This window comes from Dactylosporangium sp. NPDC049140 (genome assembly GCF_040648435.1).
Genome location: NZ_JBEZDS010000008.1, coordinates 57672 through 172032 on the forward strand (window position 1 = coordinate 57672; position 114361 = coordinate 172032).

The 114361-nt window shown below is 71.6% G+C and carries 104 protein-coding genes, 3 tRNA genes and 2 pseudogenes (2 of these 109 only partly in view); 62 read left to right on the forward strand and 47 right to left on the reverse strand.

What is annotated here, in order from left to right; translation table 11 throughout:
* Positions 1-565: the final stretch of an aldehyde dehydrogenase family protein gene (locus AB0B76_RS15480; protein WP_360375016.1), read on the forward strand. 995 nt of this gene lie to the left of the window's left edge; the window shows 565 of its 1560 coding nt (coding positions 996-1560); the start codon falls outside the window, past its left edge; the stop codon is at positions 563-565.
* On the opposite strand, the gene AB0B76_RS15485 is transcribed toward AB0B76_RS15480, so the two are convergent.
* The gene (locus tag AB0B76_RS15485) at positions 562-1482 is read right to left on the reverse strand and encodes a hypothetical protein (protein ID WP_360375018.1); all 921 of its coding nucleotides are present in this window, start codon (positions 1480-1482) and stop codon (positions 562-564) included. The two genes, AB0B76_RS15480 and AB0B76_RS15485, sit on opposite strands and share 4 nt — an antisense overlap.
* A 680-nt stretch (positions 1483-2162) precedes the next feature.
* On the reverse strand, positions 2163-3440 hold the full coding sequence (locus AB0B76_RS15490) for an MFS transporter (protein ID WP_360375020.1): 1278 nt from the start codon (positions 3438-3440) through the stop codon (positions 2163-2165).
* Positions 3441-3510: 70 nt separating this feature from the next.
* On the opposite strand from AB0B76_RS15490, the gene AB0B76_RS15495 reads away from it, so the two are divergent.
* Together AB0B76_RS15495 and ggt are read left to right on the forward strand one after the other, a co-directional pair.
* A complete protein-coding gene (locus AB0B76_RS15495; protein WP_360375022.1) occupies positions 3511-4497 on the forward strand; it encodes a helix-turn-helix domain-containing protein in 987 nt (328 codons plus the stop codon).
* 78 nt (positions 4498-4575) lie between these two features.
* Positions 4576-6315, forward strand: coding sequence for a gamma-glutamyltransferase (gene ggt / locus AB0B76_RS15500; protein ID WP_360375469.1), 1740 nt, complete (start codon positions 4576-4578; stop codon positions 6313-6315).
* Positions 6316-6336: 21 nt separating this feature from the next.
* Here the strand turns inward: ggt and AB0B76_RS15505 are convergent, their stop codons facing one another.
* Both AB0B76_RS15505 and AB0B76_RS15510 read right to left on the reverse strand, forming a co-directional pair.
* Positions 6337-6762, reverse strand: a complete 426-nt coding sequence (locus AB0B76_RS15505; protein WP_360375024.1) for a hypothetical protein — start codon at positions 6760-6762, stop codon at positions 6337-6339.
* Complete coding sequence (locus AB0B76_RS15510) at positions 6759-7100, reverse strand: PadR family transcriptional regulator (protein WP_360375026.1); 342 nt, start codon at positions 7098-7100, stop codon at positions 6759-6761. Before AB0B76_RS15510 ends, AB0B76_RS15505 begins: the two co-directional genes overlap by 4 nt.
* A gap of 75 nt (positions 7101-7175) precedes the next feature.
* On the opposite strand from AB0B76_RS15510, the gene AB0B76_RS15515 reads away from it, so the two are divergent.
* The 7 genes from AB0B76_RS15515 to AB0B76_RS15545 all read left to right on the forward strand — a co-directional run bounded on the left by AB0B76_RS15515 (position 7176) and on the right by AB0B76_RS15545 (position 19517).
* The gene (locus AB0B76_RS15515) at positions 7176-7625 is read left to right on the forward strand and encodes a MarR family transcriptional regulator (RefSeq protein ID WP_360375028.1); all 450 of its coding nucleotides are present in this window, start codon (positions 7176-7178) and stop codon (positions 7623-7625) included.
* Positions 7626-7693: 68 nt separating this feature from the next.
* Complete coding sequence (gene pulA, locus AB0B76_RS15520) at positions 7694-13435, forward strand: pullulanase-type alpha-1,6-glucosidase (protein WP_360375030.1); 5742 nt, start codon at positions 7694-7696, stop codon at positions 13433-13435.
* 29 nt (positions 13436-13464) lie between these two features.
* Positions 13465-13692: a hypothetical protein gene (locus tag AB0B76_RS15525; protein ID WP_360375032.1), complete on the forward strand. Its 228-nt coding sequence runs from the start codon at positions 13465-13467 to the stop codon at positions 13690-13692.
* A 657-nt stretch (positions 13693-14349) separates the two neighbouring features.
* Positions 14350-17049, forward strand: coding sequence for a nitrate- and nitrite sensing domain-containing protein (locus tag AB0B76_RS15530; RefSeq protein WP_360375034.1), 2700 nt, complete (start codon positions 14350-14352; stop codon positions 17047-17049).
* Positions 17049-17459 carry a roadblock/LC7 domain-containing protein gene (locus AB0B76_RS15535; RefSeq protein WP_360375471.1) on the forward strand — a complete coding sequence of 137 codons (411 nt, stop codon included), beginning with the start codon at positions 17049-17051 and terminating at the stop codon, positions 17457-17459. The genes AB0B76_RS15530 and AB0B76_RS15535 overlap by 1 nt, the downstream gene beginning before the upstream one ends.
* A gap of 62 nt (positions 17460-17521) precedes the next feature.
* Positions 17522-18490, forward strand: coding sequence for a TAXI family TRAP transporter solute-binding subunit (locus AB0B76_RS15540; protein ID WP_360375036.1), 969 nt, complete (start codon positions 17522-17524; stop codon positions 18488-18490).
* Positions 18491-18560: 70 nt separating this feature from the next.
* Complete coding sequence (locus tag AB0B76_RS15545; protein WP_360375038.1) at positions 18561-19517, forward strand: threonine/serine dehydratase; 957 nt, start codon at positions 18561-18563, stop codon at positions 19515-19517.
* A gap of 136 nt (positions 19518-19653) precedes the next feature.
* On the opposite strand, the gene AB0B76_RS15550 is transcribed toward AB0B76_RS15545, so the two are convergent.
* A complete protein-coding gene (locus tag AB0B76_RS15550; RefSeq protein WP_360375040.1) occupies positions 19654-21732 on the reverse strand; it encodes a S9 family peptidase in 2079 nt (692 codons plus the stop codon).
* 125 nt (positions 21733-21857) lie between these two features.
* On the opposite strand from AB0B76_RS15550, the gene AB0B76_RS15555 reads away from it, so the two are divergent.
* Positions 21858-22853 (forward strand): hypothetical protein, encoded by a 996-nt coding sequence (locus tag AB0B76_RS15555; protein ID WP_360375042.1) that lies wholly within the window; start codon positions 21858-21860, stop codon positions 22851-22853.
* A 194-nt stretch (positions 22854-23047) separates the two neighbouring features.
* The gene (locus tag AB0B76_RS15560) at positions 23048-24274 is read left to right on the forward strand and encodes an FAD-binding oxidoreductase (protein WP_360375044.1); all 1227 of its coding nucleotides are present in this window, start codon (positions 23048-23050) and stop codon (positions 24272-24274) included.
* On the opposite strand, the gene AB0B76_RS15565 is transcribed toward AB0B76_RS15560, so the two are convergent.
* Together AB0B76_RS15565 and AB0B76_RS15570 are read right to left on the reverse strand one after the other, a co-directional pair.
* On the reverse strand, positions 24271-25560 hold the full coding sequence (locus AB0B76_RS15565; protein WP_360375046.1) for a hypothetical protein: 1290 nt from the start codon (positions 25558-25560) through the stop codon (positions 24271-24273). The genes AB0B76_RS15560 and AB0B76_RS15565 overlap by 4 nt on opposite strands.
* Position 25561: 1 nt before the next feature.
* Positions 25562-26056, reverse strand: coding sequence for a SigE family RNA polymerase sigma factor (locus tag AB0B76_RS15570; protein WP_360375048.1), 495 nt, complete (start codon positions 26054-26056; stop codon positions 25562-25564).
* Positions 26057-26496: 440 nt separating this feature from the next.
* On the opposite strand from AB0B76_RS15570, the pseudogene AB0B76_RS15575 reads away from it, so the two are divergent.
* Positions 26497-26863 (forward strand): annotated as a pseudogene (locus AB0B76_RS15575) (AMP-binding protein); the annotation flags it as partial.
* Here AB0B76_RS15575 and AB0B76_RS15580 read toward each other — a convergent pair.
* The 3 genes from AB0B76_RS15580 to AB0B76_RS15590 are packed head-to-tail and all read right to left on the reverse strand — an operon-like array spanning position 26821 to position 28484.
* Positions 26821-27030 (reverse strand): hypothetical protein, encoded by a 210-nt coding sequence (locus AB0B76_RS15580; RefSeq protein ID WP_360375050.1) that lies wholly within the window; start codon positions 27028-27030, stop codon positions 26821-26823. The pseudogene AB0B76_RS15575 and the gene AB0B76_RS15580 sit on opposite strands and share 43 nt — an antisense overlap.
* A 2-nt stretch (positions 27031-27032) precedes the next feature.
* Positions 27033-27872, reverse strand: a complete 840-nt coding sequence (locus AB0B76_RS15585) for a hypothetical protein (RefSeq protein WP_360375052.1) — start codon at positions 27870-27872, stop codon at positions 27033-27035.
* 21 nt (positions 27873-27893) lie between these two features.
* The gene (locus AB0B76_RS15590; RefSeq protein WP_360375054.1) at positions 27894-28484 is read right to left on the reverse strand and encodes a hypothetical protein; all 591 of its coding nucleotides are present in this window, start codon (positions 28482-28484) and stop codon (positions 27894-27896) included.
* 158 nt (positions 28485-28642) lie between these two features.
* Here AB0B76_RS15590 and AB0B76_RS15595 point away from each other — a divergent pair, with 158 nt between their 5' ends.
* Entirely contained in the window at positions 28643-29386 is a 744-nt protein-coding gene (locus AB0B76_RS15595; RefSeq protein WP_360375056.1) for a hypothetical protein, read from the forward strand.
* Positions 29387-30023: 637 nt separating this feature from the next.
* Here the strand turns inward: AB0B76_RS15595 and AB0B76_RS15600 are convergent.
* From AB0B76_RS15600 to AB0B76_RS15630, 7 genes are all read right to left on the reverse strand, one after another.
* The gene (locus AB0B76_RS15600) at positions 30024-30785 is read right to left on the reverse strand and encodes a 2-phosphosulfolactate phosphatase (RefSeq protein ID WP_360375058.1); all 762 of its coding nucleotides are present in this window, start codon (positions 30783-30785) and stop codon (positions 30024-30026) included.
* Positions 30782-33211 (reverse strand): phosphoribosylformylglycinamidine synthase subunit PurL, encoded by a 2430-nt coding sequence (purL, locus tag AB0B76_RS15605; RefSeq protein ID WP_360375060.1) that lies wholly within the window; start codon positions 33209-33211, stop codon positions 30782-30784. Before purL ends, AB0B76_RS15600 begins: the two co-directional genes overlap by 4 nt.
* Entirely contained in the window at positions 33208-33888 is a 681-nt protein-coding gene (purQ, locus tag AB0B76_RS15610) for a phosphoribosylformylglycinamidine synthase subunit PurQ (protein WP_360375062.1), read from the reverse strand. Before purQ ends, purL begins: the two co-directional genes overlap by 4 nt.
* Positions 33885-34148, reverse strand: a complete 264-nt coding sequence (gene purS / locus AB0B76_RS15615) for a phosphoribosylformylglycinamidine synthase subunit PurS (protein ID WP_360375064.1) — start codon at positions 34146-34148, stop codon at positions 33885-33887. The genes purQ and purS overlap by 4 nt, the downstream gene beginning before the upstream one ends.
* Before the next feature lie 176 nt (positions 34149-34324).
* Positions 34325-35755 (reverse strand): adenylosuccinate lyase, encoded by a 1431-nt coding sequence (purB, locus tag AB0B76_RS15620; protein WP_360375066.1) that lies wholly within the window; start codon positions 35753-35755, stop codon positions 34325-34327.
* A gap of 13 nt (positions 35756-35768) precedes the next feature.
* On the reverse strand, positions 35769-37352 hold the full coding sequence (locus AB0B76_RS15625; RefSeq protein ID WP_360375068.1) for a hypothetical protein: 1584 nt from the start codon (positions 37350-37352) through the stop codon (positions 35769-35771).
* Between the two features lie 28 nt (positions 37353-37380).
* Positions 37381-38679, reverse strand: a complete 1299-nt coding sequence (locus AB0B76_RS15630) for an acetyl-CoA C-acetyltransferase (RefSeq protein ID WP_360375070.1) — start codon at positions 38677-38679, stop codon at positions 37381-37383.
* A gap of 92 nt (positions 38680-38771) precedes the next feature.
* On the opposite strand from AB0B76_RS15630, the gene AB0B76_RS15635 reads away from it, so the two are divergent.
* The 7 genes from AB0B76_RS15635 to AB0B76_RS15665 all read left to right on the forward strand — a co-directional run bounded on the left by AB0B76_RS15635 (position 38772) and on the right by AB0B76_RS15665 (position 46175).
* A complete protein-coding gene (locus tag AB0B76_RS15635; RefSeq protein WP_360375072.1) occupies positions 38772-40091 on the forward strand; it encodes a 3-oxoacyl-ACP reductase in 1320 nt (439 codons plus the stop codon).
* Positions 40091-40942, forward strand: a complete 852-nt coding sequence (locus AB0B76_RS15640; protein WP_360375074.1) for a MaoC/PaaZ C-terminal domain-containing protein — start codon at positions 40091-40093, stop codon at positions 40940-40942. Before AB0B76_RS15635 ends, AB0B76_RS15640 begins: the two co-directional genes overlap by 1 nt.
* Positions 40943-40956: 14 nt before the next feature.
* Positions 40957-41112: a hypothetical protein gene (locus AB0B76_RS15645; protein ID WP_360375473.1), complete on the forward strand. Its 156-nt coding sequence runs from the start codon at positions 40957-40959 to the stop codon at positions 41110-41112.
* A complete protein-coding gene (locus AB0B76_RS15650; RefSeq protein ID WP_360375076.1) occupies positions 41109-41297 on the forward strand; it encodes a hypothetical protein in 189 nt (62 codons plus the stop codon). Before AB0B76_RS15645 ends, AB0B76_RS15650 begins: the two co-directional genes overlap by 4 nt.
* A gap of 335 nt (positions 41298-41632) precedes the next feature.
* Positions 41633-43264 (forward strand): glycosyltransferase family 2 protein, encoded by a 1632-nt coding sequence (locus AB0B76_RS15655; RefSeq protein WP_360375078.1) that lies wholly within the window; start codon positions 41633-41635, stop codon positions 43262-43264.
* Positions 43265-43296: 32 nt separating this feature from the next.
* The gene (locus AB0B76_RS15660; RefSeq protein WP_360375080.1) at positions 43297-44052 is read left to right on the forward strand and encodes an HlyD family efflux transporter periplasmic adaptor subunit; all 756 of its coding nucleotides are present in this window, start codon (positions 43297-43299) and stop codon (positions 44050-44052) included.
* Entirely contained in the window at positions 44049-46175 is a 2127-nt protein-coding gene (locus AB0B76_RS15665; RefSeq protein ID WP_360375082.1) for a glycosyl hydrolase, read from the forward strand. Before AB0B76_RS15660 ends, AB0B76_RS15665 begins: the two co-directional genes overlap by 4 nt.
* A 69-nt stretch (positions 46176-46244) precedes the next feature.
* On the opposite strand, the gene AB0B76_RS15670 is transcribed toward AB0B76_RS15665, so the two are convergent.
* Positions 46245-46332, reverse strand: a tRNA-Ser gene (locus tag AB0B76_RS15670).
* A 150-nt stretch (positions 46333-46482) separates the two neighbouring features.
* Between AB0B76_RS15670 and AB0B76_RS15675 the strand changes: the two genes are divergently transcribed.
* Positions 46483-47439 carry an NAD(P)H-quinone oxidoreductase gene (locus AB0B76_RS15675; protein WP_360375084.1) on the forward strand — a complete coding sequence of 319 codons (957 nt, stop codon included), beginning with the start codon at positions 46483-46485 and terminating at the stop codon, positions 47437-47439.
* Here AB0B76_RS15675 and soxR read toward each other — a convergent pair.
* Together soxR and AB0B76_RS15685 are read right to left on the reverse strand one after the other, a co-directional pair.
* A complete protein-coding gene (gene soxR, locus AB0B76_RS15680) occupies positions 47426-47851 on the reverse strand; it encodes a redox-sensitive transcriptional activator SoxR (protein WP_360375475.1) in 426 nt (141 codons plus the stop codon). The two genes, AB0B76_RS15675 and soxR, sit on opposite strands and share 14 nt — an antisense overlap.
* Complete coding sequence (locus tag AB0B76_RS15685) at positions 47848-48555, reverse strand: glycosyltransferase family 2 protein (protein WP_360375086.1); 708 nt, start codon at positions 48553-48555, stop codon at positions 47848-47850. The genes soxR and AB0B76_RS15685 overlap by 4 nt, the downstream gene beginning before the upstream one ends.
* 102 nt (positions 48556-48657) lie before the next feature.
* On the opposite strand from AB0B76_RS15685, the gene AB0B76_RS15690 reads away from it, so the two are divergent.
* Positions 48658-49050, forward strand: coding sequence for a PPOX class F420-dependent oxidoreductase (locus tag AB0B76_RS15690; RefSeq protein ID WP_360375088.1), 393 nt, complete (start codon positions 48658-48660; stop codon positions 49048-49050).
* 128 nt (positions 49051-49178) lie between these two features.
* Here the strand turns inward: AB0B76_RS15690 and AB0B76_RS15695 are convergent, their stop codons facing one another.
* Together AB0B76_RS15695 and AB0B76_RS15700 are read right to left on the reverse strand one after the other, a co-directional pair.
* Positions 49179-49388 carry a BldC family transcriptional regulator gene (locus AB0B76_RS15695; RefSeq protein ID WP_223099768.1) on the reverse strand — a complete coding sequence of 70 codons (210 nt, stop codon included), beginning with the start codon at positions 49386-49388 and terminating at the stop codon, positions 49179-49181.
* Positions 49389-49835: 447 nt separating this feature from the next.
* The gene (locus AB0B76_RS15700) at positions 49836-50675 is read right to left on the reverse strand and encodes a hypothetical protein (protein WP_360375091.1); all 840 of its coding nucleotides are present in this window, start codon (positions 50673-50675) and stop codon (positions 49836-49838) included.
* Between the two features lie 144 nt (positions 50676-50819).
* Between AB0B76_RS15700 and AB0B76_RS15705 the strand changes: the two genes are divergently transcribed.
* Together AB0B76_RS15705 and AB0B76_RS15710 are read left to right on the forward strand one after the other, a co-directional pair.
* A complete protein-coding gene (locus AB0B76_RS15705; protein WP_360375093.1) occupies positions 50820-51878 on the forward strand; it encodes a Glu/Leu/Phe/Val dehydrogenase dimerization domain-containing protein in 1059 nt (352 codons plus the stop codon).
* A 229-nt stretch (positions 51879-52107) separates the two neighbouring features.
* Complete coding sequence (locus AB0B76_RS15710) at positions 52108-52335, forward strand: DUF3073 domain-containing protein (RefSeq protein ID WP_360375095.1); 228 nt, start codon at positions 52108-52110, stop codon at positions 52333-52335.
* Positions 52336-52570: 235 nt separating this feature from the next.
* On the opposite strand, the gene amcA is transcribed toward AB0B76_RS15710, so the two are convergent.
* The 5 genes from amcA to AB0B76_RS15735 form a co-directional block, all read right to left on the reverse strand.
* Entirely contained in the window at positions 52571-52768 is a 198-nt protein-coding gene (gene amcA, locus AB0B76_RS15715) for a multiple cyclophane-containing RiPP AmcA (RefSeq protein ID WP_360375097.1), read from the reverse strand.
* Entirely contained in the window at positions 52752-53843 is a 1092-nt protein-coding gene (amcB, locus tag AB0B76_RS15720; protein ID WP_360375099.1) for a cyclophane-forming radical SAM peptide maturase AmcB, read from the reverse strand. Before amcB ends, amcA begins: the two co-directional genes overlap by 17 nt.
* A gap of 190 nt (positions 53844-54033) precedes the next feature.
* Positions 54034-55188 carry a phosphoribosylformylglycinamidine cyclo-ligase gene (gene purM, locus AB0B76_RS15725; RefSeq protein ID WP_360375101.1) on the reverse strand — a complete coding sequence of 385 codons (1155 nt, stop codon included), beginning with the start codon at positions 55186-55188 and terminating at the stop codon, positions 54034-54036.
* Between the two features lie 58 nt (positions 55189-55246).
* Positions 55247-56809 (reverse strand): amidophosphoribosyltransferase, encoded by a 1563-nt coding sequence (gene purF, locus AB0B76_RS15730; protein ID WP_360375103.1) that lies wholly within the window; start codon positions 56807-56809, stop codon positions 55247-55249.
* Between the two features lie 227 nt (positions 56810-57036).
* Positions 57037-57390 carry a sterol carrier family protein gene (locus tag AB0B76_RS15735; RefSeq protein WP_360375105.1) on the reverse strand — a complete coding sequence of 118 codons (354 nt, stop codon included), beginning with the start codon at positions 57388-57390 and terminating at the stop codon, positions 57037-57039.
* A gap of 293 nt (positions 57391-57683) precedes the next feature.
* Here AB0B76_RS15735 and AB0B76_RS15740 point away from each other — a divergent pair, with 293 nt between their 5' ends.
* Positions 57684-59939: a carboxypeptidase-like regulatory domain-containing protein gene (locus AB0B76_RS15740; RefSeq protein WP_360375107.1), complete on the forward strand. Its 2256-nt coding sequence runs from the start codon at positions 57684-57686 to the stop codon at positions 59937-59939.
* 247 nt (positions 59940-60186) lie between these two features.
* On the opposite strand, the gene AB0B76_RS15745 is transcribed toward AB0B76_RS15740, so the two are convergent.
* The 3 genes from AB0B76_RS15745 to AB0B76_RS15755 are packed head-to-tail and all read right to left on the reverse strand — an operon-like array spanning position 60187 to position 62801.
* Positions 60187-61107 carry a sensor histidine kinase gene (locus tag AB0B76_RS15745; RefSeq protein WP_360375109.1) on the reverse strand — a complete coding sequence of 307 codons (921 nt, stop codon included), beginning with the start codon at positions 61105-61107 and terminating at the stop codon, positions 60187-60189.
* A complete protein-coding gene (locus AB0B76_RS15750) occupies positions 61104-61982 on the reverse strand; it encodes an MEDS domain-containing protein (protein WP_360375111.1) in 879 nt (292 codons plus the stop codon). The genes AB0B76_RS15745 and AB0B76_RS15750 overlap by 4 nt, the downstream gene beginning before the upstream one ends.
* A 42-nt stretch (positions 61983-62024) precedes the next feature.
* A complete protein-coding gene (locus AB0B76_RS15755) occupies positions 62025-62801 on the reverse strand; it encodes a hypothetical protein (RefSeq protein WP_360375113.1) in 777 nt (258 codons plus the stop codon).
* A 359-nt stretch (positions 62802-63160) separates the two neighbouring features.
* Here AB0B76_RS15755 and AB0B76_RS15760 point away from each other — a divergent pair.
* Both AB0B76_RS15760 and AB0B76_RS15765 read left to right on the forward strand, forming a co-directional pair.
* A pseudogene (locus tag AB0B76_RS15760) lies at positions 63161-64114 on the forward strand (helix-turn-helix transcriptional regulator); the annotation flags it as partial.
* A 199-nt stretch (positions 64115-64313) separates the two neighbouring features.
* Positions 64314-65045: an HAD family phosphatase gene (locus AB0B76_RS15765; RefSeq protein ID WP_360375115.1), complete on the forward strand. Its 732-nt coding sequence runs from the start codon at positions 64314-64316 to the stop codon at positions 65043-65045.
* 55 nt (positions 65046-65100) lie between these two features.
* Here AB0B76_RS15765 and AB0B76_RS15770 read toward each other — a convergent pair whose 3' ends face one another.
* Both AB0B76_RS15770 and AB0B76_RS15775 read right to left on the reverse strand, forming a co-directional pair.
* Positions 65101-65703 carry a peptide deformylase gene (locus AB0B76_RS15770; protein WP_360375117.1) on the reverse strand — a complete coding sequence of 201 codons (603 nt, stop codon included), beginning with the start codon at positions 65701-65703 and terminating at the stop codon, positions 65101-65103.
* 257 nt (positions 65704-65960) lie between these two features.
* Positions 65961-66581, reverse strand: coding sequence for a pyridoxamine 5'-phosphate oxidase family protein (locus tag AB0B76_RS15775; RefSeq protein WP_360375119.1), 621 nt, complete (start codon positions 66579-66581; stop codon positions 65961-65963).
* An 80-nt stretch (positions 66582-66661) separates the two neighbouring features.
* On the opposite strand from AB0B76_RS15775, the gene AB0B76_RS15780 reads away from it, so the two are divergent.
* From AB0B76_RS15780 to AB0B76_RS15795, 4 genes are all read left to right on the forward strand, one after another.
* Positions 66662-67774, forward strand: coding sequence for a globin domain-containing protein (locus AB0B76_RS15780; RefSeq protein WP_360375121.1), 1113 nt, complete (start codon positions 66662-66664; stop codon positions 67772-67774).
* Between the two features lie 81 nt (positions 67775-67855).
* Positions 67856-68602, forward strand: coding sequence for a CPBP family intramembrane glutamic endopeptidase (locus AB0B76_RS15785; RefSeq protein WP_360375123.1), 747 nt, complete (start codon positions 67856-67858; stop codon positions 68600-68602).
* 123 nt (positions 68603-68725) lie between these two features.
* Positions 68726-69079: a protease inhibitor I9 family protein gene (locus tag AB0B76_RS15790; protein WP_360375125.1), complete on the forward strand. Its 354-nt coding sequence runs from the start codon at positions 68726-68728 to the stop codon at positions 69077-69079.
* The gene (locus tag AB0B76_RS15795; RefSeq protein WP_360375127.1) at positions 69070-69375 is read left to right on the forward strand and encodes a hypothetical protein; all 306 of its coding nucleotides are present in this window, start codon (positions 69070-69072) and stop codon (positions 69373-69375) included. The genes AB0B76_RS15790 and AB0B76_RS15795 overlap by 10 nt, the downstream gene beginning before the upstream one ends.
* Positions 69376-69385: 10 nt before the next feature.
* Here AB0B76_RS15795 and AB0B76_RS15800 read toward each other — a convergent pair whose 3' ends face one another.
* Together AB0B76_RS15800 and AB0B76_RS15805 are read right to left on the reverse strand one after the other, a co-directional pair.
* Entirely contained in the window at positions 69386-70639 is a 1254-nt protein-coding gene (locus AB0B76_RS15800; RefSeq protein WP_360375129.1) for a mannosyltransferase family protein, read from the reverse strand.
* Positions 70640-70921: 282 nt separating this feature from the next.
* Entirely contained in the window at positions 70922-72112 is a 1191-nt protein-coding gene (locus AB0B76_RS15805) for a hypothetical protein (protein ID WP_360375131.1), read from the reverse strand.
* Positions 72113-72244: 132 nt separating this feature from the next.
* Between AB0B76_RS15805 and AB0B76_RS15810 the strand changes: the two genes are divergently transcribed.
* Positions 72245-72335, forward strand: a tRNA-Ser gene (locus AB0B76_RS15810).
* Positions 72336-72370: 35 nt separating this feature from the next.
* Positions 72371-72443 (forward strand) — tRNA-Arg (locus tag AB0B76_RS15815).
* 806 nt (positions 72444-73249) lie between these two features.
* On the opposite strand, the gene AB0B76_RS15820 is transcribed toward AB0B76_RS15815, so the two are convergent.
* Positions 73250-74269 (reverse strand): TIGR03118 family protein, encoded by a 1020-nt coding sequence (locus tag AB0B76_RS15820; protein WP_360375133.1) that lies wholly within the window; start codon positions 74267-74269, stop codon positions 73250-73252.
* Between the two features lie 273 nt (positions 74270-74542).
* Here AB0B76_RS15820 and AB0B76_RS15825 point away from each other — a divergent pair, with 273 nt between their 5' ends.
* Together AB0B76_RS15825 and AB0B76_RS15830 are read left to right on the forward strand one after the other, a co-directional pair.
* Entirely contained in the window at positions 74543-74776 is a 234-nt protein-coding gene (locus tag AB0B76_RS15825) for a hypothetical protein (RefSeq protein ID WP_360375135.1), read from the forward strand.
* A gap of 46 nt (positions 74777-74822) precedes the next feature.
* Positions 74823-76235 (forward strand): cytochrome P450, encoded by a 1413-nt coding sequence (locus AB0B76_RS15830; RefSeq protein WP_360375137.1) that lies wholly within the window; start codon positions 74823-74825, stop codon positions 76233-76235.
* On the opposite strand, the gene AB0B76_RS15835 is transcribed toward AB0B76_RS15830, so the two are convergent.
* Positions 76213-76989, reverse strand: coding sequence for a DUF4386 family protein (locus AB0B76_RS15835; RefSeq protein WP_360375139.1), 777 nt, complete (start codon positions 76987-76989; stop codon positions 76213-76215). The two genes, AB0B76_RS15830 and AB0B76_RS15835, sit on opposite strands and share 23 nt — an antisense overlap.
* A gap of 77 nt (positions 76990-77066) precedes the next feature.
* Here AB0B76_RS15835 and AB0B76_RS15840 point away from each other — a divergent pair, with 77 nt between their 5' ends.
* On the forward strand, positions 77067-77708 hold the full coding sequence (locus AB0B76_RS15840) for a TetR family transcriptional regulator (protein ID WP_360375141.1): 642 nt from the start codon (positions 77067-77069) through the stop codon (positions 77706-77708).
* A 113-nt stretch (positions 77709-77821) separates the two neighbouring features.
* Here AB0B76_RS15840 and AB0B76_RS15845 read toward each other — a convergent pair whose 3' ends face one another.
* Both AB0B76_RS15845 and AB0B76_RS15850 read right to left on the reverse strand, forming a co-directional pair.
* Positions 77822-80902: a VWD domain-containing protein gene (locus tag AB0B76_RS15845; RefSeq protein ID WP_360375143.1), complete on the reverse strand. Its 3081-nt coding sequence runs from the start codon at positions 80900-80902 to the stop codon at positions 77822-77824.
* A gap of 444 nt (positions 80903-81346) precedes the next feature.
* Positions 81347-82177 carry an SAM-dependent methyltransferase gene (locus AB0B76_RS15850; RefSeq protein ID WP_360375145.1) on the reverse strand — a complete coding sequence of 277 codons (831 nt, stop codon included), beginning with the start codon at positions 82175-82177 and terminating at the stop codon, positions 81347-81349.
* A gap of 141 nt (positions 82178-82318) precedes the next feature.
* Between AB0B76_RS15850 and AB0B76_RS15855 the strand changes: the two genes are divergently transcribed.
* A complete protein-coding gene (locus AB0B76_RS15855) occupies positions 82319-82756 on the forward strand; it encodes a hypothetical protein (protein WP_360375147.1) in 438 nt (145 codons plus the stop codon).
* A gap of 23 nt (positions 82757-82779) precedes the next feature.
* Here the strand turns inward: AB0B76_RS15855 and AB0B76_RS15860 are convergent, their stop codons facing one another.
* The gene (locus AB0B76_RS15860; protein WP_360375149.1) at positions 82780-83745 is read right to left on the reverse strand and encodes a helix-turn-helix transcriptional regulator; all 966 of its coding nucleotides are present in this window, start codon (positions 83743-83745) and stop codon (positions 82780-82782) included.
* Between the two features lie 30 nt (positions 83746-83775).
* Here AB0B76_RS15860 and AB0B76_RS15865 point away from each other — a divergent pair, with 30 nt between their 5' ends.
* The 3 genes from AB0B76_RS15865 (at position 83776) to AB0B76_RS15875 (ending at position 86089) form a co-directional block, all read left to right on the forward strand.
* Complete coding sequence (locus AB0B76_RS15865; RefSeq protein WP_360375151.1) at positions 83776-84423, forward strand: hypothetical protein; 648 nt, start codon at positions 83776-83778, stop codon at positions 84421-84423.
* 106 nt (positions 84424-84529) lie between these two features.
* The gene (locus AB0B76_RS15870; protein WP_360375153.1) at positions 84530-85291 is read left to right on the forward strand and encodes an SDR family NAD(P)-dependent oxidoreductase; all 762 of its coding nucleotides are present in this window, start codon (positions 84530-84532) and stop codon (positions 85289-85291) included.
* Positions 85292-85309: 18 nt separating this feature from the next.
* A complete protein-coding gene (locus tag AB0B76_RS15875) occupies positions 85310-86089 on the forward strand; it encodes a methyltransferase domain-containing protein (RefSeq protein ID WP_360375155.1) in 780 nt (259 codons plus the stop codon).
* Here the strand turns inward: AB0B76_RS15875 and AB0B76_RS15880 are convergent.
* Both AB0B76_RS15880 and AB0B76_RS15885 read right to left on the reverse strand, forming a co-directional pair.
* A complete protein-coding gene (locus AB0B76_RS15880; protein ID WP_360375157.1) occupies positions 86079-86564 on the reverse strand; it encodes a hypothetical protein in 486 nt (161 codons plus the stop codon). The two genes, AB0B76_RS15875 and AB0B76_RS15880, sit on opposite strands and share 11 nt — an antisense overlap.
* Positions 86565-86574: 10 nt before the next feature.
* Positions 86575-87432 (reverse strand): sigma-70 family RNA polymerase sigma factor, encoded by an 858-nt coding sequence (locus AB0B76_RS15885; RefSeq protein WP_360375159.1) that lies wholly within the window; start codon positions 87430-87432, stop codon positions 86575-86577.
* Between the two features lie 102 nt (positions 87433-87534).
* Between AB0B76_RS15885 and AB0B76_RS15890 the strand changes: the two genes are divergently transcribed.
* Entirely contained in the window at positions 87535-87990 is a 456-nt protein-coding gene (locus AB0B76_RS15890) for a carboxymuconolactone decarboxylase family protein (RefSeq protein WP_360375161.1), read from the forward strand.
* A gap of 5 nt (positions 87991-87995) precedes the next feature.
* On the opposite strand, the gene AB0B76_RS15895 is transcribed toward AB0B76_RS15890, so the two are convergent.
* Entirely contained in the window at positions 87996-88937 is a 942-nt protein-coding gene (locus AB0B76_RS15895; protein ID WP_360375163.1) for an STM4015 family protein, read from the reverse strand.
* A gap of 17 nt (positions 88938-88954) precedes the next feature.
* Between AB0B76_RS15895 and AB0B76_RS15900 the strand changes: the two genes are divergently transcribed.
* The 9 genes from AB0B76_RS15900 (at position 88955) to AB0B76_RS15940 (ending at position 98336) form a co-directional block, all read left to right on the forward strand.
* Positions 88955-89170, forward strand: coding sequence for a hypothetical protein (locus tag AB0B76_RS15900; protein ID WP_360375165.1), 216 nt, complete (start codon positions 88955-88957; stop codon positions 89168-89170).
* Complete coding sequence (gene argS, locus AB0B76_RS15905; protein WP_360375167.1) at positions 89163-90764, forward strand: arginine--tRNA ligase; 1602 nt, start codon at positions 89163-89165, stop codon at positions 90762-90764. Before AB0B76_RS15900 ends, argS begins: the two co-directional genes overlap by 8 nt.
* 121 nt (positions 90765-90885) lie before the next feature.
* Positions 90886-91401, forward strand: coding sequence for a hypothetical protein (locus AB0B76_RS15910; protein WP_360375169.1), 516 nt, complete (start codon positions 90886-90888; stop codon positions 91399-91401).
* A gap of 96 nt (positions 91402-91497) precedes the next feature.
* Positions 91498-93720 (forward strand): hypothetical protein, encoded by a 2223-nt coding sequence (locus tag AB0B76_RS15915; RefSeq protein WP_360375171.1) that lies wholly within the window; start codon positions 91498-91500, stop codon positions 93718-93720.
* 532 nt (positions 93721-94252) lie between these two features.
* Positions 94253-95296 carry a suppressor of fused domain protein gene (locus AB0B76_RS15920; protein ID WP_360375173.1) on the forward strand — a complete coding sequence of 348 codons (1044 nt, stop codon included), beginning with the start codon at positions 94253-94255 and terminating at the stop codon, positions 95294-95296.
* Positions 95297-95308: 12 nt separating this feature from the next.
* Complete coding sequence (gene mgrA, locus AB0B76_RS15925) at positions 95309-96343, forward strand: L-glyceraldehyde 3-phosphate reductase (protein WP_360375175.1); 1035 nt, start codon at positions 95309-95311, stop codon at positions 96341-96343.
* Between the two features lie 67 nt (positions 96344-96410).
* A complete protein-coding gene (locus tag AB0B76_RS15930; protein ID WP_360375177.1) occupies positions 96411-96755 on the forward strand; it encodes a YciI family protein in 345 nt (114 codons plus the stop codon).
* Entirely contained in the window at positions 96749-97951 is a 1203-nt protein-coding gene (locus AB0B76_RS15935) for a sigma-70 family RNA polymerase sigma factor (protein ID WP_360375179.1), read from the forward strand. The genes AB0B76_RS15930 and AB0B76_RS15935 overlap by 7 nt, the downstream gene beginning before the upstream one ends.
* Positions 97952-98009: 58 nt before the next feature.
* Positions 98010-98336, forward strand: coding sequence for a DUF5808 domain-containing protein (locus tag AB0B76_RS15940; protein ID WP_360375181.1), 327 nt, complete (start codon positions 98010-98012; stop codon positions 98334-98336).
* 4 nt (positions 98337-98340) lie between these two features.
* Here the strand turns inward: AB0B76_RS15940 and AB0B76_RS15945 are convergent, their stop codons facing one another.
* A complete protein-coding gene (locus tag AB0B76_RS15945; RefSeq protein ID WP_360375183.1) occupies positions 98341-98778 on the reverse strand; it encodes an ester cyclase in 438 nt (145 codons plus the stop codon).
* A gap of 75 nt (positions 98779-98853) precedes the next feature.
* On the opposite strand from AB0B76_RS15945, the gene AB0B76_RS15950 reads away from it, so the two are divergent.
* The 9 genes from AB0B76_RS15950 (at position 98854) to AB0B76_RS15990 (ending at position 110487) form a co-directional block, all read left to right on the forward strand.
* Entirely contained in the window at positions 98854-99468 is a 615-nt protein-coding gene (locus AB0B76_RS15950; protein ID WP_360375185.1) for a TetR/AcrR family transcriptional regulator C-terminal domain-containing protein, read from the forward strand.
* 74 nt (positions 99469-99542) lie between these two features.
* Positions 99543-101390 (forward strand): molecular chaperone HtpG, encoded by a 1848-nt coding sequence (gene htpG, locus AB0B76_RS15955; protein WP_360375187.1) that lies wholly within the window; start codon positions 99543-99545, stop codon positions 101388-101390.
* Between the two features lie 5 nt (positions 101391-101395).
* Complete coding sequence (locus AB0B76_RS15960) at positions 101396-102583, forward strand: aminoglycoside phosphotransferase family protein (RefSeq protein ID WP_360375189.1); 1188 nt, start codon at positions 101396-101398, stop codon at positions 102581-102583.
* 65 nt (positions 102584-102648) lie between these two features.
* Entirely contained in the window at positions 102649-103140 is a 492-nt protein-coding gene (locus tag AB0B76_RS15965) for a hypothetical protein (RefSeq protein ID WP_360375477.1), read from the forward strand.
* The gene (locus AB0B76_RS15970; protein ID WP_360375191.1) at positions 103140-104495 is read left to right on the forward strand and encodes a hypothetical protein; all 1356 of its coding nucleotides are present in this window, start codon (positions 103140-103142) and stop codon (positions 104493-104495) included. The genes AB0B76_RS15965 and AB0B76_RS15970 overlap by 1 nt, the downstream gene beginning before the upstream one ends.
* A complete protein-coding gene (locus tag AB0B76_RS15975; protein ID WP_360375479.1) occupies positions 104495-105808 on the forward strand; it encodes a VWA domain-containing protein in 1314 nt (437 codons plus the stop codon). Before AB0B76_RS15970 ends, AB0B76_RS15975 begins: the two co-directional genes overlap by 1 nt.
* Before the next feature lie 11 nt (positions 105809-105819).
* Entirely contained in the window at positions 105820-106932 is a 1113-nt protein-coding gene (locus AB0B76_RS15980; RefSeq protein WP_360375193.1) for an AAA family ATPase, read from the forward strand.
* A complete protein-coding gene (locus AB0B76_RS15985) occupies positions 106929-109724 on the forward strand; it encodes a DUF5682 family protein (RefSeq protein ID WP_360375195.1) in 2796 nt (931 codons plus the stop codon). Before AB0B76_RS15980 ends, AB0B76_RS15985 begins: the two co-directional genes overlap by 4 nt.
* Before the next feature lie 82 nt (positions 109725-109806).
* Positions 109807-110487: a hypothetical protein gene (locus AB0B76_RS15990; RefSeq protein ID WP_360375197.1), complete on the forward strand. Its 681-nt coding sequence runs from the start codon at positions 109807-109809 to the stop codon at positions 110485-110487.
* On the opposite strand, the gene AB0B76_RS15995 is transcribed toward AB0B76_RS15990, so the two are convergent.
* Complete coding sequence (locus AB0B76_RS15995; RefSeq protein WP_360375199.1) at positions 110452-110595, reverse strand: hypothetical protein; 144 nt, start codon at positions 110593-110595, stop codon at positions 110452-110454. The genes AB0B76_RS15990 and AB0B76_RS15995 overlap by 36 nt on opposite strands.
* 126 nt (positions 110596-110721) lie before the next feature.
* Positions 110722-111543 (reverse strand): SDR family oxidoreductase, encoded by an 822-nt coding sequence (locus AB0B76_RS16000; protein ID WP_360375201.1) that lies wholly within the window; start codon positions 111541-111543, stop codon positions 110722-110724.
* 58 nt (positions 111544-111601) lie between these two features.
* Between AB0B76_RS16000 and AB0B76_RS16005 the strand changes: the two genes are divergently transcribed.
* Positions 111602-111988, forward strand: coding sequence for a helix-turn-helix domain-containing protein (locus AB0B76_RS16005; RefSeq protein WP_360375203.1), 387 nt, complete (start codon positions 111602-111604; stop codon positions 111986-111988).
* Here AB0B76_RS16005 and AB0B76_RS16010 read toward each other — a convergent pair.
* Together AB0B76_RS16010 and AB0B76_RS16015 are read right to left on the reverse strand one after the other, a co-directional pair.
* A complete protein-coding gene (locus AB0B76_RS16010) occupies positions 111985-112644 on the reverse strand; it encodes a hypothetical protein (protein ID WP_360375205.1) in 660 nt (219 codons plus the stop codon). The genes AB0B76_RS16005 and AB0B76_RS16010 overlap by 4 nt on opposite strands.
* Position 112645: 1 nt before the next feature.
* A complete protein-coding gene (locus AB0B76_RS16015) occupies positions 112646-113341 on the reverse strand; it encodes an ATP-binding cassette domain-containing protein (protein ID WP_360375207.1) in 696 nt (231 codons plus the stop codon).
* 108 nt (positions 113342-113449) lie between these two features.
* On the opposite strand from AB0B76_RS16015, the gene AB0B76_RS16020 reads away from it, so the two are divergent.
* Positions 113450-114361, forward strand: the 5' portion of a protein-coding gene (locus AB0B76_RS16020) for a sensor histidine kinase (RefSeq protein ID WP_360375209.1). 291 nt of this gene lie beyond the right edge of the window; 912 of the gene's 1203 nt are visible here — the first part of the coding sequence; its start codon is at positions 113450-113452; its stop codon lies off the right edge, out of view.

The window sequence follows — 114361 nt, forward strand, 5'->3', positions numbered from 1 at the left end:
GTTCGCGGAGCGGTACGAGGGCTATCTCGAGTGGATCGAGGACCACCACCGTGTGTCGGGCTCGTCGGGGGTCGGGCGGATCACGGCGGACAACCCGCGGGCCGGGTTCGTCGGCGACCCGGCGGCCGGGCTGTTCTACCACCCGGTGCTCGTGCACGGGGTGCGGCCCGAGGACAAGGTGTTCCAGCAGGAGACGTTCGGGCCGCTGGTGGGCGTGGTGCGGTACTCGGCGCTGGAGGAGGCGATCGAGCTCGCGGACGCGCCCGGCTACGGGTTGTCGGCCGCGATCTACACCACCGATCCGCGCAAGGCGTTCACGTTCCGGCGGGGCACGCGGGCGGGCATGGTCAGCATCAACAACTCGACGTCCGGGGCGGAGGCGCACCTGCCGTTCGGGGGCAACGGGCGGTCGGGCAACGGGAGCCGGCAGTCCGGGGTCTGGGTGCTCGACCAGTTCACGCGCTGGCAGTCGATGAACTGGGACTACTCGGGGCGGCTGCAGCGGGCGCAGATGGACACGCTGACCATTTCGCCGGACCTGGATTATCGGCTCGACTCGGATTAAATCGGATATTTGCCGTAAATTCCCCATCGGGGGCGACTCGTGCTGGAGGCGGCGCGGGCGCTTCGGACGGGGGGAAGCAGTGATCTTGTCGGGAGAAGGGGGCACGGTCGACGCGCCGCGCCGCGGTGGCGGTGTTCGCCACGTGCGGGGCGTTGGCCGTGCCACAGGCGGGCTTCGCGGCCCAGGCCGGGCCGGGGTGGAACGCCGGCGCGGGAGTGGCCAGTCACGTCGATCGGGCGGCCAAGGTCGATCGGGACGGTAAGGCCGATCGGGGCGGCAAGACCGATCCGGCGGCCAAGGCTGGTCGGGTCGGGCGGAGTGATCGGGCCGGCGGGGGCGGGGCGGCCGCTGCGCGCGGTCAGGGCGGCGCGATCGGGCGGATCGGCGGCAGCGGGCTGACTGGCGTCGGCGGGCAGGTTGGCAGCAGTGGTCAGGCCGCCCGAAGCGGGCAAGCCGGTGCGAATTCGCGGGCCGGTGGGCGCGAACCGGGCCAGGGCAATCAGGTCGGCCAGAGTGGCCGGGCCGCCAAGAGTGATCTGGCCGGCGATGCCGCCACGCGCGGGATCTCGGGCTGCGCCGAGAGCGGGGGCGTCTCCGTCGGGGCGGCCTGGCCCGACCCGACGGTCGACGATCATGAGCACCAGCGTCACCGGGGTCATCATCAACCAGACGACGCAGACGCTGACGGTCGTCACCGCGGTGCCGCGGGTCAGGATGAGTCTCTCGCCGTCGACCATCACGGTCATGGACGGCAGCTCGCTGCACGTGACAATGGATCGGACCGACCACAACGCGAGCGCGGTGTCGAGCGGGCTCGGGTTCCGGTTCGACCGGCCGACCGGCGCGACCTCGTTCACGCTGGCCGGGGGGATGCTCACCGGGTTCCCCGCGCAGTGCGAGATCACGGTGGTGATCACGAGCGCGGTCGCCGGCTCGTACGACTGGCGAGCGCGCGCCGCGGGTCGAGACCGAGTGCCAGCCCTCGCTCGAGGTGGAGCTCAAGCCACAGGCGATCGACTTCACGGCGCCCGCGAACTGGTCGGTCTCGAAGCACACCGTGCCGCTCGTGGCCACGGCCGAGTCGGGGCTCCCCGTGGCGTTCACGGGCTCGACGCCCGCCGTGTGCACGGTCTCCGGGAGCACCGTGACACTGGTCAGCCCGGGCTCGTGCACCGTGCTCGCGGATCAGGCCGGCAACGGCACCTGGGCCGCGGCCACGCAGGTGCCGCACACGTTCACGGTAAGCACGCCCACGCTGGCGCCGAGTTCGGTCGTCGCCGGCGGTGGGGCAGGGCAACTTCAGCAAGCCGGTGCGGGTGCCGCCGGACCTCGTGGTCGGGGCGCACCAGCTCGTCGCCGCGGGCGTCGGGCCGAACGGGCTACCGGACCGCCTGAAGATGGCGATCACCGTGCAGGCGGCCGGCAGCGCGCTCGCGGTGACGGGCGCGCCGATCGCGGCGATGCTCCAGCTGGGCCTGGCGACCGTCTTCGGCGGCGGGGGCCTGCTGTTCGCGGCCCCGCACCAGGCGCCGGCGGGGGTAGTGGGTAAGTGGTCGAAGCGGCCGGGCCCGGAGAGGGGTCCGGCCGCTTTCCACAACTACGCCACCGCGGCGACCGCGGGAGCCGGTGCCGATGCCGGCGACTGGCGGGCCTTGAACAGCAGCAGGGACAGGGCCGCGGCCGTGATGGACAGACCGCCCGCGATGTACCAGGCCATGTCGTAGTTGCCGAGCCGGTCGCGCAGCAGGCCCGTCGAAGTCGCCGCGATCGCCGCGCCGAACTGGTGGGACGCGAAGACCCAGCCGAAGACGACGGGGCCGCTCGCGCCGAAGTACTCGCGGCACAGCGCGACTGTCGGCGGTACCGTCGCCACCCAGTCCAGGCCGTAGAACAGGATGAACACGAGCATGCTGGGCCGGACCGTGGCCGCGAACAGCGCCGGCAGCACGAGCAGCGACAGCCCGCGCAGGGCGTAGTACCAGCCGAGCAGGACGCGGCTGTCCATGCGGTCGGTCAGCCAGCCCGAGGCGATCGTGCCCGCGATGTCGAAGAGCCCGACGAGCGCGAGCAGCGAGGCGGCCGTCGGCTCGGTCATCCCGTGGTCGTGCGCGGCCGGGATGAAGTGGGTGCCGATCAGGCCGTTCGTGGTGGCCCCGCAGATCGCGAAGCCCCCCGCCAGCAGCCAGAACGCGGGCGAGCGGGACGCCATGCGCAGGGCCCCGAGGGCCCGGCGGGCCGCGCCGCCGCTGACGACCGGCGCGTCCACGGAGACGTCGGTCGCGCCGTACGCGGCCACGCCCAGCTCCGCCGGGTGGTCCCGCAGGCGCCACAGGACCAGCGGCACCACGGCGAGGGCCGCGCCCGCGACCGTCAGCGCGGCCGCGCGCCAGCCGTGGGCGTCGGTGAGCAGGGCCAGCAGCGGCAGGAAGACGAGCTGGCCGGCCGCGCCGCCGGCGGTGAGCACGCCGGTGACCAGGCCGCGGCGCTTCACGAACCAGCGGCCGGTGACGGTGGCCACGAAGGCGAGCGCCATCGAGCCGGTGCCGAGGCCGACGAGCACGCCCCACAGGGCGATGAGCTCCCAGCTGTGCTTCATGAACACCGTCAGGCCGCTGCCGGCCGAGACGAGCAGCAGCGCGTACGCGACGACCCGGCGGACGCCGAAGCGCTCCATCAGCGCGGCGGCGAACGGGGCGGTCAGGCCGAACAGCAGCAGGTTGATCGACACGGCCAGCGAGATGGTGCCGAGCGACCAGCCGAACTCGTCGTGCAGCGGATGGATGAGCACGCCCGGGGTCGCGCGGAAGCCCGCGGCGCCGACGAGGGCGACGAACGCGACGGCGGCGACGAGCCAGGCCGGGTGCAATCTCTTCACGAGACTATTGCAGCGGATTCGGTACCGGAGAACGAGTGGCCCGAAAGCCAACGTGCGCAAGAATTGAGCCATGACCGAGCAGCACCTCGTGGCCGTAATCGCGCTCGACGGCGTGGTGTCCTTCGACCTGGGTACGCCGACGCAGATCTTCGGCACCGCCCGGGACGAGACCGGGCACCGGAAGTACCAGATCGCCGTCTGCAGCCCCGGAGGGCTTCCGGTCGAGACGTCGGCCGGCTACAAGGTCGTGCCGGAGCACGGGCTGGAGATCCTGGAGCGCGCCGAAACCGTGGTCGTGGCCGGGATTCACCGCGGCGACCCGGTCGAGCGCGGCACCCTGGACCCCACCGTCGCCCGGGCGCTGCGGAGCGCCCACGAGGCCGGCAAGCGGGTCATGTCGATCTGCACGGGCGCGTTCGTGCTGGCCGCGGCGGGGCTGCTGGACGAGCGCCCGGCGACGACGCACTGGTGGTGGGCGGAGCGGTTCCGGGAGTTCTTCCCGCAGGTCAAGCTCGACGCCGACGTACTCTTCGTAGACGACGGCGACGTGCTGACCAGTGCCGGGGTCGGGGCCGGCATCGACCTGTGCCTGCACGTGGTGCGCACCGACTTCGGCAGCGAGGTCGCCAACCGCGCGGCCCGGCGCAGCGTGGTGCCGCCGTGGCGCGACGGCGGGCAGGCGCAGTACATCGAGCGCCCCCTGTCCCGTCCCGCCGACGCCACGCTGGCCGCCACCCGTTCGTGGGCGGCCGAGCGGCTGGATGCGCCGTTGTCCCTGCAGGACCTGGCCGCGCACGCCAACATGAGTGTGCGCACGTTCACCCGCCGGTTCCGCGAGGAGACCGGGGTGAGCCCGGCGCGCTGGCTGCTGCAGCGGCGGGTCGACCACGCCCGCGCCCTGCTGGAGAGCACCAACCTGCCGGTCGAGGTGGTCGCGCGCCGCTCCGGCCTGGGCACGGCCGCGGGGCTGCGCCAGCACCTGCAGAACACGATAGGGGTCGCCCCCAGCGCCTACCGCCGGACCTTCCGGGTTGTGCCGGAGGGCGTCGGCGGGTAGGCAGGGATGAGCGATCGCCGTCGATCTCTCTGGGAGGTACCCGTGCGAAGGCTCATCCCCCTGCTACTCGTCCCGGTCCTGCTCGTCCCCGCGGTCCCCGCGGCCGCCGCGAGCACGAACGGGCCCACCGCGACCGGGTACGGCGGCGCGGTCGCGTCCGTCGACCCCACCGCCACCGCGGCCGGCCTCAGGGTCCTGCGCGACGGCGGCAACGCGGTCGACGCCGCGCTCGCGGTCGCGGCCACGCTGGGCGTGACCGAGCCCTTCTCCTCCGGCATCGGCGGCGGCGGGTTCTTCGTGTACTACGACGCCCGCACCGGTCGCGTCTCCACCCTCGACGGCCGGGAGGCCGCGCCGCAGTCGATGGGCGCGACCGCCTTCGTCGACCCGGCCACCGGCCAGCCCCTTGCCTTCCAGGAGGCCCGCGTCAGCGGGCTGTCCGCGGGCGTACCGGGATCCCTCGCGACCTGGCAGGAGGCGGCCCGGCGCTGGGGCTCCCGCCCGCTCGCGGCCGCGCTGCGCCCCGCCGCCCAGGTCGCCCGCGACGGCTTCACCGTCGATGCGACATTCAACCAGCAGGTCAAGGACAACGCCGCCGCGTTCGCGCAGTTCGGGCCGACGGCCCAGCTGTTCCTGCCCGGCGGCGCCCCGCCCGCCGTCGGCAGCACGCTGCGCAACCCCGACCTGGCCGCGACCTACGACCTCGTCGCCCGCCGCGGCACCGGCGTCTTCTACAGCGGCGACGTCGGCCGGGACATCGTCTCGACCGTGCAGCACCCGCCGGTGGCCGCGAACCCGGGCCAGGCCTGGCAGTACCCGATCCGCCCCGGCGGCATGACGATCGACGACCTGCGCGCCTACGACGTGCGCAACCCGGCGCCGACCCGGATCTCGTACCGCGGCTACGACGTCTACGGCATGGCGACGCCGTCCTCCGGCGGCTCCACCGTCGGCGAGGCGCTGAACATCCTCGAGCGCTCCAACCTGTCGAAGCTCGAGAAGACCCAGGCGCTGCACCGGTACCTCGAGGCGAGCGCCCTGGCCTTCGCCGACCGCAACCGGTACGTCGGCGACTACACGCCCCGGCCGCTGCTCGACGCGCTGCTGACCGACGGCTTCGCGGGCGAGCGGGCCTGCCAGATCGATCCGGCGAAGGCGCTCGCCAAGCCGGTGCCGCCGGGCAACCCCGACGGGCGTTACGACCGTCACTGCGCCACCGCGCCGGGCGGGGCGAGCCCCGACAAGGGCCAGTCGACGACCAACCTGACGGTGGCCGACAAGTGGGGCAACGTCGTGGAGTACACCCTGACCATCGAGCAGATCGGCGGCAACGGGATCGTGGTGCCGGGCCGCGGCTTCCTGCTGAACAACGAGCTGACCGACTTCAACTTCACGAACACCCAGGGCACCGCGGACGACCCGAACCTGCCCGGCCCGGGCAAGCGGCCGCGCAGCTCCATGGCCCCGACGATCGTGCTCCAGCACGGCAAGCCGTTCCTCGCGGTCGGCTCGCCGGGCGGATCGACGATCATCACCACCGTGCTGCAGATCCTGGTCAACCGCCTTGACCTCGGCATGAGCCTGCCGCAGGCGGTCGCGGCCCCGCGCGCCTCGCAGCGCAACAGCGCGAACGTCACCGCGGAGCCGGCGTTCATCGCCTCGCCCGAGGGCACCGCGCTCGCCGGGCTCGGCCACACGTTCACGCCGATGGCCGAGATCGGCGCGGCCACCGCCATCGAGTTCCTGCCCCACGGCAAGCTCCTGGCCTGCGCCGAGCCCGTCCGGCGGGGCAGCGGCTCGGCCGGCACCGTGCACTGAGCGCGGGCGCGGATCGCCTCTTTACGAAGGGGCGATCCGCGTCGGCGGGACGTCCGCGGGCACCCCGGTCGACGTGGACCCGCCGTAGAACGCCAGGAAGCCGATGGCCAGCACGCCCACCACGCACAGCGACGCCACCGCGGCGATGGTGATGATGACCCAGATCAGCGCGGCCGACTTCTTCTTCGGCTCGATGAGGATCGGCGCGGAGTGCGGATCCTCATCGAGCCGGGCCTCCGCGGCCACCTCGTCGGGGTCGCCCAGCAGCTCGAGGATCGAGCGCACCTCGACCTCGGTCTCCTCGCCCGGCGCGATCTCGGCGCGCTTGGCCGAGATGTGCTCGGACAGGTCGGCGAGCAGCTCGGCGCGCCGGTTCGCGGGGACGCCGGCCAAGGCCTGCTCGACGGCGCGAAGGTAGTCGTTGACCAGGTCATCGTAGGTGTTCATGCCGCCCTCGTTCCGACAATTCGGTCAACTGTTGTGCGGAACGCCGCCCACTCCTCGCGGAAGTGCCGCAGCGCCGCCCGGCCGTGCTGGGTGAGGGCGTAGTAGCGCCGGGGCGGTCCGCTGGGGGACTCGCGCCAGGTCGTCTCGACCCAGCCGGCGCGGCGCAGGCGGGCGAGCATCGGGTACAGCGTGCCCTCGCTGGTGGTCAGGGTCCGCTCCGCACCCAGGCGGCGGACGAGCTCCACGCCGTACTGCTCCTCCTGCTCCACGAGGGCCAGCACGCAGAACTCCAGGGTGCCGCGGCGCAGCGCCGTCGACAGCGAGCCGGGTGCTTCCATGTCTGGCACAGTACCTTGTGTCGCAAGGTAGTAACAGGAGCGAAATCGTTTTCTGAACATGCAAAAATAAACGTCATGACCCGCTGGCTCGACGAGGAAGAGCAGGCCGCCTGGCGCGCCTTCTACAGCTCGACCACGCTGCTGATCGACCGGCTCGACCGCGAGCTCCAGCACGACGCCGGCATGCCGCACGCCTACTACGAGATCCTGGTCGTGCTGTCGGAGTCCCAGGGTCGCTCGCTGCGCATGAGCGAGCTGGCGATCAAGACGCGCTCGTCGCGCAGCCGCCTCTCGCACGCCGTCACCAAGCTCGAGGCCCGGGGCTGGGTCAAGCGCCGCGACTGCGACGACGACAAGCGCGGGCAGTTCGCCGATCTCACCGAAGAGGGCTTCGCCGCGCTCGAGGCCGCGGCGCCCGGGCACGTCGAGACGGTCCGGACCCACCTGTTCGACCCGCTCACCCCACAGCAGGTCGAGCAGCTGAAGCAGATCAGCGACGCGATAAACGTGACGCTCAAATCCTAGCTGTCAAGCCTTGTAAGGATCTCCATCGGTCGATACGGTGCCCACCTCGCCAGAGAGGTAGGCCCGCCATGCCGTCCGCCAAGCACCTGACCTTAGGCATCCTCACGACCCTCGCCCTGCTCGCCGCGGTGCCGGGGGACAACCCGCGCACACCGGACGCCCCGCAGCGTCCGACGAGCTACTCACCCGAGGGCGTGCCGCAGTGGGCCGCTGAGCCGTCGATCGCGAGCCTGCTCGACAACGCGGCCAAGAACGGCAAGGCCAAGCGCGCCGAGCAGTTCTACTTCGTGCTCGCCGACCGCTTCGCCGACGGCGACCCGGGCAACAACACGGGCGGACTGGGCGGCGACCGGCTCAGCACCGGCTACGACCCCACCGACAAGGGCTTCTACCACGGCGGCGACCTCAAGGGCGTCATCGACAAGCTCGACTACATCCAGGGCCTGGGCACCACCGCGATCTGGCTCGCGCCGGTGTTCAAGAACCGCCCGGTGCAGGGCAGCGGGGCCGACGTCTCGGCCGGGTACCACGGCTACTGGATCACCGACTTCACCCAGATCGACCCGCACTTCGGCACCAAGGAGGACCTCGAGGTCCTCACGCGCAAGGCGCACCAGCGCGGGATCAAGATCTACCTCGACGTCATCACCAACCACACCGCCGACGTCATCCGCTACGCGCAGAACCAGTACACGTACCGCGACAAGACCGACTACCCGTACAAGGACGCCAACGGCAACAAGTTCGACGACAGCAACTACGCCGACGGCACGCACGGGTTCCCGCCGGTCAACGCGCAGTCGTTCCCCTACACGCCGGTCTTCCCGAGCGAGAGCGACAAGACGGTCAAGCAGCCGGCCTGGCTCAACGACCCGACGATGTACCACAACCGCGGCGACTCGACGTTCAGCGGGGAGAACGCGGAGTACGGCGACTTCTTCGGCCTCGACGACCTGTGGACCGAGCGGCCCGAGGTCGTCAAGGGCATGACGAAGATCTACTCGGACTGGGTCCGCGACAGCGGCATCGACGGGTACCGCATCGACACCACCAAGCACGTCGACCTGCCGTTCTGGCCGCAGTTCGTGCAGGGCGTCGAGTCCGCGGCCGAGAAGGCCGGCAAGCCGGACTTCTTCATGTTCGGCGAGGTGTACGACGCGAACCCGGCATTCGACTCGCAGTACGTGCGCAAGGGCCGGCTCCCGGCGACCCTGGACTTCCCGTTCCAACAGGCCGCGGCCGACTTCGTGGCCAAGGGCGGCTCGGGCCAGGAACTCGCCGACATGTACGCCCAGGACGACATGTACACCTCGGCCGGCACGAGCGCGCAGTACCTGCCGACCTTCATCGGCAACCACGACATGGGCCGCATCGGGTACTTCGTCGCCACCGGCGGCACCGACCCGGCCACACACGTGCGCCGCGACGAGCTCGGCCACGAGCTCATGTTCCTCACCCGTGGCCAGCCGGTCGTGTACTCCGGCGACGAGCAGGGCTTCACCGGCGCCGGCGGGGACAAGGACGCGCGGCAGGACATGTTCGCCACGAAGACCGCGGACTACCTCGACGACGACCTCCTCGGCACCGACACCACCCACGCGGTCGCGCACTACGACACGAACCACCCGATCTACCGGACCATCGCGAGCCTGGCCGACCTGCGCGAGCACAACCCCGGCCTGCGCCAGGGCGTGCAGGTGACGCGCTACGCCGACCAGAACGTCTTCGCCTTCTCCCGCATCGACCCGGACCAGCGGGTCGAGTACGTGGTGGCCAGCAACAACGGCACCGGCACGAAGACGGTCACGATCCCGACGTCGATGGCGAGCACCACGTTCGACCAGCTCTACCCGAGCACCGGCGCCATCGCCGCGACCGCGGGCAACGGCGGGCTCCAGCTGAGCATCCCGGCGCTGACCACGTTGGTGTTCAAGGCGCGGGGCCAGATCGCGAAGGCGACCGCCCAGCCGCAGATCACCCTGGCCGTGGACCCCGCCCCGGCGGGCGTCGCGCAGGTCAGGGCGAGCGTCACCGGCGACCCGCTGTCCACCGTCACGTTCGCGGCGCGGGCCGGCGACGGCGCCTGGAAGCTGCTCGGCACCGACCAGGCCGGCCCGTACGCGGCCTACCACGACCTCGACGGGCTCGCGGCCGGCACGAAGCTCGAGTACAAGGCCGTGGTTCGCGACGGCTCAGGACGTACCGCCGAAGCCCGGATCACCACGAAGGTCGGCACGCCGCCGAGCGCCGCGTCGGCCGACTACGCCGTCGTGCACTACCAGCGGCCGGCGGGCGGTTACGACGACTGGAGCCTGTATGCCTGGGGCGACATCCAGGACCCGATGAGCTGGCCGGCGGGCGCGTCATTCGCCGGAGAGGACTCGTACGGACGCTTCGCATGGGTCAAGCTGAAGCCGGGAGCCACGAACATGGGCTTCCTGGTCGTCGACCACAACGGCGTCAAGGACGTCGAGGCCGACCGATCGCTCGACCCGACGAAACATCCGGAGATCTGGCTCAAGCAGGGAGATGCGACCATCTACACCTCCGAGGCGGCCGCCACCGGCAGCGTTTCGATCCACTACGGGCGCCCGGACGGCAACTACGCCGGCTGGGGCCTGCACCTGTGGGGCGACGGCCTCGCCCCCGGCACCGCGACCGACTGGCCGAGTCCGCGCCCCCCGGACGGGGTGGACTCGTTCGGCGCCTACTGGCACGTGCCCGTCGCCGACCCGTCCAAGCCGGTCAACTTCATCGTGCACAACGGCGACACCAAGGACCCGGGCGCGGACCAGTCCGTGCTGCCCAGCGTCCGGGGCGAGGCGTGGGTGCGCTCCGGCGAGGCGGCCGTGCACCCGACCCGGGCCGCGGCCGAGCACACCGCGGTGCTGCACTACCGCCGCCCGGCCGGCGACTACGACGGCTGGGGCCTGCACGTGTGGACGGGCGCGGCGACCGGCACCGACTGGGGCAGCCCGCTGCCGCCGTCGGGCACCGACGCCTTCGGGGTGACCTTCACGGTGCCGCTGGCTGACAACGCCCCGCTGCTCAACTACATCGTGCACAAGGGCGACACCAAGGACCTGCCCGCCGACCAGGCGCTGGACCTCGTCACCGTCGGGCACGAGGTGTGGATCCTGTCGGGGCAGGAGAAGTACCTGCTGCCGATCCCGGCCCAGGGCACGCCCGACACCGACGTGACCAAGTCCAAGGCGGTCTGGATCGACCGGAACACGGTCGCGTGGCGGGCCGGCCCGACCGACGGGCACAGCTACGAGCTGTGGTCCGCGCCGGCCGGCGGGCTCACCGTCGTCGACGGGCAGGTCGTCGGCAATGCCACGAAGCTCGGGATGACCGCGGTGCCGGGCAACCTCACCGAGACCCAGCGGGCGAAGTTCCCGCACCTGTGGGCGTACCAGACCTTCCACGTCGACGGGGACCGCGACGCGTTCACCGCGGCCCTGCGCGGGCAGGTCGTGGCGGTCGAGCGCGACGCGTCCGGGCAGGTCACCGAGGCGACCGGGGTGCAACTGGCCGGCGCCCTCGACGACCTCTACGGCGCCGCGGTGAGCGCGCGGCTGGGCCCGGCGTTCGACGGCGGGCGGCCGGGCGTGAGCGTCTGGGCGCCGACCGCCCAGACCGTGGCGCTGGAGCTGTACCGCGACGTCAAGCAGCCGCCGCAGATCATGGCCATGCGCCGCGACGAGCTTACCGGCGTGTGGTCGGTGAGCGGCGACAAGAGCTGGAAGAACCTTTACTACAAGTTCCGGGTCACGGCGTACCAGCCGGCCGTGCGCGCGGTCACCACGGCGAGCGTCACCGACCCGTACTCGGTGTCCCTGGCCGCCAACGGCACCCACAGCCAGCTCACCGACCTGTCGGACTCGGCGCTGCGCCCGTCCGGCTGGGGCGACCTGCGCAAGCCGCCGGCCCCGGCGCGCCCGCAGATCACCGAGCTGTCGGTGCGCGACTTCTCCATGGCCGACGAGACCGTGCCGGCCGCGCAGCGCGGCACCTACCTCGCCTTCGCCCAGCCGCAGTCGGCCGGCATGCAGCACCTGCGGCAGCTGGCCCAGGCCGGCACGTCGTACGTGCACCTGCTGCCGGTCTTCGACATCGCCACCATCCCCGAGGTGCGCGCCGACCAGGCCCAGCCGCCGTGCGACCTCGCCGCGCTGCCGCCGGACTCCGCGCAGCAGCAGGCGTGCGTCGCGCAGGTGGCCGACCGGGACGGCTACAACTGGGGCTACGACCCGTTCCACTACAACGCGCCCGAGGGCTCGTACGCGACCGACCCGCAGGGCACCCCGCGGATCACCCAGTTCCGCCAGATGGTCGCGGGGCTGAACAACGCGGGCCTGCGCGTGGTCATGGACGTCGTGTACAACCACACCACCGCGGCCGGCACCGACCAGTACTCGGTGCTCGACCAGATTGTGCCCGGCTACTACCAGCGGCTGCTCGACGACGGCACCGTCGCCAACTCCACCTGCTGCGCCAACACCGCGCCGGAGAACGCGATGATGGGCAAGCTCGTGGTCGACTCGATCGTGCAGTGGGCCAAGCAGTACAAGGTCGACGGCTTCCGCTTCGACCTGATGGGCCACCACCCGAAGGCGAACATCCTCGCCGTCCGGGCCGCGCTCGACCAGCTCACGGTGGCCAGGGACGGGGTCGACGGGAAGAAGATCCTGCTGTACGGCGAGGGCTGGAACTTCGGCGAGGTCGCCGGCGACGCCCGGTTCGTGCAGGCCACCCAGGCCAACATGGCCGGCACCGGCGTGGGGACGTTCAACGACCGGCTCCGCGACGCGGTGCGCGGCGGCGGCCCGTTCGACGGCAACCCGCACCTCCAGGGCTTCGCCACCGGCCTGTACACCGACCCCAACGGGGACCCGGTCAACGGCAGCGCCGAGGAGCAGAAGGCCCGGCTGCTGCACTACCAGGACCTCATCCAGGTGGGGCTCACCGGGAACCTGGCCGCGTACGAGTTCACCGACTCGGCCGGGCACCGCGTCACCGGCGCGCAGGTCGACTACAACGGCTCGCCGGCCGGGTACACGCGCTCGCCGAGCGAGGCGGTGACGTACGTCGACGCGCACGACAACGAGATCCTCTACGACGCGATGGCGTACAAGCTGCCCGCCGGCACGACCGCCGAGCAGCGGGCCCGGCTGCAGGTGCTGGCGCTGGCCACGACGATCCTCGGGCAGGGCACCGGGTTCGTCACGGCCGGCTCCGACCGGCTGCGCTCGAAGTCCCTGGACCGCAACTCGTTCAACTCCGGCGACTGGTTCAACCAGATCCGCTGGGACTGCGCCGACGGCAACGGCTTCGGGGCCGGGCTCCCGCCCGCCGCGGACAACCAGGACAAGTGGCAGTACGCGCAGCCGCTGCTGGCGAACCCGGCGCTCGTGCCGGGCTGCGCCGCGGTCGACCTGACCTCGGCGCGCTTCCAGGAGCTGCAGCGCATCCGGGCCGGCTCGCCGGTGTTCTCCCTCAGCACGGCGGCGCAGGTGCAGCAGCGGCTGAGCTTCCCGCTGTCGGGGCCGCAGGCCACCCCGGGCGTGATCACCATGGTGCTCGACGCGCGCGGGCTGGACGGCCACTGGCGGTCGCTGGTGGTCGTGTTCAACGCCGGCGCGGTGGCCACGACCCAGACGGTGCCGGCGTACCGCGGGGCGCGTGTCTCGCTGCACCCGGTCCAGGCCGCCTCGGCGGACCCGGTGGCCCGGCAGTCCACATTCGACAGCGCCCACGGAGCGTTCACGGTGCCGGCACGGACGGTGGCGGTGTTCGTACAGGAATGAGATGAGCGCGGCGGGGTAACCACCTCTGCATGAGTCGATACCGCAACCGCGTCCTGAAGGCGACGGCCGCTATGTGGCTGCTCGTCCTGCTTGCCGACGCCGGCTGGGTGGCGACCTCGCGCGCCGCCCTCACCGCCGCGACGGTGCTGGGCGTCTGCGTGGTGCTGTCTGCCGCGCTGCTCCACAAGTTCATGCAGAACCTGCGCGAGGACGAGGCGGTCCCGGTTCGCGCCCGAGGTAACGACCGGCGGCGTTGATCGCGTAAAGGCGCGCTTAATCCTCGTAAAAGACTCAACCCCGTCCCGCCGGTGCCGTTGGGACGGGCGCGAAGTCGCTCGTGGCCGCGGTGCTGATCGGCGGCGCGGCCCTCGGGCCGACGCCGCCGCCGGGGCCGCCCTGCCCGGGCCGCCCGCCATTCTCGAGCCCGTCGGGCCCTCCGCGACCCCGCCGGACCTCACCGCCGGGCCGACCGCGCCGGCCACACTTCCGCCGGTCGCGACCCCTGTCGTGCCCTCCGGACGGCCGCTGTCGCCGACCCCGGGGGCGTCCGGCGGCGCGCCCGCCGCGAGTCCCGCGCCGACCGCCGGCGAAGTCTCGCCGAGCCCCGCTTCCGTGGAAGTGTCATCGCGGCGATCGGCCACCTGGATCGCTCTCGGGATCGCTCTGGGGCTCGCCGGAGCCGCCACCTGGTTCGTTGTGCGACGCCGTCGTCACGCTTAGTCAGAACGACTAGGCCGTTCGGCTAAGGACTCTTTAGGGATCCGACCTCTTCCAGTAGCGTGCCTGATCGTGTTCCGTAGTGGATCCGACTCCGACGCCAATGTGTTGGAGCGCTCTCTTCGGCACGCTCCGTTGTGGAGCCGCTACTTTTAGGAGGCCAGGCGGTGGCAGCTAGCGCCCCCTCCCGCGCCCCGGTGCCGCGTCACGGTGTCAGCTCCGGCGGCCCGACGCGCCGGGCCGCGGGCACCGACACCTCGGTGGCCGGGCACCGCCGTGGCGGAGGCCCTCGCGCGGGCCTGCTGCAGTCCGTCCGCGCCCAGCTGCTGGCGCCGATCGTCGTGGCGATGGTCGGCCTCGTCGTCCTGGGCGGCGTCCAGGTCACCAACGCCATCAACTCGGCCCGCGACGCCGGCCACGCCCGGACCCTGAGCATCACCGCCACCAGCGCGGTGCTCTTCGTCCACGAGATCGAGCGCGAGCTCGCCGAGACCGCGGCGCTGCGCCAGCGCGGCGGCCAGAGCGGCGCCGCGCTGGTCACCGCCCAGCGCGCCCGCACCGACCAGGCCGCTTCGCGCTTCTTCGCCGACGCCGCCAAGGCCGTCGACGCCGTGCCCGCCCTGGCCACCCGGGTGCGCGTGGCCGGCGAGAACTACGGCCAGCTGGGCTTCACCCGGGCCGCGATCGACAACGGCACCGCCACGATCGTCCTGGTCACCGACGTCGTCTACGGCGGCCTGGCCGACGCGCTGCTGGCCGTCGCCGACGCCGTCCCCGGCCAGATCGAGGACATCGAGCTGTCCAACGCGGCCCGCGCCCTGGCCGCCAGCGCCTTCGTCGAGCACTACTCCGCCGTCGAGCGCGACCTGCTGCGCACCGTCTTCAGCCGCGGCAACCTCCAGCCCGGCGACCTGGGCAACCTGGCGCTGGTCGAGGGCGCGCGGGGGCAGCGCGAGGCCGAGTTCCGGCGGGTCGCCACCGCCGCGGAGTTGCAGCTGTACACCACCGAGGTCCGCGGCACCGACGCGGACACCGCCGACAGCATGAGCGCCAAGGTGCGCGACGCCGAGCGGGACGCGGCCGGGCTCAAGGTCGACGCCGACGCCTGGTTCGTCGCGCAGAGCGGCGTGATCCGCCGGGTCAGCATCGTCAGCGTCGAGATCGCCGACAACCTCGACGCGCGCGCCGAGCAGGTCGCCACCAACGCCTCCCGCCGCGCCTGGGCCACCGGTCTGCTCACCGTCCTGTTCGCCCTCGCCGCCCTGGCCATCGCCATCATGCTGGCCGTGCGCACCGCCCGCCGGCTCAACCTGCTGCGCGGCGCGGCCCTGCAGGTGGCCCGCCGCGACCTGCCCGACGCGATCAACTCGGTCTCCGCCGGCTCGGCCTCCGCGGCCCCGTCGCTCATGGAGGGCGGCCAGACCGCGGCCGAGGTCACCCGCGACATTGCCGCCGTCAACGACGAGGTCGGCCAGGTGGCCGAGGCGTTCGGCACCGTGCACCGCACCGCCCTGCGCCTCGCCGGTGAGCAGGCCGAGCTGCGCGTCGACGTCGCCCGCATGGCCGAGGTGCTGGCCCGGCGCATCCGTACCCTCATCACCCGCCAGCTGCGGCTGCTCGACGAGTTCGAGCGCGACGAGACCGACCCCGACGTGCTGGCCCGGCTCTTCGCCCTGGACCACCTCGCCGCCCGCCTGCGCCGCAACGGGGAGAACCTGCTGGTCCTCTCCGGTGGCGAGCCCGGCCGCCCGCAGACCAACGCCGTCGGGCTGGGCGCGGTCGTCACCGCCGCCGCATCGGAGATCGAGGACTTCGTCCGGGTCGAGTTCCAGCCCGCCGACCTGGCCATCGTCGGCCCGGTCGTCGGTGACCTCGTCCACCTGCTGGCCGAGCTGCTGGAGAACGCCACCGCGTTCTCGCCGCCGACCGAGCCGGTCATCGTCGACGCCCGGGCCACCGGCCGTGGCGCCATGATCCGCGTCCACGACCAGGGCATCGGCATCCTCCCGGCCCGCCTCGCCGAGATCAACTCCCGGCTGGCCGTGCCGAGCGTGCTGAGCAGTGCCGCCGCCGGCACCATGGGCCTGCACGTGGTCTCCCACCTCGCGGCCCGCCACGGCATCCGCGTCCAGCTCTACGCGACCGGCAACGGCGGCGGCACGGTCGCCTACGTCGAGGTGCCGCACCGCCTGCTGGACCAGGTCTCGGCCCTGCCCGCGGGGCGCGGCGCGCCGACCGAGACGATCCCGGCCGTCCAGCCGCCGGCCGCCCGGCCGGTGCAGGTCCCCTCGACCGTCGGCGCCCCGATCGGCCGGTCCGAGCCCGTCGTGGCCCGGGCCGCCGAGGCGGCGCAGATCCCGCAGCAGCGCCAGCCGGAGCGGGCCGCCCAGCCGGCCGCCGCCGGCCCCGGCCTGCAGTCGGTCGCCCCGGCGGGCGGGGCGGCGCCCTGGTTCCGCCCGTATCTCAGTGGCAACTCCGGCGCCGGCGGGTCCGACACCCCGCCGCCGGCGCCCCCGCGGGTCCAGCCGGGCGGAAACACCCCGCCGCGCGGCGTGGCCCAGGTGGCCGCCACCCCGCTGCCGGCGATCCCGCCGGCCCGGCCGCCGCAGAACAGCGCGCAAACCACCTGGGGATCCCCCGGCACTTGGCCGCCACGTCCGGGGAGCCCGTTCAGTGCCGGAGGTGGCTCGATGTCGGAGCAGGATCAGGACAATCTTCCGCGCCGTCGGCCGGGGGCCCAGCTGCTCCCGGAAACCACCGAACCACGTGCCGAGAGCCGCAGCGCCGCGGCGGTCGACCCGGAGCAGGTCCGCTCCCGGCTGTCCGCGTTCGCCGAGGGCGTCTCGGCCGCAGCACGCCGCACGAACAGCACCGCCCCAGGAACGAAGGACTCATGATGTCTCAGCAACCCCAAGGCGCCGGACAGCTCGACTGGCTGATGGTGAGCTTCGCGCGCCAGGTGCCCGACGTGGCGCACGCAATCACCGTGTCCGGTGACGGGCTGCGCCTGGCCGCCTCGGCCGACCTGCCGATCGACCAGGCCGACCACCTCGCCGCCGTGATCAGCGGCCTGGCCAGCCTGGTGTTCGGCGCGGCCCGGGTCATGCAGGCCGGCCACGTGCGGCAGACGATCGTCGACATGGACGGCGGCGTCATGATCGTGATGTCCGTCGGCGACCGGGCGCTGCTGGGCGTCCTGGCGGCGCCGGGCTGCGACCTGGGCCAGGTCGGCTACGAGACCGCCATGCTCGTCCACCGCGTCGCCGACGCGCTGGACCCGCTGCCCCGCGACGCCCTGTTCCGCTGAGACCGCTGAGAAGGTCGGCCATGAAGTCCAACGGCGCTCAGCCGTCGCCCAGGGCGTCGTCTTTGACAATCCGGAATCTGGCGCTGGCGCTGGTGGCGGTGCTCGCCGTCGCCGGCTGCGCGAACCCGTCCCAGCGCCCCGGCGCCGGGTTGTGGCACGGCGGGCGCCTCTTCATCGCCACCGGCAACACGACCGGGGTGTTCTACTCGCTCGGCGGCGGCTACGCCGACCTGATCACCAAGCACGTGCCCGGTTACGAGGCCCGCGCGGAGGCGACCGGCGCGTCCGGCGAGAACATCCAGCGGGTCGCCAGCGGCGACATGGACATCGCGCTGACCCTGGCCGACACCGCCGCCGACGCCTACGCCGGCAAGGGCGCCTTCGACGGCAAGCCGCAGAAGGTCGTGGCGCTGGCGCGGATCTACAAGAGCTACACGCACCTGGTGGTGCGCAAGGCCGCGGGCATCACGAAGTTCTCCGACCTGCGCGGCAAGCGTGTGTCGACCGGCTCGCTCGGCTCGGGCGCCGACGTCCTGGCCGGGCGCATCCTGTCCGCCGGCGGGCTCAACCCCGACGCCGACGTGGTACGCCAGCGCCTGTCGCTGCCGGAGACCACCAAGGGCATGCAGAACGGCACCACCGACGCGCTGTTCTTCACCGGCGGCCTGCCCACGCCGGGCATCGCCGACCTGCTCGGCAGCCAGCCCAACGCGTACGCGATCCTGCCGCTCAACAGCCTGCTGCAGCCGCTGACGGCCAAGTACGGGGCGGTCTACCTCGGCGCCAAGATCCCCAAGTCGGCGTACAACACCGGGGCGGACATCGACACGATCGCGGTCGGCAACTTCATCGTCGTCTCGCCCGACATGCCCGAGCAGCTCGCGCACGACCTGGCCAAGGTGCTGTTCGAGTACCAGCAGGAGCTGAGCCGCGTGCACCCCGAGGGCGGCAACTTCGACAAGGGCACCGCGCCGCAGACCGAGCCCATCCCCCTGCACCCCGGCGCCGCCCGCTATTACAGCAGCGGGTAGGCGTTATGGATCTCTCATTCGGTACGAGGGACGAGGGTGATCCGGGCCGGGTGATGTCAGGATTGGCGCCGTGACCGCCCTCCAGCAAAACCTCGTTCACCTGGACGACATCCGCGACGCGGCCGCGCGGGTGTCCGGGCTCGTGGTGCGCACCCCGCTGCTGCCCAGCCCCTGGGCCGAGGAGCTGTGGCTCAAACCCGAGAGCCTGCAGCCCATCGGCGCGTTCAAGCTTCGCGGCGCCACCAACGCGCTGCACCGTCTGGACCTCGAGCGCCGGCGCGCCGGCGTGGTCACGCACTCCTCCGGCAACCACGGCCAGGCCCTCGCCTACGCGGGGCGGGCCCTGGGCGTGCCGGTCACGGTCGTCATGCCCGACGTCTCCACGCCCCTGAAGATCGACGCGACCCGCGGCTACGGCGCCGAGGTCATCCTGGTGCCGCAGGCCCAGCGCGAGACCGAGGCCCTCCGCCTGGTCGAGGAGCGCGGGCTGACCCTGATCCCGCCGTACGACCACCCCGACATCATCGCCGGCCAGGGCACCATCGGCCTGGAGATCTTCGAGGACCTGTCCAACGTCGACGTGGTCGTGGTGCCGGTCGGCGGCGGCGGGCTCTCCTCCGGGGTTGCGACCGCGGTCAAGTCGCTCGCCCCGCACGTGGCGGTCATCGGCGTGGAGCCCGCGGTGGCGGCCGACGCCGCCGAGAGCCTGGCCGCGGGCATGGTCCGGGTCTGGCCGGTCGAGCGGATGCTCGCCACGGTGGCCGACGGGCTGCGCACGCCCCTGTCGGAGCTGACGCTGGCGCACCTGTCGACCTACCTCGACGCGATCGTGACCGTCAGCGAGGAGGAGATCCTCGACACGGTCCGCACGCTCGCGCGCAAGGCCCGGCTGATCGTGGAGCCCAGCGGCGCGGTGGCCACGGCCGCGGTGCTGCACCGCCGCGACGAGCTCCCGGCCGGGCGGACGGTCGCCGTGATCAGCGGCGGCAACATCGCCCCTGAGCTGGCCGCACGCCTCTTCGCCTGAGCGTTGTCCACAGGCTGTGGAGAACTGCCTGTGGACAACCCGCCGTCCGCCTGTGGAAAACTCCCGGTAACGAGGTTTCCGCGCGGCGCGTGACTGTGCGGATCCACACAGGTGTTACCCACAGCCTGTGGACAACTCAGGCGCGCCCCACCTTGTCGAGCAGCCAGGCGGCGATGAAGGCCTCCTCGCGCCAGGCGTCGTAGCGCCCGCTCGGCCCGCCGTGCCCGGCGCCCATCTCGGTCTTGAGCAGCACATGTGTCGTCGGCGACGCCACCCGCAGGCGGGCGACCCACTTGGCCGGCTCGTGGAAGAGCACCCGGGTGTCGTTGAGGCTCGTGACCGCCAGGATCGCCGGGTACGGGACCGGCTGGAGGTTCTCGTACGGGGTGTACGACTTCATGTACGCGTACACCTCCGGATCCTGCAGCGGGTTGCCCCACTCCTCCCACTCCGTCACGGTCAGCGGCAGCGACGGGTCGAGGATCGTGTTGAGCGCGTCGACGAACGGCACCTGGGCCACGACCGCCCCGAACGCCCCGGGGGCCAGGTTGGCCACCGCGCCCATGAGCAGGCCGCCGGCCGAGCCGCCGCGGGCCACGAGCCGGTCCGGCGCCGTCCAGCCGGCCTTGACCAGGTGCTCGGCGCAGGCGATGAAGTCGGTGAACGTGTTCTTCTTGGCCAGCAGCTTGCCCTCGTCGTACCAGCGCCGGCCCATCTCGCCGCCGCCGCGGATGTGCGCGATGGCGAAGACGACGCCGCGGTCCAGCAGCGACAGGCGCGGGATCGAGAACCACGGGTCCGTGGAGGACTCGTAGGAGCCGTAGCCGTACAGCGTCGCCGGGGCCGATCCGTCGCGCGGGGTGCCCTTGCGGGCCACGATCGAGATCGGGACGCGGGTGCCGTCGTCGGCGATGGCCCACTCGCGGTGCTGCTCGTACCGGGACGCGTCGAAGTCGCCGAGCACCGGCTTCTGCTTGCGCAGGGTCAGCGTGCCGCTGTCGAGGTTGCAGTCGAACACCGAGTCCGGGGTCACCATCGACACGTAGTGCAGGCGGAACGAGGTGGTGTCGTACTCCAGGTTGGCCTCCGGCCCGACCGAGTACAGCGGCTCGGGGAAGGCGATGTCGTACGGCGCGGCCCCGAGCAGCGGCACCACCCGGACGCCGGTCAGCCCGTCGCGGCGCAGCGAGACCACCAGGTGCCCGGAGAACGCGTCGACCTGCAGCAGCCGGGTGCCCGGCTCGTGCTCGATCAGCGTCGTCCAGTCGCCCGGGTTGTCCACCGAGGTGTACGCGAGCGCGAAGTCCTCGGCCCCGTCGTTGTGCAGGATCAGGAACCGGTGGCCGTGGTGCTCGACCGAGTACTCCACGCCCTGCCGGCGCGGGGCGATCGAGCGCGGCGGGGTCAGCGGCGCGTCGGCCGGGATCACCAGCACCTCGCTGGTGACCTTGCTGTTGACGTCGATGAGCAGGAAGCGCTCCGAGCGGGTCAGCTCGACGCCGACCCAGAAACGCTCGTCGGGCTCCTCGAACACGACCGCGTCGTCGCCGGCGGCCGTACCCATGGCGTGGCGCCAGACGCGGTGGGGTCGCCAGGCGTCGTCGACGGTGATGTAGAACAGCGTCGAGCCGTCGGCGGACCAGGCCGAGCCGTAGAACGCGTTCTCGATGACGTCGGGCCGGTCCTCGCCCGTGCGCAGGTCCTTGATCCGCAGCGTGAAGCGCTCGTCGCCGGAGAAGTCGGTGCTGTACGCCAGCAGGTGGCCGTCCACGCTGAGGTCGAACGTGCCGAGGGCGAAGTACTCCGAGTCGCCCGCCAGCGCGTTGCCGTCGAGCAGCACCTCCTCGCCGGGCAGCGGGGTCCCGTCGCCGATCTCGGGCGGCGCGTCGCGGCCCTCGGCGGCGGGGACACGGCAGTGGATGCCGTACTGCTTGCCCTCCTCGGTGCGGGTGTAGTACCAGTGGCCGCCCTTGCGGGTGGGCACCGAGAGGTCGGTCTCCTTGGTGCGCGACTTGATCTCGTTGAACAGCGTCTCGCGCAGCGGCTCGAGGTGCGCGGTCGCCGCGGCGGTGAACGCGTTCTCGGCCTCGAGGTAGGCGACCGTGTCCGGATCATCCCGGTTTTGGAGCCAGAAGTACTCGTCGGTCACGGTATCGCCGTGATGGACCCGCTCGTGCGGGACCCGCTTCGCGGCGGGTGGCTGCTCGGTCGTCACACAGCCAAAGGTTACCCGGTTCAGAACGCAACCAGGCGCGTCGTTCGGTGGTCTGTCCACTAGGAGAGAGCGACGCCGGTACCGTCATGGTCGCGTAGTTCGGGCGAGACCACGGAGGGATGCCGGTGCGGCGTCGTGGGGTGTTGCACATCGGGGTGACCGGGCTGGCAGTAATGCTGGCTCAAGCGTGCTCCGAGGGGTCGTCGACGACACCACGGGCGGGGAGCGGTTCCCCGGCGGGCGGTTCCGGCTCGCCGAGTGCCGAGCCCCAGGCCGCGTCGACGTTCGACCCCTCGGGGTACGTCCCGGCGCCCGTGCCGATCGCGGAGCTCAAGAAGCTCTACAACTATGACAAGGGCTCGACGCTCAACGCCCAGCTGACCGACCGGCGCACCGGCGACGGGGTCGTCCTCGAGGACATCACGTACTCCGACACCCGTGGCAACGACGCGATCCCGGCGTACGTGGTGAGCGCCGACATCCCGGACGACACCCTGCGGATGCCGGCCGTCGTCTTCGGCACCGGCCCCGACGGCGACCGGGACAAGCTGCTCGCCGAGGCGACGGCCATCGCCCGGATGAAGGCGCTGGTCATGATCACCAGCCTGCCGGTGAAGCCGACCGGCGACCCGAGCGCCGACGCCACGGCGTTCGCCGCCGCCGTGGTCGCCCAGCGCCGCGCCTTCGACCTGCTCATCCGGCGCAGCGACTGCGACGGCTCCCGGGTCGGCTACGCCGGGCACCACTCCGGCGCCGCCCTCGGCGCGGTCCTGCTCGGCCTCGAGTCGCGCATCACCGGCGCCGTGCTCGCCAGCGGGACAAGCCGCTTCTCCCGCTGGATGGTGAAGCAGAAGGTCCCGGCCAACTGGCACGCGTACCTCGACTCCCTGGCCCGCTTCGACGCCGCCCCCTACGTCGCCGTCGGCGGCAAGCGTTCCGTGCTGCTGCAGTTCGGCACCAAGGACGCCGTCGTGCCCGAGGCCGAGCGGGCCGAGCTCGCCGCCGCGGTCGCCGGGGCGAAGCAGCGCAAGGATTACGACACCGGCCATGACCTGGCCGGGTCCGCCGCGGCCGCCGCCGACCGGGCGGCCTTCCTCAAGCAGGTCTTGCGGCTCTCGTAACGACCCCATAGGCTTTCGAACGTATGTTCGGTGTCAGTTGATGCGCCATGTGCATCGCTCCGGCGTCCGGATGTACTCGAACGTGTCATTGGGAATGCCTGGATCATGTCTTCCTTACCCGGGCAACCGCGAATCCCAGCGACCGATCTTCCCCACGTCCACGGCGGGTGACACCAGGGAAGCGGGAGTTTGCGGTGACGGTGATCGAGGCGTTGGCCGAGGCGTGCGGGCCGGACCACGCGTGGGAGGCGGGGCCGGCCGACAACGTCGACGGCGTGCCGGTCGGCTGGGTGGCCGAGCCCGGCGACGCCGCCGCGGTGGCGGAGGTGCTGCGTTTCACGGCGACCGAGGGGCTCTCCGTCGTCGCGTCCGGCGCGGGGACCAAGCTCGACTGGGGCGTCCCGCCCAGCCACGCCGACGTGCTGCTCGACGTGGGCCGGCTCACCGGCGTGCTGAGCTACGAGCCGGGCCGGCGCGCCGCGACAGTCGCGGCCGGCACCCCACTGCGGGCGCTGCGCGCGATCCTGCTGCGGGAACGGCGCCGCCTGCCGCTCGACGTCGGCTCCCCGGCCGCGACCCTCGGCGGCGTGCTGGCCACCAACGAGTCCGGGCCGCTGCGGCACCGCTTCGGCGCGCCGCGCGACCTCGTCACCGGCGTGCGGGTCGCGCTGGACGAGGGCACCCTCGAACACGCGGCCGGCGGCCAGGACCTCGCGCGGTACGTCTGCGGCTCCTACGGCACCCTCGGCATCATCACCGAGGCGACCGTGCGGCTGGAGCCGATCCCGGCCGCGCGGGCCTGGGTCGTGCGCCCGGTGTCGACCCCGCGGGAGGTTCAGCAGCTCACCGAGGCCCTGGTCGCCTCGCCGCTGGAGCCGGCCGCGATCGAGGCCGACCTGCCCGGCGGCGCCGGCGCCCGCCCGGCCGAGCTCGCCGCGCTCTTCGAGGGCGAGGAGGCGTTCGTCGCGCACCGGGCCGAGTCCGCCGCGAAGCTGCTCGGCGGCGGGGCCACGGTCGAGCCCCTCCCGCCGCCGTGGTGGGGGCGCTACCCGTTCGCCCTCGACGACGTGGCCCTCAAGATCTGGGGGCGCCCGAGCGAGCTGTTCGCCGTCGTGTACGCGCTCCGGGACGCGGCCGGCCAGCCGGTGCCCGTGCGCGGCTCGATGGGCCTGGGTGTCGCGCACGTGGCGCTGCGCGACAACATCGCGCCCGAGCGGCTGGACGGCATGCTGACCGCCGCCCGCACCGTGCTCCTGGCCCGCGGGGGCGGCGGCTGCACCCTGCTGCGCGCCCCGCTCGACCTGCGGGAGCTGATGGAGAGTTACGGCCCCGACCCGATGCCGGGGGCGGCGGCCCGGCTCAAGCTGGCCCTCGACCCCGAGGACCGCCTGGCACCGGGCCGCACACCCGATTTCTCCTAGTGACAGTTCCAGACCACGGCCTGGAAGGTGTCTCCGGTCTTCCAGGCCTGGCCGGCGATGGTGCGGCCGTCATCGCTGATCGTCCTCGCCAGGTTGGGCCGGTCCTTGGTCGGGTCGAGGATCGCCGGTAGGACGAGGCGCTGGTCGTCGGCCAGCAGGACGGCCCGGCCCCCGGTGGTCCCGCCGACCACGAAGCCCATCCCGTTGACCGGCCCGGCCGGCGCATCGACGCCGCTCAGCACCACCACGAGGTCGCCCCGGACGCTCCAGCGGACCGGCTTCGGGCTGCTCGAGTACAGCCCGGCGACGCCCGTCGCCCAGCCGCCCCGGGCGCTGTAGACGACGGTGCTCGGGCCGGGCCGGCCGCCGCTGTTCGGCGCGGTCGGCGTCCCCGGCGGCAGCGGCAGCTGCTTCCCGGTGCCGTTCGCCGCCCAGTAGTACGGCAGCTCCTGCGAGCCCATCGTGACCGAGCCGAACACGGCGCCCTGCTCGTCGATTGCCCGCACCTGGCCGCCCGTCGCGCCCGCCGGCAGGGCCAGCTCCACGGGCGCGGCCGCGGTGTCGCGCCACACGATCGGGTGGCCGCCCGGGCCGTCGGAGCCGCGGCTCCCGGCCACGGCGCCGGTGTCGCTTATCGCGCCGGCGTACAGGTCACCGTCGCCCGGCAGCCGGGTGACCGTGTCGTCGTCGCGCAGCAGCCAGGGGACCCACCTTCCGTCGACGAGGGAGTTGCCGACCGCGTCGTGGTAGTTGTTCACGGACCGGACCATCGGCTCGTCGCCCTCGACCGTGACCGTCGCGGGCTGCCCGGCGCGCCAGCGCACCACCCGCTTGTCGCCGCCGGTCAGGTACAGCTGCCCGAAGTGCACCTGGCCGTCGGGCGAGCCCGCGGTCACCAGGTTCGACCCGCCGCCGGCCGGGGCCGGCAGCTCGTGCACGGTGCAGCTCGTCGGCGGCGACACGAAGGGCAGGCCACCCAGCGAGCGGCTGGGCTGCGGCCCCGGCGAGCCCGTGTTCGGGTTGACCGTGTGGAAGGTGGCGGGCGACGTGGGATCGGGGCCGGCCGGTGCGCCCTCGTTGCGGTTCAGGGCCAGCGCGGCCGGCACCGCGACCACCACCGCGACGGCGACGGCGACCCCGCCGACGACCGCGGCGCGGCGGGCCGAGCGCCGGCGGCGGCCCGCGCGCACGGCGGCGGCGATGTCGACGCGGGGCGGGCGCGGCGGTTCGGGGGAGAGGCCCGCCCGGAGCAGGTCGCCGGCGTTGTACTCGTTCAGGTCCACCATCTCAGCGCTCCTTGGTCAGGGCGGCGACCGTCTGCTCGCCGAGCAGGCGGCGCAGGGCCGTCAGGCCGTGTGAGGTCTGGCTCTTCACCGTGCCGGCGGACACGCCGAGGATCTCGGCCACCTCGGCCACGGGCAGGTCGTAGAAGAACCGCAGGACCAGCACCGCCTGCTGGCGGCGCGGCACGCGGGCGAGCGCCTGGCGCACCGCCGTGTGTTCGGCGCGGTCGGCCTCGGGCGCGACCCGCTCGGGCGGCTCGGCGAACAGCCGCACCCGCGACCAGGCCAGCCGGCGCTCGTCGATGAACGTGTTGACGAGCATGCTGCGGACGTACCGGTCCAGGTGCTCCGCGCGCCGGACCCGCGACCACTTCACGTAGAGCGTCGTGATGGTCTGCTGCACCAGGTCGTCGGCGCGGTGCACGTCGCCGCTGAGCACGTAGGCGAGTCGGTGCAGCGCCGGCAGCCGCGCCGTGACGTACTCGACGTAATCGTCCATTCGCGTCCCTCCCCGGAAATCGTCTTCCCTGAGACGGGTCCCGCGGGCACTCAGGTTGTACGCGACTTTTCCGTCCACACCACGAGCTGCTCGGTAGGCGGCGTGCCCCTCCGGCGTGATGTACGCCGTGAAGATGCTCGCACCCCGGTTCTTGGCGTGGTTCCGCCAGTTCCGGATCGTCTCGACATCGGACTCGCGGGCCTCGCGCAGCACCTTCGGGACCTCCTGGGTCGTTGAACCGCGTGACGATCCGTAGAACTCGCGCAACCCTCGCGTGGACGTGCCGACCCCGGAGGACCGCCGATGAACAACCTCGACCGTCTCCGCGCCGCGTTCCGCACGGCGCTGGGCCTTCCGGAGGATGTCGACGTCGACCGGCTGGAGTACCGAGGCATCGAGCATTGGGACTCGCTGGCGCACCTGACGCTGATCGCCGAGATCGAGGACGCGTTCGACGTCACCCGGCCCGCCACCCGTCGCTGCGCACGCTCACCCAGGCCGGCGGCCGGCGGGCGTCTGTTCGTCATGTACGGCCAGACGGAGGCGGCCCCTCGCCTCACCACGCTGCCGGCGGGGCGGCTCGGCGAGAAGGTCGGCTCGGTCGGCCCGGCGGTTCCCGGCGGTCGGCTCAGCATCCGGCTCGAGGACGGTACCGAGACCACCGCGCCGGACGTGCGCGGCGAGGTGCTCTACCGCGGCCCCAACGTCATGCTCGGCTACGCCGAGACCGCGGCGGACCCTTTCTCAAGAGCGAAGGCTGACGCTCAGCGGGTCGGCCGGCCCGGCGAGCTCGGCGACGGGGACGGGTACTGACCGGGCCGTTGCTCTCCGGCGTCGTGGTACCAGTCCGGCGGGTCGGCGATCGTCGCCGGCGGCTCGACCGCCGGCCGGGTCGCCCCGGACTGTGGCAGGTGGGCCGCGCCGACTCCGCCGATCAGCGTGAGCGCGGCCAGGGTACCCAGAAGTTTTCGCATCGCTACGGCGCCAGCCGGTCGTAGGCCGCGTCGAACGCCTGCCGGTAGGGCGCGACACAGGCATCGTGGGCCGCGTTCCCGGCGGAGACGATGTCGGCCGCCTGCTGCACCTTCGCCTCGAGCCGGTTGACCTGCGCCGCGTACGCGGCCTTCTGCAGCTCGGTGGCGGTCGCCGGCAGTGGATCGGGCCACGCGCTGTCCGGCGGCTCGATCGCCTCGGCCTGGGTCTCGACCAGGTTGAAGATCTGCTCCGTGTCGCCGACCGTGTAACCCCGCCCGGACATGCAGGAGATGTACGTCGTCAGGGCGGCCCGCACCGTCGGGTCGGCGGCCGCGGCGGCCTTGACCCGCTCGGCCGCGGTCGTGGCGATGTCCAGGGCGCCGGCGTCCGACGCGCTCATCGTGTTGGCCCGGTCCGCACACCCTGGGTCCGCGTCGTTGCCGACCAGGGCGAAGGTCCAGGTCGCCTGCTGGTCGGCCGGCAGGGCGGTGACGACGCTCTCGTTCGGGTCGGCCGGTAGGCCGGCCGCCACCTGCGCCAGGAGGTCGTGCAGCTCCGCGCCCTGCTTGCCGGCCGCCACCGCGTCGGTGTAGGCCTGATCCAGGTAGACGTCGTTGGGCACCGCCACGACGTACGTCAGCCCGAGCGCGTGCATGCAGTCGGCGACCTGCTGCTCCTGGGCCAGGGCCCGATCGCGGATGGCCGGATCGATCGACACGCTGGTGTTGGTCGCCGCGGCCGAGCCGCTCTCGGCGGTGCTGACCAGCCAGCCACCGATACCGATCGCGAAGGCGGTCACGAGAGCCGTCGACCAGACTCGCTTGTTCTTCCTCGGAAGCACCGGATTCTCCTCGTCGGCTCGTCAGTAGACCATCAACATGCCGGTGTCCCGGCGGTACGCGGCGCTCCACCGCTTCTTCAGCTGCGCGCGGTCCGTCTGGTTGACCTTGATGCAACCGTTGGACTTGTAGTTGTTCTCGGTCCAGCCGCTCGTGCCCTCCGAGTGGATGAACAGGTCGGTGCGGGTGATCCGTTTCTCGCCCGCCTTGGGGTGGCAGACCTTGTTGCCGAGGCTCCAGACCGCGCCCCGGATGACGCTGTTGCCCCAGGTCTTGTTGCTGATGTACACGAGGGTGCTGTTGCTGTCCTCGTCACGCGGGTCGTAGAAGCCCACCGGGATCTGGCCCTTGTTGCGGACGCATTCGCTGACGACGCCGCTGCCCGTGCCGGCCCGCATCGAGACCCGGTACCGGGTGCTGCCGACGCTCGCGTAGGCCGTCAGCGTGCCGCGCTGCGGCGCCTTGTTGTTTCGCTGGAAAACCATGTAGGGCGCGGTCTTCGTCGCGGTCGTCTTCGTCTCGGTGTAGGCCGCCGCGGGCGCGGCCGGCAATGCGGCGCCGGCCAGGGCGAGACAGATCAGGCCGGTCACCACCTGGCTGATTCGTGTTCTCAACGGAATGCTCCTCTGCATCACGCACGGGAATGTCCGCTCGCGCTCCGGCGATCGTTCCCGGTCGATGTTGTGGGGGCGTTAATGTTCCGTTGGAACGTTATCCACAGGCGTGGATTGCCTCTTGATGCGCCAACCGGCCCCGCGGGAGCCTGAGTCTCGTGACACGGGGGCGGTTCACGCTTTTGATTCCGGCTCTGCTCTTGGCGGCCCTGCTGCTGACCGGGGCGTACCGCTGGTGGGCGCATCCGGCTTCGGCCGGGTGTTCGGGGGCCGGTCCGCGCGCGGTGGGGGCGGCGGTGCCGGTCCAGGGCGGGCTGGCGGTGGCCGAGCAGGGGTTCAGCCGCGTCGGAGGATGGTCGTTCAGCGCGGGGGCGCTCGTCGTTGATCGGTCGCCGGAGTGGGCGGCCTATCGCACGACGGTGAGCCTGCGCCTGCTGGACTCCTCGGGCGGGGTCGTGGTGGCGCTGCCGGAGCGGACGCTGCCGATGGTGCTGCCGGGGTCGCGACTACCGGTGGGCGCGGTGATCGAGGTGGCGCCGGATCGGGCGGCTTCGGTCGCGGGGTTCTCTCTGGCCTTCGGGACTACGCACTGGGTGCGTCCGGAGCCGTGGAATCCGCTCTTCCGCCGCTTTGACGTGCTGCCGGAGCCGGACGGGCCGGGGGCGCCGGATTTCCTGCTGCCGGCGAACATGGGGCCGGTGGCGTGCGAGGGGCTGTCGCCGGCGGGGGCGGCGCTGGTTTATCGCAATGGGGCGGGCGCGGTGATCGGCGGGGAGGGGGTGGCTTACTCGGGGGAGTACTGCGCGGGAACCCACGCGGGCGACACCGTGACGGCCGCACACATGCCGCCGACGACGGATCCGCCGCGCACCGAGATAGCGATCTACTGCGACGTCGGCTAGCGCTGTCGCCCTAGGGCATTCTGCTGGCCGGATACCGAAATCCACGCCAGGTTCAGCGAGTTGCTCGTCTTGCGAGCGACACACAATTTGGTCGCGATCCCAGCAAGCCATGATCACGCAATTGTCGCTACGCGGGAGAGGATCGCTGGACGCTGTCTCCGCCGCAGCGGACGACCCGGCCGAACGATCCTCTCCACGGGGCGGACTATGCGAGCATCTGATCCGTAGCCACCGCGGCGGCGATGCCGGCGCCGAGGGCTGCCGCGGCTACCGGGGAGAACAACACGAGGGCCGCGGCGACGCCCCCCACCATCAGCACGAGTGCCCACCTGAGCGGCAAGCGGGAGCCGGTCGATCGGGGGGAAATGGCCGCCAATTCATCGGAGATCGGCGATTTGACGAGCGGCGTGCGCCCCCGCCGACGTCGTAGGCTCGACATGCCTGGATCCTTTCGTTCAACACGGGACCAAGGGAACTTGCGTCCGCCTGCATATGCGCAGGTTCGAATCGACAATTTTCGGTCCGGTTGGCTGAGGTCGGCCGACGAAAGCGCTGAGCGAAGTCCCTTCACCGACGTGCAGTGGCTGTTACGACCCAGGCCGCCGCGGGGTGGGCGAGCCCTGATGCGGACCGTTGATCACGCCGGGGCGAAGGACTCGCCATTGGTCATGATCGGCACCGTGTGCGACGCGCCCGATTGGGACGCCAGTCTCACGTCCTCGGCGAAACCACGCTGGATCAGTTCCTGGCCGCTCACGCACCGCCGTACCGCCGCGGCCACGTTCTTCACCGCGGCCAACGCCGCCAAAGAGACCGCGGCCTCCACCGACAGCGGGGCGCCCAGCATTGACAGGCCGTCCAGGACCGCGGCCGCGCCCAGGAGGTCCTCCACGCACGGGCGCAGCGTGCCGTCCGGCCACAGTTCGCCCGCCGCTATGACACCCACCGCGCTCGCCGGCGTGCCGTGGCCGTGGGCCCGCAGCCAGCGGGCCACGGCCGGGGCGTTGCGCAGGCAGGCCGCCACCACCGGTACGCCCGTCGAGGCGGCCGCCGAGCAGATCGTCGCGCCGTTCGGGGACGGCAGGACCAGCCGGTCGACGAGCGGGGCGGTCAGCAGGGCGGCCGGCGACAGGCTCCAGGGCTGCTCCGGGCTCGCCTGGCGGCGGCCCACGGCCACCGCGGCGCCCAGGCGCGTCGCGTAGGCCTGGGCCTGGTCGCTCCACGGGAAAGGGTGCACGCGGATGCCCCGGCCGACGGCTACGTCCACGGCGGTCGAGAAGGACAGCACGTCGACCACGACCAGGACCGAGCAGACACGCGCCAGCTCGGCCGCGCCGGCCGGGCCCCAGTCGAACCGGGCGCCCGAGCCGGGCTGGCTATAGACGCCCTCCGGGGTCACGACTCGTCGTCGAGCGGGGCGTGCGGTACCTCCGGCGCGTCGATCTTCTCGAAGAAGGACGACTCGTTGGCCGCGGGGGTCTCACCGGCAGCGGGCGCGGGGTCGTAGAGCGAAGGCTCCGGCTCGCTCGGGGTGCGGTACGCCGGCGCCTCCGTCGACACCTCGCCGAACAGCGCCGGCAGCGTACCCATCCAGGCGGAGCGCAGCTCGTCGAGGGCGATCGTGAACTGCCCGCGCACGTCGAGCGCGCGGCTGCGGCCGTCGACGGAGCCGATCACGGTCGCCGGGAGGCCGTGCTGGGCGCACATGGCGGTGAAGGCCTTCTCGTGGCCGCGCGGCACCGAGACCAGGGCCCGGGCCGTCGACTCCGAGAAGAGCGCGACGAACGGGTTGAGGCCCTCCGGCAGGGTGATGTTCGCGCCGCAGTCGTAGCGCAGCGTCGCCTCGACCAGGGCCTGGGCCAGGCCGCCGTCGGAGAGGTCGTGCGAGCTCGACAGGTGGCCGCGCTCGCCGGCCTCGGTCAGCACCGAGGCGAGGATGCGCTCGCGGGTGAGGTTCACGCGCGGGGGCAGGCCGCCCAGGTGCTCGTGGGTCACCCAGGCCCACTCGGAGCCCGAGAGCTCCTCGGTGGTCTCGCCCAGCAGCATGATCAGGTCGCTGTCGCCGCCGAAGCCCATCGGGACGCGGCTGCCGACGTTGCCCAGGATGCCCAGGACGCCCACGACCGGGGTCGGGTGGATGGCCTGCGTACCGGTGGAGTTGTAGAAGGACACGTTGCCGCCGGTGACCGGGATGCCCAGCTCCGCGCAGCCGTCGGCCAGGCCGCGGACGGCCTCGGCGAACTGCCACATGACCTGCGGGTCCTCCGGCGAGCCGAAGTTGAGGCAGTTGGTCACGGCGAGCGGGGTCGCGCCCGCGGCGGCGACGTTGCGGTAGGCCTCGGCGAGCGCCAGCTTGGCCCCGTTGTACGGGTCGAGGCGGGCGAACCGCGCGTTGCCGTCCACCGACAGGGCGACGCCGAGGCCGGTCTGCTCGTCGATGCGTACGACGCCGGCGTTCTCCGGCTGGGCGAGGATCGTGTTGCCCTGGACGTACCGGTCGTACTGCTCGGTCACCCAGCTCTTGTCGCACAGGTTGGGGCTGGCGGCCAGGCGCAGGAGGGTCTCGCGCAGCTCGACCCCGGTGCGCGGGCGCGGCAGCGTCTCGGCCCGGTCGGCCTGCAGCAGGATGAGGTCGGCGGGCTCGCGCATCGGGCGGGCGTACACCGGGCCGTCGTCCACCAGTGAGCCCGGCGGCACGTCGACGACCGTCTCGCCGCGCCAGGTGATGACCAGCCGGCCGGTCTCGGTGACGGTGCCGATCGCGGTGGCGATGACGCCCCAGCGCTCGGCGACCCGCAGCACCTCCTCGAGCTTGGCCGGGTCGACGATGAGGAGCATGCGCTCCTGCGACTCGCTGGCCAGCACCTCCTGCGGGTCCATGGAGGCCTCGCGCAGCGGCACCTTGTCCAGCTCGACGTCCATGCCGGTGCCGGCGGCCGCGCTGGTCTCGGTGAGCGCGCAGGTCAGCCCGGCGCCGCCGAGGTCCTGCACGCCGACGATCAGGTCCCGCTCGTACAGCTCCAGGCAGCTCTCGATCAGCAGTTTCTCGATGAACGGGTCGCCGACCTGCACCGAGGGGCGCCGGGCCGGGCCGTCGCTGTTGAAGGTCGCGCTGGCCAGGACCGAGACGCCGCCGATGCCGTCGCGGCCGGTCTTGGCGCCCAGGAGCACGACGATGTTGCCGGGGCCGTGCGCCTCCTTGTTCTGCAGGCGGTTGACCGGCAGCACGCCCACGCAGAGCGCGTTGACCAGCGGGTTGCCCTGGTAGCAGGGGTCGAAGACGACCTCGCCGCCGATGTTGGGCAGGCCGAGGCAGTTGCCGTAGCCGCCGACGCCGGCGACGACCCCGGGCAGGACGCGCTTGGTGTCCTCGTGGTCGGCGGCGCCGAAGCGCAGCGGGTCCATGACCGCGACCGGGCGGGCGCCCATGGCCAGGATGTCCCGGACGATGCCGCCGACGCCGGTGGCGGCGCCCTGGTACGGCTCGACGAAGCTCGGGTGGTTGTGCGACTCGACCTTGAAGGTGACCGCGATCTCGTCGGAGATGCGGATCACGCCCGCGTTCTCGCCGATGCCCGCGAGCATGAGGTCGGACTTGGGGGCCTTCTCGCTGAACTGGCGCAGGTGGACCTTGCTGCTCTTGTACGAGCAGTGCTCGCTCCACATGATCGAGTACATCGCCAGCTCCGACGTGGTCGGGCGGCGGCTCAGGATCGAGCGGATGCGCTGGTACTCGTCCTCGCGCAGCCCCAGGTCCTCGTAGGGCTGCTCGTCGTCCGGAGTCTTGGCGGCGTGATCGACGGTGTCAAAAACTTCCGCGGTCATACACGGGCTCCCAGGTGAGCGAGCACGGACGTGAAGATGCCCAGCCCGTCGATGGACGGGCCGGTCAGCACCTCGACGGCGTGCTCCGGGTGGGGCATGATCCCGACGACGTTGCCGGCTGCGTTGCTGATCGCCGCGATGTCGTGCAGCGAACCGTTGGGGTTTCCGCGGATGTACCGCGCGACGACCCGCCCCTCGGCCTCGAGCTCGTCCAGCGTCCGGGCGTCGGCCATGTAGCAGCCCTCGCCGTTCTTGACCGGGATCACGACCTCCTGGCGCGGCTGGAAGCCGACCGTCCAGGCGGTGGTGTTGTTCTCGATGCGCAGGCCCTGGTCGCGGTTGCGGAAGTGCAGGTGCTGGTTGCGCGTGAGGGCGCCGGGCAGCAGGTGGGCCTCGCAGAGCACCTGGAAGCCGTTGCAGATGCCGAGCACGGGCAGCCCTTCGCCGGCGGCCTTCACGATCGAGTCCATGACCGCGGAGAACCGGGCGATGGCGCCGGCGCGCAGGTAGTCGCCGTAGGAGAAGCCACCCGGCAGGATGACCGCGTCGACCCCGAAGAGGTCGGCGTCGGCGTGCCACAGCGGGATGGCCGCCGCACCGGCGAGGTGCACGGCCCGGGCGGCATCGCGGTCGTCGAGCGAACCGGGGAACGTGACGACACCAATGCGGGCGGTCACTGCTGCTCGACCTCCACCGGCTCCAGCTCCTCGACGCGGAGGGTGAAGTCCTCGATCACCGGGTTGGCGAGCAGCTTGTCGGCGATCTCGCGCGCGCGGTCGAGGTCGGCCGCGCCGGCGAACTCGATCTCGATGCGCTTGCCGATCCGCACGGACGTGACATCGTCCACGCCGACGCGCGGCAGCGCGTTCGCGACGGCCTGGCCCTGCGGGTCCAGGATCTCCGGTTTGAGCATGACGTCCACCACGACGCGGGCCACGGGGCACTCCTGACGTTGAGTCGGGCGCTCGAGGGCGAGCGACACGAGCCTACCGGGCGAGGCTCCGCCGCAGTTCACCGGCCATGTCACGGTTCAGTCGACCGGCTCGGTGAAGCGTGGAGAAACATCACCCGGCACGCATCTTACCGGGCGTCGACGGCCCTCAAGATCGACGCTCAGAGGATGGGAGGCGGCACGTAGGCGCCGGCGGAAGGGTGGGCCGCGACGACCGCCGCGACCTGTTCCACGATGGCTGCGACCTGCGCGGATGCCGCGCCGACGAAGGTCGCCGGGTCGGCCACGAGGGCCTCGACGTCGTCGCCGGACAGGCGCAGCCGCTCGTCGCCGGCGAGCCGGGTAAGGAGGTCGTTGCCCTGGATGCCCTTTTCGCGCATGGCGAGCGCCACAGCGACGGCGTGCTCCTTGATCGCTTCGTGAGCATCCTCACGGCCGACGCCCCGCCCGACGGCGGCGACGAGGACCCGCGTGGTGGCCAGGAACGGCAGGTACCGGTCCAGCTCCCGCGCCACGACCGCCGGATACGCCCCGAACTCGTCCAGTACCGTCAGAAACGCCGCAAACAGCCCGTCGACCGCGAAGAACGCGTCCGGCAGGGCCACCCGCCGCACGACCGAGCACGACACGTCGCCCTCGTTCCACTGGTCGCCGGCCAGCTCGCCGACCATCGACAGGTAGCCGCGCACGATCACCGCGAGGCCGTTGACCCGCTCGCAGGAGCGCGTGTTCATCTTGTGCGGCATCGCCGACGAGCCCACCTGGCCGGCCTTGAACCCCTCGGTGACCAGCTCGTAGCCGGCCATGAGGCGGATCGTCGTGGCGAGGCTCGACGGGCCGGCGACGGCCTGGGCGAGCGCCGACACCACGTCGAGGTCCAGCGAGCGGGGGTACACCTGGCCGACGCTCGTCAGCACGTTGCGGAAGCCGAGGTGCTCGGCCACCTTGCGCTCGAGCTCGGCGACCTTGCCCGTGTCGCCGCCGAAGAGGTCGAGCTGGTCGGCCGCGGTACCGACCGGGCCCTTGATCCCCCGAAGGGGGTAGCGCTCGATCAGCTCGTCGAGGCGGCGGTACGCGATCAGCAGCTCCTCCGCCGCCGAGGCGAAGCGCTTGCCGAGCGTCGTGGCCTGCGCGGGCACGTTGTGCGAGCGGCCGACCATGACGAGCTCGTCGTACTGCTTCGCCCGCGCCGCGAGCCGGGCGAGCGTCGCGACCATCCGGTCCCGGACCAGTTCGAGGGAGGTCCGGATCTGCAGCTGCTCGACATTCTCGGTGAGGTCGCGCGAGGTCATCCCCTTGTGGATGTGCTCGTGCCCGGCCAGCTCGGAGAACTCCTCGATACGGGCCTTCACGTCGTGGCGGGTGACACGCTCCCGCTCGGCGATCGAGACCAGGTCGACGTCGTCGAGGACCTTCTCGTAGTCCTCGACGACGCCGTCCGGTACCGCCACGCCGAGATCCCGCTGGCCCTTGAGCACGGCGAGCCAGAGCCGGCGCTCGAGCCGGACCTTCTCCTCCGGCGACCAGACCTCGACGAGCTCGGGCGAGGCGTAACGGGCGGCGAGCACATCGGGAATCCGCGCTTTCTTCACGCGCCCATTGTGCCTAGGTACGGGGTGGGTGATCGCGCTCGGGGAGGCCGTAGTGCAGCGCGACACGATCGGCGTACAGCAGCTGGGCCACCACCCCGAGCACCAGGAACAGCAGCAGCATCGGCAACGGCAGGAGCCGGGCGTACGGAAGGTCGCCGGAGCCCCGGTACCCGTACTGCTGCATCGTGCTGAAGACCGCGTAGAGCCCGGTCGGGTTGGTGTTGGTGCCGTTGACGTACGGCCACACCGTGTCCTGGGCCTGCACGAACCAGGTGGCCAGGTAGGCGAGCCCCAGCAGCGGCAGCCCGGGCCAGATCACCGACCACCACGAGGCCGGCCGCCCCTCCTGGTGCAGCACCTCCCGGCGCAGCGCCTGGCCGCGGAACAGCATCGCCAGCAGGATGAGCGCCGGGATGGTCACCCGCGACGGCGGGACCAGGGCGAGGAACGTGTTGAGCCGGCCCGCGGTCGCCCCGGCGGCGTACTCGCGTAGCACGAGCGGCGCGTTGCCGACGAACAGGAACAGGCCGAAGGGCAGCAGGAGCAGCTCGCTGTACCGGCCGAGCGGGCGCAGGCCGCTGATGCCGAACGCGGCCAGGCCGGCCACGGTGACCCCGATGAGCGCGGCGAGCAAGGGCGGAATCCACGTGTTGACGAACGTCCCCGGGATCCGGTCGGTGTCGTCGGTGATGTGGCTGAGCCAGGGCCAGATCCCGATCACGGTGACCAGGAGCACGATCAGCAGCAGGCCGGCGAGCGGGCCCCAGCCCCAGGTGCGCGCCTCGCGGACGACGGAGGTGACCTGGAAGCGCAGGTTGGTCACGATGATCAGGACGGTCGCCGCGGCCCCGAGCAGCAGCAGCGGGACGAGCACGACGGACGAGACAGCGCTGGCGAGGCCGAAGTTGAAGTACACGAAGCCGTTCTGCGTCATCTGCAGCATCGGCGTGGCCGAGCGCTCGTCCGGGGCCACGTTCTGGAAGACGAGCGCGAACGCGAACTCCTGCAGGACGATGCCGACCACGGCCAGCACGGCGAGCATCCCGCCGAGGATCACCCCGGGCCAGGGGCTGCGGCCGCTGCGGAACGCGGCCAGGTAGAGCAGCGCGGCCGTGGCCGTGACGAAGCCGAAGGTGCCGAGCCAGAAGGCGGAGAGCTGGGAGTGCCCGTCGGTGAAGTGCGCGACGGCGAGGCCGAAGGGCGCGAAGGCGACCAGCGGGAACGTCAGCAGCCCGCGGGCGACCCAGCGGCCGGACCGGCCGGTGGTCTCGGCGGCCCAGGCCACGGCCGGGGCGACCACGACCACGGCGAGCAGCGGCAGGAGGGCGAGCAGCAGCGTGTAGCCGATCGCGCCGCCCAGCCCCTTCTCGAACGCCTGCCGGTAGTTGTCGAACCCGACGGATTCGTCCGCACCGCCGCCGCTGAGCGCGCGCATGCCGCTGAACTTGTTGAAGGAGCTCTTGAAGGTCCAGAAGACGGGCTCGACATAGGAGGTGATCAGCAGTACCAGCGCGGGGAGCACCAGTACGAGGCCGACGACCACCTGCCAGGCGGGTCGGGGTGTGGCCGGGCGCAGCATCGTTGGCTGGACGGTCATGCGAACACGATATTGGTCCGGCGCCCATTCAGCGCGACAAGATTGCCGTCACTCCCTGACCGCCGGCGGCACAGATCGAGATGAGACCCCGCCCGCCGCCGTTTTCCGAAAGCAGCTTCGCTAGGGTCGCCACGATCCGCCCGCCGGTCGCGGCGAACGGGTGCCCGGCCGCCAGCGACGAACCGTTCACGTTGAGCCGGGCCCGGTCGATCGCGCCCAGGGGCTCGTCGAGGCCGAGGCGCTCCTTGCAGAACGTCGGGTCCTCCCAGGCCTTGAGGGTGGCCAGCACCTGCGACGCGAAGGCCTCGTGGATCTCGTAGTAGTCGAAGTCCCGAAGAGTGAGCCCGGCCCGGGCCAGCAGCCGGGGCACCGCGAACGCCGGGGCCATGAGCAGCCCGTCCCCGCCGTGCACGAAGTCGACGGCGGCCGTCTCGGCGGTCTCGAAGTACGCCAGGATCGGCAGTTTGCGCGCCTTCGCCCAGGCCTCGGAGGCCAGCAGCACCACCGCGGCGCCGTCGGTGAGCGGGGTGGAGTTGCCGGCCGTCATGGTCGCCTCCGGGCCGCGGCCGTAGACCGGCTTGAGCTTGGCCAGCTTCTCCAGGGACGTGTCCGGGCGCAGGTTCTGGTCGCGGGCGAGGCCGAGGTACGGCGTGACGAGATCGTCGAAGAACCCGCGCTCGTAGGCGGCGGCCAGCCGCCGGTGCGACTCCAGCGCCAGCTCGTCCTGCTCCTCGCGGCCGATGCCGAACTCGGCCGCGGTCAGCGCGGCGTGCTCGCCCATCGACAGCCCGGTGCGCGGCTCGGAGTTGCGCGGGACGTCGGGCCGGAGCTGCCCGGGCCGGAACTTGCTCACCGCGCGCAGGCGGGCGCCCAGGGAGCGCGACCGGTTGAGCTCCATCATGATCCGCAGCGCGTCCTCGTTCACGCCGAGCGGCGCGTCGGAGGTGGTGTCGACGCCGCCGGCGATGCCCGCCTCGATCTGCCCGAGGGCGATCTTGTTGGCGACCAGGATCGCGGCCTCGAGCCCGGTGCCGCAGGCCTGCTGCACGTCGTACGCCGGGGTGCGCGGATCGAGCCGCGATCCGAGCACGGATTCCCGTGTCAGGTTGAAATCGCGGCTGTGTTTGAGCACCGCACCGGCGGCGACCTCGCCGAGCCGCTCGCCGGCCAGCCCGTAGCGGGCCACGAGGCCGTCTATGGCGGCGGTCAGCATGTCCTGGTTTGATGCAGTGGCGTAGGCGCTGCCCGAGCGCGCGAAGGGAATGCGGTTGCCACCGACGACCGCGACCCGGACGGGGGTTTCCGAGGGGGTTCTCGAGGGGGCCATCGGAGTCTCCTTCGCGACGGGGCAGAGCATTCTGGCGTTACCCTACTCGCGAGTAGGTTAGCGTGCGGAGTTGTAACTGGGGAGGCACCGCAATGACCGATCGCTACGCATCCTTCGCCCACTCGGGCGCCGGGAGGTTCCTGGTCAGACGCCTCGGCCTGCCGGACCCGCCGAGCCTGCGCCGGCATCGGCCGGGCGCGGAGTTCGTCGGGCCGTTCACCCTCGGCGGCGGGGGGCGGCTGGCCGAGCCCACCCGCCACATCCTGGACAAGCTGCCCACCGCGGCCGGCGGCGCCGACGAGCGTACCGCCGCGCTGATCTTCGACGCCACGGGCATCGCGGACAGCTCCGGGCTGCGGGCGCTCTACGAATTCTTCCACCCGGTGATCCGCTCGCTGCGCTCCTCCGGCCGGGTGATCGTGCTGGGCAGCCCGCCCGAGCTGTGCCCGAGCGCCCGGGAGGCCACCGCCCAGCGGGCCCTCGAGGGCTTCGTGCGCTCGGCCGGCAAGGAGATCGGCCGCGGCTCGACGGCCCAGCTGGTCTACGTGGCCCCGGGCGCGGAGGAGGCCACCGAGTCCACCCTGCGCTTCCTGCTGTCGGGGCGGTCGGCGTACGTCTCCGGCCAGGTCATCCGCATCGGCCCGGCCGCCGTCACCGCGCCCGACGACTGGGACGAGCCGCTGGTCGGCCGGACGGCGATCGTCACCGGCGCCGCCCGCGGCATCGGGGCGGCGATCGCCCAGGTGCTCACCCGCGAGGGCGCGCACGTCGTCTGCCTCGACGTGCCGGCCGCCGGCGAGGACCTGTCGAACGTCGCCAACGAGCTCAAGGGCACCGCGCTCCAGCTCGACCTGACCGCCGCGGACGCCCCGCGCCGGCTCGCCGACTTCATCGCCACCCGGCACGTGCACGCCGACATCTTCGTGCACAACGCCGGGATCACCCGGGACAAGACGCTCGGGCGCATGGACGAGGGGCATTGGGCGTCGGTGATCGACGTGAACCTCGCCAGCCAGGAGCGCATCAACGACGTCCTGCTGGCCGAGAACCTCCTCGGCGGCAACGGCCGGATCGTGTCGGTCTCCTCGGTCTCGGGCATCGCCGGCAACCGCGGCCAGACCAACTACGCCACCTCCAAGGCGGGCGTGATCGGCCTGGTGCAGGCCAGCGCGGGCGCGGTCGCCGAGCGCGGGCTCACCATCAACGCGGTGGCGCCCGGCTTCATCGAGACGAAGATGACCGCGGCCATGCCGATGTTCGTGCGCGAGGGCGGCCGGCGCCTCAACAGCCTGGCGCAGGGCGGCCTGCCGGTGGACGTGGCCGAGACCATCGCCTGGCTGGCCCACCCGGCGTCGGGCGGGCTCAACGGCAACGTCGTGCGGGTGTGCGGGCAGAGCCTCCTGGGGGCCTGATGGAGACCACCGTCCTGTCCGCCCCGCCGCGGCTCGGCCCGCTGTACCGCGCCGCCGCCCTGCGCCGCCCGAGCGGCAAGACGCTGCCGGAGCGGGAATTGCGCCTCGACGGGGTCCGCGCGGACCTCGCGCACCTCGCGGAGTACAACCGCGTCTGCGGTTTCCGGCTGCGCGACGAGCTGCCGGCGACCTATCCGCACGTGCTCGCGTTCCCGCTGGCGCTGTCGCTCATGACGGCCGCGGACTTCCCGTTCCCCCTGCTGGGCCTGGTGCACGTTGCAAACTCGATCGAGGTCCTCCGGCCCTTGACGTCTTCGGACACTTTTTCCTTGTCGGTACGCGCTGAAGCCCTCCGCCCCCACGCGCGCGGCACGCAGCTGGACGTGGTCGCGACGGCCACGGCCGGCGCCGAGCCGGTCTGGCACGGCCGGTCGACGTACCTGCGAAGAGACGGCTCGAAATCGGATAAGTCGCCCACCACGGAAAGACCGGATGCCACCGCCGTGTGGAAGGTGCCGCGGCGCACCGGGACCGACTACGCGGCCGCGTCCGGCGACCGCAACCCGATCCACACCAGCCGCCTGCTCGCCCGCGCGTTCGGGTTCCGGTCCACCATCGCGCACGGCATGTGGACCAAGGCCCGCTGCCTGGCCGCGCTGGAGGGCCGCCTGCCGGACGCGTACACCGTCGCGGTCGCGTTCAAGCTGCCGATCCTGCTGCCCGCGACCGTGGAGTTCGCGGCGTCCGGCGGGCACATCGCGGTACACGATCGGATGACAGGAAAGCCGCACCTGACCGGGACGATCGTTGAGCCCGCCCGGTCTTCGTCGACTGCCGTGCCGACACCCTGAACATCGACGAGCGCCTGGTCGATGCGGCCATCACCGAGCGCACGCGCGCGATTGTGGTCGTGCACCACGCCGGGCCGGAAGTACGGTCGCACGGACGGCTGCCCGGTGACGGAGGACGTGGCAGACCGCCTGCTGCGCCTGCCCCTCTACGCGGGCATGGACGACGATGACATCGACCTCGTTGTTCGCGCGGTTCTACGTGATTTGCTTGTGGGCCTTGGTCTTCATGTATGTGGGGCTGCCGCTGCTGGTGGAGCTGGCGCACGTTGCGGTCCTGCCGGCGCAGGCGCTGCTGATCGTGACGGCCCCGCTGATCAACTACCGGCCGAGCAAGCTCTGGGCCTTCCGCCGCTGATGCCGGTACGGCCATAGTTTCATCGCTATTTCCGTTGCGTTTAAATGAGACGCCCGGCGGGTCAAAACGCATTCGTGACGTCACTCACTGATCGAATACCGGACCGGGTGTCGAAAAAGATCATCGGTCTTCGTAATGTAACACGTCATTCCGTTTGCCGGCTGGTCAGCCCGGGTTCGGAAGTATCTTTTCGTCTCGCGCCCGGCCGCGATCTTTCGGCGCGGGTCCCGAGGATGCGGAGAAACATTCACCCCAGCACTCGCAATTCACCGGTGCGTCCTGTTGTCTGGATGGCGGAATCTAATTCACTTGGTTGAATATCATCCGGGAGATTCATGACTGCGCCGCTCGTACCACCGGCTCGGCCGGGCGCCCGCCTGGCTTGGCGGCCGCTGCAGCGCTCGACGCGCGTCGCGATCATCGCCGCGCTCGCCGCCACCGTCTTCTACCAACTGTTCCTGCTCAATCCGGCGTACCGCGGACCCGGGTGGCTCTGGGTCACGATGCTGGCCGCCGAGGGCCTGACCGCCGTGCACCTGGTCGGTACGTGGTGGACCATCCTGGCCCACGACGACCGGCCCGAGCCGGTGGACACGACGGTCTGGCGCAACCGGCTGCGGGCCGGTGCCGACGTCCCGTCCATCGACGTCTTCATCACCGCCTACGGGGAGGACCCCGCGCTGGTCCGGAGCACCCTGATCGGTGCCCGCGACATGGACCTGGCGCACCGCACGTACCTACTCGACGACGGTGACAGCGACGAACTGCGCCGGATCGCGCAGGAGGCGGGCGTCGACTACCTGCGCCGGCCGGGGGGCGCGCACGCCAAGGCGGGCAACGTCAACGCCGGGCTGGCCCGCACGTCCGGCGAGTTCGTGGTCATCCTCGACGCCGACCACGTGCCCGAGCCGAACTTCCTGATCAGCATCCTGCCGCACTTCCACGACCCGGACGTGGCGTTCGTGCAGTCCCCCCAGTCGTACACGAACGCCGTCAACCTGGTCGCCACCGGCTCCGGTGAGGCGCAGCGGATCTTCTACGAGCTCGTCTGCCCGGGCAAGAACCACTTCAACGCCGCGTTCTGCGTCGGTACGAACGTGATGTTCCGGCGCTCGGCCCTGGACAGCATCGGGGGCATCTGGACGGGCAGCAACTCCGAGGACATCTGGACGTCGATCGAGCTGCACAAGCGCGGCTGGAAGTCCATCTACGTGCCGCAGGTGCTGGCCCGCGGGCTGGCGCCGCAGGACGTCCCGTCGTACCTGAAACAGCAGCTGCGCTGGGCCGGCGGCGGCTTCGAGGTGCTGCTGCGCGGACGCCTGTTCAAACGCCGCATCGGCCTGACCATCGACCAGCGGCTGCAGTACCTGTTCTGCGGCACGCACTACCTGCTGTCGGCGGCGATGCTCGTCTTCATGCTGTTCCCGGCGCTGTACCTGCTCTTCGCCCTGAGCCCGATCCGCGCCAACGGCGTCACCTGGGCCACCCACTACCTGCCGTTCCAGGCGGTCGTGCTGCTGGTCACCTGGCTGCAGTCGGGCGGCTTCAAGCTCTCGGCGATCGTGGCCAGCATCGGTGCGGTACCCGTGCATCTGCGGGCGTTGGGCGGCGTACTCGTCGGCCGGTCGGCGAAGTGGAAGGCCACCAACGCCGGCACCGACGGCGCGCGGTCGCTCTGGGCGGTCATGCCCCTGTTCGCGCTGCTCGTGCTCAACACCGTCGCCATCGTGGTCGGCCTGCTGGTGATGGCGGATCCGGCACCGACCTGGTTGTCCGTCGGCTGGGCCGCCATGATCGTGCTGATTCTCGGCCGGATGATCGTCGAATCGGTCACCGGCGGCCGGATCCGATATCGCGGGACGGCTCCGGACGCGGTACCCGCGCGCCTGGGTCCCCACGGCGGCGGACAGCCCGACCCCCACCCGAACCACAGCCCGGAGCCGCAGACAGTCGCGGCCTCCGCCTGACCCAGGTCGACCATGCCCAGAGAGGCGCCACCATGAACACCACGCTGGACACCACGATCGACCCTGCCGTCCGAACCGGCTCGGCCCCGAGCCCGCCCCCGCGGCGCCGCCTACGCCGAGCGCTGCTGTTCACCCGCACGCTCATCGTGGTAACAGGCCTGCTCGCGGCCGCGGTCGCGGGCGGCACCTACATCGTGCGGCAGCGACTCGCCGAGCGGACGATGGTCGATGCCGGTACAGCCGTGCTGACGGCACAGCCGATCACCGTCGGCTCGGCCGACGCCGCCGTCGTCACGCGGGTGCTGGCCACCGAGCGGCAGAGCGTGGCGGCCGGAACGCTCCTGGCCACCATCACGCTGACCGCCGACGGCGGCGCGGCTCGGGTGCAGGAGCTGCACGCGCCCGCCGCGGGCATCGTCACCCAGATCAACGTCGCCGCCGGGCAGATCGCCCGCGCCGGTGAACCGATCATCACCCTGTACGACCCGGCCAAGCTGCAGTTCGAGGTCGATGTGCCGCTCCCGACGCTGCGTAAGCTCCGGCTCGGGATGACCACCTACGTGAGCGGACCGGGCCTTTCCGGCCGGATCGCCACCACGCTGCAGCAGGTCCAGCCGAAGGTCGACGCCGGGCTGTCCCAGGCCGCGCCCGACCGGCTGACCGTCGTGCTGCGGCCTGATCCGGCGGCCCTGGCGACCGTGCGGACGCTGGTGCCGGGACTGCGATTCGGCGTCACCGTCGATACCACCACGGCCGTGGGCGGCACTCCGGCGGTCAACAGCGCATGAGCCGCCGCCACGCGGTGTTCACCGCGATCGCGGCCCTGGCCACCCTGACGGCGTGCAGTTCCACGCCGGCCGGCCGAAGCCCGGATGCGCAGCAGCGCGACGCCGGCCCGGTCACTGAGGGGGCGGCGGCGCCGCGGCTCGGGGTGCCCGCGTCGACCGGCCGCGGAAGCATCGCCGACACGCTGCCGCCGGGCTCCACCCCGACCAAGGGACCAGCCCAGGCCGGCGACCTCGCCGGCCAGGCGGTGCCGACCAACCAGTGGTGGAGCTCCGCGCTGACCGGACCGCGGACCCAGCCGATCTGGACCCACCCGCTGGCCGTGCGGGCCGACCCGGGTGGCCTGCAGGTCAGCGGCGCACCGGTCACGGCCTCCGCGAACGCGGTCATCACCGCGTTCCGGCCGGCCCTCACCGTCGCCGGCGCGACCGGCGCAGTCAGTGTTGTCAGCTACGGCGCCTTCCACGCCGTCCTGCGGGTCGCGCTGGCCGGTGGCGGTTGGGTCGACGCCACCCTCGTGCAGGGCAGCCCCGTGCTGTGGCTGCGCTTCCACGCGGCCGCGCCCACCGTGACCGGCGACCTCCAGGACGCGGGCAGTTCGGCCACCCGAGCCCGCCTGGACATCGCGGGCGGCCGCTGGGACGTTCTCGGTACCGACCTGACACTGCACGGCGCCACCATCACCGGGTCCGGCGAGCGGCTGGCCATCGCCCGGGTGCCGGACGGGGTCGACCGAGCCGCCTGGGAACGCGCCAGCACCGGCGATCCCGTCGTACGGACCACCGCCGCGATGACGTACGACGCCGCGGCCGGGACGGTCACCCAGACGCTGACCGCCGATCGGGCCGGCGGTGGCACCGGAGTCTGGGCGCTGCTGCCGCACCAACAGGCCGGGCTGGTCGCCGGATCGACCCCGCTGGCCGGCTCGTACCCCGACGCGCGAGGCACGATGTCCCTGGTCACGGCCGGGGCGGTACGGATCCGGGCGCCGATGCCCGGACTGCTGACCGCGGTGCCGACGGCGCCGCTGAGCCCGGCAGCGAACCAGGCCGTGCGCGCCGAACTCGAACGTGACCTGGCCGACCCACCCGGCGCCGGCGGCAGCTACTTCGGGCTCAAGGAGCTGGCCCGGCTGGCCACCGTCGCCGAGGTGGCCCACGCCGTCGGAGCGACCGCCCAGCGCACGGCGGCGCTGGACCGGCTGCGTCCGCAGCTGGTCGACTGGTTGACCTACTCGGGCCCGTCGGACGGGCGCTACTTCGGCTACGACCGGACGTGGGGCGGGTTGATCGCGGTACCGGCCGAGTTCGGCGCCGAGGACTACAACGACCACCACTTCCAGTACGGCTACCTGGTGCGTGCCGCCTCCGTACTGGCGGCGGCCGACCCCGGCTTCGCCCGCGAGTACGGCGACGTCGTCGACCTGGTCGTGCGCGACTTCGCCGGCTCACTGGCGATCGGCCCGGCGAGCGGGTTGCCACCGTTCCGGGCCTTCAACGCCTACCTGGGCAGCTCGGCCGCCTCGGGGTTCGCCCCGTTCGCGGACGGCAACAACCAGGAGTCGTCCAGCGAGGCGGTCGCCGCCTGGGAGGCGGTGGTGCGCTGGGGAACGGTCCGCGGCAACGCGCAGATGACCGCGTACGGCGTCACGCACTACGCACTGGAGGCGGCCACGGCCCGGATGTACTGGCTGGGCAGCGGCCTGACCAGACAACCCGGCTACGCCCACACCACGGCGGGCATCGTCTGGGACGCAAAAATCGACTACGCGACCTGGTTCGACCCGAAGCCGGAGTCCATCCTGGGCATCCAGCTGCTGCCGCTGACCGCAGGCTCGTTCTACCGCGGACCGTCGGCCGACCGGGAGCGCGAACTGGGCGACAAGCCCAGCGTCTGGGGCGACTTGTTCGCCGCCGACCTCGCCCTCTCCGACCCGGCCGCCGCCCGCCGCCGGCTCGACGCCGGAATCAGTCGGGAGGAGAGCACCAGCCGCGCCATGGTCCGCTACTGGGTGGAGGCCTTGGCCGTGCTGGGGCCGCCGCAGCCTGGCGTCGCCACGCCGGTGGGGTCGCTCGCCTTCGGGTCGGTGGACGCCCCGCGCGTGGTACGGGCGCCGACCGGGTAGCGGTCGCGGTCGCGAACGTCCGCTGAGCAGCGTCCACGCTGGTTGGCGGGCGTTTTCGCGTGCGGGGAGCGGAGGGCGTGGGATTCGAACCCACGGAGACGCGGAACGCCTCACCGGTTTTCAAGACCGGCGCCATCGGCCACTAGGCGAGCCCTCCAGCAGAACGACGCTAAGTGTGCCAGATCCCCGCCCGCCCATGGGGCGTCACCCACGTGGGGAGGTCGTTCGGGCGAACGCGAGGCGGTGAACCGCCGATGGGGCGACGCCCAGCGGTGGCGGCCTTGGTGGGAACGGCAATGATGGAGCCGTGCATGCGATCACGATCGAACGCCCCGGCGGGCCCGAGGCGCTGCGCTGGACCGAGGTTCCCGATCCGGCCCCCGCGGCCGGTGAGGTGCTGATCGAGGTGGCGGCCGCCGGCGTCAACCGCGCCGACGCGCTGCAGCGTCAAGGGAACTATCCGTCGCCCAAGGACGCGCCGCCGTACCTGGGGCTCGAAGTCTCCGGACGCGTCCGCGCCGTCGGCGAGGGGGTGCACGGGTGGCACGCCGGGCAGGAGGTGTGTGCGCTGCTCGGCGGGGGTGGTTACGCGCAGCTCGTCGCGGTGGCCGCGGGTCAGGTGCTGCCGGTGCCCAAGGGTGTCGACCTGGTCGACGCGGCCGGGCTGCCCGAGGTGGCGGCCACGGTCTTCTCCAACGTGGTGGACTTGGCGCGGCTCAAGCCCGGCGAGACGCTGCTCGTGCACGGGGGCGGGAGCGGGATCGGGACGTTCGCGGTACAGCTGGGCAAGGCTCTTGGGGCCGAGGTTGTGGCAACTGCCCGCGCGGCCAAGCGGGAGCGGCTGCTCGGGCTCGGGGCGGACCGCGTGATCGACTACAAGGCGGCCGACTTCGCCAAGGAGGTGCGGGCCGACGTCGTGCTCGACATCATGGGCGGCTCGTACCTGAAGCAGAACGTCGACGTACTGAAGACCGGCGGGCGACTCGTCGTCATCGGGATGCAGGGTGGCCGCCGCGGTGAGCTCGATCTCGGGCAGCTGCTCGCCAAGCGGGCGCTCGTGGCCGGCACCACGCTGCGGGCGCGGCCGGCCGCCGAGAAGGCCGCGATCGTGCGCGGGGTGCGCGAGGAGATCTGGCCGCTGCTCGACGAGGGCATGATCCGCCCGGTGATCGACCGGCGCTTCCCGATCGCCGAGGCCGCCGAGGCGCACCGCGTGCTCGAGTCGAACGAGCACTTCGGCAAGCTGTTGCTCACGGTTGGGTGAGGACCACCGGGCCCGGGCCCTTCTTCGCGAGGCGGTCGTCGGTGTTCACCAGCGTGCAGCTCTTGAGCGAGAGGCAGCCGCAGCCGATGCAGCCGGTGAGCGTGTCCCGCAGCCGTTCGAGCAGCTCGATCTGCTCGTCGAGGTGGGTGCGCCATCCGGAGGAGAGCCGGGCCCAGTCCGCCTTCGTCGGGGTGCGGTTCGCCGGCAGTGAGGCGAGCGCCTCTTTGATCGTTTCCAGCGGTACGCCCACCTGTGCCGAGATGCGGATGAAGGCGACCCGGCGCAGCTGCGAGCGCTCGTACCGGCGCTGGTTGCCGCCGGTACGCGTGGCGTGGATCAAGCCGAGCTTCTCGTAGAACCGCAGCGCGGACGGGGCCACGCCGCTGCGTGCGGAGAGCTCCCCGATGCTCAGGAGGTCCCGATGCTGCTGGACGGCTTGCGCATGCGTTCGCGGGACAGGATCCACAGCGCCTCGACGCCGTCCTTCCAGGTGATCTTCTTGCCCTCTTCGCGGGTGCGGGCGCGGTAGCTGATCGGCACCTCGTAGGGCCGGTGCCGGTTGCGCAGCAGCTTTCCGGTCACCTCGGCCTCCATGCCGAAGCCGGCCGAACGCACCTGGAGGGAGCGGTACAGCGAGACGGGCATCAGCTTGAAGCACGTCTCCAGATCGCCGAGGTAGCAGTTGTACAGCATGTTCGCGGCGGTGGTGACGGCCTTGTTGCCCATCACGTACCAGAACGAGAAGGAGCTGTGCGAGCCGAAGGTCCGGTTGCCGTAGACGACCGTCGCCCGGCCGTCGAGCACCGGCTCGAGCAGCTTCGGGATGTCCTGCGGGTCGTACTCGAGATCCGCGTCCAGGATGACCATGTAGTCGCCGGTGGCGTTCTCGACGGCCGTCTTGATCGCGGCGCCCTTGCCCCGGTTGCGCGGGTGGACGACCACGCGGAGCCGCTCGTCGTTCAGCCCGTGCAGGATCTCGGCCGTCCGGTCACGACTGCCGTCGTCGACGATGACGAGCTCGATCTCGGTCGGGTAGTTCACGTCGAGCGCCTGTTTCACGGCGTCGGCCACGCGGACTTCCTCGTTGTAGACCGGCATCAGGATCGACAGCTTCATTGCGAACTCCGGGGGCGTTTTGGCTGGACCAACAGACTAGCTGCCCGTCACCCGGGCGTGTGACCCTCCCGCGGAGGAGAGGAGGCTCGTACCTTGAGCCGTATGACGAACACATCCGCCACGGTGGAGCAGCTGGGCCAGGAACAGTATCTCCTGGTGACGACGTTTCGCCGGGACGGTACCCCAGTCCCGACACCCGTGTGGGCGGCGCGGGACGGCGAAGCGCTCATGGTGTGGACCGTGGGCGACTCCGGCAAGGTCAAACGCATCCGCCGCAACGGCACCATCACCGTCGGGCCGTGCACGGTCCGCGGCAAGGCGACCGGCGAGGCGGTCCCCGCCCACGCCACGCTCCTGGGCCCCGAGGGCGGCGTCGCCGTGCGCGAGCTCATCAAGCGCAAGTACGGCCTGCGCGGGCGCCTCTTCGTGTGGACCAGCATCCGCCGCCGGGGCGCCGACGCCACGGTGGGCATCCGAATCACGCTGACACCCTGAAAGACGAATCACGCTGACACCCTGAAAGAACAGCGCGCTCGGATCACCGGGGGGTGACGATCCGAGCGCGCTGCGGTAATAAGCCATGTCGTTTTGGCGCGGGAGGAGGACGCGATGTACTGTCGGCGTCAGTCGCCCGTGCGCTGTGTGGGAATTTGGCCCTGGAGCAGGGCCCGTACCTCAGACTCGCGGTAACGACGGTGGCCACCAAGCGTCCGAATCGCGCTCAGCTTGCCCGCCTTCGCCCAACGGGTGACGGTCTTCGGGTCGACGCGGAACATCGACGCGACCTCAGCCGGCGTTAGCAACGGCTCAGGCTCATGCGTGCGAGATGGCATCGGTCACTCCTCCACAGGTACCCAGGAACGCCGGCCGGGGTCCCGCCGGTCGACGCGTTTCCTATGGTCCGGGTAGTCCCCGATGTCCGACATGGGCCGAACGGCTGAAGGTCCCTGTATGGACGGATGATGAATAAGTGAATTTTCCGATTTTGACACCGCAAAATCGGATAAATTCGGACTCATTTTGACGGAGGGTGAGCGATCCACCACGAATCTAGCTCACTCTCCGGGGTGATGGGTAGCTGCCAAACACCCGCTTATTTAGCATAACGGACACCAATAGGGAGCGATTCGGTTGCGAAGGGTGACAGTCGATTGGGTGGGTGACGAACCGGACATTTAGCTTCGTCGAAGTCGCGCCCGAAGGCCGGGGGACCTGCGTTCGTGACGAACGCGTTCGTCACGGGCAAGGCCGAAGGCCCGGCGTGAGGGCGCGGGCTCGAGTTAGTTGCAGCGCTCCAGCAGCTGCACCGAGCGCCACCGCTCGACCAGCTTCTCGTAGACCTCGGTGGCCGCATCCGCGTCGCCGCGGGCCACGTTCGACAGGCCCGCCGACACGAGGCCCGGCGAGTCGTCCGCGGCCAGGGCCTCGTCCGACATCAGCGTCACCAGGCCGCCGTAGTCCAGCTCCACGATCGAGCGCGAGTGGAACTCCTCCAGCCAGCGCGCCGTCTCCTCCACCGCCACCGTGATCGGGGCGTCGCCCATCGCCCGGCGCAGCACCGCGTAGGCGCGGTGGGCCCGGCGGCGGGCCTTCGAGATCTCGGTGCGGTAGCGCAGGACGCGGCGGCCGGGGCGCATCGACAGCTCGCGCTCCTCCAGGTCCACGAACACGAACCAGCGCAGCGGTACACCCCAGGTCGCCACCTGCTCGTGGACCCGGGGGAGCCCGCGCTCCAGCACGTTGTCGCCGCTGCGCCAGTCGTCGACGATGGTCTGGGCGAGGCCGGCCAGCACGGGAGGTACGAACGCGTCGGCGATGACGCTGGGAACGCCGTCGCGCGCGGTCAGGGCCGCCTCGGCGACGCGGATGCGCAGGTTCCAGGGGCAGACGAGCAGCGTGTCGTCGGCCTCCAGGACGTAGGCCTCCTCCGGCAGGGCCGGCAGGCGGGTCCACCCGGCACCCAGCGCCTCCAGGACCGCGGTGCGCTGACGGCCGGGGCCGTCCGAGAGCGCGACGGCGCGGCCCTCCTTGACGTAGCGACGCCAGTACAGCTGGTGGTCACGGTCGAAGGCAGCCAGCGGCTCGTACACCCGCAGGTATGACGCGAAGAGCGACGGCACGGCCCGATCGTCGCACGAAACGACCGAACGACGCGAAGGCGCCCTGGAACCGACGGCCACGTGTCGGCGTTAGGGTCAAGTCACCGCACTGTCGTGAACGGCCCCGTCTCACGAGGACGGGCCGCGATTGCCTCGGGAGCATCCATGGGCGTCTTCGCCACCAACCACGAGCAGGTCGTGTTCTGTCACGACCGCGAGTCCGGCCTGCGGGCCATCATCGCCGTCTACTCCACCGCGCTCGGTCCGGCGCTCGGCGGCACGCGCTTCTATCCGTACGCGTCCGAGGAGGAGGCCTTGCACGACGTGCTGGAGCTCTCGCGCGGCATGGCGTACAAGAACGCGCTCGCCGGCCTCGACCTCGGCGGCGGCAAGGCCGTCATCTGGGGCGACCCGGACAAGGACAAGAGCGAGCCGCTGCTGCGGGCGTACGGGCGCTTCGTGCAGTCCCTCGGCGGGCGGTACTACACCGCGTGCGACGTGGGCACGTACGTGCGGGACATGGACGTCGTGGCCAAGGAGACCCGCTACGTCACCGGGCGCTCCGAGTCCCACGGCGGCGCCGGCGACTCCTCGGTGCTCACCGCGTACGGCGTCTTCCAGGGCATGCGGGCCGCCGCCGAGCACCGCTGGGGCACGCCCACGCTCGCCGGGCGCCGGGTCGGCATCGCGGGCCTGGGCAAGGTCGGTAAGCACCTGACCAAGCACCTGCTCGACGACGGCGCCTCGGTGGTCGCCACCGACGTGTCCGTGCGGGCGCTGGACTGGGCGAGCGCGACGTACCCCCAGGTCGACCTCGTCGACAGCAGCGACGAACTGATCGCCGCGCCGATCGACGTGTACGCCCCGTGCGCCCTCGGCGGTGCGCTCAACGACGACACCGTCCCGGTCCTGCGCGCCAAGATCGTCGCCGGCGCGGCCAACAACCAGCTGGCCCACCCCGGCGTCGAGAAGCTCCTCGCCGAGCGCGACGTGCTCTACGCGCCCGACTACGTCGTCAACTCGGGCGGGGTCATCCAGGTGGCCGACGAGATCGAGGGGTTCAACTTCGCCCGGGCGAAGGAGCGGGCCGGACGGATCTACGACACCACGAAGCAGATCCTGGAGCTGGCCTCCGCCGAGGGTGTACCCCCCGCGGTGGCCGCCGATCGGCTCGCCGAACGGCGGATGGCCGAGGTCGGAAGGCTCCGTACCATCTTGGTGTAACCATGCGCGGCGGCTCACGGCGAACGTGACGACCCGTCGACCACGTGGTGCTTACCCGCCGGCAACCAGACCGGTCCGGTCGGGTAAGCAACGCCACCGAAATGGTCGGTAGGGGCGAGATGCCGAAAGGTGCCCGCGACATGTACCGTAAGAGCCACGAGAGATGCCTGACGTTGTCGGGGCCTGCCGGTAATGGCTGCCCCGTAATTCTGTGCGAGGGGGTCGAGCCATGGGGCGCGGCCGTGCGAAGGCCAAGCAGACTAGGGTGGCCAGGGAGTTGAAATATCACTCACCTAACACCGACCTCGAAGCGTTGCAACGCGAGCTCGCGGCCGGCAGCCCTAAGTCACGCGACGACTACGCCGAGTATGACGGAGTCGACGAAGAGGCTGACGACGAGGACGACGACGAAGACGACCCCTCCAGCGACAGTGATTGGCGCTCAGGGGGTCGTTGACCATCGTGCGCTCAGTCTGGCTCGAGTAGCTTCGCGGATCGACCCAGACCGGGCGTCAACTCGGCTCACGGGCACGTGGACAACCACGTGCCCGAGCCGTGTCCACAGCACCCGCACGGCGGCCGTTCTCTCGACGGCACGCCCTGCGGGTGTCTCGACGTAACCACCTCTTGAGGGCGGTGCAGTGGCGCACCGCCTCGAGAGTTCTTGGGTGCCGGTCCTTACCGCGCTCGAGCTACCTGGGACGGTTGTTCCAGTTGTAGAAGGTCGGGATGTTCTCGAAGTGGTTCCAGGCGCACACGGCACTCGTGGCGTCGTCGCCCGGCACCTCTGATCTCGCCGTCCGTGCGGCCGCGGCCTCCTCCAGCAGCACCCTCAGGCCGTCGGCGGCCCGGTGAACGCGCTCGGTGACCGGGTCAGCTTGCTCCGGCATGGTCCAGCACTCCCTCCAGAAGGCGAATCTTGCTGTTGCGGCAGTGGTTCGTCTCGGTGCCGTCGAATCGGCCGTGCTCGAAGTAGCGGTTGGCCGCGTGGGCGCCGCCGCAGAAGCCGAAGTACGGGCAGCTCCGGCGGCAGGACTCCACGCCGCTCAAGTATTCGCCGATCCACGGGGCGGACGTTGCCGCGCCGGCCAGAACGGCCGACAGCGGCGTCTGCAGCACGTTGCCCGAGGAGAAGTCGCCGTAGTGCGGGTCGGTGAAGCCGGCCAGCTCCGGCGAGAGCAGGAACACGCGGCCGTCGGCGGCGATGGTCGGGATCGGGTCCAGGGCGCTCGGCAGGATGCCGTCGGCGCGGCCGGCCAGCACCGCCCCGGCGTACCGCAGCGTCCACTCGATCTCGCGGACGTGGATGCGGGGATCGCGGCGCCACGCGGCGACGAGCTCGGCCCAGAAGGCGCGCACGGCGTCGTCGGCGAACGCGTTCGTCCGCGCGTTGACGCCCTCCTGCTCCTCGATGTTGATGCCCAGCACCTCGCAGCCCAGCGCCAGGAAGTAGTCGTAGATCTCGGCGGCGAGGCCGGGCCGGGGATCGCTGACCACGCAGAGCGCCGAGAACGGCACCCCGTGCCGCTGCAGCGCTTCGATGCCGTGCAGGATCGTCCGGTACGCCTCCGAGCCCGCCCGGTTCACCCGCTGCCCGTTGTGCGCCTCGGGCCCGTCGACGCTCACGCTCACCCGGACGCCGTGCTCGGCGAAGAACTCGCACCAGGCGTCGTCGATGAGCGTGGCGTTGGTCTGCACGTGGTGCTCCACCCCCGCGAACGGGGCCATGAGCCCGGCCAGCGCGGCCCGGCCGGCGGCCAGGGGCTCGCCGGCGTGCCAGACGACCGAGAAGCGCTCGTCGGCGGCCGCCCACGGATTCACGGAGGCGGCGACCGCCTCGGCGACGGCAGGGCTCATGCGCTGGCTACTGGACCGGAACGGCAGGTAGCAGTACGTGCAGTCGAGATTGCACAGGGTGGTCGGCTGCATCACGACATACCCAGGGACCGGCGAGATGCCTTGCATGCCGCTCCACGACACCGCCCCGTCCTCCTTTTGGGCGTAGGGACGTGTCGCCTCAGCCTAGGTCCCTCGCTGCGCCGCGGTAAGCCCAGTTGATCGGATACGCGAGAGTTCGCGTATTCCGACACGCCCGTTCTAGAGAGATGCGTACGGGGGCAGTGCCGGTTGCACCACCCCCGTAGCGAAGATCCGGTCAGCCGCGGGTGTGCGAGCCGACCATCTGCACCGTGCCGGTGCCCTCGATGACCTCGCCGACCTGCCAGGCGTCCAGGCCGCGGCCGGCCAGGAAGGCCAGGGTGCGGTCGGCGTCCTCGGCGGAGACGACGGTCATCATGCCGATGCCCATGTTGAAGGTGCTCTCCATCTCGGTGTCCTCGATGCGGCCCTTCGTGCGCACGAGCTCGAAGATCGGCTGCGGGCGCCAGGTCGAACGGTCCACGACCGCGTCGACGTGCTCGGGCAGGACCCGGACCAGGTTGCCCGGGACGCCACCGCCGGTGACGTGGGCGTACGCGTGGATGTCGCTCTCCTTGATCAGGTCGAGGCAGTCCTTCGCGTAGATCCGGGTCGGGGTGAGCAGCTCCTCGCCGAGGGTGCGCTGGCGGCCGAACTCGTCGATGACGCTGTCCAGGCGCATCCGGCCGGCGCCCAGGAGCACGTGGCGGACCAGCGAGTAGCCGTTGGAGTGCAGGCCCGTCGAGCGCAGGGCGATGACGGCGTCGCCGACCTCGACCCGGTCGCGGCCGAGGATCGCGTCCTCCTCCACGACGCCGACGCCGGTGCCGGAGATGTCGTACTCGTCGGGGCGCATCACGCCCGGGTGCTCGGCGGTCTCGCCGCCCAGCAGCGCGCAGCCGGCGTAACGGCACCCGTCGGCGATGCCGGCGCCGATCTCGGCCACCCGGTCCGGCACGACCTCGCCACAGGCGATGTAGTCGAGCAGGAACAGCGGCTCGGCCCCGCACGCGACGAGGTCGTCCACGACCATCGCGACGAGGTCGATGCCGACCGTGTCGTGGATGCCCATGGCCTGGGCGATCGCCAGCTTGGTGCCGACACCGTCGGTCGAGGAGGCGAGGATCGGGCTCTTGTACTTCTTCAGGTCCAGCCGGAACAGCCCGGCGAACCCGCCGATGTCACCCATGACCTCGGGCCGGTGCGTGCGGTGCACCTTGGTGCGCAGCAGCTCGACGGCCTGCTCGCCGGCGTGGATCGACACACCCGCGTCCGCGTACGTCACGGTCTTACGGCGACCCCGGCCATTGCCGGCGGTCCACAGCTGCCGCTCGGGGGTGCTGCCCTGACCGGCCTTGCCGGTCTTGTCGGCGCGCTCGTCCACGTGCGTCACTTTCTCCCCTTTGGTTGCCTCTGCGGCGCAGGCACCGCGGTATGTCTCGGGTGGGCGGTCACGGGTGCAGCAGTGCGCCCGAACCACCAACACTGGCGGTCACGCTCGGCGCGCCGTCAGTCGCGGTCGGCGCGGCCCCCGCAGCGCGGGCGACGCCTTCCAGCACGTGCTTGCCGATCACATTGTCGGCCGGCAGGTCGATCGGGTACTGCCCGTCGAAGCAGGCGCTGCAGAGCCGGGTGGCCGGCTGCTCGGTGGCGGCGATCAGGCCCGGCAGCGACACGTAGCCGAGGGAGTCCGCGCCGATGGAGCGGCGGATGCCCTCGATGTCGAGGCCGTTGGCCAGCAGCTCAGCCCGGGTGGCGAAGTCGATGCCGTAGAAGCAGGGCCACTTGACCGGCGGCGAGGAGATCCGCACGTGTACCTCGATGGCCCCGGCCTCGCGCAGCATGCGCACGATCGCCCGCTGGGTGTTGCCTCGCACGATCGAGTCGTCGACGACGATGAGGCGCTTGCCCCGCACGTTGTCGCGCAAGGGGTTGAGCTTGAGCCGGATGCCCAGCTGGCGGATCGTCTGGGACGGCTGGATGAAGGTGCGCCCGACATACGCGTTCTTGATCAGGCCGTGGCCGAACGGGATGCCGGACTCGGTGGCGTAGCCGATGGCGGCCGGCGTGCCGGACTCGGGGACCGGGATGACCAGATCCGCGTCGACCGGGTGCTCCTTGGCCAGCGTGCGCCCGATGGCGACGCGGGCCGCGTGCACATTGCGCCCGGAGATCGTGGTGTCGGGGCGGGCGAGGTAGACGTACTCGAACAGGCACCCCTTCGGATCGGGCGTGCCGAAGCGGCTGGAGCGGAGGCCGTGCTCGTCGATCGCGATGAGCTCGCCGGGCTCGATCTCGCGGACCACGCTGGCGCCGCAGATGTCCAGGGCCGCGGTCTCGCTGGCCACGACCCAGCCGCGCTCGAGGCGGCCGAGCACCAGCGGGCGCACGCCGTTGACGTCGCGCGCCGCGTAGAGGGTGTCCTCATCCATGAAGACGAAGCTGAACGCGCCGCGCAGGGTCGGCAGCACCTCCAGCGCGGCCGCCTCGACGGACAGGTCGGGCCGCGCGGCCAGCAGCGCCGTCACCAGGGCGGTGTCGTTCGTGGAGTTGATCGCGTCCGGCTCGACGTCGGGCAGCTCCGCAACCCGGCGGGCCAGCTCAGCGGTGTTGACCAGGTTGCCGTTGTGGGCCAGCGCGATCGTGGTGCCCGCCCGGTCGTCGCCGGCGCGGGTGGAGCGCAGCGTCGGCTGCGCGTTCTCCCAGGTGGAGCCGCCGGTCGTCGAGTACCGCGCGTGGCCGATCGCGATGTGGCCGCGCAAGCTCGCCAGGGTCGGCTCGTCGAAGACCTGGGACACCAGGCCCAGGTCCTTGTAGACCACCACACCGGATCCGTCGGACACCGCGATGCCGGCCGCTTCCTGACCACGGTGCTGTAGCGCGTACAGCCCGTAGTAGGTCATCTTCGCGACCTCTTCGCCCGGCGCCCAGACGCCGAACACACCGCACTTGTCCTGAGGACCTGGACGCTGGGGGTCGAGCTCGTGGCTCAACCGGCCATCGCCTCGGGGCACTAGCCGCTCCTGTCGTCGCAGTTGCCTTGGTGTGGCTGAAGTGAAAGACCGTGGGTGGGGTGTCGGGGGGATGGCTTCAAGGTTGACGCCAGCCATCCGGCCTGGGGCTGTTCGACGCCACTAGCTGGGTCGCCGTCGCGGGGAACAGTGTACGCGAGGTTCGGGCATGACGCAGAGCGACGTATCGAAGGCTGTTGGTGACCAATGTGTCCGACGGTTTGCGAGGGTTACAACGGTAGATAACCAGATAAATCCGCACGAACCCCGCTGGCGCGAATCTTTCCGGCCGTGACGGCTTCGTGCCATGATTTCCGGCCCGTGGCGATCTCGATCCACGTGACCGGGTCGGTCTCCACGACGTTGGGTGGCGTACCTCTCGTATGTCTTGGCCCCTCGATGCACTGAATCGCGCCGTACGGAGGAACCCGCACCTCCACCGAACGTCCGGGCGCGCGTGACCGCAGCTCGGCGAGCAGTTGCCGGACCGCATCGCGCACCGCGGTCCGGTCCGGATCGACCCCGGCGTTCAGGGCATCAAGGACGCTTTGCACCGTGTCGGAATATCGGTGCGCATTGGACATAGCGGGACGATACGACTGCTCCGGCACTGCTCGCAAGACGCTGCGGGTTTCGCCGACCCCGTCGGACAGGGCATAGTTTGCTGCGGCGCACCATGCAAGGCGAGCCTCGCTCGCATGTTGGACCATGGACAGACATGCTCGGCAGCGACGCTCGGGTGAAAGTCAAGATCCGGAGGGGTGTGGACGTGACTGCGCACCGACGAACCCTGCTGTTCAGGGCAGGGACGGTGGCTGTTCTGGCCACGGGCGCTCTGGTCGGCACGGCGGCGCCGGCGTTTGCCGATGCCACCGTAGTGATTGGCGGTAATCTCGACGCGTCACTGACGGTAGGCGGTGGACCGCAGACCGTCAATGTCCAGGTCAAGAACACCGGTGACACGCCCCAGCTGGCGGCGGTCAAGCTCACCATCGACATCCCCAGTGACCTCGGCCTGAGCATCTCCAGCAAGCCCGGCGGCTGCAGTGGCAGCGGCACGCACCTCGACTGCACCATCGACGGGCCGCTCGCGCCGAACTCCACGAAGAACCTGCCGGTCGGCATCGCCCCGCCGGCGCAGAGCTCGATCCCCGCCGGCCAGACCAAGACCGGCACGCCCGGCCAGGTGATCATCACCGACGGCGGCTCCGACACGAAGCCGTTCAACGCCAGCCTCAAGGCCCAGGCCGCCGCGCCGACGACCCAGGCGGCGCCGACCACGGTCACCGAGGTCTCCGGGACGATCACCGACTCGCAGACCGGCAAGGGCATCGCCGGCGCGACAGTGGTGCTCGCGGACGGCAGCGGCAAGGAGCGCCAGCTGACCTCCGGTTCCACCGGCTCGTTCAAGTTCACCGGCAGCGAGCAGAACCCGATCGCGCCGGGGGCGATGACGATCACGGCCGGCGCGACCAACTACGAGAACTCCAACGCCAAGCCGGTGACCGGCACGGCCGGCAAGGCGAGCACCGGCATCAAGATCGGGCTCGTGGTGCTGGCCGACACCGCCTCGGCGGCGCCGCTGCCCAGCGCGAACGACGGGGCCATCGTCGAGGGCCAGTCGGCCGGCGGCGTCGTGCCGCAGAACACGGCGACCAACAACGCCTCCAACGACAGCGGCGGCGGGGTCTCCTGGATCCTGATCGCGCTCGGGGTACTGCTCGTCGGCTTCGGCATCGTGGCGATCGTGCTGCTCCTGCGCCGCCGCGGCGATGACGACGACGACGAGAACGAGGACGAGCCGGCGCCGCGCCGCGGCGGGCCCGGCGGCGTGCGGCCCGGTTACGCCGGCGGCGGCGCGGGCCCCGACCCGACGATGGTCGGCGCGATGGGCCCGGCCCCGACGATGGTCAACCGCGGCGGCAACAACGACGCGACAGCGATCGTGCGGCCCGGCCGCGGGGTCTTCGACGACGTCCCGCCGGACCCGTACGGCGCGCCCCCGCCCGGCCCCGGCGGCTACCCGTCGGCCGGCGGCTACGACGCGGGCTTCGCCAGCGGCGGGTACAACGGCGGCGGCGCCAACGGCTACGGCCCGCAGGGCCGCCCGGCCCCCGGCCCGGCGGTCGACCCCTACGCGCCGGACTACAACGGCGGCGGCCAGGGCGGCGGCGGATATCCGGACGCGACCCAGCGCTACGAGCCCGGCACCGGCGGCAACGGCTACGGTGGCGGCAACGGCAACAACGGCTACAACCACAACCCGGCGACCGGCGGCAACAACTACGGCGGCCAGGGCGGCCAGGGTGGCCAGGGCGGCTACGGAGCCAACGGCTACGACGGCCCCTCGGCCGGCGGCGGCTACGGTGGCGGCGGTCAGCAGGGCCGCGGCGACTACGAAGGCCCGCCCACGACCCTCGGTGGCTTCGGCGGCGGTGACCGCGGCGGCTACGACGGCCCCCCGGCCGGCGGTGACCGCGGCGGTTACGACGGTCCGCCCGCCGGCGGCGGTTACGACGGTCCGTCAGCGGGCGGCGGGTACAACCCGGCCGGCGGCGGCGCCGATCGTGGCGGCTACGGCCAGGGTTACGACGACCGCGGTGGCTACAGCGCCGGCGGCGGCCAGTACGACGGGCCCTCGGCCGGCGGCGGGTACAGCCCGGCCGGCGGCGGCGACCGCGGTGGCTACGGCCAGGGTTATGACGATCGCGGTGGCTACGGCCAGGGCGGCGGCGGCCAGTACGACGGCCCCTCGGCCGGCGGCGGGTACGCCCCCGGCGGCGATCGCGGTGGCTACGGCCCCGGTAACGGTGGTGGCGGGGCCGAATACGACCAGCCGTACGCGGGCCGCGGTGGCTACGGCCCCGGCGGGGGCGGCGGCGCCGACCGCGGCGGGTACGAGCCGGCCGCGGGCTACGAGCGCGACGGCTACGAGCGCGTCCCCGAGCCTCCGCGGGCCGGTAACGGCTACGGCCCGGGCGGCGGTCCCGGTGGTCCGGGCGGTGGCGGTGGTGGCGGCGAGTACGACCAGCGCGGTGGCTACGGTCCGAACGGCGGCGGCGGCGACTACGACGACGCCCGCTCCCAGGGGCGCGGCGGCAACCGGCGCTCGCTGGACTGGCTGGACGACTAGGCGCGGTAGAACCGGCAGGACATGTACATGTAGACGGAGGGGCGGCCGGGTGCCGCCCCTCCGTCGTCGTTCAGGCATCCTCGCCGGAGTCGGTGTCCCCGGAGGTGTCCGGCTCGGCGGACACGGCGACCGTCCGGATTCCCCCGGTAGTAGGAGTAATCAATCACGCCGGGCCGAGTGGGATGCGTGTCCATCCAACGGGGTCCGCCGTACGCCCGCCCGAACCGGCCGACTCCGCTGATGGTGTCTATTCGCGCCGTATGTGCAGCCGGACCGTGGTGCCCGGCCCGTTGGTCCGCATCTCGAGCAGGTCGCAGATCTGGCGCGCGATCCACAGCCCGTGGCCCTGGCCGGCCTGGGGGTCGGCGCGCAGGAAGCCGAGGAAGTTGTCCGTGGCGGAGCCCCGGTCGACGATCTCGCAGATGACCCGGCGCTCGGTCGCCCACAGCCGCACCTCGCCCCGGCCGGCGCCGTGGCGGATGGCGTTCGTGGCGACCTCGTTCACGGCGAGGGTGAAGTCGTCGAGGCGTTCGGCCGGCACGCCGAGGCTCACCGCGTGGTCGGCGACGAACTGCCGTACCGCCGCCATCTCCGTGAATTCCGGCAGCAGTTCGACGTCGTGGGCCGGGCGCTCCATCAGGGACTGGTTCTGCGCCGCGTAGTAGGAGGCCGGGTCGGCGTAGGCGGAGCTGACCTCGCTCTGCGGCCCGACCGCGAGCGCCGGATGGGTACGCCGGGCGTCGTCGACGATCGCGGCCGGCAGGGACCGGGTGTCGTACCCGCACATCAGCCAAGCCCGCGCGTCGGCCAGGGCGACGTTCATGACCGACTCGTACCGCCCCCACTCCGACGTCTCCAGCGAGTCCCGCCCGGCCCAGACCGGCTCGCCGAGCACCCGCAGGAGCCCGGTCGGGTTCGGCAGCGCGTCGATGCGCCGGTGGTGGGCGTCGAGCGTGCGGCCGGGAGAGTCGAACCAGCCCGAGGCGGGCAGGAAGGTCACCCGGCCGGCGTCGGCGCCGAGCTCCTCGCGCAGCAGCGTCTCGTTCTCGTCGGACGTGACGGCCAGCACCGAGTCGCCGCGGTGCACGCCCTCGGCCACGAACGGCACGGCCGCCGCGAGGAAGACCGTGGCCGAGTCGAACACGAGGGCCTGGTGGATGAGGCTCACGGCGACTCGTCCACTTCCGGCAGCGACCAGCGCGCGATGTGCAGAACCTTGCGCATCGAGGCGGGCATGTGGCGCACCTGCACCCGGCGCTCGGGCGCGACCGACTCGGCGAAACGCACCAGCGCGCGGATGCCGGCCACGTCGATGAAGGTGAGCTCGGCGAGGTCGAGCACGAGCAGCGGCTCCCCGGTGGGCCAGTCGGCCGCCCGCGCCAGCGCGTCGGCGAGCGGGGCGGCGGTGGAGTCGTCAACGACGCCGGCGATGCGCAGCCCGCGCGGGGAGTAGGCCGGCACGATCCGCAGCCGGCGGTCGTCGTGCAGCGGGTCGATGCAGACCACACCGTGGTGCACGGACACGAGGCCGGCGAGGTCGGCCCGCTCGAAGAGCCGTTCGTCGTACTGGCACACCGCGGCCAGATCCGCCGAGTCCACGACGGTCGAGGAGACCCCCGACTCGTACTCGTGCAGCTTGGTGGTTCCCGGCACCCCGCGCAGCGTCCAGCTCATCTCGCCGGTGAGCCGCAGGCCCTGGAAGCCGGCCGCGCGCGCCTCGCGCACCGCGAGCCGGATGCCGGAGAGCACCTCGGCCGGGTCGAAGCCGGCGTCGCTCCCGTCGGCCGCGCGGACCTCGAGCTGGCCCCGGGCGATCGCGAGCGCGCCGTCGACACCGCGGGGGCCGAGCCAGGCGTCCAGCGCGCCGGAGTTCGTGCGGTCGGAGAAGTACAGCACGCGCTCACCCCGCCGGAGCCCGTCCGCGATGAACGCGGAGACGACCTCCCGCTGCTCGGCGTCGCTGGCGAACGGTAAGCACAGGTGGTCGCCCGGGCGGATGCGCCCGGCATGGGTGGCGGAGATCGACTCGCTGATGGGTTTCAACCTACGTGGTCTACCCAGGGGGTGCCGTCCGCGAAACCCCGCTCATCTAATGCAACAGGTCGTGCAGACCTTGGGCGTGGGCAGCGTGAAGGCCAGGCAGCACGTGCGGCGCTGGATGTTCAGCCCGCCGCCCTCGCGCGGGGTGAGCTCCACCAGGTCATCGGCGTCCAAGGCGGTCAGCAGCCGGGCCGCGATGTCCATCGTCGGGCCCGGCAGGGAGTCGGCGGCGCGGGACAGGCCGTAGGCCACGCCCGAGGCGACCGAGCCCCACAGCGTCCGCCGCCCGAGGCGGGCCCGCTTGCGGAACTCCTCCAGCAACGGGTCGAGGTGCGCGTCGACAAGCGAGCGGCGCAGCACCCCGAGCAGCTCGTCCTCGTCCTCGACGATGAGCAGCCCGGGCGCGTCGGTGGCCACGATCGGGTCGGTGGCCAGCACCGCCGTCACCGGGGAGCGCAGGGCGAGCGTGAGAAAGGGCCGGGGTTCGCGGTACCGCACAAGCACGTGGTCGGGCGTCATGAGCGGGACGCGGCGCGAGGCGGCGAAGCCGAGCACCGCGGGCAGCGCGCACCAGTACGAGTAGCACTTCCACGCGAGCGCGGCGGCCGCGTGCGGCTGCGCGCTCCAGCGCCGGGCGGCGGTGTCGAGCAGCTCGGTCACGTCGAGGTCGGCCGCGGAGCGCCACCCGGGGCCGCCGGTGCCGACAAGATCGGGCACCAGCCCCTGGAGTGAATCTTCACCGTGCCGATTCCGCAGCGCGGCCAGCGTGGCGACGACCGGCCGGAGGGGTTCGACACCCTCGCGGCTGATGAGCGCGGTCACGTTCGGTCGCCGTTTCCGGTGGCGGGCACGATGAGCGGGCACCGCGGCGCGGAGCTCGTACCGTACGTGCTGATGCTGCTCACCACCGTTGCGTACCCCCAGAAGTGCCTACCAAGCGCCCACGATACAGCTATTAGGTAAGCCTAACCAGGTTAACCTTGTCGGCTTACGGCGGCCGGCATGTCGTAACGTTGTGTCACGAGGGTGATGGCGCGTGGTGACCGAAACGGGTTGATCAAGACCGATCCGGCGGTGTTGTCAACCATTTTGTCAGGAATCTGTCCGGCGGACCTGGTCAACAGCCGGACTCGTGGACACTAACCGGACAGGGGCCGTCTCCCTGTAGGGCTGGACCGGACATGACTACGAGCGACCCATCTCCCGTGCAGCGGGCGGCGGAGGCGTTCGTCGCAGAGTTCGCGCGGTGGCGCGTCGAGCGTGGCATGTCCAAGAAGCAGCTGGCCGCCGCCATGGGCTTCGACGCGTCGTACGTCAGCCACGTGGAGGCCGCCCGGCACCGCCCGACCGAGGACTTCGCCCGGCGCGCCGAGGCGATCCTGCAGAGCGGCGGGTCGGTCTGGCAGCGGTACAAGGAGTACGACGAGCTGCGGGCGACCGCGCGCAGCCGCGTGGGCGTGCCCGGCCGCGACCCGCCGGTGCCGGACCAGTGGCTGCCTCCGGGCACGGGGCTCGTGGTCGAGCGTGAGACGGCACGCCTGTCCTACGTCGACGGGAAGTACCGCTGCACGGTCCGCCGCGCGCTGTACAACGCCGGCACGGAGCCGATCACCCGGTACCTCGTCCGGATCGCGGTCGACCGCTACCCGGAGGACCCCGCCCGCTCCAACCGCCACCACCACGACCACCCGCTCTCCCTCGAGGAGCTCTCGCTCGTCGCCTCGTGCGCCGGCGAGCCCATGGAGTGGCGGGCCAAGACCGACCGCGACACCCTCAAGGAGCTGTGGCTGCTCTTCGAGAACGCGCAAGGGCGTTTCCCGTTGTACCCCGGGCAGCGCACGACGATCGCGTACTCGTGGCACATCAGCATCGACAAGTGGGGCAACTGGTTCGAACGGGCCATCCGCCTGCCCACCCGCCACCTCACGGTCGAGGTCGAGTTCCCGGCGCGCATGCGCCCGGTGGTCTGGGGCGTGCAGACGTCGCTGTCGGCCGAGGAGGTGCCGCTGCGCACGCCGATCACGCAGGGGCTCTCCGAGGACGGGCGCGCGGTCTTCTCCTGGCACACGGAGGCGGCCACGCTGCACGACTACTACCGGCTCGAGTGGCGATTCCGGGGCAGCCGGCCCGAGGGCGCCGTGGAGGACACCGACGACTGGCCGGACCCGCCGTTCGTGCCCCCGTCGGCCCACCGGCTCTCGGCCTGACGCCGCGGGAGCGCGCGTTCTGAGTGACACCGTGCGCGCAGGGTGCGACTACCTTCCGTACACCGTGGGCGTGAAAAAGGTGTACACCGCGTGAGACCGCGCCGGAGTCGTCGCTACGATGGCGCGCGTGGCGGAAGCGGTCTTATTCGACCTCGACGGCACGCTCATCGACAGCGAGCCCATCTGGGCCGCGGCCAACACGGCCTTGGTGCGCTCCCGCCGCGCTGAGGTCACCGATGAGCTGCTGCGCAGCCTGAGCGGGCTCGACGCGACGGTGGCGATGCACCGTATCCACCGGTACTACGGCTGGCGCGGCCTCGACGTGCCCGGCGACGTGGCGTTCGTGCAGCGCCGGGTCCACGAGGCGTACGCGCGCGGCGTGCACTGGCTGCCCGGCGCCCGGGCGCTGCTGGCCACGGCGCGCGCCGCGGGCCTGCGGGTGGCGCTTGTCACCTCGACCTATCGCGAACTCGTCCGGTACGTGCTGCGCGAGGCCGGCCCGGGCGCGTTCGACACGGTCGTGTGCGGCGACGACGGGCACCGGCCCAAGCCCGACCCGGCGCCGTACCTCGCCGCGATGGACGCCCTCGGCGTCGCCGCCGCGGACTGCGTCGCCGTGGAGGACTCGGCCGTCGGCGTGGCGAGCGCCCACGTGGCCGGCTGCGCGGTGCTCAACGTCGCCCCGATGATGCGCTCCGACCTCGCCCACACGTGGGCGCCGTCGCTGCGACACGTCGGCGTCGCCGAGCTGCGCGCTGCCCTCGGCGACCGGGCGGCGCTGACCGGCCCGTCGCTGCTGAGCGTGGTGCCCCGCCCGGCGATCGCCGTGCAAGCCATGCCGGCCGTGCAAGCCGTGTGAATGGCCGTGCAAGCCGTGTGAGCAAGGGCGGCGCCGCCGTGCAATACGGCCGTCGTCAGGCCATCGAGACGGCCGGGGCGCCCGGGTCCACGTGGTCCACGCACAGGATGCCGCTGAGGTGGTCGACCTCGTGCAGGACGTCGCGGGCCAGGCGGCCGTGGTCGAAGGTGGCGACCTGCTCGTCGCCCGCCGGCGTGCGGTAGCTGACCACGGCGGTGCGCGGGCGGCGCAGCGAGCAGCGGAAGTCGAAGAAGCTCAGGCAGCCCTCGGTCGTCTCCTCCCACTCGGTGCGGGCGGCCGGGCCGACCTCGATCACCTGCGGGTTGATCAGGGCCAGCTGGGGCGCGCCGTGGGCGCGGAAGATCGCGATCGAGCGCGGCTCGCCGATCTGGGGCGCGGCCAGGCCCATCGCGCCGGTGCTGAAGTCGTGCACCCGCATCACCGCGTCGGCCACGGCGGTCAGGCGGTCGAGGATGCGCAGCGCCTCGTCGCGCTCCGCGGGCAGGTCGAACGGGCGGGTCCCCGCGGTGAGCATGGGGTCGCCCAGCTGCACGATGCCGAGCGCCGCCATCACCTCGCTCGGCCGGCGGGTCCCGTTGAGCCGGCGGGGCGCGGGGGCCGGCGCGGTCTTGCGGTCGTCTGCCACATCGCTGGTCATCGCTGCTCCTTCAAGGGGCGGTTGGTGCAATCGCCACGTGAATGGACGCGAGCCAAGTGCGCGAAATGCCGCGGGCTGGCGGGACCGCGGAGCGAAGAATCGTACGGGTACAAGTGTGGAAATGCGACGGCCCGGCTCAGCGCCATCCACCCAGTGTGAGTGGCGGTGAGCCGGGTGTGAACCCCTATAGGTCTCGTTGAACGTGAATGAATGCGTGCGATTCTTAAGGGCTTAGGTAACGTTTAGAGCGGGGAAGCTCAGTCGAGTTCGCCGGCCGCCGAGAGGAACGCTTCCTCTACGTAAACGGTGATCCAGCGGGCCGGACGACGATCGGCGACCAGGTCGAGCAAGGGGTCGAGGTTCAGCCGGCGGTAGGCCCGGCGCATGGCGTCGTCGTCCAAGACCTTCGCCTGGCCGCTGACGTGCAGCCCGATCGCGCCGCGGGCGAAGTCGACGAACAACAGGCTGATGTGCGGATCGCGCTGAATGTCGGAGACCGGGGTGGAAAGGCTCAGGTCGTCGAACTCGGGCCACGCGAGACGATTCGCGCCCAGTACGCGAACGAAGCCGGGGCCGCCGGTGACGAACGTGCAGTCGTGCCCGTCGTCCGGCTCGCCGGTGGCGACGAACATCATCTCCTGGCGGCGGACGAAGCTCTGCATGTGTTCGTCGAGTTCGGTCAGGACCTCGCGGTCGGACAGGGTGGGCAACGGACACCTCCAGGATTGCGTGCGCCTCCAACACACCGTCGCACCGGCCGTCGCAACCAGCCGGACAGTCGGTGCGACACCGCCGTTCGGCTGATGTGGCCGCGCCTGTCCAGTGCCGAGGACCGGTGCGTCGCGGGGAATATGGGCGCCGCACACCCGTCGTCGCACAGTCAGTGCGATGCGTGGTCTTCGCAGGTAGTGACCCTGATTTACACCAGGGCACCGACGTTTGACCGCGAAGGGCACCGATGAGCAATCTGTCGCGATTACTGAAGGAGAGCTGGACACTCGTCGAGGAGCAGCAGGACAAGCTCGCCCGCTACTTCTACGCGCGCATGTTCCTCAACAACCCGCAGCTGCGGGACCTGTTTCCGGTCCAGATGGATGTCCAGCGCTCCCGGCTGCTGGGCGCGATCGTCACCGCCGTGCAGACGGTCGACAACCCGGAGAACTTCGACGAGTACCTTCAGTCGCTCGGACGGGACCATCGCAAGTTTCACGTGCAACCAGAGCACTACGAGGTCGTCGGGGATGCACTGGTCGAGGCCCTGCGCACGTACGGCGGCGGCCAGTGGACAATCGAGTTCGACCAGGCCTGGCGCGACGCCTACGCGAGGATCGCGGAGGTCATGATCGCGGGGGCCGAGGCCGACTCGAGCAACCCGCCCTACTGGCACGCCGAGGTGCTCTACCACGAGCGCCGCAGCCGGGACATCGCCGTGCTGACCTGCCGGCCGATGCAGCCGCTGGAGTACCGGGCCGGGCAGTACGTCAGCGTCGAGACGAAGTACCAGCCGCGGCTGTGGCGGGTGTACTCGATTGCGAACGCGCCCCGCAAGGACGGCTCGCTCGACCTGCACGTCCGCGCGGTGGGGGCCGGCTGGGTCTCCTCGGCGCTGGTCCGGCGGGTGCGGCCCGGCGACATGATCCGCCTGGGCGCCCCGATGGGCCAGATGACGCTGGACCGACGCTCGACCCGGGACGTCGTCTGCGTGGCCGGCGGCACCGGGCTGGCGCCGATCAAGGCGCTCATCGAGGAGATGACCCGCGCCAACCGGACCCGCTGGGTGCACGTGTTCTTCGGCGCCAAGGACCGCGACGACCTCTACGACCTGGCCTGCCTCAACCGGCTGGCGGCCCGTTACCCGTGGCTGTCGGTGGTGGCGACGACCAGTGACGACCCGGACTTCCCGGGCGAGCACGGGAACGTATCGGACATCGTCGCCCGCTACGGCCCGTGGCGTAACCACGACTTCTTCGTCTCCGGCTCGCCCACGATGGTGCGGGCGACCCTGCGAACCCTGGCCGAGATGCAGGTTCCGTCTATCCGGATCAAGTACGACGCCTTCGGTGGCGTCTGAGCGCGGGCGGGCGGTCAAGGTGCGGTGACCGCCCGCCCGTGCTCGGACGGGGCTTCGAGAGTTCTTCAGTACAGTGGCGCCGTGATCGAAAAGCGGGGGATCCGGGCCGAGATCCTCCTGGTGCTCGGCGTCTCGCTGGGCAGCTCGGCCATCTACGCGATTCTCAACATCATCAACCGGCTGACGTACGTCAAGCCGCTGTCCGAGCAGACCGCGACGCTGAACCCGACCGTCGTGGCCGATCGGCCGTGGCTCGACCTGCTCTACCAGCTCGCCGGGATCCTGCTCGGCGTCGTGCCCGCCTTTCTCGCGGTACACCTGTTGCGCCGGGCCCATGACCCGCTCGAGGTCGGCCTGGACGTCAAGCGGCCCGGCTTCGATCTGCTGACCGGGGCCGGGCTGGCCGCGCTCATCGGGCTGCCGGGGCTGGGGCTGGTCTGGGCCGCCCGGGCGCTCGGCATCAGCGCCCAGATCGTGCCCGAGGCGCTCGGGACCCACTGGTGGTCGGTGCCGGTCCTGATCCTCTCGGCCGTCGAGAACGGGGTGCTCGAGGAGATCGTGATGATCGCGTACCTCCTGACGCGCCTGCGCGACCTGCGGCTGGGCTGGTGGACGGCGATCCTCACCAGCGCCGTGATCCGCGGCTCGTACCACCTGTACCAGGGCTTCGGCGGGTTCGTCGGCAACCTCGTGATGGGGCTCGTGTTCGGGTACTTCTTCCGCCGGACGCGGCGGGTCATGCCGTTGATCGTGGCCCACTCGATCCTCGACATCGTGTCGTTCGTCGGGTACGCGCTGCTCAAGGATCATCTCGGTTTCCTGAGTTAGGGCAAATCCGGACAATTGGCCTGGCTTCGTGGGCCGAATCCTTCTCGTCATCACCCTGGTGCTGACCACCGCGTTCGCCGTACCGTCGCCGGCTTCGGCAAATCCGACACGACGCTCTACATCGTGCAGCTGGCCGGGGACCCGGCGCTGCGCACCGAGAGCGCTCGCGCCGCCGTGCGCGCGAACCGGGAGTCGGTCCTGCGGCGGGCCGGGATCGGCACCCCCGTGGTGGACTACGAGACCGTCTTCAACGGCTTCGCCGCCGCCCTGACGCCCCAGCAGCGCGAGCGGGTCCGCCGCGACCCTGGGGTGCGGCAGATCTGGAAGAACGAGCGGCGCATCGTGGAGACGATCAGCACCCCGGCGTTCCTGGGCCTGGACGGACCTGCGCGGGCACGCGGTGCGCAGCCCCATCGCGGTGCGCCCGGCTCGTCGGCCGCAGCGACGGCACCACCTCCGACGAGGAGGTGCCGCTGACCGGCGGTTCCGGGGTGTTCCAGGTGTACGTCGTGCAGTTCGCGCTGCCGCCGCGGCTGAACGAGCAGCTGGTCAAGGCGCACCTGTTCGTGGTCGGCGCCCCGCTCACCGGCAACCTGACCGTGACGCCGAAGACGCGGCCGGTCGCGCCCGGCTACACCCTGCACTTCGACGTGAACTGGCAGGGGCTGGCGCCCGGCAAGCGGTACCTCGGGATGATCGAGTTCGGGGACGGCTCGGTGGCGCGGGCCTGGACCACCGTGGCGATCGGCCCGCAGCCTCCGACGATTCCCTGACCCGCCCGGGTCAGGCCACGAACTGGACCTTCAGCAGGATCTGCGCCAGGAACAGGCCCTGGGCCATGAGAGCCAGGAACAGGTATATGCGCTCGACGTTGCGGCTCCGGCCGAGCATGGCCAGGATGACGAAGGCCGGGAACCACTCCATCGCGATGCGCGGGGCGGAGATCAGATAGTTGGGCCAGCCGGCCTCGGTGCAGATGAACAGCAGGATCGGCACGGCCGCGTACACCAGCAGGTAGTTCTGGTCCGAACGGAAGCCGAAGCGGCTCTTGCGGCGCAAGGCGAACAGCAGCAGCGCGATCGCGCCGAGCACCGAGACGACGTTGAACAGCCCGAGCAGGCGCCAGTCCTGCAGGTACGGCTTGTCGTTGAGCAGCTTGATCGTCTTCCAGATCGGCTCGCCGGGCCATCCGTATTTACGGTGCCAGCCGCTCTGGGCGTGGCTGAACGCCAGCCAGTCGCCGGTCACCCGGTAGAGGAAGGCCGAGAATGCGATGAGGCCGGTGGGGATCAGCAGGAAGCCGAGCGCGTCCCAGCGGATCTTGCGCACGCTCCAGCCGCGCTGGCGCATGTACTCCCAGGCGATCGGCGCGGCCAGGAGCAGGCCGAAGAGCCGTGTCCCGCCCGCAAGCGCGGCGGCGATGTTGGCGACCCAGAAGTGACCCTTGCGCGCGGCGTAGAGCGAGATGAGCACCAGCGCGATGTAGAGCGACTCGTTGTAGGCCGCGAACAGGAAGAAGCCCATCGGGAAGGCGGCGAGGTAGAGCGTCGTGCGGCTCGCGACCTCCGCGCCGAACTCCTCGTCGACCAGCCGGTGCAGCATCACCAGCGTGACGAGGGCGAAGAAGACGCTGATCGCCATCGCCGCCGGGAAGGCGCCGCCCGGGAAGATCGGATTGAGCGCCTTGATCATGCCCGGGTACAGCGGATAGAACGCCGGCGCGTAGTCGTAGAACTTGTACCCGTCCTCGGCTATCCGGACGTAGAAGATCGTGTCGTACTGGTACCAGGTGCCCAGCAGATCACTGATCCCCGGGATCCGGGTGGGCAGGAACCGCCAGGCGTAGAACGTGACGAAGACGTAGGCGATGCCGGCCGCGAGCCACACGCCCGAGGCCACCTTCAGCGAGCGCAGCCAGGGCTGCATCCACGGACGGATCCACGACCGCCATTTGGGGGTGGCGGCCGGGGCTTCCTCCGGCTCGATCCCGGTGGATGCCTCCGGAACGGCCTCGTCGATGGCTCCGACGGCGACCACGGCGGCCTTCCCGTTCACCGGTTCCGGGTCACTGGGGAATGCATCGATGTCAATATCGTTCACGTCGGCGGCGTCAGATTCGATAGCGCCAGAGGGGAGCGACACAGGGCGAGACTATACATAAGCCCAGTTCACGTTGGCGTCCCCTGCCCGGGGCCGTATTGGCTTCCACAGTGACCAAGACGTTGCCGGTTCGTTTCCGGTTGCTGTCCACGACGGCACTCCTCGCTCCCGTACACCCCAGTTCTACCCCGGGCGCGCCAGCCCGGGTTCAGGGTGTTCTCAGGGTTTGAACCCCCGGTAGTACTGCACCGCACGCGCCGCCAAACGTTCCGTGCTGCGCGCCGCCGTGACCGAGCCCACGACCATGCCCGCGCCCGGGACGAACCGCCGCGCGAGCCGGGCCGCGGCCGCACGCAGCAGGCCGGCGCCGGCCATCCGGGCCAGCGGGGCGGTGGTGGCGCGCCCGGGGTCCCGCCGCTCGGCCGCCCGCACCGCCTCCTCGGCGGTCTCGACGGTGCCGTGGACCCGCTGCAGCACCAGGAGCTCGGCGGCGCGGCGGCGGTCCTCGGGGTCGTGCCCGTAGGCGGCGGCGAGGTGGAGCACCAGCTTGGCCTGGAGCCAGGCGACGCCGGCCGCCTCGACCACCAGGCCGGCCGGGCCGACCAGGCCGGCGGCGAATCCCTGACGGCGGGCGCGGCGGACGAACTCGTGCGTGATGGCCCGTGACAGGGCGTCGCCGTTCGCGTCGGGGTAGGTGAACCGGTACCAGGCGACGCGCTGGCGGGCGCCCGCGCCGAGGTGGTCGACGGCGGCGAGCGCCAGGGTTTCGGGGAGATGGGCCGAGATGAGAGTTTGTTCACCAACTGAAAGGGTCGGGGCCGGCTCCACGGAGGGCGACTCGACGATCACCGGGGGTCGGGGCTCCTTGAGGGCCGCCGGTGGAGTGGCCTTTGTCACTGCGGCTTTTTTGGCGGCGGTCTTCTTGGCGGGCTCTGGGGTCGTTGCCTTGGTCGCCTTTTTCGCGGGGGTCGCCTTCTTGGCCGGGGCCGTCTTCTTGGCGGGGGCGGTCTGCGCGACCTCGACCGGGGCCGGGGCGGCCTTCTTCGCGGGGGCCTTCTTCGCCGGTGTGACCTTGGCCGGCGCGACCTTCGCCGGTGTGACCTTGGGCGGCGTGACCTTGGTCGGAGTGACCTTCGGCGCCGGGGGTGCGGGGGCCGGCTCCGGCGCGGGCGGGCGTGGAGGGGTCGCCGGCAACGGGGTCGAGGCCACGGTCGGGGCCGCCGGAGCGAACGGCGTCGTCGCGGCCGGGGTGCGCGGCCGTGGCGGAGCCTTCGGCGTGTCCTCGTCGGGCGTGTCCGCCGGAGGCGGCTCGAACCGGAGCGCCGTGTCGCCGAGGACCCGGATTTTCCGCGGTACCGTATCCGGGTCTTCGCTCTTCCGACGCGGCGGCGGCGTTGCGTCCTCTCCCATCTGCACGAGCGTAATGGCGAACCGCCCTGAGCACCCGTTCTGCGCTCGCGGCGCCTAATGGCGTACCCGCTTTGCCGGGCAAGTCGGGCGGCCTGTATCCTCGTACGGCGGCCCCCGGTGACGGGGATTGCTGGAGGCTTCGCCTAGTTCGGTCTATGGCGCCGCACTGCTAATGCGGTTTGGGTCTTAAAGCCCATCCCGGGTTCGAATCCCGGAGCCTCCGCGCAAAACCTGGTGTGTACACTAGGCAAGCACCGAGCGCCCGTAGCTCAACGGATAGAGCATCTGACTACGGATCAGAAGGTTAGGGGTTCGAGTCCCTTCGGGCGCGCAACATCAAGAGGCGGTTGACCTGCGGAAACGCAGATCAACCGCCTCTTGTTTTTCGTCCACAGTGGACTGTTGTGTTCCGAAAGGGATCCGCTGTTTCGCAATGGTCCAGGTCGGTCGGTGCTGGTTGGGATCCGTCCGTGCCGCCCAGTCTGGATCTTGCTCGGTTGGCGCCGTGCGCTGACCCGTAGCGAACTGGATGGTCCGGCCATCTGACATCCGTCGGATTCGGCGGCCGGAAAGATCGTCGTGGAGGCGGCCGGAAGGTGACCTACCGTGCTCGCCGGTCGGCGCCTGCCCGGCCGAGGCGAACTGTCGCCACCGCGGAACCCGGTGCTGCCTGGCCAACCGCGGTGCGGTCGAGCGAAGGCCCGGGTGAACTAGGCGTCCCGGTCGAACTGGTCACCGACATCTTCGCCTACGAACGGGCAGAGGGGCTCGACCGGCCGCGCAGGGCCGGCCTCAGCCCGCAACGCGAACGCGCCCTGCTCGCCGCGTTCCGCTCGGCGTCGGCCGTCGTTCCGCCCATGACCTGCTCTTCTCCGACGCACTCTTCTCGGCTGGATCCGCGCGTCGCCCGGCGTCGGGCGCTCATCACGCGGCGGCGTGACGAACTCGCCGGACTTGCGCTCCGCTCGGCGGCATGAGCGGGACCCGATCTTGGTGGTGATCGGCAGCGGCGAACGACTTCCCGACATGAGCCGTGGGGCCCCCGCGCCAGGGTCTGGCGGCGCGGGCTCCACGGCTTCACTGGTGACGACCGACGGTACGCGGAGACGCAAATGCCATGCGGCGTCGGCGCGGGGCTCAGCCGGTCGGGATCAGCTGGCCGACGAGGCCGTTGGCTTCGTCGTCGGGCCCGGCGCTGAACCACAGCGTCCCAAGACCACCGGTCGACGCGGTGCCGGGCAGCAGTGCCCACAGCCCGTCGATGGTGATGGGCTGGTTCTTGGTGTCACGCAGTTGCCCGAGGAAGCGGTCACCGCGGAACACGTTGATGCGTCCGTCGCCGAAGTTTCCGACCAGGAGCGCTCCGGTGAACTCGCCGAAGCCGAGGGGCGCGATGGTAAGGCCCCACGGTGCGTTGAGCGCGCCGTTTGAGGCGATGCGCTTGACCTTGGTGCCGAGGTTGGTGAACTCGTCGACGATACCGAGGCCGGGGCCGTGCGCCTCGTCGTCCGAGCCGGCCTGCTGCAGGGCATAGGTGACGAAGATGTGGTCGCCTTCGGCGTGGACGTTGAACGGCGCGTACCCCTTGGGCAGGTTCGGGTCGTGGAACACGTTCTTGGGCAGCTTGACCGGTCGGAAGTGCTTGTCGAACACGACGATGCGACCGCCGACGAAGTCAGTGGCGAGCAGGAACGGTCCGAACCTGGTGTGCACCAGGGCGAGGCCCTTGAACACCGCGCCGTCGACGTGGGCGACCAGAGAGGCGGTCGTACCGGAGACCTTGCTGCTCCATGCGGTCAGGTCGCCGTCTTCGCTCACGAACAGGAAGGTTGCCGGTGCTGACTTGCGGCCGACTTTGATCGCGAAGTCGTTGGTGTCGTTGAACGCCTGGCCGGTCGGCGCTCCGCCCGGGATTGTGACCGTCAGCCCGGCCTTGGTGACGGCGGCGCCGCGGACACCGCCCTGGTAGATGGTCGCCGTGTTCGTGCCGTTGTTCGCGACCCACAGCGGTCCGGTCGGCGACAGGGCCAGACCCCAGGAGTTGACCGCGTCGGGGTCAGTGATGTTGGCCTTGCCTGGCTGGTTGGAGACCTGGTCGATCTCGGCGAAGTGCGGCGTGTGCCTCGACGCTGACGCGTTCGCCGGCGAGGCGGACACCCCGACGAGCGCCGTCGCGCAGGCCGCGGCCAGACTTGCAACCGCGATGGCTCGAGAAGGTCTCCGGATGTGTATCTTTTCGAACACTGCGTTCCCCCGTTTTCCCCATAATGATGTTGATAGTGCTCTAATTGCCGTCACGTCGTGTATATCCGGCGTCTTGCGCGACCGCAGAGGTACTTGACAGCATCGTCCGAACGGCTACACGGGCACGCCGAAAGGGCCCATGTCCGTCAACCCTTCGGCCGATCGGTTGGCGAGTGCTACGACGTCATGCGGGGCAAGCAGCCGGTTGCCGCGCTCGCGGTGGCGCCGTCGACGAAGGTGACGATCGCCCGGGCCGCCGCGCAACCCACCCTGACGAGCGGCGGGTCGCCGTACGCCTGGTCACCGGTTCGGTCCAGCCCCTGCAAGATCATCGGGTGTCGGATTGTTCCAAAGCCGTTTCTTGAAACCCCGATCCGCATCAATCTGTCGCGCCGATCACCCGATGGCTTCGGCTGGTGACGGTCGGCGAGAATGGGCGTCTCGACGACGCTGAGGGTGAGCCGCCGTGACGGAGACCGCGACCTCGACCAATCCAGCCGCCAAGCGACCCCGGCTCTTCGAGCTCTCCCTGCGCGTCGACGCGGCCGGGCCGCGAGGCATGCAGATGGCCAACAATCTGGCGTTCTTCGCCCGCGGTCCGCGCTATGTGCTGCGGCGGATGGAGGGCTTCCCGGGGACGGTTGTACCGATCACCGACCGCTGCGGGTCTGTGGTCCTGCTCCGCGGGCGTGCGGCCGCACGGCAGATGTTCACCGACAATGAGACGTTCCACCGGCCCGATGGGGTGCTCGACCTCCCGCCCGGCAACGCATGGTCGCGGATGTTCGAGGCAGTGATCACCGCCAACGGATCCGAGCACACCCGGCGCCGCAAGCTGCTCATGCCGGCCGTCCACCGCACCGCGATCGCGCACTACACCGACGTGTTCGCGCAGACCTTCGCCGAGTCGCGTTTCGGTCCGGACGCCGAGCGGGGCGTGTTCGACGCGCGGGCCGAGTTCCTGCGCATCTCGAAGGCGAACATGCTGCGCTGCCTGCTCGGCCTCGAGCCGACCGACGAACTCGGCGAGTTGGCCGACGTTATCGTCCGGCTCGGCGGCGACGCGCTCAGCCCCGGCGTGGTCGCCTGGAAGCGCGACCTGAGCTGGTCCCCCTATGGACGGTGGCTGCGTCGGGTTGCCTGGGCGTACGAGCGGCTCGCCGTGCTCATTGAGCAGCGCCGCGCCGAGGCGCCGCGGGCCGACGCGCTGTCGATCCTGTGCCACACCACGGACGAGTCCGGCGACAGGCTCACCACCGACGAGATCGTCGGCGAACTGCACGGCTTCTTCTCGGCCGGATTCGAGACCACCGCGATGACGTTGACCGCGTCGCTGCTCCCGCTGCTGGGCAGCCCCGACCCGGACGGTGCCGAGACGACCGACCCGACCGACCCGGTGCAACTGGACGCAGCGGTCAAGGAGGCACAGCGGATCATGCCGGTCGTGCCGATCACGCTGCCGCGCCGGGCCGTCGCACCGGTGACGGTCGGCGAGACGGCGATCCCCGCAGGCGCGCTGGTGTTCGTCTCGGCGCTTCTGGAGCACCGCAACCCGGCGGTATACCCGGAGCCGGCGCTCTACCGGCCGAGCCGTTGGACCCGGCCCGACCAGGCGTCCAAACCGTACGAGTTCCTCCCGTTCGGGCTGGGGCCGCGCCGCTGCCTGGGCGCCGAGTTCGCCGACACACAGATCCGCACGACGCTCCGGCTCATCGCCGAGCACCAGCTCCCCAGCCTTGTCACCACGCATATCGGCTACGGCACCGTCAACGGTGTCGTCGCGGGCCCGCGCAAGCCGATGCTCGTGGACACCGCAACCGCACCGGGTCCTCGACTCACGAAGATCGGCGGCGGCGTCACGGCCGTCTGGCGCGGCTGATCGTCTCCGCACGTCGCGGCCCGGCGCCAGCCCCACTCGCTGACGCGTCCGGGAGCGATCCGGCCGATTCGCTCGCGACGGCCCGCGGTCCGCGCAGCAGCGCGACGCCGGCCATCGCGAGGAACAGCAGCCACACGACAAACCCGGCGTACCCAAGGCCGATCCACGGCGACCCGGTGGTGACGGCGACCGCCGGCACGGCGGCGACGACCAGCAGCACCGCGCCGACAGCCACGACGGGCGAGAGCCACCGCGGGACCAGACGCGCGAGGACGGCCGCGCGCCCCAGGCCGAGCAGTGCGAGACCGACGCCGGCCATGTTCACCGTGAACACTCCATTGTGGAATGTCCAGACGAGGCCGGCCAAGGTCGGATCGGCCGAGAGCTGGTCGCGCGCCGCGACCATCGTCAGCTGTACGACGTTGATGATCCCGAACAGCACGGCGACAACGATCGCCGACGCGGCGCCGAGCCGGCCCCACGCGGCGGCCGCTGGGTTACGCCGCGCGCACCACGCCCCGATGTTCGTGCTGAACCACAACAGCGCGGGCAGTCCCACGAGGTAGGTGACCACCATGAGGTGGACCGACCATGCGTGTTCGTGCAGCAACACTGAAATGTCCGATGTGGAGGCTTTCGCGGTTGGTCCGAGAACGCCGCGCAGGACGTTCTGGAACAGGATCAGTACGAAAAAACACAGCGCGGCACCACCGAGCATCGCGGTCGAGCCGCGGTCTTCGTGCTCCGTCACCATCGACAACCTCCGTTAAGTAAAGGTCACTTCTACTTGATAGAAGTCGATTATAATAAGGAGACCTCTAAGCTATCGGCATGTCAAGGCCAATCAGCCGACGTGCCCGTCAGGCGGCGGAGACCAGGCGAGACATCCTGGACGCGGCGTTACGGCTGTTCGCCGGGCGGGGCTACGCCGCTACCGCGATCGCGGACATCGCCGCGGAGGCAGGTGTCGCGGTGCCGACGGTCTACGCGAGCGTCGGAGCCAAGCCGCTGCTGTTGAAAGGTCTGCTGAAGACCGTCGACATCGAGGCCGGCGTACCGGAGTTGGCGCAGGCCCTAGGAGCGGCGACAGACCCACGGGAGGTGCTGCGGCTCGGGGTCCGGATCACCCGCCAGGTCGCCGAGCGCGGATCCGCCATCATCAAGGTGCTGGCGTCGGCCGCCGGCTCCGAGCCTGAGATGGGCCAGGCGTACGCGGAGGGGTTGGCCAAACACGGCGCCGGCGCGGCGGCTACGGTCGGCCGCATTGCGGCGCTCGGCGCATTGTCCGCGGATGTGTCCGAGCCCGATGCTGTCGCCATATTCGCCACGCTGACCGGCACGCCCGTGTACGACGGCCTGACCGGCCACGGCTGGTCCTACGACAAGTGCGAGACCTGGCTGCTCGACACCCTTGCGGCGCAGCTCCTGCGATCGCCCGGAAAAGTCGGCCGCACCGCCCATCAGCGCGGTTGATCATGGCGCCTTGGCGCGGTCTGTGGCACCTTCGGGCGCGCTTGATAGCGAGGGGCCTGAACTGCAGAAATGCGGTTCAGGCCCCTCGTCGTTTCCGTCTCCTGCGGACTCGGCTAGCTCTTCTTCGGCGTGAGTGTCCAGGTGCCCAGCTGCAGACCGCTGGTGCGGTAGGAGCCGCTCATCGTGCCGTCGGCCGCGACGGTGCCGGTGAAGTCGACGTACGAGCCCGAGCCGGTGTCGATCCGCAGCGTGACCGTCGTGCCGGTCACCTTGCCGGTGAAGGGGCCGCTGCCGTACAGCGGCGGCACGACGACCGCCTGGCCGGAGATCGTCCCGTCGGCCGACTCGGTGACGCCGGTCAGCTGCCAGGTCGAGTTGATGTTGTACGTCGTGTTGTGCAACGTGCCCGTGTAGTCGGCGCTGACCTGGACCGGTGCGCCGCCGGTGACGAACGCCTGGGCGCCCGCCGCGTCGGCGACGGCATGCGCGTCGCCGGTCAGGGCCGCGTCGAGGATGCACGCGTCCAGGAACGGCTGCGTCGATGCGCCGGCCGCGGTGCACACCGCCGCCGCCTGGTCGCGGGTCGCCGCCGGCAGGCTGCCGGTGCCGAGCACCGCGTACGGGAACGCGCGGTCGGTGAACGTGTTGGTGTCGGTGCCGGAGGCGTAGTCGAAGAGCGACTCCGCCTGGGCGACGCGCCAGCTGTTCGCGAACGGGCCGTACAGGTCGGCGGGCTTGGCCGGGTAGGCGATCGCCGTGCCGTCCCGGGTGGCCAGGTCGTTGGCCGCAACGCCGTCGGCGTTGCCGAACAGCCCGTGCACGTGCCCGTGGCGGGCCGTGGCGAGGCCGACGGAGATGCGGAAGTAGCCCGCCGCGAAGACGCTCACGAACGAGCCGTCCGGCCACTGCACGACCAGGGCGCCCTGCACGGATGAGATCGAACCGCCGCCCGGCAGTGCGTAGGGCAGCGCGGCCGGGGCGATCGCCGAGCCGTCGACGAGGATCTGCGGTTCGCCGGGGGTCCGGTAGATGCCGACGCGGTGGCCGGCGACCGTCATCGCGACGGCGGAGTTCTCCGCCACGGTGCGCGAGGACTGGAACCATGGCCGCTGGCGTACCTGCACCTGCATGTCGTCGGTGTCGGAGCGCAGCGCCACGAACTCACCCACCTGCTGGAAGTCGTAGTAGGCAAGGTCCGGCGTCACCAGGTGCGGGTCGCCGTACGAGCTGGCGCACGTGCCGTCGCAGGTCGGCTGGGCGCCCGGCGGCGGGGGCGGGGCCGGCAGCGGCGGCAGCGGGTCCGCGACGACCAGGTCCAGGTCCAGAATGCCTGTCGCGCCGTCGGCGTCGGCGACGCCGAGGCTCACCTTGTACTTGCCGGCCTTGGTCGGCGTGCCGGAGATGACGCCCTCGGGCGAGATGGTCAGGCCGTCGGGCAGGCCCTTGGCGGCCCACACGTAGGCCGGATGGCCGTCGTGGGCGGCGGCGGTGAGGTTGTACGCCAGGCCGACCGTGCCGTCCGGCAGGCTGGTGGTGTCGATGACGACGTCGCTGCAGCCGGGCGCCCGCTGGGCGCTGTACACGTCGTAGGCGAACGGCTCGGAAAAACCGAGCTCGAGCTTCTCGAAGAAGTCGTCGAGCGCCTCGACCTCCGAGGCGCCGCGCAGGCTCGGGTTCGCGATCAGGCTTACCTTCGCCGAGCCCCGGCACGGGTACTTGACCTCGTAGCGCACGCCCAGGCCGAGCGAGGCCTCGGGGCCGATGACGCCGTCGATGAGCAGCGCCACGCGGGGCACGACCGATGCCGAGACGCTCGCCGAGCCCTTGCCCACCTCGCCCAGTGGGGTCGCGCTGCCGCCGCCGCCGGTGGAGCTGGTGTTGTGCCAGCCGCTCGTGTCGTACTGCCCGGAGACGGTCGCGGTGATGCGGCCCTGGCCGTTGAACTCGGCGTCGAGGGAGGTCTTGGCCTCGAACTCGGTGTCGAGCGAGACGACCGGGGCCAGAAACAGCGGGAGCGGTCCGGGCAGCGGATACCGCCCGATCTTCCACGGGCCGCCGGCGACGTTCTCCTTGGTGTACTTGATGGTGCCCTCGCCCGACAGCTTGGCCGACCCGTTCACCGTGAGCGAGCCGGTCATCCCGACGTTGGCGCGCACGAGCGTGGGGACCGGCAGGATGCCGAACTTCCAGACGGTGCGGATGTCGATGTCGACGATCGGGTACAGCAGGCCGGTCGCCGAGAGGCTCGCGTCGGCGCCGATGGAGCCTTCGACTTCGATCTTGTCGGTGATGTCGCCGCGGCCACCGCCCCGCATGTGGTACTCCAGCGCGCATCCGACCGCGGCGGCGAACGGCACGCCCGCGACCGTCGCCGCGGCGCCCAGGCAGCCGCCCCCGCCGATCGAGGCGAAGCCGCCGCTGGCGGACGCGAGGGCCTTGGGCGCCGCGGCGGCGCTGGCCGTGACCGCGCCCGGCGGGGCCGTCTTCGCGGCGGCCGGTACCACGGGCGTCGGCAGCTTGATCGAAGCCTGCAGGTACATGTCGGTGAGCGTGGCCGGCGCGGTCTTGTACCGGTTGCCGGACACGGACACGATGCGCCGGGCCAGGCCGTCCGGCGTCTTCGGGCCCAAGCCGGCGACGAGGATCGTGCCGGCGTCCAGCCGCGAGTCGGGCCTGGTGGTGCTGAACCCGTCCGCGGTGACATCGGTGATCCGGCCCAGCAGCGTCTGATCGGCGACGAGCACGTCCGGGTCGACGACGGTGGCGGTGGGAGCGGGCGCCTTCACGGTGATGCGCACCGACGCCGCCGCGACTGTGCCGCCGGCGGTGCGCGCGCAGGCCAGGAGGGTGTGGACGCCGGGCGCGGCCGACGTCGTGATGCCCCAGTCGGCGTCGCGCCGCCACCAGTCGCCCTTCCACCACCGGTGCCGCTCGCGCCGGTCGGGCTCCACGCTGCCGATGAGCTGGCCGTCGCCGTAGAGGTCGATCGCGACGACGGAGCGGCTCCGCTCGCCGCCGACGATGCCCTCGACGTCGAACTCCGGCGTCTTGGCCAGGTCGATCGTCCGGCGGTCGTCCGGACCGGTGATGCTGAGCCGCACGCCGTTGTAGTGGCGCGGTGAGGAGCACGGCGCGGCCGAGGCCGCCGCCGAACCCGCGGTGCCGACCAATGCGGCGGCCGCCAGAACAAGCACGATCGGAATGCGCAACCAACGGTTGGCGCCATGCTTCCGGGCAATCACGGCGGCAGGTTATAACAGCGATATGAACGGCCATCGATACTTATCTCCAGGTGGCCGTCCACCACCTGGATGTCACCGCAAGAATGCCGGACAGGACCGGCCACATCCCCGCTGAACTGCTAAAACAGCGTGAAATCCGACCAATGTCCACCGATTGCACAAGAATTTCCCGCGACCGAGAAATCGCAGGTCGAAAGGCCTGGTGCGGCCCGCTCGGTTCGTCCAGGAAACGGAACGCCGCATTCTGTCGGCCGTTTTCGCGGACCGTTCGGGCAGAATCGCACGGCCCCACGGCCACATTCGGGTAGCACCGGTCCCGACGACGGTTTGAGGCGGCTGACGCCTCACTCCGGTTGACCTGCGGAACGCAGGCCAACCGCAGTGCGGCGGCGGCTGTTATCCGATGCGGGCGACCGCCGCGTTGCAGAAGACGTCCTCGACGGCGGGGCGGGGCTCCGGCTCGCCGTCCGCGCGCCAGTGGGCGACCGAGACGATGCCCGGCGCGACGAGTTCCATGCCGTCGAGGAGCGCGGCGAGCTGCTCGGCGCTGCGGGCCCGGAACCGTCCGTCGCGATTGGCCGCTTCCATCTGCGCGAGCTGCTCCGGGGGCATGTACTCGTAGGTGACGTGGGAGGCGACCAGGTAGCTGCCGGGCGGCAGCGCATTGGCGAGCGTGTTGATGATGCCCTTGGGGTCCTCGTCGTCGCGGATGAAGTGCAGGATCGCGACAAGCATCAGGGCGACCGGTTCGGTCAGGTCCAGGGTGCTGTGCAGGTCGGGGTCGGCGAGGATTCGGCCCGGTTCGCGCAGGTCGGCGTCGATGTAGGCGGTGCGCCCCTCGGGGGTGCTGGTCAGGAGCGCCCGGGCGTGGGTGAGGACGATCGGGTCGTTGTCGATGTAGACGATCCGGGCGTCCGGCGCGATGGCCTGCGCAACCTCGTGCGTGTTGTGCGCGGTGGGGATGCCGGTGCCGATGTCGAGGAACTGCCGGATGCCCTGCTCGGTCAGGTACCGCACGGCCCGTTGCAGGAAGCGCCGGTTCTCGGCCGTCGCGACCCGGATCGTCGGCGTCGCGGCCTCGATCTGTTCGGCGGAGCGGCGGTCGGCCTCGAAGTTGTCCTTGCCGCCGAGCCAGTAGTTGTACCGACGGGCCGGGTGCGCCACCGTCGTGTCGATCCGCTCCAAAGCTGACAGTTCCTGCTCGTGGCCGGACACCGGCTCTCCCATCGCTATATCGACATCCCGGGGTCGTGCACATCGTAGTCAGGCGGGGGTGCGCGAGCGCGCCGCCCACGGCCCACAGCCTATGGTTACCGCGGCCGCGGCAACACCGGCCGCGACGCTCGCCGCCGGCCATACGGTCGGCCCATGCAACGACCTCTCGCCGTCTGGATCGTCTCGCCGGTCCTCGCTCTGTGCGGGGTGGCCGGCTCGGCCGTCATCGGTCCGGCGCTGCTGGACGCCGAGGACTCGGCGGTGCTGGTCCTCGGCCTCGCTGCGCTCTTGTGCGCCGCCCAGGTCGCGGCGGCCGCGGCCCTGTTCCTCGGGGTCCGCTGGGGCCGCAGCGGATCGGCCGCGCTGTGCGCGCTCGCGATCGTCCTGGGCTGGCTGGCCGCGCTCACCGGGCACCTGAGCGGGGCGGCCGCGTTCCTGTCGCTGGTGGTCAACCTGACCTTGCTGTTCGCGCTGCTCGGCCGGCAGGTCTACGACTGGACCGGCGGCGAACGACCGCGGCCCGTATACGGCTACTACACCCGGCTCGACGGCGGCGGGGAGCCGGACGAGGACGCCACCGACGAGGCGTAGGACCGGCGATCCGGTTCCGCTGGTCAGCAGCGGCGGTTCGTGGCCGACAGATACCTCGACATGACGAAGACGATCTGCTTGGCCGGGTCGTCCTTGAGGTAGCCGCGCTTCCACCACTGCGTCTCGCCGGTGACGACGAACTGCTGGCCGGGGCGGATGTAGCCGCGGTGCGTACCGCCGCGGGCCTTGCCCGGCGCGCTGAGCATCGATCGGTCCCGGTCGCTGCACTGGACGTACGCGGGCTCGCCGCGCACCGGTACCACCGGCGTGTCACTGGCATCCGCGGCGTCGTCGGTATCGGCATCGGCGCCGGACGCCGCGGCCGGCGGGCCGGCGGGCGAGTCCGGGCGGTCGCGAAGGGTCAGCCAACCGATCGCGACGGCGACGCACACAATCGCGGCGGCGGACCACCACCACACCGGACGGAGGCGCGGCCGGCCGGGTAGTTCCGAGCGAGGCGCCTCGGTTTGCTCGGCCCCGGCCGGCGGCCGGCCGGGGGCGATCCGCTCCTGTTCGGCCGCGCGGCGCAGCGCCTCCAGCCGCCGCATCTCGGCCGCCGGAATGCCCAGCCGTTCGCCCATGATCTCGAACTGCCAACGGTCGGGTACCTTCCGGCCGCACTGCCACCGGGATATTTCCGAGGCGGAGGATGCGATCAATCCGGCCGCCGCGCGGACGGTCAGGCCGCGAGTTCTGAGAATACTTCGAATTTCCTCGCCGAATGCGGGTGCGTCCTGCGGCAGCAGCGCGACGTCGTCCCGGCCCGGTTGTCCCATCGTGGCCCTTCGCTCGTCCCGAAATGGTCGTGGTTCGACGTGAAACAGCAGTTCAGCACGGTCCGGTGTCCCGGACGTCCCGGGTGTCGCGCCGAGCCTGGCGGGACGCCCCGGCCGCCGGTGGACTGTTCTCACCGCCGATTGCCGACGAGACGCTACGCCCGGGCCGAAGCCTTTCGGCGGCGCATAAGGAAAACGCGGCGGGCCCTTCACCAAAACTTCAGGAAAGGACGAAAACAGATCATGCGAGTCTGGAAACTCACGGCAGTATTCGCGGTTGTCGCCGCGATGAGTGTGGCGCTGGCCCAATCCGCTTACGCGGGCAACGGGTCGACCAAGTACACCCATCCGAGCGCCTTGACGCAGGCCTCCTGCACGATCCTGGCCAACCGTCCCGGTGAGGGAGTGGTGGACTGGGGGTGGCCGAAGGAGCAGCGTTCGCTGCGCGGCGCGACGTACCACGTCGGAGTCCGGTACACGGTCGGCGACTACGCGCTCGTGCTCGACCTCGCCCGCAAGGCGGAGCCGAGCTGGGGCTTCATCGCACGGTCCTGCCTGACCGATCCGTACGCCTACGACGCCGCCGGCCACCGGCTGCCCGACCTGCGGGCGGTGGGTGGCAACTCCAAGACGAAGGACGTCCGGCCGGAGGCCCCCCACGCCGGCAAGCGCGCCCGGACGACCCCGCTGCACGTCGGTGCGGGCGCGGTGGGAACGCTGCGCAACGCCGGCAAGTCCTTCGTGATCGGCAACGTCCGGGAGGGCGATCCCTTCTACATCACCAAGGCGAAGTGCGGCAAGCACCAGCCGACGGCCTGGATCCTCGGCTACGCCCCGAGCTCCGGGCGCTGGGGGTACGTCGAGGCGAAGCACCTTCCCGCCTGCCTCTAGCGGCGCCGTCGTGAACTGAGCGAGACCGCCGGCCCCTGGCGCACTTCGGCGTCCGGGGCCGGACGTCGGCCGGCCTGATGCCGGCCCGAATGGGTAGCTTCGCGGTATGGGAACTTTGGACGGAACAGTTGCGCTCGTCACCGGGGCCTCCAGCGGGATCGGCGAGGCCGCCGCGCTCGCGCTGGCCGAACGCGGGGCCGCCGTTGCGCTCGCGGCCCGGCGCGGGGACCGGCTCGCCGAGCTCGCCGAGCGGATCGACGGCGACGGCGGGCGGGCGTTCGTCATCGAGGCCGACATCACCGAGCGGGAGCAGGCCGAGGCGGCCGTGCGCCGCACCGTGGAGGAGCTCGGGCGGCTCGACACGCTCGTGAACAACGCCGGGGTGATGCTGCTCGGGCCCGTGGTCGACGCCCCCGTGGACGAGTGGGAGCGGATGGTCTCGATCAACGTCATGGGGCTGCTGTACTGCGCCCACGCCGCCCTGCCGCACCTGCTGCGCGCGGCCGGGGAGGAGCCGCGCCGCGTCGCCGACATGGTCAACGTCAGCTCCGTCGCGGGGCGTGTCGCGCGCAACGGCAGCGGCGTCTACAACGCCACCAAGCACGCGGTCGGGGCGTTCAGCGAGGCGCTGCGCCAGGAGGTCACGGGGCGGTACGTGCGCATCTCGCTCGTCGAGCCCGGCGCCGTCGCCACCGAGTTGGCCGGGCACAACCGGCCCGAGATCCGCGACTCGATCGCGCAGCGGTTCGAGGGCGTCGAGCGGCTCCAGGCGCCCGACATCGCGGACACCATCGCCTACATCGTGACGCGCCCGCGGCACGTCGCCGTCAACGAGATGCTGGTCCGCCCCACCCAGCAGCAGAATTAGGGCGGTACGGTCGGGAGCATGGGTCGATACCTTCTCGACAACGCCCAACCCGAGGCCGGCGCCCGCTTCGGAGCGCTCGCCGAGCTTTTCGACCCGTCGACCTTCCGGCACTTCGACGCGCTCGGGATCGGGCCCGGGATGCGGTGCTGGGAGGTGGGCGCGGGCGGGCCGACGGTCCCCGCCGGGCTCGTCGCGCGCGTCGGGCCCGGCGGGCACGTGCTCGCCACCGACCTCGACGTCGCCTGGCTGCCGGCCGGGGCGGGCTACGAGGTGCGGCGGCACGATGTGGGCGCCGAGCCCCCGCCGGGCGGGGACTTCGATCTGGTACACGCGCGGCTTCTCCTTGTGCACGTGCCCAACCGCGCCGAGGCCCTCGCGGCAATGGTCGCGGCCCTGCGCCCCGGCGGCCGGCTGCTCGTCGAGGAGGCCGATCCGGCGCTGCAGCCGCTGGCGTGCCTGGACGAGTCCGGGCCGCCGCAACGGCTGGCCAACAAGCTCAAGCGCGACTTCCGTACCCTGATGGCCGGCCGCGCGGTCGACCTCGCCTACGGGCGGACCCTGCCCCGGCTCCTGCGTGAGGCCGGCCTGACCGGGGTCGCCGCGGACGCGTACTTCCCGGTCACCGGCCCCGCGTGCGCCCGGCTCGAGCGCGCCACGGTGGAGCAGATCCGCGGCCGGCTCGTGGACGCGGATCTGGCCACCGCGGCGGAGATCGACGAGCACCTCGCCAACCTCGACGCGGGCGTGCTCGACGTGGCGACCTCGCCCATGATCTCCGCGTGGGGCGTCAAGCCTTAGTCGCCGAGGACTGGCACTCGGCCACGGCGTAGAACCACACGCTGTCCTCGGAGCCGTTCGCGATGTACTTGATCACCTTGTTCAGCGGCAGCGTGAACCCGCCGTCGCCGGTGGACAGCACCGACGCCACGGGCAGGCCGCGGTCGCCGAGCAGGCGCCGGATGTCGGGGTACTCCGCGGTGAACACGTCGTAGTCGATCCAGTCGTAGGTGCGTTCGGCCGCCGTGCGGATGGCCTCGCCGACGTAGGCGCCCGCGCGCAGCACGGTGCGCGACCAGTCCTGGCCCATGCGTTCGGGGCGGTGCTCGTGGAGGTACTCCAGGTAGGTGTCGACGACCGTCAGGCTGTCCAGCGAGCCGTCCAGCGCCGTACGGTCGAGGCGGTCCGGGTGCACGATGTCGTCGCCCGAGGGGTCGTCGAGGTGGCCCGTGAACAAGGCGGCGAAGTCGGCGAAGATTTCGTTGACGTCCTCCATCCGGGCGAGTCTAGAGCAGCGTCATCTCCAGTTCGCCGAGGTCTTCGGGCTCGGCCACGGCCTCGATGGCGGTGATTCGTCCACCCACCACGGTGAACAGCAGCGCGAGCCGCGGGCGGCCGGGCGGGGCGACCAGTGCGCCCGGCAGGCCGGAGAAGTCGGCCAGGCGCGCGCCCGTCGCGCGGCCGTTGAAGAAGGCCGCGATGACCTCGGCGCCGCGGGTCTCGCCGTGGCCGCCCATCCGGGCCGCGGTCTCGTCGGCGCGCATGACGACGTCGGGGTCGAGCAGCGTCAGCAGGCCGCCGAGGTCGCCGTCGCGGGATGCCTTGAGGAACGCGCCCACGATCTCGCGGCGCCGCTGCACGTCGCCCTCGCTCGCCGTGCCGCCGCCCGTCTGTACGCGGCGCCGGGCGCGGCTGGCCAGCTGGCGAGCGGCCGCCGGGCTGCGGCCGACCACGACCGCGATGTCGTCGAACGAGACCGCGAACATGTCGTGCAGTACGAACGCCAGCCGCTCGGTCGGGCTCAGCGTCTCCAGCACCACGAGCAGCGCCAGCCCGACCGAGTCGGCCAGCATCGCCTCCTGCTCGGGGTCCACCCCGGCGGCCGGCGGCTCGGCGACCGGCAACGGGTCCTCCCGCCGGTTGGCGCGGGCGCGCAGCATGTCGAGGCAGATCCGCCCGACCACCGTGGTCAGCCAGGCCCCGAGATTGTCGAGCTCGCCCGGGTCGGTGCGGTTGAGCCGCAGCCAGGCCTCCTGCACCGCGTCGTCGGCCTCGCCGGCCGAGCCGAGCATGCGGTGCGCGACCGCCCGCAGCCGCGGCCGCAGGTCCTCGAACCGCCGCGCCAGCGCCTCGTCGCTCATCATGTGCACCCCTTTTGTGGCCTACGCCACATATGTCACGTGCCCCGTCGGTGGGGCGTCATACCGGCGACGAACCAAACCGTTCCGATGTGACAGGAGACGACGATGCCGGCTCGAATCGACACTTCCGCCGTGAACCCGGACGTGGCCAAGGCCATCAACCTGCTGTACAAGGCGGCCCACTCGGCCGGCGTGCCGCAGAGCACGCTGGAGCTCGTACACCTGCGGGCCAGCCAGATCAACGGCTGCAGCCCGTGCGTGGACTCGGGGGCGCGCGCCATGCGCAAGGCGGGTGAGACCGACGAGCGCCTCTTCTCGGTCGCGGCCTGGCGCGAGACGCCGTACTTCACCGAGGCCGAGCGCGCCGCCCTGGAGCTGGCCGAGGCCGCCACCCGCCTCGCCGACAAGGGGGATGCGGTACCGGACAAGATCTGGAACGCGGCCGCGGAGCACTTCAAGGACGAGGAGCTGGGCGCAATCGTGCTGTGGATCGCGACGACCAACTTCTTCAACCGGATCAACGCCGCGACCCGTACCCAGGCGCCCCAGAACTGGGGCTGAGCGGCCTACTCGGACACCGCCGTGTACCGCCCCCAGCGCTCCTCCGTCTGCTGGTCGGCCACGTCGACGTCCACGCCCGGCAGCTCCGCCACGACCCGCGCCGCGAACTCCGCGGACAGGTAGTTGCGGCGCAGGCTGAGCCGGCGCAGGTGCGTGAGCGGCTGCCCGGCCAGCAGCGCCTCGGCCCCCTCGTCGTCCAGCACGCCCATGGACAGGTCCAGCTCCTCGAGCCGGCCGACGAGCGGGGCACCGGCCACCGCGGCCGCGATCCGGTCGGCGATCTCGGCGTTGCGCAGCCCCAGGCGGCGCAGCGCCGGGAACCGGCCCCCGGCCAGCAGCGGCTCCAGGTGCCGCACGGTGACGTCGCCGCCGTAGTTGCGCACCCCGAGCCAGAGCTCCAGGTGCTCGAGCTTGGGCAGGTCGCTGTCGAGCACCGCGGTGACGACCGCGGCGGGCAGGCCGCCGGACTCGAACGCGAGCTCCTCCAGGCTCGGGTGGTGCAGCGGGGCCAGCTTGAGGTTCTCGGAACCGCGCACGCGCAGGACGCGCAGCTTCGGGTACGCCTCCAGCAGCGGGGTCAGGTCCCCCTGGCGGATCCAGGAGACCTCGCACTCGTCGCCGGTGATGTCGCCGAGGAACAGCGCCTCGAGGTTCGGCAGCCGGTGCGCGACCTCGCAGAGCTTGACGATTGGCGCGTCGGCGAACGCGGCGTACCCCCACGGGCCGAGCACCAGCGCGTGTATCGCCGCCGTGTCGACCCCGTCGAGCAGCTCGTCGAAGGCCGCGTTGAAGGCCGGGTTCGGGCCCTCGCTGTCGTCGGAGTCCTCTTCCCAGAACTCGAACCGCCAGGCGGCCGACCCATCGACGACGGGGAGTGGCTCGCCCTGCGCCGGCACCGCGACCACGGGCCGCCCGGCGAAGGTCTCGGTGTTCGCGTGGAACGTCACGCGCCGAACCTAACAGCATGAACCGCCCCCTCGCCGCCGTCCTCGCCATCCAGATCATCGCGCACGTCACGCTGCCCGGCGTGGTCACGCAGATGCCCGGGTACGCCGCGCCGATCGTCGCGCTCCAGGCGCTCTCCCTGGTCGCCGAGGTCGCCGCGATCGTGTTCCTGTGGGCGCCCTTTATTCAGGAGCGCGGTACCGGGAGCGTCGCTAGCCTTCAAAGGCATGGCTGACATCGGCAAGGTGCTGCGGGACAGGCTCGCGGCCGCGTTCGAGACCGTGACCGGATCGACCGTCGACCCCGTGCTGCGCCGGTCCCGCCACGCCGATTTCCAGGCCGACGGGGCCCTCGGCCGACCCGACGCGCGGGCGGTCGCGGCGGCCGTGGCCGAGGCCGCCGACCTGGGCGACCTGTGCTCCGACGTGCGCGTGGCCGGCCCCGGCTTCGTCAACCTCACGCTCGCCGACGCCGCGCTGGACGAGTGGCTCGCCGCGGCCGCGGCCGACCCGCGGCTCGGGGTGTCCACAGTGGAGCCCGAGGTGGTCGTCGTGGACTATTCGGGGCCGAACGCCGCCAAAGAGATGCACGTCGGGCACCTGCGCTCGACCGTCATCGGCGACGCGGTGGTGCGGGTCCTGGAGTACCTCGGCCACACCGTCATCCGCCAGAACCACCTCGGCGACTGGGGTACCAACTTCGGCATGCTCGTCGAGCACCACGTCGACGGCGCGACGTTCGACCTCAGCTCCTTCTACGCCGCCGCGCGGAGCAAGTTCGAGACGGACCCCGACTTCCAGGAGCGCTCGCGCCGGCGGGTCGTGCGGCTGCAGGCCGGCGACCCCGACACGATCGCGCTGTGGCACTCGATAATTGATTCTTCGCAGCGGTACCTCATGAGCGTCTACGACCGCCTCGGCGTACGCCTTGAGGCGGCCGACTTCGCCGGGGAGAGCAGCTACAACGCCGCGCTCGACGGCGTCGTCGACGACCTGTCCGCGCTGGGCCTGCTGCGCGAGAGTGACGGGGCGCTGTGCGCGTTCCCGGACGGCTCCACGACCCCGCTCATCGTGCGCAAGCGGGACGGCGGCTACGGGTACGCCGCGACCGATCTGGCGGCGCTGCGGTACCGCGTCGACGAGCTCAAGGCGACCCGGCTGCTGTACGTCGTCGGCACCCCGCAGCGCCGGCACCTCGAGATGGTCTTCGCCGTCGCGCGCGCCGCGGGCTGGCTGGCCCCTCCGGTGCGCGCCTCGCACATCGCGTTCGGTTCGGTCCTCGGCACCGACGGTAAGATGCTGCGCAGCCGGGCCGGCGGTGCGATCAAGCTCACAGAGTTGCTCGACGAGGCCGTTGCCCGGGCCGACGATCCCGCGATCGGCATCGGCGCGCTGAAGTACGCGGACCTGTCCAGCGACCGCATCAAGGACTACACGTTCGACTACGACCGCATGCTGGCGGCGACGGGCGACACGGCCCCGTACCTGCAGTACGCGCACGTCCGGGTGTGCTCGATCTTCCGCAAGGGTGACGTGGGCGGCGTGGAGGGCCCGTTCGCCGTCACCCATCCGACGGAACATGCGCTGGCGATGGAACTGCTCGAGTTCCCCGGCGTCGTGGCCCGGGCGGGAGAGACGCTCGAGTTCCATCGCCTCACCGCCCACCTGCACGCGGTGGCGGTGCGCTTCAGCGCGTTCTTCGAGCAGTGCCCGGTACTGCCGGCGCCCGAGCCGGTGCGCGCGAGCCGCCTGGCGCTGTGCGCACTGACCGCCCGTACCCTCCGGACCGGCCTTGACCTGCTCGGCATCGACGCGCCGGAGCGGATGTAAGACAGTGCAGCGACGTACTTGACTGCTACGATCCGGCGTCCGCTCGCTGCCGGGAGCCCGGAATGCCCCGCAAAGTGACGCCTGAGCGTGACGCTTCCCACACATTGAGGAGATCCCCACAATGCGACGGCTTTTGACCGTGGCAATCCTCGCCGCACTCGTCGGCACCGCCGCGGCCTGCGGCGACAGCACCGACAACAACACGTCGGCCTCGTCCTCCACCGCCGCGACCCCCGCGGCCACGTCCGCCTCGCCGACTCCCACGGTCGACCTCAAGGCGAACACCAAGGCGGTCTGCGGCAAGGCCGAGAAGATCATCACCGAGGACAACGTAAAGCCCATCGGTGAGCAGATCGGCATCATGATCGCGGCCAAGCAGTCCAAGAACAAGCAGGCCGAGACCGCCGCGGCGGCCAAGGCCAAGCAGCTCGCCGACGCGCTCGCGGAGCAGCTGCGCGCCCTCAAGACCGAGGCCGCGGACCCGAAGCTGCAGGCCGCGCTGGACAAGGGCGCGGACGGCATCAAGCTGTTCGGCTCGCCGGATTACCTGGCGAAGATCAACACGCTGAACGACATGAACAAGCTGACGACCGACATCGACGCCGCCGGCAAGGACCTCGAGGCGCTCTGCGCCTGACGCTGCGTTGGTCGATGCCCCGCTCTGCGTCATCGCAGGGCGGGGCATCGCCTTTTTGTCAAGCCGAAGTTGTACCGCTGTGGCAGGCTTCCGGTCGTGGTAGATCCATCGGGTGTCTCCACCCTGGACGAGCTCTCCGGACTCCTGCGCGACCTGCGGCGACGGCAGGCGCGGCGGGTCCGCTCGTCCCCGTTGACCTTCGGCGAGCTCGCCGCGCGCACGGGCTGGCCGCACGCCGCCATCGGTGCGTACTTCGACGGCCACACGCTGCCGCCGGCCGAGCGCCTCGACGCGCTGCTCCGCCTGCTGGGCGCCTCGCCGGCCGAGTGCTTCGCCTTCGCCTCCGCGCGCACGCGCATCGAGAGTCTCTCGGACCACCGCGCCCAGCTCCCGTTCGTGGCGCACCCGCGCCGCCTCCCGCCGGCGCCACCCGGTTTCGCCGGCCGGGCCGGCGCCGTGGCCCGCCTGGACACCCTCCTGCCCGGCGCCCGGGCCGTCTTCATCGGCGGCCCCGCGGGCGTGGGCAAGACCGCGCTGGCGGTCCACTATGGACACCGAGTCGCCGACCGCTTCCCCGGCGGCGCCGTCTTCCTGGACCTGCGCGGCTCCGGCACGCCGCTGTCCGCGGCCGAGGCGCTGCGCATCCTGCTGGACGCGCTGGGCATGGCGCCGGCGGACCTTCCGCTCGGCGTGGCCGCCCGCACGGGCCTGTTCCGCACCTTGACCGCCCGCCGCGGCGTGCTCCTGGTCCTGGACGACGCCGCGGACGCCGCCCAGGTGCGGCCGCTGCTGCCGGCGGCGGGGGACAGCGTCGCGCTGGTAACGGGCCGACTGACCGACGGGGCGGCGTCTGTGGCGTTGGACGCCGCGGTTCCCATCGACGGTTCGGTCTCGGTGGACGGTTCGGCCTTTGTGGCGCCGGGTCGCGTGGTCCCCGCGGACGGTTCGGCCTTCGTGGCGCCGGGTCGCGTCGTCCCCGCGGACGGTTCGGCCTTCGTGGCGCCGGGTCGCGTCGTCTCCGCGGACGGTTCGGCCGCTGTTGTGCTGGGCCCGATCGACCGCACCGAGGCCCGGGCCATGCTGGCGGCTCGAATGGGCGCCGAGCGGGTCGCGGCCGAACCCGAAGCCGTGGACCACATCATCACCGCGTGCGGCCGTTCGCCCATGGCGCTGGCGGTCGTGTCCGCACGCGTGGCCCTGCATCCGGACCTGCGCCTGTCCACGGTGGCGGACGCGCTGGGCGAGGCGACGGCGTTCTCCTGGTCGTACGACCTGCTGACCCCCGCCGCCCGGCACCTCTTCCGCGGCTTCGGCGCCCACCCGGCCCAGGACCTCTCCACCATCGACGCGGGCGTGATCCTGGCCGGAAAGTCCACTGTGGACTCGTTGACCGAGCTCGCGCGCGCGCAACTGATCACGGAGGTCCGGCCCGGCCGCTACGCGATGCACGCACTGCTGCGCGAGCACGCCGCCGCCCGCACCCCCGACGCCGAGCGCGAGGCCCTAGAGGACCGAATCGTCGAGCACGGCTCCTCGTTCGCCGTGCTGGGCCTGGCCATGCGCCGCCGCCGGTACCGCGACGCCTGGCGCATCGCCGACGCCGTAGACAACCACCTGGACGCCACGGGCCGCTGGGACGACCGCATCGCCGCCCAGGAGATCGCCATCCGCGCGGCCGAACACCTGGGCGCCCCGGCACTGCTGGCCCGGGCCCAGCGCGCCCAGTCCGCGGCGTACCTGCGCACCGGCCAGCACGAGGCCGCCCTGCGCCGCCTGCGCGAGGCCGCCGACTGCTTCCACGCCCAGGGCGACCCGGCCGCGGCCGCCCACTGCCGCCAGGACCTGGCCGCGCTCCTGGAGTCGATGGCCCGCTTCGCCGAGGCGATCGTCCACGACGAGCTGGCCCTGGCCCTCTTCCGCCGAGCCGGCGACCACCACGGCCAGGCAACGGCCCACGCCGCCGCCGCGTGGCACTACGCCCAGGCGGGCCGAGCCGCGGAGGCGGTGGCCCACGGCGAGGCGGCCCTAGCCCTGCATCGCGAGCTGGACGACCCGCACGAGGTGGCCGCGGCCTTGGCCCATCTCGGCCGCGTACACGCCGCCCTGGGCGAACGCGAACGCTCCCTGGAACGCCTGCGTGCCGCCCTGGACCGCTACACGGAGCTGGGCGACCGCCTGGACGAGGCCGACACCGCAACCCGCCTGGGCGACGCCTTGGATGGCGCCCCGGCAATAGGCCTGTGGCGACGAGCCCACGCAATCTACGAGCGCCTGGGCCACCCAGCCGCCGCAACGGTAGCCGCGCGCTTGGGCATCTGAGAGCGCCAACAGCAGCCCCAACGGCGAGCAGTCCGCGACGGTGGGTAGTGCGTAGACCGTGACCAGCGGAACTCGGCGGCGGGCAATGCCTGGGCCGTCTGCTCGAACGTCGCCAGGTCACCTCCGCAAGCTCCCGCGCCGGCGTGAGCCCCGCTCTGTGCCTCCGGCCCGCGGGCAGTCCGCGTCGCGGCATACAGCTCGTGCCCGTCGCCCCGGCGAGCTCCGAGGCCTCCGCCAGCTCCCGCGCCGGCGCGAGCCCCGCCCAGCGGTCCAGCGCGGAGGCCGCGAGCGTGCCCGCGACGACCGTGCCGGCCACGGACACCCGTTTCGCGGCAGGCGTCGGCGCGGGCGTATGCCCTGCGCTGTGTTTCCGGCTCGCGGGCACTCCGCGTCGCTGCGTACCGCTCACGCCGTCGCCTCCGCTGCGTTCGGTCGGTTCGACCTCCCCCGCGATGCTGATCGTCCCCGCGCGGCACCGGTGAAGGATTTTTCGGGGCATGCCGGAAGGCCATCGAGCGGGTTTAATCACCGCATGACCTCCGAAACGCCCGGCTGGGACGCCATCGACGCGGCGCTGGAGCGGCTCTACCCCGGCGTCGAACCCCGCCACCTCGGCACGCTCCTCAAATGGGCACTCGGCGGCCCGGATCCGCTCGACGGCATCAGCTTCTACCCCCGGCTGGATCCGGTGCCGCACTGGCACGCCGTCACCTACGGCATGAGCGAGCTCTACGGCAAGCAGTCCGACAACCCCGACGAGTCCGGCTGGGGCTTCGAGTTCACCTTCCGGATCCGCCGCGACCCGGACGAGGTCGAGCCGCCGATCTGGGCCGCGAATTTCCTGCAGAACCTCGCCCGGTACGTCTTCCAGACCGGCAACTGGTTCGAGCCCAACCACCACATGGACCTCAACGGCCCCATCGCGCTGGACCACGTGACGCTCATCCGGGCCGTCGTGTTCACCGAGGACCCGGAGCTGGGCGCGATCGACACGCCCAACGGCGCCGTACAGTTCCTCCAGGTCGTCGGGATCACCGCCGACGAGTACGCCGCGACCCAGGCCTGGAGCGTGCGCGAATTCCTCGAACTGCTCGCCCGGCACATCCCGCTGCTGGTCACCGACCTCGGCCGGGCCTCCGTCACCGACGACGTGAGCGTGGCCGAGACAGTCGACGAGGGTCGCCGGCTCGACGGCTCCTCCACCGCCACCCTCGCCCTCGCCGAGTTCGGCTGGCGCCCCGACGGCGACCTGGTCCGCCTGGTGATGGGCGCGCACGTGGCCCCCCGGGTCGCCGATACGCTGCTCGGCCGCCTGCCGTTCGGCCGCACGCTGCGCCTGGACGGGCCCGAGAGCAGCGCCGAGTTCTCCGCGGGCAGTTTCTTCGTCGGTACCGCACCGGGCGCCGAGGACCAGCTCCAGGTCGTGCTCACCGACGAGGCCCTCGACGGCCTGCTCCAGGTGCTGGTGCCCCTCGCCGGCGTGCGCGCGGCCCCCGGCGCGGAGCCGCTCGTCGTCGAGATCGTGCGCTCGGAGATCCGCGACCCGGAAGGCAACGTAGTCCGGACGATCGGCTGATCCCGTCCTACTGTGAAGGTCGTGGCATACACCGCAGACGGTTCGCGCTATGAGCAGATGCAGTTCCGCCGGACCGGCCGCAGCGGCCTGAAGCTGCCGGCCGTCTCCCTCGGGCTGTGGCACAACTTCGGCCACGACCGGCCGCTCGACGGGCACCGGGCGCTGGCCTGGCGCGCCTTCGACCTGGGCATCACCCACTTCGACCTGGCCAACAACTACGGGCCGCCCTACGGTTCGGCCGAAGAGAACTTCGGGCGGATCCTGGCCACCGACCTCCACCCGTACCGCGACGAGCTCGTCATCTCCTCCAAGGCAGGCTACGACATGTGGCCGGGCCCGTACGGCGAGTGGGGCTCCCGCAAGTACCTGACCGCGAGCCTCGACCAGAGCCTCAAGCGGATGGGCCTGGAGTACGTCGACATCTTCTACTCCCACCGCTTCGACCCCGAGACGCCGCTGGAAGAGACCATGGGCGCGCTCGACGCCGCGGTGCGGGCGGGCAAGGCGCTCTACGTCGGTGTCTCCTCCTACTCGCCGGCCAAGACGGCCGAGGCGGCGGAGATCCTGCGCGCGCTCGGCACCCCGGCGCTCATCCACCAGCCCTCCTACTCGATGCTCAACCGCTGGATCGAGGACGGCCTGCTCGACGTGCTCGAGCGCGAGGGGATGGGCTGCATCACCTTCTCGCCGCTGGCCCAGGGCATGCTCACCGACCGCTACCTCGACGGCGTGCCGGAGGGTTCGCGGGCGAGCGAGAACAGCTCGCTGTCGCCGGAGTGGCTCACCGAGGAGAACCTCGGCAAGATCCGCGCCCTGCGGGACATCGCGACGGCCCGCGGGCAGAGCCTGGCCCAGATGGCGCTCGCCTGGACGCTGCGCGACCCCCGGGTCACCTCGACGCTGATCGGGGTGAGCAGCGTCGCCCAGCTCGAGGACAACGTCGCGGCGCTGGCCGGCCTCGACTTCTCCGCCGAGGAGCTCGCCGCGATCGACGAGCACGCCACCGAGTCGGGCATCAACCTCTGGGCGAAATCCAGCGCCCACTGATGTCGAATCCGGGCCGGCCCTGTTCGTACAGCTGGTACGAGTCGCTTCGTTCCGTCTGGAGGAAACCATGAGGCTGTACCTGCTGAGCGTCATCGAGCCGAGCGTCGGCGAGCCGCCGCCGCCCGCCGAGATGGAGAAGATCATGGCGCAGGTCGCCGAGTTCGACCGCAGCCTCAAGGAGGCCGGAGCCTGGGTTTTCAGCGGCGGCCTGCACCCGCCGGGCACCGCCACGACGCTGCGGCCCAAGGGCGACGACGTGCTCGTCACCGACGGCCCGTACGTGGAGGGCAAGGAGCACCTCGGCGGCTTCACGATCGTGCAGTGCGAGGACCTCGACGCGGCCCTCGACTGGGGCCGCCGCGCCGCCGAGGCCACCACTCTCCCCGTGGAGGTGCGGCCCTTCCGATGGTGAGCGGAACGGTCGAGCGGGTCTTCCGAGAGGAGTACGGCCGTGCCGTGTCCGTGCTGGTCCGCACCTTCGGCGACATCGACCTCGCCGAAGAGGCGGTGCAGGAGGCCTTCGCGGCGGCGCTGCAGCGCTGGCCGGATGGCGGCGCGCCGCCCAGCCCGGCCGGGTGGATCATCACGACCGCGCGCAACCATGCGATCGACCGGCTGCGGCGCGAGGCCCGGCGCGCCGAGAAGCATGCCGAGGCCGACTTGATCTACAACGTGCCCCCGGACGAGCCCGACGACCGCCTCCAGCTCATCTTCACCTGCTGCCATCCGGCGCTGGCCCGGCACGCGCAGGTGGCGCTCACGCTGCGGCTGCTCGGCGGCCTCACCACGCCCGAGATCGCCCGGGCGCTGCTGGTGCCCGAGCCGACGCTGGCCCAGCGCATCGTGCGCGCCAAGACCAAGATCCGTGACGCCGGCATCCCCTACCGGGTGCCGCGCGCCGCCGATCTGCCCGACCGGCTGGCCGCGGTCCTCGCGGTCGTGTACCTGATCTTCAACGAGGGCTACGCGGCTAGCTCCGGCGGCCTCATCCGCGACGACCTGTGCGCCGAGGCGATCCGGCTCGGGCGGATGCTGCGCCGCCTGATGCCGGACGAGCCGGAGGTCGCCGGCCTGCTGGCGCTCATGATCCTGGCGGCGGCCCGCCGCCCGGCCCGGGTCGACGAGTCCGGCGGCCTGGTGCCGCTGCCGCGCCAGGACCGCTCGCGATGGGACCGCGACGCGATCGCCGAGGGGCACCGCCTGGTGCGGGAGTGCCTGCGCCGGGACCGGCCCGGCCCGTACCAGATCCAGGCGGCCATCAACGCGGTGCACACCGACGCCCCGAGCGCCGGGGCGACCGACTGGGGCCAGATCGTGCGGCTCTACGACCAGCTCATGATGGTCGCGCCGTCGCCGGTCGTCGAGCTCAACCGCGCCGTCGCGGTGGCCGAGATGGACGGCCCGGACGCCGGCCTGCGGCTGGTCGAGGGCCTCCCGCTGCCCGGCTACCACGTGTTCCACGCCGTTCGCGCCGACCTGCTGCGCCGGGCCGGGCGCCTGTCCGAGGCCCGGGTCGCGTACGAGACGGCGGCCGAGCTGACCGATAACACCGCGGAGCGTGACTACTTGCTTACGCAAAGCTCGGCCCTCTCTCCTCCTGTGTCGTAACTGTTCGCGGTTCGGCGCAGCGCTCGACCATCTTGTCGTCGAGTGGGATGCTCGAAAGATGACCCATCCGGTGCTCGCTCAGCTGCTCGCGGTCGCGTTGGTCGTCGCGATCTGTGCGCTGGCCGTCGTCGTCATCCCGATCAACCGCCGGGGCGCACCCATCAGTGCCCGGACCCGCCCGGGTCGTCGCGACGACGAGCGTGGCTGGTACGGCTTTATCTACGCCAACCCGGATGACCCGAACCTGCTCGTGCCCAAGCGGCTCGGCCTGGGCTGGACGATCAACTTCGGCCACCGCCGGGCCTGGCAGGCGGTCTTCGGCCTGCTGGCGTTCATCGCCCTGAGCATCGTCATCGGCACGGTCGCCGGCCACCAGGGCCGCTGAGGCCTCAGCCCACGGTGGGCCAGTCCCACCCCAGCTGTAGAAACATGCCCAGCCGGTCGCTGACCGCCCGGATCTCGGCGATCCTGCCTTCGCGCAGGGTCATGACCCAGATCTGCTCCACCTCGCACGAACGTCCCGTGGGCTCCGGCATCCTCGGGTGAAATCCGGTGTGTGTCCCGCGCACGATCAGCCGGGCGACCACCGTGTCGCCCTCGGCGATGAGCTGCTGCGGATACATCCCGCCCTCGCCGAACGCGTCGAGCTGCTGCCGGAACCCCTCGAACGCCGCACCGGGCGCGTCGTCCTCGCCGAAGATCACCTTGTTGTGGTCGACGACGTCGTCCGCCATGTACTTCCCCCAGTCGGCGATCCGCCGCTCGCTCACGGCCTGGAAGAAGTCCGCCACCACCTGCTTGTTCGCGTTCATCGCGCTCGATTCCATTCTTACGTCGTAAGTTTGCTGCGGCCGAGTGTAGACTTACGGCGTAAGAATCCGCAACCCCGAGGAGAGCCGGCCGTGGCAGCGAAGCGTCAGCGCGGCGAACGCGCGGGCCTGACCCGCGAACAGGTGCTGGACTCCGCCCTGGCGCTCGTCGACCGGGTGGGCCTCAACGGCCTCACCATGCGTGCGCTGGGTGCGGAGCTGGGCGTCGAGGCGATGACCCTGTACCACTACGTCCCCAACAAGGACGCCCTGATCGACGGCATGGTCGAGCGCCTCTTCACCGCCGTCCACCCGGCCGGCCCGGGCGGCGACTGGCAGGCACACCTGCGCGGCTATGCCCACGGCCTCCGAGCCGCGCTGCTGCGCCACCCCGGCGTCCTGCCCGCAGTGAACCGCCCCGCGGTCACGCCGGCGGCGCTGGACGCGGCCGAGGCCGGCCTGCGCACGCTGACCGAGGCGGGCTTCACGGTCGGCGACGCGCTGGACGCGCTGAACGCGCTGACCGTGTTCGTGCTCGGCCACACCGCGGCGGAGGTCGCCATCGGCCCGGACGGCCCGCTGCCGGTGGACGCCGGCCGCCATCCGCTGCTGGTCGAGGCCGTCGAGAGCGGTGCCGGGCTCGACGACGCGGCGCGGTTCACCTTCGCGGTCGACGCCCTGCTGGCGGGGTTCGACGCGGTGAGGTAACGACGTGCCCGCCCGCGACGGGCCCCGGGTTGAGTATTGTTTTCGGCGGCCACAGCCTTCGAGAAGGAGCCGAAGTGAGCGAAACGCTGGAGTTCCAGGCCGAGACGCGACAGCTGCTGCAGTTGATGGTCCATTCGATCTACTCGAACAAGGACATCTTCCTGCGCGAGCTGATCTCGAACGCCTCGGACGCGCTGGACAAGCTGCGCCTGGAATCCCTGATGAACAAGGAGCTGGAGGTCGACACCAGCGACCTGCACGTCCAGCTCGAGATCGACAAGGATCAGCGCACGCTGACCGTACGGGACAACGGCATCGGCATGTCCCACGAAGACGTCGTCTCACTCATCGGTACCATCGCCAAGTCCGGCACCGCGGAACTGCTCAAGAAGCTTCGGGAGTCACCCGAACAGCAGCAGCGGGCCGAGCTCATCGGGCAGTTCGGCGTCGGTTTCTATTCGACGTTCATGGTCGCCGACAAGGTGACGCTCGTGACCCGCAAGGCCGGCGAGAGCCAGGGCACGCGCTGGGAGTCGGCGGGCGAGGGAACGTACGAGATCGAGTCGCTCGAGGACGCACCCCAGGGCACCACGGTCACACTGCACCTCAAGGCGGAGGACAGCGAGGACCAGCTCTTCGACTACACCGCGGAATGGAAAGTCCGCGAGATCGTCAAGAAGTACTCCGACTTCATCGCCTGGCCGATCCGGCTCGCCGGCGCCGAGTCCGACGCGCCGCTGAACTCGATGAAGGCGCTCTGGGCCCGCCCGCGCAGCGAGGTCGCCGCCCAGGAGTACAACGAGTTCTACAAGCACGTCAGCCACGACTGGACCGACCCGCTCGAGACCATTCACATGAAGGGCGAGGGCACCTTCGAATACGAGGCCCTGCTCTTCATCCCGGCCCGCGCCCCCTTCGATCTCTTCATGCGCGACGGGCATCGCGGCGTGCAGTTGTACGTCAAACGCGTCTTCATCATGGACGACTGCGAGGCGCTCACCCCGCGGTACCTCCGCTTCGTGAAGGGCGTCGTCGACGCGCACGACCTCTCGCTCAACATCTCCCGCGAGATCCTGCAGCAGGACCGCCAGATCCAGGTCGTCCGGCGCCGTCTGGTGAAGAAGGTTCTCTCCACGCTCAAGGAACTGCCCGCGGAACGGTACGCCACGTTCTGGAACGAGTTCGGCCGCGCGCTCAAGGAGGGCCTGCTCGACGACGCCGAGAACCGCGACACCCTGCTCGATCTGATCCGCCTGCCCTCGACGCATTCGGCCGAGGAGCCCACCTCCCTGCGCGACTACGTCGAGCGCATGAAGGAGGGCCAGAGCGACATCTACTACATGACCGGCGAGAGCCGGGCGATGGTCGAGAACTCGCCGCACCTCGAGGCGTTCCTCGCCAAGGGTTACGAGGTGCTCATCCTCGCCGACCCGGTCGACGAGGTGTGGGTCGAGCAGGTCACGCAGTACGACGGCAAGCAGTTGCAGTCCGTGGCCAAGGGCCAGGTCGACCTCGGCAGCGAGGAGATCCCCGCGGAGCGCACCGAGGGATTCGCGCCACTGCTGAAATGGCTCGGCGAAAAGCTCGAGGCGGACATCAAGGACGTGCGCCTTTCCACGCGCCTGACGACGTCGGCGGCGTGCATTGTCGGCGACGAGCACGACATCACACCGACGCTCGAGAAGATGTACCGCGCGATGGGTCAGGAAATGCCGCACACCAAGCGCATTCTGGAGCTCAATCCCGACCACGCGCTCGTTTCCGGGCTCCGCGAGGCGTTCGCGGCGGATGCGGAGGCGCCAGCGCTGGGTGAGACCGCGGAGCTGCTCTACGGCATGGCGCTGCTGGCCGAGGGCGGCGAACTGGCCGACCCGTCCCGCTTCACCCGCCTGCTGGCCGACCGCCTGGCGCGTTCCCTCTGACGGCCGTGAACCATCCCGCGCGCACCGTCGTCCTCGTCCTCGTCGACGCGGACGGCGGTGTGCTGGGCGCGCTGCCGCCCTTCGAGGTGGGGCTGCCGTGGTGGCCCGAGGTCGAGGAGATCGTCGACGGAGCCGAGGAGCGGTTCGGGGCCGGGGTGAGCGTGCTGCGGCTGCTGCACGCCGATCGGTCGCACCCGCCCGGGGGCATCGTGACGTACCTCGCGCAGCTGGAACGCGGCCGTCCGGCGCTCGAACCGACGTCGTTCAAGCTGATGCCGCATCCGCGCCGGGCGCCCTACGCCGAAGTGGGCGGGCCGGCTGAGTCGCTCGCCTGGGCGCGGGATGTACTGGCGGCGGCGGGTTACGGTACACCCGAGCGAATCCGGCAGCGGAAAACCTGGAATCTCTCGGGGTTGTGGCGGCTGGACACGGCCCGCGGGACGGTCTGGCTCAAGCACCTGCCGCCGTTTCTGCGCGCGGAGCACGAGGTCCTCGCGTGGCTCGGCGCGGTCGCGCCCGGGTCCGCACCGCCGCTGATCGCCGCGGACGGGACCGGCCGGCAGGTGCTCGGGCACCTGCCGGGCGAGGACGGCTTCTTCGCGCCGGCCCCGGCGCGCCTCGCCATGGCGGACCTGCTGCACGGGCTGCAACGGCGGGCGCTGGAGGACGTGGACGCGCTGGCCGAGCGGGATGTGCGGGACCGTCGCGGCGGGCTGCTGCTCGAGCAGGTCGTGGCGACGGCGGAACCGTGGCTCGGGGAGATCTTCGGCCTCGACGCCCTGGTGGCCGGCCTGCCCGCCCGCCTCGCCGCGGTGGACGCGTGCGGGGTGCCCGAGACGCTCGTGCACGGCGACTTCCACCCGGGCAATGTGCGTTTTTCGGCGACGGTACCGCCTGCCGTTCTCGACTGGGGCGACGCCTTCCTTGGCCATCCCGCGTTCGATGTGATCAGGCTGTGCGAGGGCCTCGAGCCGGAGGACGCCGAGCCGCTCATCGAGCGCTGGGCCGCGCAGTGGCGGCAGGTCGCGCCCGGCAGCGATCCGGTCCGCGCGGTGCGACTGCTCCGGCCCGTGGCCGCGCTGCTCGGTGCCGTCGTGTACGCGACGTTCGTCCAGAACATCGAGCCAAGCGAATGGCCGTACCACACCGACGACGTCGCGAGCGGGCTGCGGAGCGCCGTCGAGCTGGGCTGACGCGTTTTTGTCGTACCCATGCGATACAACTTCTGGCGTCACGGAGCACCGGATGCTGGAGGTCGATAATCTTGAGCGTCGAAACGCGCTCGACGGCGGTCGTCATACCGCCCGTACAGCCCCGCAGGCTGGCCAAGGTGCCGTTCGTCGAACTCACCGACGGCCGCCTGCAGGGCGTGGTGTCGAGCGGATCTGACATCGAACGGGTCTATGTCTCCTCGATCGGCGCCGGCTCCCACGGGCTGAGCTGCAGCACCAACAACAACCGGCCGTGCGGCGGCCTGCGCGGCGCGAATCCGTGCAAGCACCTGGTCGCGCTGCTCGACGAGGCCGAGCTGCAGTACGGGCGCGAGCGCGTCGCGCGCTACCTGCGCATCGAGGTCGACGAGAGCACCCACCTGGTGCGGGGGCTCAAGGCCCACCACGAGCCGTCGCCGGCCGCGACCGTGTTCAGCGGGTTCCTGCGGCACCTGGCCTACCTGGAGCTTCCCGGCAGCGAGGAGCCCATCCCGGAGCTGCACTGGTTCCCGGCCGTCGCGCCGGCCGGGGAGCGCTGATGCTGTCCACACTGTTCGCCGGCACCGGCACCGGCACCGGCCCGGACCCCGAGATCGACGCGGCGCTCGAGACCGCCGGCGCGGTCGACGAGGGCCTGCTGCATGGCTTCGCCCGCATCGACGACGACCGGACCGCGGCGCTGGCCGGCCTGGCCGGGGCGTTCGCCGGCAGCCCGCTGCGCGAGGCGGTCGCCGAGGCCGTCGACAAGATCGCGGCGGGCTCGGTCGCCGACGACCACCTCTTCGCCCTGGCCGCGGCCCGGATCGCGCTCTTCGGCTCGGTGCACGACGCTCTGCTCGCCCGGGCCGACGCGGCGCTGGGGCGGCCGCGGGCCGACTGGCGCGGTGAACCCGGCCCGGCCGCGGCCGCCACCCACCTGCTCGGCGGCGCCCGGTCGTGGCTGCGCGAGCTCGCGATCACCGGCTGGCGGGGCGTCGACCACGACCTCGTCGCCGCGGCCGGCCAGGCGATCGAGGCCGCGCTCGGCGACCCGGAGCTGCGTCGCCTCGCGGTGCTGCTCGACGGGCTCGCCGCGGAGCTGCGGGCCGGAAGCCCGATCGCGACGATGGACCCGGTGCCCGTGCGGCGCTGGGCCGACCTGTGGAGCCGCGCGCTGCTGCTGGCGCACGACGGCGGCCGGGCGCAGCGGGCCGCGCAGGCCGAGACGGTCACCGGCCGGCTCTTCGTCCTCGGCGTCGACGTCCACGAGCACCCGACCGCGGTGCAGGTGCAGGTCCACGGCGTGCTGGAGGCCGCGGGCGCACCCAACCGGCTCGTGCGGGCGAGCGTCTCCGCGGCGAAGGTCGACACGATCGTCGGCCCCGCGATCTGGCGCCTGCTGGCCGGGCACCCCATGCTGCTGACCGCGCTCGCCGAGCGCCGCGCGCTCGACCTGACCGACATGCCGCTGCTGGCCGGCGGCGACCTGATCTGGCACGACGCGCAGGCCAAGCCCGGCGACCCGGCCGACCCGTTCACCACCGCCCGCGTGCACCTCGGCGCCGCGCTCGCCCCGGCCACGCCGCCGCTGGAGCGGCACCCGTCCCGCATCGCCGAGCCCGTGTTCGTCGAGGACCTCTCCACCGTCGCGCTCGACACGACCCGGCTGCCGGCCTGCGGGCCGCTGACCCCGGAGATCGTGTCCGCCGCGAACGCGTGCATCGGGCTGCTGCGCTGGGACGACGGCGCGTGGACGGTGCAGCCGCTCGGGGTGCAGGTCACGGTCAAGAAGAAGCAGACCGGCGTGCACACCGCCGACTGGGCGCTCGGCCCGGCCGACGCGAAGCTGGCCAAGTCGGCCGGCGAGGCGGTCGAGGTGCTGCGCGAGCGGGCCGGAAGGTTGCTGCGCAAATGATGACCGCCGACGAGAACCGGCGCCAGGTCCTCTACTGGCGCATGCTCGGCCGGCTCTTCGAGGCCGACGAGCAGCTGTCCCTGGAGTCCGCCAGCGTCGCGATCGTCGACGACATCGGCCTCCCGCCCGCGCTGCTCGACCCCGGCGTCACGGTCGACAACCTCGTGCAGCGCCACCCGGAGCTGGCCGGCGAGTTCGAGGGGCTGATGGCCCTGGGTGACGGACAGGACGGCGACGGACAGGACGGCGACGGCGCCGAGGTGCGGCGGGCCGCGCTGGTGTCCAAGCTGCTCATCAACGTCTTCAACACCGGGCACGGCAACGTCAGCGCCACCCAGCTCGCCAACTGGCAGGCCGACGCCGGGTGGTTCGAGAAGGCGCTGGGCCTCGACCCGGGCGAGCTGCGCGGCCGGCCCAACGCCGGCGGGCTCGCGGGCGTGCTCGGCGGCATCGAGGGCGACCTGGTCAAGCGGATGCACCTGCGGGAGGTGCTGGCCAACCCGGCGCTGGCCAAGCAGCTGACCCCGAGCATGTCGCTCATCGAGCAGCTGCTGCGGGACAAGAACAACCTGTCGGGGGTCGCGCTGGCCAACGCCAAGGCGCTGATCCGCCGGTTCGTCGACGAGGTGGCCGCGATCCTGCGCACCCAGGTGCAGCAGACCAGCGTCGGCGAGATCGACCGGTCGGTGCCGCCCAAGCGGGTGTACCGCAACCTCGACATCGAGCGCACCATCTGGAAGAACCTGACGAACTGGAGCCCCGAGGACGAGCGGCTCTACGTCGACAAGCTCTTCTACAAGCAGACCGCCAGGCGCACCACGCCGGCGCGGCTCATCGTGGTCGTCGACCAGTCCGGCTCGATGGTCAACGCGATGGTCAACTGCACGATCCTGGCCTCGATCTTCGCGGGGCTGCCGAAGGTCGACGTGCACCTGGTCGCGTACGACACCCGGGCGCTGGACCTGACCCCATGGGTGGCCGACCCGTTCGAGGTGCTGCTGCGCACGCGGCTCGGCGGCGGCACCGACGGCACGGTCGCGATGGCGCTGGCCCAGCCGAAGGTGTCGGACCCGCGCAACACCGTGGTCGTCTGGATCTCGGACTTCTACGAGTCGCAGCAGCAGGTGCTGTTCGACTCGATGCAGGCGATGCACCGCTCCGGCGTCAAGTTCATCCCCGTCGGCTCCGTGAGCAGCGGCGGGCAGCAGAGCGTCAACCCGTGGTTCCGGCAGCGCTTCAAGGACATGGGCGCGCCGGTGCTCTCCGGGCACATCAAAAAGCTTGTCTTCGAACTCAAGAGCTTCCTGGCATAGGAGACCCCCTCATGACTGAAATGCTTCGCGCCCCCGCCGAGGTCAAGTACGCCGAGGAGCTCGACTGGCTCGAGTCGGTCGACGACGGCCCCAAGCCCTTCTCGTGGCGGCTCAGCCCGCGGATGGTCCGCCTGTTCGTCCTCGGCTCCGAACGCGCCGACGGCCTCGACCGCGAGATCTCGCAGAAGTGGTTCGGCGACCGCAGCTTCGTCGAGCGCAGCATCGTGACCCTGGCCTCCGACCGTGGCCTGCTGCTCATCGGCGACCCGGGCACCGGCAAGAGCTGGCTCGCCGAACTGCTCGCGGCGGCCATCTCGCGCAACTCGACGCTCGTGGTGCAGGGCACGGCGGGCACGACCGAGGACCACATCAAGTACTCCTGGAACGTCTCGATGGTCATCGCGAAGGGCCAGTCGCGCGCCTCGATGATCCCGTCGCCGATCATGACCGCGATGGAGAACGGGGTAATCGGCCGGTTCGAGGAGCTGACCCGCTCGACCAGCGACGTGCAGGACGCGCTGATCTCGATCCTGTCGGAGAAGTACGTCTCGATCCCCGAGCTCGACGAGGACAACATCGTCTTCGCCCAGCCGGGCTTCTCGATCATCGCCACCGCCAACAGCCGCGACCGGGGCGTCAACGACCTGTCCTCGGCGCTGAAGCGGCGGTTCAACTTCGTGCGGATCCCAGTGGTGACCAACAAGAAGAGCGAGGCGGAGATCGTCCGCTTCCGCACCAGCGAGCTGCTGCGCCGCCACCAGATCGACCTCGACGTGCCGCCGAACCTGCTCGACATCCTGCTGCAGAGCTTCGCCGACCTGCGCACCGCGGCCGCGTCGGCGACCAGCGACGACGAGAAGCTCGAGTCGGCGCTGTCGACCGCCGAGCAGATCGGCGTGCTGGAGGACGCGATCCTGCACAGCACGTTCTTCGGCGACCGCAGCCTGCGGGCCGAGACGCTCGCCGGGTCGCTGGTCGGGTCGCTGGCCCGGCGCAGCCCCGAGGACCTGGCGATCCTGAACAAGTACTGGCACGGGGTCGTCGAGCCGCGCAGCAAGGAGGACGGCGGGGAGTGGCCCGCGTTCCTCGAGGGCGGCCGTCAGGCGATCGCCACCCTGTCATGAGCGAGCCGTTCAACGCCCTGCGGACCCAGATGGTGGAGGCGGCCACCGCCTTCGCCGCGGGGCCGGGCGCCGTGCCGGAGATCCTCGCCGGCATCGTCGACGACGTCGACCGGGCGCTGCGTGAGGAGCTGGAGATCTTCCCGGTCTGCCACCACTCCCCGGCGTCGGGCCTGGCGATGGTCCGGCGGCTGCGGGACAAGCGGCCGAAGGTCATCTACCTGGAGCTGTGCGAGGACCTCGGGCCGCTGCTGACGGAGCTGCGCAACTGCCGGCTGCCGGTGGCGCTGCAGGCCTTCGCGTCGCAGCTGGAGGGGTTCCCGCAGGACTGGGGGCCGCTGAGCATCGTCGCGCCGATCACCGAGGCGTCGGCGGAGTACCAGGCGATCGCCTATGCGCTGGAGACCCCCGGCGTCGAGCTGGTGCTCGTCGACCGCTCCACCGACCACGTCTTCCAGTGGCAGCCGCGCGAGGAGCACGACACCCCGCCGGCCGAGGGCGCCGAGGAGGCCGAGGACACCGACCTGCACGGCGACGCGATCGGCATCGAGATCGGCGACCTGCGGCCGCGCTTCGCCGAGCTGGAGCAGCACCTGCTGCACCACGGCAAGGTGCGGCACTGGTCGGAGTGGTGGGACCAGTACGTCGAGCAGCCGCTGGCCGGCGCCGACTACGCCACCTACCGACAGGTCATGGTGCTCATCGGCAGCCTGTTCCGGCGGCTCGCCCCGTCCGACACGCGGCGGGTCAAGGTCGACGAGGACCGGGAGCGGTACATGTGGACCCGGATGCGCGAGCACCTCGCGCGCACCGGCGTCGACAAGGCCGACTGCCTTTACGTGTGCGGCGCCTTCCACGCGGCCAGCCGGGTCGAGGAGTTCGGCACCGCCGAGGGGGTGCCCGACTTCGACATCAGCCCGCGCACCGCGACGAAATGGCTGTACGGGCTGATCCCGTCGAGCCACTCGGCGATCGAGGCGCAGTTCGGCCTCGCCTCCGGCTCCGTCTCGATCGCCGCGGCCACCTGGCAGAAGGCGGTCACCCGGGCCCGGCTCACGCCGTTTCAGCTCGAGGGCCAGAAGGGCAGCCGCAAGCGCAAGGCCGCCCCTCAGGAAGCGGGCGGCCCGGCGGCGGCCGGCGAGCCGGTGGCGGACCAGCTCAGCGGGTTCCTCGCCAGCCCGCCGGCGCTCGACTCGCTCGACGAGGAGGAGCTGCTCGGCTGGTGCGTCGACATCGTCCGGCTCGCCCGGCGCAACGGCTACCTGGCCAGCACCGCCGACGCGATCGCGGTGTTCGAGACCTCGATCCTGCTGGCGGGCATGCGCAACCGGGCGCGGCCGACGCCGTACGACTTCCAGGACGCCGCGGTCACGTGCATCGAGAAGGACTCGACGCCGGGGCGGCGCGACGTGCGGCGGCTGTGCGAGATCCTGCTTGGCGGCGACCGGGTGGGGCAGGTCGGGTACGAGGCGCTGCCGCCGCTGGCCCAGGACGTCTACAACCGGCTGGCCCCGATCGGGCTCGACCTGACCCGTGCCACGGTCCAGCGGGCGCTGCTCGACCTGGCCGGGCGGCCCGAGCTCGGGCCGGCCTCGCATCTGCTGTGGATGCTGCGGTACCTCCTGCCGGACGGCGCGGTCCGCCCGATCATGGGCTCGCGGCGGCTGGGCGAGAAGTCGATCCAGGAGAGCTGGGACCTCGCGATCGGCAAGCACCAGCGGTACATCATCGAGCTCGGCTACGAGGGCGTGACCGTCGAGCAGGTGGTGGAGCAGCGACTGCGCCGGTCGGTATGGGCGCACGACGCCACGGCGGCGGTCGCGCTGCGGGCCGTCGAGGACTCGATCCTGTTCCTGGGCAGCCGCCGCTTCACCGACGAGCTCGGCGCCCGCGCGGTCGAGCTGCTCGCGGCCGAGCGCACGGTCGACGACGCACCGGAGGTGCTCAAGCGGATCCGGCGGCTGCTGGCGCACTACCGCGCCACCGAGCCTACGCTGCCGGCGTGGGCGGAGTCGTTCGTGACCGCGGGTTACGCGCACTACTGCACGCTGCTGCCGACCGCGTTCGTCGACGACGAGACGGGGGTGCGGCAGGTCGCGGCGATGCTCGGGTTCCTGTTCACGATGGAGAGCCTGGCGCTGTCGCTGGGCTGTGACCGGGCGCAGCTGGAGCTCGCCGTGCGCCAGTCGCACCCGGAGAGCCCGGCGAAGGTGGCGCTGCTGTGGTCGGCCCACCACCAGCTGGGGCTGCTGCCGCTGGCCGACCTGCGGGCGCGCGGGGCCGAGCTGCTGGCCAACCCGCTGGTCGTGCCGTCGGTGCCGCAGTACCTCAGCGGGTTCATCCAGGCGCTGGACCCGGCGCCGAAGCTGACGCCGTTCGTGGTCGAGTTCATGTCGAACGCGTTCGCGAAGCTGCCCGACCCCGTGCTGCTGCCGTGGCTGCCGACGCTCATCACCACGCTGCGCGACCAGGCGGGCGAGCTCGTGCCGATCCTCATCCGCGAGGCGGGGCGCACGTTCCCGGCGACCCTCGCGGCGCTCGACACGTTCGTGCCGCCGTGGCGCGCCGCGCGGAAGCCGGCCCCCGCGGCGGTGGCGACGGCCCCGTCGACCGGCCCGGTCGGCGCGTTCCTCGCGGCCCACCCGGTCACGACCGACGCCCTAGCCCTGGCCCTTGGCCTGCCGGCGACCTGGTCGGCCGCCCAGGGAAGCGGCGGCGGCGAATCGCTGGCGCTGCTGGCCGAGCACCCCGCCACGGCCGAGGCCCTGGCCGCTCTGCTCGCCGCACCGGTCTAGGCCGTACCGGAGCGGCGCCCGGGCCCCGGCGGAGAACGAGCCGCCGGGGCCCGGACCTTGCGCGGGTGCTTAGCGTGGGGGCATGGATGCGTCCGTGATCGTGTCGGGGCTCGTGTGTATAGCGCTGGTGTTCGCGCTGGTCATCGGCCTGGCCATCCACTCGCGGCAGCGGGAGCGGCAGCGGCGCGAGATGCTCGAGGTCTGGGCGGTGCGCAATCACTGGCAGTACGTGCCGACGCCGCCGACGGAGTGGTGGCGGCGGCTGCCCGGGCGCAACCAGCGCGGCGTGGCGCTCGCGTTGAGCGGCGTGATCGGCGGGCGGCCGGTGTCGGTGGCCGAGTACTCGTACACGACGACGAGCACCACCTCCGGGCCCGACGGGACGACGTCGACCAGCAGCCAGACGCACCACTTCGTGATCTGGGTGGTGCGGGTGCGCGGGTCCTGGCCGGCGATCGCGGTGCACCGGCGCGGGGCGGTGTCCCGGTTCGGGCGGTCGCTGTTCGGGGATCGGGCGACGGCGTTGGGGTACGAGCCGTTCGACAGCGCGTTCCGGATCTCGGCGGAGCGGCCGGAGCTGGCGCGGAGCGTGTTCGGCCAGGACCTGGTCGCGGAGCAGCTCGCCGGGTGGCTGCCGGAGTGGAGCCTGTTCGGCGACGAGCTCATGGTCGTGGAGAACGGGCGGCTGACCGAACCGGACGGGATCCCCGCCCGGTTCGGGCCGCTGCTACGCGTCGCCGACCTGATCGATGCGCCGCGGTAGTTCGGTCAGTTCGAGCAGGACGCGGCAGACGATGACCGTGCGCTGCAGCAGGGCGAGGCGGTGCAGGGCGGCGCGCGTGCCGGCCGGCGGGATCGTCGAACGACGCACGGTCGTCCTCCGGCGGCAGGGGGCGTTCCCGGCGGACCCTGCGCCACCACGAGGTGGCCCAGTTGAGTCCGACCCGGAACGCCCATCCGCCCGGGCCTTCCCGCTCGCGCACCTGCGCCCAGTTCCCTACGACTTCTGCAGCACCTCGGCCAGCGTGGTCGTGGGGCGGCCGATGAGCCGGCTGAGGTCGCCGGTCACCACGTCGAGCGCGCCGCCGGCGATGGAGGCGTCGGACTGCGCGAGGACGTTGGCGAAGGCGCTCGGCACGCCGAAGCCCTCCAGCGCCTTGGCGTACTCCGCGACGGGCAGGTCCTGGTAGGCGACCGGCTTGCCGAAACGCTGCGCGACCGCCGCGGCGTACTCGGCCATCGTGAAGGCCTGGTCGCCGCCGAGCTCGTAGATCTTGTTCTCGTGACCGTCCGTGGTCGCGACGACCGCGGCCGCCGCGGCGTAGTCCGCGCGGGTCGCGGCGGCGATGCGGCCGTTGCCGGCGGCGCCGAGCACGACGCCGTGCTCGACGGTGGTGGCCAGGTTGCCGGTGTAGTTCTCGAAGTACCAGTTGTTGCGCAGGAACGTGTACGGGATGCCGGATTCCTTGAGGTAACCCTCCGTCACCAGGTGCTCGGGCGCGAGCGGGCTGGCGCTGGTGTCGGCGTGCGTGATGCTCGTGTACACAATGCGGCCGACCTTGGCCTCGACGGCCGCATCGACGACGGCGCGGTGCTGCGGCGCGCGCCTGCCGGCCTCGCTGGCGGAGACGAACACGAGCACGTCGGTGCCGGCGAACGCGTTCGCCAGGGTCTCCGGGCGGTCGTAGTCGCCGAGGCGCGCCTCTACGCCTTCGATCGCCTCGGGCCGCCGGGCGACCGCGCGTACGTCATATCCCTTCAGTTCGTTCAGGATCAGCTGCCCCAGGTGACCGGTCGCGCCGGTTACGGAGATCGTCATTACCAGATCGTAGGCACTAACTTTTAGAAAGTGCAACCTTCTCGGTTATCGTAGTGAGATGTCCCTCGACCCGCTGGTGTTCGACGTGTTCGCGCGCAACTGCACGTCGCGACCCGTCATGGACACCGTCGCCGGCCGCTGGGGCATCCTGACGCTCGCCGCGCTCCGCGAGGGCACGCACCGCTTCAACGAGCTGCGCCGGCGCGTCGACGGGGTGAGCGAGAAGATGCTGTCGCAGACCCTGCACGCGCTGGAGCGTGACGGCCTGGTGGTGCGGGAGGTGCGCAGCGCGATCCCGCCCCGGGTCGAGTACAGCCTGACCGACCTCGGGGCGAGGATCGCCGCCAAGCTCAACGAGCTGATCGAGCTCGTCGAGGGCGAGATGCCGCAGATCACCGTCGCCCAGGAGCGTTACGACGCCCGGGAAGACGATCTACGGAGCTAGGGAAGGTCGCGGCGCCGCATCGCGAAGGCCGCGCCGATGAACGCGAGCGCATACGCTCCGAGTACAGCCGCCGCAGTGCCCTGACTCAGTGTCGCGCCCGGCATGCCGCCCAAAGCTGTCGCCGCGCGGAACGGCAGCCACCGGGCCGCGTCGTCGCCGAGCAGTTCGGCCGCGACCCCCTCGACGAGGGCCAGCCAGGCCAGCGCGCCCGCGATCGCCGCGACCTGACTGCGCACCAGCGCGCCGAGCCCGACCCCGATCGCCGCGAACAGCGTGTTCCAGGCGACGGCGCCGGCGAGCGTCGCGTACGGGAGGCCGCCTTCGGCCCCGGCGAGCACGATGACCGCGGCGGTGGCGGCGGCGACAATGCCGAACCCGGCGCCGACGATGGTGTACACCGTGAACTTCTGCAGCAGCACCCGCGCGCGGTCCGGCGTGGAGAGGTAGGTGTCCGCCACGGTCCGGTGACGGTACTCGCCGGCGAGCGCCATGATGCCGAGCACGAGCGGGAACAGCGCGGCGAGCCCCGCGTGGGCCGCGGCGCCGGAGGCGTCCTCGGGGTGCTTGACGATCCGGCTCCCGGCGCCGATGGCCACGATCGCGACGGCGGCGGCGAGCAGGAGCCACGGCGGCCGTACCGTCACGAGCTTTCGCATTTCAGCCCGCATGGCCGGCCCCCGTCACGGCGAGGAACGTGCGCTCGAGATCGGGCGCCACCGGGCCGCTGTGCCGCAACCGTCCATCGTGGACGATGACGATGCGGTCCGCGGTCTGTGCGATCTCGGCCAGCACGTGGCTGGAGACGAGCACCGTGCGGCCCTCCGCCGCGCGCCGCCGCAGCAGCGCCCGTAGCCACGCCATGCCGGCCGGGTCGAGCCCGTTGGCCGGCTCGTCGAGCACCAGCAGGCCCGGGTCGCCGAGCAGCGCGCCGGCCAGGCCGAGGCGCTGGCGCATGCCGAGGGAGTAGGTGCGCACGCGGCTCCCGGCGGCCTCGGTGAGCCCGACCTCGTCGAGCACCGCATCGACCCGCGCGGCTGGCAGGCCCGCCGAGTCGGCGAGGATCCGCAGGTGGTCGCGGCCGCGGCGGCCCGGGTGGAAGCCGCTCGCCTCCAGTAGCGCGCCGACCGTGCGCCGGGGCGCGGAGAGCTGCGCATACGGGCGGCCGTCGATGAGTGCCGCGCCGGCGCTCGGGCGGGCCAGCCCCACCAGCATGCGCAGTGTAGTCGTTTTGCCGGCCCCGTTCGGCCCCAGGAAGCCGGTGACCGCGCCCGCCGGAACGTCGAAGGTGAGCGTGTCGACGACCATTTTTCGGCCGTACCGTTTGCTGAGCTCCCGTATCTGTACCTCTGTCATGCCGTCACTCTCGGCCGCCGCGGGCCGCCGGTCGTCCCCCAGCGGCGGCATCCGGGATACCGCGGCCGTGGGACGTTTTTGTCGTACCCTCGGTCTAACGTCTTGGCCATGGGCATCGATCTGGGCATAGGACTGGTGGTGGGGGTCGTGGTGCTGGTCACCACGCACGGCTCGCCGCCCGGCCGGCCGCTCGAGCCCGCGACCCTGGCCGCCGTCGTCGTGGCCTGCGGGGCGCTGGCCCTGCGCCGGCGCCACCCGTTCGCCGCGTTCCTCACCAGTTCCGTGGGCGCCGAGGTGTATCTCGTGCTGAACCACAGCACCACCAACGGCACGATGATTCTGGCGGCACCGCTGATCGCGCTCTACACCGTCGCCGAGTCCGAGTCCCGCCGCCGCGCGCTCGCCATCGGCGTGCTCGCGGTCCTCGCGTTCGCGGGCCTGCACATCCTGGCCAAGCCGGCCTCCTGGCTCGGCGTGGAGAACCTCGCCCTGGCCGCGCTCGGCGGGCTCGCAGTCGCGGCGGGCGACGGGGCGCGCAGCCGCCGGGAGTACCTCGCCGAGGTGGAGGCCCGCGCCCGGCGCGCCGAGCAGGAGCACGAGGCCGAGGCGCTGCGCCGCGTGACCGAGGAGCGCCTGCGCATCGCCCGCGACCTGCACGACGCCGTCGGGCACCACCTCGCCCTCATCACCGTCCAGGCCGGCGTCGCCACGCACCTCCTCGACTCCCAGCCGGCCCGCGCCCGGGAGGCCCTGACCCACGTCCGCCGCGCGGGACGGACGGCGCTGGAGGAGCTGCGCGACACGATCGGCCTGCTCCGGCGGCCGGGTGAGCCGGCGCTGCCGGTGGACCCGTTACCGGGCCTGGCGGGGCTGCCCGAGCTGCTGGCCACGCACACGGCGGCCGGGCAGCCGGTGACCACGACCACGGGCGTGGCCGGCGACGACGATGTGGGCTCGGTGCCGGCGCCGGTCGACCTGACGGCGTACCGGGTGATCCAGGAGGCCCTGACCAACGCCTGC

Coding starts and splice junctions, on each gene's coding strand:
- AB0B76_RS15805 (WP_360375131.1), bottom strand. CDS start 72,112: ATGGGAGAGGACGCAACGCCGCCGCCGCGTCGGAAGAGCGAAGACCCG.
- AB0B76_RS15515 (WP_360375028.1), top strand. CDS start 7,176: ATGACCCGCTGGCTCGACGAGGAAGAGCAGGCCGCCTGGCGCGCCTTC.
- AB0B76_RS15535 (WP_360375471.1), top strand. CDS start 17,049: ATGTCTCAGCAACCCCAAGGCGCCGGACAGCTCGACTGGCTGATGGTG.
- AB0B76_RS15635 (WP_360375072.1), top strand. CDS start 38,772: ATGACCGATCGCTACGCATCCTTCGCCCACTCGGGCGCCGGGAGGTTC.
- AB0B76_RS15650 (WP_360375076.1), top strand. CDS start 41,109: ATGACATCGACCTCGTTGTTCGCGCGGTTCTACGTGATTTGCTTGTGG.
- AB0B76_RS15640 (WP_360375074.1), top strand. CDS start 40,091: ATGGAGACCACCGTCCTGTCCGCCCCGCCGCGGCTCGGCCCGCTGTAC.
- AB0B76_RS16000 (WP_360375201.1), bottom strand. CDS start 111,543: ATGACGATCTCCGTAACCGGCGCGACCGGTCACCTGGGGCAGCTGATC.
- amcA (WP_360375097.1), bottom strand. CDS start 52,768: ATGCCGGAGCAAGCTGACCCGGTCACCGAGCGCGTTCACCGGGCCGCC.
- AB0B76_RS15890 (WP_360375161.1), top strand. CDS start 87,535: ATGCCGGCTCGAATCGACACTTCCGCCGTGAACCCGGACGTGGCCAAG.
- AB0B76_RS15570 (WP_360375048.1), bottom strand. CDS start 26,056: ATGGACGATTACGTCGAGTACGTCACGGCGCGGCTGCCGGCGCTGCAC.
- AB0B76_RS15880 (WP_360375157.1), bottom strand. CDS start 86,564: ATGGAGGACGTCAACGAAATCTTCGCCGACTTCGCCGCCTTGTTCACG.
- AB0B76_RS15525 (WP_360375032.1), top strand. CDS start 13,465: ATGAGTCGATACCGCAACCGCGTCCTGAAGGCGACGGCCGCTATGTGG.
- AB0B76_RS15935 (WP_360375179.1), top strand. CDS start 96,749: ATGGTGAGCGGAACGGTCGAGCGGGTCTTCCGAGAGGAGTACGGCCGT.
- AB0B76_RS15840 (WP_360375141.1), top strand. CDS start 77,067: ATGTCAAGGCCAATCAGCCGACGTGCCCGTCAGGCGGCGGAGACCAGG.
- AB0B76_RS15695 (WP_223099768.1), bottom strand. CDS start 49,388: ATGCCATCTCGCACGCATGAGCCTGAGCCGTTGCTAACGCCGGCTGAG.
- AB0B76_RS15870 (WP_360375153.1), top strand. CDS start 84,530: ATGGGAACTTTGGACGGAACAGTTGCGCTCGTCACCGGGGCCTCCAGC.
- AB0B76_RS15685 (WP_360375086.1), bottom strand. CDS start 48,555: ATGAAGCTGTCGATCCTGATGCCGGTCTACAACGAGGAAGTCCGCGTG.
- AB0B76_RS15630 (WP_360375070.1), bottom strand. CDS start 38,679: ATGGCCCCCTCGAGAACCCCCTCGGAAACCCCCGTCCGGGTCGCGGTC.
- pulA (WP_360375030.1), top strand. CDS start 7,694: ATGCCGTCCGCCAAGCACCTGACCTTAGGCATCCTCACGACCCTCGCC.
- AB0B76_RS15660 (WP_360375080.1), top strand. CDS start 43,297: ATGAACACCACGCTGGACACCACGATCGACCCTGCCGTCCGAACCGGC.
- AB0B76_RS15920 (WP_360375173.1), top strand. CDS start 94,253: ATGACCTCCGAAACGCCCGGCTGGGACGCCATCGACGCGGCGCTGGAG.
- AB0B76_RS15990 (WP_360375197.1), top strand. CDS start 109,807: ATGGATGCGTCCGTGATCGTGTCGGGGCTCGTGTGTATAGCGCTGGTG.
- AB0B76_RS16005 (WP_360375203.1), top strand. CDS start 111,602: ATGTCCCTCGACCCGCTGGTGTTCGACGTGTTCGCGCGCAACTGCACG.
- AB0B76_RS15705 (WP_360375093.1), top strand. CDS start 50,820: ATGGGCGTCTTCGCCACCAACCACGAGCAGGTCGTGTTCTGTCACGAC.
- AB0B76_RS16010 (WP_360375205.1), bottom strand. CDS start 112,644: ATGCGAAAGCTCGTGACGGTACGGCCGCCGTGGCTCCTGCTCGCCGCC.
- AB0B76_RS15980 (WP_360375193.1), top strand. CDS start 105,820: ATGACTGAAATGCTTCGCGCCCCCGCCGAGGTCAAGTACGCCGAGGAG.
- AB0B76_RS16015 (WP_360375207.1), bottom strand. CDS start 113,341: ATGACAGAGGTACAGATACGGGAGCTCAGCAAACGGTACGGCCGAAAA.
- AB0B76_RS15940 (WP_360375181.1), top strand. CDS start 98,010: ATGACCCATCCGGTGCTCGCTCAGCTGCTCGCGGTCGCGTTGGTCGTC.
- argS (WP_360375167.1), top strand. CDS start 89,163: ATGGCTGACATCGGCAAGGTGCTGCGGGACAGGCTCGCGGCCGCGTTC.
- AB0B76_RS15495 (WP_360375022.1), top strand. CDS start 3,511: ATGACCGAGCAGCACCTCGTGGCCGTAATCGCGCTCGACGGCGTGGTG.
- AB0B76_RS15770 (WP_360375117.1), bottom strand. CDS start 65,703: ATGACCAGCGATGTGGCAGACGACCGCAAGACCGCGCCGGCCCCCGCG.
- AB0B76_RS15625 (WP_360375068.1), bottom strand. CDS start 37,352: ATGACCGTCCAGCCAACGATGCTGCGCCCGGCCACACCCCGACCCGCC.
- AB0B76_RS15985 (WP_360375195.1), top strand. CDS start 106,929: ATGAGCGAGCCGTTCAACGCCCTGCGGACCCAGATGGTGGAGGCGGCC.
- AB0B76_RS15865 (WP_360375151.1), top strand. CDS start 83,776: ATGCGAGTCTGGAAACTCACGGCAGTATTCGCGGTTGTCGCCGCGATG.
- AB0B76_RS15910 (WP_360375169.1), top strand. CDS start 90,886: ATGCGACGGCTTTTGACCGTGGCAATCCTCGCCGCACTCGTCGGCACC.
- AB0B76_RS15655 (WP_360375078.1), top strand. CDS start 41,633: ATGACTGCGCCGCTCGTACCACCGGCTCGGCCGGGCGCCCGCCTGGCT.
- AB0B76_RS15900 (WP_360375165.1), top strand. CDS start 88,955: ATGAACCGCCCCCTCGCCGCCGTCCTCGCCATCCAGATCATCGCGCAC.
- AB0B76_RS15930 (WP_360375177.1), top strand. CDS start 96,411: ATGAGGCTGTACCTGCTGAGCGTCATCGAGCCGAGCGTCGGCGAGCCG.
- AB0B76_RS15690 (WP_360375088.1), top strand. CDS start 48,658: ATGACGAACACATCCGCCACGGTGGAGCAGCTGGGCCAGGAACAGTAT.
- AB0B76_RS15710 (WP_360375095.1), top strand. CDS start 52,108: ATGGGGCGCGGCCGTGCGAAGGCCAAGCAGACTAGGGTGGCCAGGGAG.
- AB0B76_RS15565 (WP_360375046.1), bottom strand. CDS start 25,560: ATGGTGGACCTGAACGAGTACAACGCCGGCGACCTGCTCCGGGCGGGC.
- AB0B76_RS15735 (WP_360375105.1), bottom strand. CDS start 57,390: ATGTCCAATGCGCACCGATATTCCGACACGGTGCAAAGCGTCCTTGAT.
- AB0B76_RS15510 (WP_360375026.1), bottom strand. CDS start 7,100: ATGGAAGCACCCGGCTCGCTGTCGACGGCGCTGCGCCGCGGCACCCTG.
- AB0B76_RS15665 (WP_360375082.1), top strand. CDS start 44,049: ATGAGCCGCCGCCACGCGGTGTTCACCGCGATCGCGGCCCTGGCCACC.
- AB0B76_RS15945 (WP_360375183.1), bottom strand. CDS start 98,778: ATGGAATCGAGCGCGATGAACGCGAACAAGCAGGTGGTGGCGGACTTC.
- AB0B76_RS15505 (WP_360375024.1), bottom strand. CDS start 6,762: ATGAACACCTACGATGACCTGGTCAACGACTACCTTCGCGCCGTCGAG.
- AB0B76_RS15780 (WP_360375121.1), top strand. CDS start 66,662: ATGAGCAATCTGTCGCGATTACTGAAGGAGAGCTGGACACTCGTCGAG.
- purL (WP_360375060.1), bottom strand. CDS start 33,211: ATGACCGCGGAAGTTTTTGACACCGTCGATCACGCCGCCAAGACTCCG.
- amcB (WP_360375099.1), bottom strand. CDS start 53,843: ATGCAAGGCATCTCGCCGGTCCCTGGGTATGTCGTGATGCAGCCGACC.
- AB0B76_RS15850 (WP_360375145.1), bottom strand. CDS start 82,177: ATGGGAGAGCCGGTGTCCGGCCACGAGCAGGAACTGTCAGCTTTGGAG.
- AB0B76_RS15855 (WP_360375147.1), top strand. CDS start 82,319: ATGCAACGACCTCTCGCCGTCTGGATCGTCTCGCCGGTCCTCGCTCTG.
- AB0B76_RS15825 (WP_360375135.1), top strand. CDS start 74,543: ATGCGGGGCAAGCAGCCGGTTGCCGCGCTCGCGGTGGCGCCGTCGACG.
- AB0B76_RS15835 (WP_360375139.1), bottom strand. CDS start 76,989: ATGGTGACGGAGCACGAAGACCGCGGCTCGACCGCGATGCTCGGTGGT.
- AB0B76_RS15975 (WP_360375479.1), top strand. CDS start 104,495: ATGACCGCCGACGAGAACCGGCGCCAGGTCCTCTACTGGCGCATGCTC.
- AB0B76_RS15970 (WP_360375191.1), top strand. CDS start 103,140: ATGCTGTCCACACTGTTCGCCGGCACCGGCACCGGCACCGGCCCGGAC.
- AB0B76_RS15885 (WP_360375159.1), bottom strand. CDS start 87,432: ATGATGAGCGACGAGGCGCTGGCGCGGCGGTTCGAGGACCTGCGGCCG.
- AB0B76_RS15875 (WP_360375155.1), top strand. CDS start 85,310: ATGGGTCGATACCTTCTCGACAACGCCCAACCCGAGGCCGGCGCCCGC.
- AB0B76_RS15580 (WP_360375050.1), bottom strand. CDS start 27,030: ATGCGAAAACTTCTGGGTACCCTGGCCGCGCTCACGCTGATCGGCGGA.